Below are 88,977 nucleotides of genomic sequence, written 5' to 3' on the forward strand. Positions count from 1 at the left end.
CCGAACCGCACAGCCTGACGGAAGTGAGCCATCGCGAGACGGGCATCGACATTGCAGGCCCCAAGGCTGAATGGCTGCTCAATGCCGCATCGCCGCTCAATCTGGCTGAAATGCAGGCGCCGGGCGCGGCCCGCACCATCTTCGATCATGCCCAGATCATCCTGCTGAAATGGGACGCGGATCATTACCGTATCGAAGTGTGGAACTCATTCGCCGATCATGTCTGGACCTTGCTGGAACTGGCCAGCAACGAGGTCGAACTCGCAATCTGATCGAAAAAATGCCGCCCCGCCGGGCGGCGTTTTTGCGTTATGAGGCCTGATGCGACTTCGCCTTCCCTCATCCTGAGGAGCCGTTGAAAACGGCGTCTCGAAGGGCTGAGGGAAAATGCGCCGGGCATCCGCCTCTATCCTTCGACACGGTGCTTCGCACCGGCTCAGGATCAATTGAGTCTGGACCCTAAAGCTTCCAGAGACGCGTTGCATTCCGGGACAAAAGGCGCGCCGTTTCGTCATTGCTGCATCCCTCAAGAAGCGCATGGGTTGTCGCCACCCATGTCGAAAGCCCGGCGCCAGCATTGCTTGCCCCCGGAATTGACAATGTGCAGACGGGCCAGTCGCTTCCCCACACCACACGGTCCCAGCCGAACGACTGGATGACATGCTCGACATAAGGCCGCACCGTATCGACGGTCCAGCTTGCCGGGTCGGCATAGGCGACCACGCCGGAAATCTTGGCGACCACATTGTCGCGTTGCGAAATCGCGGCAATGCCCTTCTGCCAGCTTTCCAGCGCGCCTGATTTGATGTCCGGCACGCCGCAGTGATCGAGCACGAATTGCACGCCGGGCGCGAGGTCGGCGAGCGCCAGCACCTTGTCGATCTGATGCGGCAGTGTGCAGAGATCGAAGGTCAGGCCGGTGCCTTCCAGCCGCTTGATATTCTCGCGGAAAAGAGCGCCCTCGGAAACATCGTCCGGCACCACATGCAGCACACGGCGAAAGCCCTTGACGAAGGGATTGCTGCGGCTCTGTTCCAGATAGGCCGCGAAGCCCGGTTCTTCCGGGCGGCAGGAAGCAATTGCGCCCTTGATGAAGCCGCCCGAGCGTCTGGAAATCTCCTGAATATGGTCCGTTTCAGCCTGAATGGCGTCGGCTGCCACATCCACTTCCATATGCAGCGCCGCCCCGATGCCGCAGCGCTCTGCCTGCGTCCGATAGGTCTCGAACAGAAAGTCGCGGTTGAGCGCCGGAACGCCGTCCAGCCATGGATAATTCAACGCGCTTTTGTCGATCAGATGCAGATGGGTATCGATAATCATGAAAAACGTCCTCCTTCCGTATAGTTTCAAAAAAGAAGAGAGTTTTCAAATAAGAATTACCGATAGACCGCTACTCCATGGCTCCGATATCGGAGCCGACCAGTTTTGACAGGTCTTTGACCGTCTTTTGCAGCAGGCCGATGGTCTGCGTGATGTCGGGGGCGGAAGCCGAGTTGACGAGCGTCACATAGGGGCAGGTCAGCGAGGCTATGCAGGTGCCGTCGGGGCCGAGAATCGGCGCGGAAAGATTATAGACGCCTGCCACCTGCGCGCTCGGCATCATTTCATAACCGCGCTCGCGTATCTGGTCGAGGCGCTCATAGAAACTCTCGTCGAGCTTCACGCTTTCACCGTCCTTGGCATATTCGGCAAGCATCATCCGGCGTTCTTCCGGCGAACGGAAGGCGAGAAGCACATGGCCCGAACCGGTATCGAACAGGCTGATATGCGAGCCGACGCGGATCGAAATACCCCAGTAATCCGGAGCTTCCTGCTGTGCGATGACCACGACAGACCCACGGTCGAACACGGCAAGCTGGTTGGCCTGTTTCGAGCGGTCCGCGAGCTCACGCATGAAGGGCGTGGCAAAGGAAGCGAGCCTGCGCACCGGCGCATGCAGATGCGCCAGACCGAACAGCTTGAGGGTCAGCGAATAGCGGTCGCCCTCCAGCTTGGTCACGTATCCGCGCTTCACCAGCCGGTCCAGCATCCGGTAGAATTCATTGGGGCTGCGGTCGAGATGCTTGGCGATTTCCGCCTGCGTCAGCCCGCCATCCACGCTTGCAAGCAGTTCCAGAATATCCAGCCCCTTGTCGAGCGCCGGGGCGCGATAGCGATCCTCTGTTTCCAAGTGAACTCCCCTTGTGAATATCATTCTTCATATACGAAGAGCCGTGGATTCGAAAGGTGCAAACAGGCAGAGAGAGCCTTGACCAGATTTGCATAATATGTTTGCATATAAATAAACAATTTACAATTGGGGGCGGATCGGGAGCCGCCCGCCGGGAGGAAGAAGGTGCAAGGCGAGTTTCAAGGCGCGTTTCAGGGGCGCGTTTCAGGGCGCCCACGATCCTTGCAATCAGCATCATGCCAATCAACCCGGTTGCTTTTTCCCACGGTTATGATCGTCTGCGATTCATATCGGAAATACGCTTAATCAGCGGGATGACCACACCCTGCTTGTCGAACGGAAGGCTTGAAAATGACGATACGTTTTGATGGAAAAACCGCGCTGGTGACAGCCGCTGCGCAAGGGATCGGCCGTGCAAGCGCACTGGCCTTTGCGGAGGCGGGCGCGAAGGTCTACGCGACCGACATCAACACCGATGCCCTCAAGGAAATCGAAGGCGTCAACGGCATCATCACCCGCAAGCTCAACGTGCTTGACGACGCGGAAGTGAAGGCGCTTGTCGCCGAAATCGGGCAGGTGGACATTCTGTTCAACTGCGCTGGCGTCGTCCACGGCGGCTCGATCCTCGAAATGAAGGATGAGGACCTCGATTTCGCCGTCAATCTCAACATCCGTTCGATGATCCGCACCATCCGCGCCGTGCTGCCCGGCATGCTGGAACGTGAAGAGGGCGCCATCGTCAACATGGCTTCTGTCGCGTCGAGCGTGAAGGGCGTGCCGAACCGTTTCGCCTATGGCGTCACCAAGGCCGCCGTCATCGGTCTCACGAAGGCTGTCGCGGCTGATTACGTTGCCAAGGGCATCCGCTGCAACGCCATCTGCCCCGGCACGGTGGAAAGCCCGTCCTTGCAGGACCGTCTGCGCGCACAAGGCGATTATGAAGAGCAGCGCGCCGCCTTCATCGCCCGTCAGCCGATTGGCCGCATCGGCCAGCCGGAAGAAATTGCCGATCTTGCCGTTTATCTCGCCGGTGCAACTTATACGACCGGACAAGCCTACAACATTGATGGCGGCTGGACGATTTAGTCTCAGCGCCCTCTCTTTCATCCCCTCAAAGGAGCAATCTCATGAAATTTCTTCGTTACGGTGAAGCCGGTCAGGAAAAGCCGGGCCTTCTGGCTGCTGACGGTTCGATCCGCGATCTCTCCGCGCATGTAAGCGACCTCTCCGGCGCGGCTCTTGCCCCGGATGCGCTGGCGAAGCTCGGCGCGTTTGACGTTAATTCGCTGCCGAAGGTGGAAGGCAATCCGCGCCTTGGCCCTTGCGTCGCAGGCACCGGCAAGTTCATTTGCATCGGCCTCAACTATGCCGACCATGCCGCCGAATCGGGCATGGCCGTGCCGCCTGAGCCGGTCATTTTCATGAAGGCCACCTCGGCCATCGTCGGCCCCAATGACGATCTCCTGATCCCGCGCGGCTCGGAAAAGACCGACTGGGAAGTCGAGCTTGGCATTGTCATCGGCAAGACCGCGAAATACGTCTCGGAAGAAGACGCGCTTGATTATGTCGCTGGCTATTGCACGCTGCACGACGTTTCCGAACGCGCTTTCCAGATCGAGCGCGCCGGTCAGTGGACCAAGGGCAAATCCTGCGACACGTTTGGCCCGACCGGCCCGTGGCTCGTCACCAAGGACGAGGTTGCCGACCCGCAGGATCTCAAAATGTGGCTCACCGTCAACGGCGAAACCATGCAGGACGGCTCGACCAAGACCATGGTCTACGGCGTGCGTCATCTGGTTTCCTACCTGTCGCAGTTCATGTCCCTGCAGCCGGGCGACATCATCTCCACCGGCACGCCTCCCGGCGTCGGCATGGGCATGAAGCCGCCGCGTTACCTCAAGGCTGGCGATGTCGTGGAACTCGGCATTGAAGGTCTCGGCAACCAGAAGCAGAACGTGCGCGCCGACGTTTAATTTGCTTGAGCATGCCCCCAAAAACCGGTTCTCCCTTTTGGGGATCATGCTCGGATAACGGAATAAATCATGACGAAAATTACTGACCTGCGCGTCTTCGATCTGCGTTTCCCGACTTCGCAAAGTCTGGACGGTTCCGACGCGATGAACCCGGACCCGGATTACTCCGCGGCCTATGTCATCCTCGACACGGATGATGCGTCGCTGAAGGGCCACGGCCTTACCTTCACCATCGGCCGCGGCAACGATATTTGCTGTCAGGCGATCCTTGCCATGCGGCATCTGGTGGTCGGCTCCTCGCTGGAAGATTTCCGCGCGGCCCCCGGCAAATTCTGGCGTTATCTGACCGGCGACAGCCAGCTTCGCTGGATCGGCCCGGACAAGGGCGCGATGCATCTGGCCACCGGCGCTGTCGTCAACGCCTTCTGGGACCTAGCTGCAAAGCAGGCGGGCAAGCCCGTATGGCGGCTGGTCGCCGACATGTCGCCGGAAGAAATCGCCGACATTGTCGACTATCGCTACCTCACCGATGCGCTGACGCGTGATGAAGCCGTCGCGATCTTGCGCAAGGCGGAAGCTGGCAAGGCTGAGCGTATCGCTACGCTCGAGACGGAAGGTTATGCCTGCTACACGACTTCGGCCGGCTGGCTCGGCTATGACGACGACAAGCTGCGCCGTCTGTGCCAGGAAGCCATTGACGAGGGCTTCAACCACGTCAAGATGAAGGTTGGCCGCGATCTCGAAGACGATATTCGCCGCCTGACCATCGCGCGCGAAGTGATCGGCCCGGACCGTTACCTGATGATCGACGCCAATCAGGTCTGGGAAGTCGACCAGGCCATCGAATGGGTCAACAAGCTGGCCTTCTCCAAGCCGTTCTTCATCGAAGAGCCGACCAGCCCGGATGATGTTGCTGGCCACCGCAAGATTCGCGAGGCGATTGGCGATGTGAAGGTTGCCACCGGCGAAATGTGCCAGAACCGCATCATGTTCAAGCAGTTCATTGCGGAAGGCGCCATCGACATCGTGCAGATCGATTCGTGCCGCATGGGTGGCCTGAACGAAGTTCTGGCGGTGCTGCTGATTGCCGCCAAGTTCGGCAAGCCGGTCTGGCCGCATGCAGGCGGCGTGGGCCTGTGCGAATATGTACAGCATCTGTCGATGATCGATTATGTGGCTGTTTCCGGCACCAAGGAAGGCCGCGTGATCGAATATGTCGATCATCTGCACGAGCATTTCATCGACCCGTGCGTGATCAAGGATGCGGCCTATATGCCGCCGTCCTTGCCGGGCTTCTCGATTGAAATGAAGCCGCAATCGATTGCGGAATACACATTCAAGGGCTGAACGCCCTCATTCTTGAATGCAGAAAAGCCGCGCCGGGAAGCGCGGCTTTTTCGCTTATAGAAAGCGGATCATCAGCGCGCCGGTCAAAAGCAGGACGGCACCGGCAATGCGCCCGGCGGTGATTTCACGCACGGCAACGCCCATGAAGCCGATGCGGTCGGCAGCAAGCCCGGCCATCAACTGTCCGGCGACCGCGAGACCCATCACGGCGGCGGCACCGATACGCGGGGTCAGCAGGATGGAAGTCGTCACGTAAATGCAGCCAAGCGCGCCGCCCACGACGAACAGCCAGCCTGCCGGAACGTTGAAGGCGGGCAGGGTGCCTGTCGCGCGCGCGGTAATGCCCGCGATAACGGCAAGTATGACGGCACCCGCCAGAAATGAAATCGCGGCAGCCGTTACCGGTGAGCCCAGACCGCGCGCCAAGGCTGCATTGATGGGGGCCTGAATGGCAATACAGGCACCGGAAAGGATGCCGAACAACGTCCACAGCATGGGAGTTCCTTATATGGAATTTTGGGAAGAACCGATTGGACCCTAGTCCTCGCAGAGGAATATCGTCAGGTCAATATTGGAGCGCGTCCGTATTGCCAGGGCATATTAGAAACAGTTTTACCAAGCCTCAGGCCGCACAGTGATCCAGTGCGGATTCCATGAGATAATTTGTGATCTGTCTTGCCAATTTTGCAGCAGTTCGGGGTAAACTTCCCGAATGCAGGCAGGTGGCTACGGGCGCCGGAGTGCCTTACGTTCTTCGCGCTTAAAGAAATATCGATAGGGAACTATGCTTTCGCTGCGCGCATGTTCACGGCAGACAGAGAGCAACCGTGAAAATGCAAGCCTAGGGTTGCCGCCATCGTAGTCGACGATTGAGAGAAGCATCTTTAAAATAGGTTCCTGCGGAAATTCCCGAATTGCTTTTAACAAAAGGTTTCGCGCGGCGTTGATCCTGCCAATAGTCCTATAGGATGAAGCGAGGCAGAAATAGACATTGATGCGTTGCGCTTCGGTCAGATCGCCTTGAAGTGCAGCCAGATAAAGCGGCACGGCGTTTTTCTCTTTACCCGCCCTGTCATAAGCATACGCGGCCTCCATTATGTCATGAGGTGAAATCGCTCTATCTTCTCGGAGAAGTAGCTCGAAGAACCGCAGGGCCTTTCTATGGTGCCCTTTCAAAGATTCTTCTACAGCGTTTGCAACAGACAAAATCATCGTGCACGTCACTTGGTTTCAACGGTGTAAGTATGAGTTTTTCGTCCCCTTCCGCAGCGCGGTTTTTAGCGTGCTGTTTAAGGCGGATCGGCATTATCCGTTCTGTGTCGCGAACGCATGGGCTTGCGAAGTTGCAATTGTCCATTCATCCGGTCTTGCCCGTTGTGGGCGCAAGCAAAATCCTGGCTCGAAGCGAGGTAGAAATTCTACCCTATAAAGGCGTGCACAGAACCTCCCATTATCGGCTAGCATTTTCATGGGGCGGATTATTCGGCAATATTCCTATGCGTCCGCCTCGGCTTTGTGCTGGACGGCATGAGCCAGAAAGCCAGAGCGGTTTACCCCTCTGCTTTTCGCTGCAAAAGCTCGCTATCGCAGAATCCAGAAAACTAGCGATGCTACCAGTGTGCTACCACGGCGCAATTTCAAGGCCTGATTTTTAAGGAGGATTTTTGTCAGATTACCTAAGTAAATCAAAATGGTGCCCGGAGGCGGATTCGAACCACCGACACGCGGATTTTCAATCCGCTGCTCTACCAACTGAGCTATCCGGGCATCCGTAACAAGCGATTTGCTCGTTCAGGGCGGTGTTGGTTCCCGCCGGAAGTGGGTGGGTTATAGCATTAAATTTCGCGCTGTCCAGCACCGTATCGCAATTTTTATCAGCTTTTCTCACAGTTTCGATAAATAGCTGATTTTATTGCAGGAAAATGGTTTGGAAGAGGCTTAGTTCCCTTCTTCTTCCTCTTCATCGATCGGCTTTCCGGGCAGCACATAGCTGCCGGACAGCCAGCGATTGAGGTCAATGCTTTTACACCGGGGCGAACAGAAGGGATAGGATTCGCGCGTTGAAGGTTTTCCGCATTCCGGGCAGGGACGCGTCGGACGCAATGGCGTCACGCGTCCACCGGCTGATATGTCCTTCTTGTCGTCCATGGCTGTTCTTCAGACTTTTCCGCTGTTCCAGTTGGCGTAAACCGGATAATCGACATCGCTCAGCAGGCTCGTGGTCTCCTGCAGCGGCAACCCCACCACATTCGTATAGGAGCCAACCAGCTTCACGACAAAACTGCCGGCCAGTCCCTGGATGGCATAGCCGCCCGCCTTGCCGCGCCATTCGCCCGACGAGAGATAGGCATCCATCTGCTGGCGGGAAAGGCGTTCGAAGCGAAGCCGCGTTTCAACCAGTGTCTGGCGCAGATTGCCGTTCGGCAGGACGAGGCTCACCCCTGTGAAGACCTTGTGCGTGCGTCCCGAAAGCAGGCGCAGGCATTCCCGCGCTTCGTCTGCGATCTCGGTCTTGGGCAGAATGCGCCGGCCAACCGCCACCACCGTGTCGGCGGCGAGAATGAAGGCGCTGGCGAAATTCGCATCGTCCTTCAACTGTTCCTGCGCCTTGCGCGCCTTTTCCCGCGACAGACGCTTCGCCAGCGAGCGCGGATGTTCGCCACGCTGCGGCGTTTCGTCAATATCGGCCGGATGGATATGGTCCGGTTCGATGCCTGCCTGCCCCAGAAGCTCGATCCTGCGTGGAGAACCGGAGGCAAGAACCAGCTTGTGTTGCGCGCTCATCGAATAGACATTTCCCGGAACGGATTGCTTACTTGAAGCGGTAGGTGATGCGGCCCTTGGTCAGGTCGTAAGGGGTCATTTCAACCAGAACCTTGTCACCGGCCAGAACGCGGATGCGATTCTTGCGCATGCGGCCCGCCGTGTGGGCGATGATTTCATGTTCGTTTTCGAGCTTCACGCGGAACATAGCATTGGGCAGCAGTTCCGTAACAACACCCGGAAATTCGAGGACTTCTTCTTTCGCCATGCGATACCTGTTTCTTTCTTCGGTAAAATGCCGCTCTCGAGCGGTCTTTAGGTCTGAATTTGCGCGGAACCTATATGATTAGGCGGCATTTGTGAACAACGGAATTCGGCGAACTTATTGCTCGCCAAAACGGTGCATGATCTGACGCTTCAGGCGGTCACGCACATCGCGATAGGCCGCCATGATCTGGCTTCTGCTGCCGGTTACCAAAGTCGGGTCCGGCGTCGGCCAATATTCCACGTCAACCGAGAAGCCGCGCATGCGTTCCAGAACGGTGTGATGGGCAAGCGGCGTCAGCGTTACGATCAGGTCGAAATAGCCATCCGCCAGTTCTTCGAGGCCGCGCGGCTGCCGGTTGTCGAGCGAGAGACCCTCTTCCTGAAGCACGGCATCGACAAACGGATCGCGCTCGCCCCGTTTCACGCCCGCCGACGCCACATAGATATTGGGTGGCAAGGCTTTTCTTGCAAGTAATTCCGCAATTGGCGAACGAATTGCATTCTTGCCGCAGACGAAAAGCAGCGACGTGGGCAGGCGTCGTTTATGATCTTCCTTGTCAGTTTCGCTAAGCGTTACGGGAGGTCCATCGGCGACGATCATCGATGATCAGCCCCTCCAGTGCAAAACGCAGACAAGTGTGAAAAGCCGTCGGGCGGTGTTGAAATCAACCTCGATCTTGCCCTTTAACCGCGCTTGCAGGGTTTGCGATCCTTCATTGTGCAGGCCGCGCCGCCCCATGTCGATTGCCTCGATCTTGCTTGGCGTGGCCGAGCGGATGGCCTGATAGTAGCTTTCGCAAATCATGAAATAATCGCGCACCACGCGGCGCAGCGGTGTGAGCGAGAGAATATGGGTTGCGACATCCTCGCCGGTTTCCCGTGCGATGGCGAAAATCAGCCGTGATTCCATCAGCGAAAGCTTCAGGCGATAAGGCCCGCCCGTATCGTCACCGATCGGGTGGAAGGAGTTCTCCTCGATAAGGTCAAAAATGGCCACCGCGCGTTCATGCTCGACGTCAGGCGTCGAACGCCCGATGGATTCATCGAGCTCGACGTCAACAAGGCGGGCATTTGGAACACCGGCGGTCATGTCACCTCATAGGTTCAGCCGGATGGCGACAGACTGCGCATGGGCATCAAGGCCTTCGGCGCGGGCAATTTCGATTGCCGCGGGCCCAAGCACGCGCAGTTGATCGGGGCCGAGTTTGAGAAGCGACGTGCGCTTCATGTAATCGAGGACGGACAGGCCCGATGAGAAACGCGCCGAGCGCGCCGTCGGCAGAACGTGGTTGCAGCCGCCGACATAATCGCCGATCACTTCCGGCGTATAGCCGCCGATGAAGATCGATCCTGCATTGCGGATTTTCGGCAGCAAGGCTTCCGGATCGGCGGTGGCGATTTCCAGATGCTCGGCTGCAATGCGATTGGCAAGCGGAATGGCTGCCTCGAAATCCTCGACCAGAATGACGGCCCCGAAATCGCGCCAGCTTGCGGCTGCGGTTTCTACGCGCGGCAGAGTGCGGAGCTGGCGTTCGACGGCCTCCTCCACCGCTATCGCCAGCGCTTCATCATTGGTCATGAGGATCGACTGCGCGGCGGTATCGTGTTCTGCCTGGGCGAGCAGGTCAGCGGCGATCCAGTCGGGATTGTTGTCCCTGTCGGCAATGACCAGAACCTCGGACGGGCCTGCGATCATGTCGATGCCGACCGTGCCGAACACGATGCGCTTGGCGGCAGCAACATAGGCATTGCCGGGGCCGACGATCTTGGCGACGGGCTTGATTGTTTCGGTGCCATAGGCAAGCGCCGCGACAGCCTGCGCGCCGCCGACACGGTAAATCTCGGAAACACCGGCGAGCCGCGCTGCCACCAGAACCAGTGGATTGAGAATGCCATCGGGTGCCGGAACCACCATGACGATGCGTTCCACGCCCGCCACCTTGGCGGGAACAGCATTCATCAGCACGGAACTTGGATAGCTTGCCGTGCCGCCCGGAACATAAAGCCCCACGGCCTCGATAGCCGTCCAGCGCGAGCCGAGCTCGACGCCCAGCGCATCGGTATAACGGTCATCCTTCGGCAATTGCCGCGCATGGTGCTTTTCGATGCGCTCATGCGCGAGTTTCAGCGCTTCAATTGTGGATGCGGGCGCGGTTTTGAAGGCTGCGTCGATTTCAGCCTCGGTGACCGCGATGCCGGTTTTTTCGAGATCGATCCGGTCGAAGCGGCGGGAATAATCGATCAGCGCGCTGTCGCCTTCCCGGCGCACACGGTCGACAATTTCCCGCGCCGCGCGATCGACATCTTCCGATGCCTCGCGCTTGCCTGCCAGAAACGTCGCGAAATTATTCTCGAAATCGGGATCGGTTTGTCTGAGCGTCTTGACCACGCTTCTGTTCCTTCAAATATGCTTGCCGGACCTCGTATCCGGCTGACGAATGACGGTTGTGCAGAACCTGCTCTCAGACGTTATGGCGGGGAAGCGATTCCGTTTCCCATGCCGCGCCAAGGTCCGTCATTTGCGCCTCAATACATTCCACTTCAAGACGGATAGCCGCATTTGCCGAAAAAGTCAGTTCTATTGTACCTGCCGGCGTTTCACCGGCGGTGAACTGAATGGCCATCAGGGAAAGCACGTCTTCGGGCTTCTGGCGGTCGATGCCGGTCGCCTTCGCCGCAATCACACGGTTGAAATGCAGGGCGGTGCGTCGGCGCTGATATTGCGGCTTGCGCAGGAATCTCGGCTTGCTTTCTTCCCAGACAAAACGGTTTGCCGTCAGGATGAAACGCTTTTCGTTGGCGAGATATTGAAGGTCGGATACTTTCAAAACCGCGTCCTGAAGATGAGCGGAAAGGACCTGCAAGTCCTCCTCATCCAGCGCCACAAGCTTCAACATATCCATACTCCAGCACCGCTTTCCGTTGTCGGTCAATAACTGCTCCGGCGGGAAGAAAATCAATCACCCGCCGGGCCGGTTATCAACTTGGCATGTCAAAACAAAAAAATCGACAGGCTTTTCAAACCCGTCGCTGTTCAAATAACGTCAGCCAGAAAAAAGCCGGAGCAACGAACGTCACTCCGGCTGATCACATCAACCGCTGATGCGTTCCACCATCGCGCCGCAGCGCGACAGCTTCTCTTCCAGTCGCTCGAAGCCGCGATCCAGATGATAAACGCGATTGACCATGGTTTCGCCCTCGGCGGCGAGGCCCGCGATCACCAGGGAAACCGATGCACGCAGATCCGTTGCCATCACCTGCGCACCCTTCAGGCGCTCGACGCCTTCAACGGTTGCGGTCTGGCCGGACAGGGAAATTTTTGCGCCAAGACGCGCCAGTTCCTGCACATGCATGAAGCGGTTTTCAAAAATGGTTTCCGTGATGCGCGACGTTCCCTTCGCCTTGGTCATCAGGCCCATGAACTGCGCCTGCAAGTCGGTCGGGAAGCCGGGGAAGGGGTCGGTGGTGACATCGACAGGCTGGATGCCATGGCCGTTGCGCACCACGCGAAGGCCGCTATTGGTCTCGGTGATCTCGGCACCGGCCAGACGCAGCGTGTCCAGCGCCGATGACAGCAGGCTTTCCTGCGCGCCTTCCAGAAGCACGTCGCCGCCGGTCATCGCGACCGCCATCGCATAGGTGCCGGTTTCGATACGGTCGGGAATGACGCGAACGCGTGCGCCCGAAAGGCTGGTCACGCCTTCCACATGGATGGTGCTGGTGCCCGCGCCGGTGATCTTTGCGCCCATCGCATTGAGGCAGTCGGCGAGATTGACGACTTCCGGCTCGCGGGCCGCATTTTCGATGATGGTCTCACCCTTGGCGAGAGCCGCCGCCATCAGCATGACATGGGTTGCGCCGACCGAGACTTTCGGAAAGCTGTAGCGTGCGCCGACAAGGCCGCCCTTCGGCGCGCGCGCCTTGGCATAGCCGTTTTCAATGTCGATTTCCGCGCCCAGCGCCTGGAGGGATTCCAGCAGCAGGTCGACGGGACGGGTGCCGATGGCGCAGCCGCCCGGCAGCGACACGGTTGCCTCGCCGGTGCGCGCCAGAAGCGGGCCGATCACCCAGAAGCTCGCGCGCATCTTCGAAACGAGTTCATAAGGAGCCGTCGTGTCGACGATGTTGCGGGCGGTGAAATGAATGGTGCGCGAATAGGCGCCGTTCTGGTGCTCGCGACGCCCGTTCACAGAATAATCGACGCCGTGATTGCTGAGGATGCGGATCAACTGCTCGACATCGGCCAGATGCGGCACGTTTTCGAGCGTCAGCGTATCGTCGGTCAGAAGCGAGGCGATCATCAACGGCAGGGCGGCGTTTTTGGCGCCGGAGATCGGAATGATGCCGTTGAGCTTGTTGCCGCCGACGATTTTGATGCGATCCATGCTGTGTCACCTTCTGGGCCGATGCCTTGCCCGATAAATTTCACCAAACCCGGCAGCCCTTGCGGCGCGGTGGCGTTGCGTCATGAAATTACGAGTCTTGCGGCCAAATTACGTCAAATACGAATCACAATAGGACGATATCGCTGCGAAGAACGGAAGTAAGCTTTTACCGCAGAGCCTCCCTATCTTCAAGGAAGGCTTTGTTGCCGTGATTCTCAATCGGTCTTGTCGCTGGCGGCGGTAATGCCGTCGTTTCGCTCGTCGGCTTCGCCTGCGCGGCGCGAGCGCGATTGCGCCTTGCGGCGCATCAGATTCGCGCGCAACTCCTCAGCGCGGCGCTTTTTGCGCTGGTCTGATTGGATTTGTTTCTCTTTGTTGGTCGTATTTTCGCTCATGACGGTCTTCTACTACGGGAAAAAGGGCCGGAAAAGCGGCTTTCAAATGCGTCTCCGACAGATTTCCACATTATGTGCAAAGAAATGCAATTGCTTGCTTGCGATTTGCGTAATGATGTGGCAGAAGTCCGCCGCACTCAAGAGATTGCTGCGGTAGCTCAGTGGTAGAGCACTCCCTTGGTAAGGGAGAGGTCGAGAGTTCAATCCTCTCTCGCAGCACCATTATTCCCCGGACATTCAAGGCAAATTTGATTTCACCCTGTCGAGGGATGAAGAACAGATGCGCGCTGGCCTGCGTTGGCGGCACAAATCTGGCGCTGCCTGTCCTTTATCCGTTCTCAAAGGCTGATCTGCTCCAGCCGTTCGATCAAATCGAACGGTGATCTTCTGGCTTTTGCAGGCGCTTACGTCCCGCCTTCCTTGTTTTTCTTCTTCTTGCCCTCATCATAATGAAACTTGATGGCAAAGAACATGGCCACGCCCAACACGATAACCTTGAATGCCATCAAGCCAATAGGGATCCATTCCATTTAACTACATTCCTGAGCTGCTGTTTTCCGTGAGTGGCAGTAGCACATCGCGGTTCGATGAACAGATCATATTTGGTTGATCTCTTTGACGTTTGGAAAGCGCCGGGTCGTGCGCATGTGGTATTCGTTCAAGCGGGCTCGATCCTGCCAGGCCGTTTTCCTTTCGCAGCCGGTCTTTTCGATGTATACTGCCTGTCTCATCGTCAGGCTTCTCAAAGCCGGAAATTGCGTGCAGGCCTGTCCTGACCGCCGCCCTGCCGTCAGGACTGCCTAACCCGCAGGAGGAACGTCATGGCACAGTTTCATGTGATTGCAGGTCGGGACCAAACAGCCTTTTACCCGGAAGTCAAACGCATCCAGATGGCGGATGTATTCGACGCCCTGCGTTTGGGTTTCGACGATTTCTGGGCGAAGCCATCGCATTATGTTTTTCTTTGTCTGATATATCCGCTGGCCGGATTGTTCATCACCTATTGGAGCACGAACGCGAACGCTCTGCCGCTTCTGTTTCCCCTGATGTCCGGATTTGCCCTGATCGGGCCAGTTGCCGCCTTGCCGCTTTATGAAATGAGCAGGCGCCGCGAGGAGAAACTGGACGCCAGTTGGAGGCGCGCTTTCGACGTCAGCCACTCCCCGGCATTGCCGTCCATCGTGGCCGTCGGCTCCTTCCTTTTCGCAATCTTCATTGCGTGGCTGCTGGTGGCTCAAAATCTCTATGTTCACTATTTCGGACCCATGCCGCCCGACAGCTTCTCGATGCTGATGAATCAAGTGTCATCGACGGAAGAGGGGCGTAGCCTGATTTTCGCCGGCTGCGGCATTGGCTTGCTTTTTGCAATCGTTGTCCTGTGCCTGACGATCGTCACCTTCCCGATGCTGCTTGATCGGGATTGCGGTGCGGCGGCGGCAATCGCCACATCATTGCGCGTGGTATCTCGCAATCCCCTGGAGGCGCTGCTTTGGGCGGCAATCGTGACCGCGATGCTGGTCGTGGGATTTGCCACGATGTTTGCCGGATTGGCGTTGGTCCTGCCCATCCTTGGGCACGCGACATGGCATCTCTATCGAAAGACGGTCGCAATTCCATTGGGGTGACAATGGAGGAAGACAAATTTCCTTGTCGGAAATAGCCAAATAAATTCAAATTCTTATGGTGTCGAATGACACGAATTTTGGCCCTTGAGGTTATTCTAAGTCATTGAAAACAAACATGTCAAATTTAACTGGTTTCAGATATTTTGCCCTTTTTGCCACGAGATTTTGCCCTTGAAATAATAAAGGCGTTCGCGATCCGGAAAAGGCGTACCTCACAATAGGTTTTTGGCATCAGGATTTTTGGCACAGCGGTGCCTGTTGACGAAAACTATTCGTCATCCGTCAGATCGTGATCAAGCTCGTGATAGGCTTCTGGAGGAACGGGCTTTCGATCTTGCGGGAAAGATTGGCCATGTTTGGCAAGAATCTTTTGTGCTGTCTCCCATGGCGCTTTCTGGCCTATCCGGTTGCGGATGGTTTCTCGAAGAGCGACGATTACAGCATCGGTGATGCTTGTGCGGTCAATGCGCGCAAGCTCTCGTGCAAGCCTATCGGCCTCCGGATTGCGAATATGCAGTACCATTTGAGCAGCTCCAAGCGTCTAGCCTACGTTACATCACCGCGTAGCTTGGACAAACCCGGCAATGTCGATTGATCAAGCTGGCAGTTGCATCCGCTCGGCCCAAGGATTGATCGTTTCGATCCGCATTGCAGCAAACGCCGTTTCATTGCGGGTTGCGACGGTGCAGGATTTGTTAGCTCGAGCAATGGCAGCCACCGCCCCGTTTGAGAAGCCGACTGCGAACCCGGAACTTTCTGCAGCGGCGACCAGGTGTCCGAAAATTGAAGCGGACGCCGCATCAAATGCCAGGATGCGGTCCTTGAAATCGCTATTAATAACCCTGTCGACAGCTTCAGCCAGAGCGGTCCGACGTTTCCCTGAAGGTAGCCTTTCAATTCTGATGAGCAATTCGGTCACGGTGATGGCGGTGATATAGGTCGTCGTTGAATCGAGAGTGTCGAGCCAGGCTATGACGTTTGGGTCTGGGTCAACTTTCTGCATTTCTGAAATGACATCGGTATCGAGAATGATCATTTGAAGACTGCTCCTTCCACCGGCGACTGATCCCGCAATTCTGAAAGTTCGTCACCGTAGACGTCAGAAAACTGGGCACGAAGTTGCTGCCCGAGCCCTTGACCCATTTCGGCGGCTGCGATGGAGGTAAGAATGGCCCGAATTTCGGCCTCGAGGCTGCGGTGATGCTTCTTGGCTATGCGGCGAAGGCTGGAATGCACGGAGGTAGGAACGTTTCGGATAGTCAGAGTAGTCATGTCTTTTTCCCTCGGTTGCGGCGTTGCGCGGATGATCCGCGGTCTCGGAGTTGAGTACGAGCCGGGTGCCTGGCCACCGCGCGCGCGACTATTCAGGTTTGCTTTCAAAGCTTTCGCCAAGATGAAGTTGAGAGTCGCTCAATGTCTGCTCGCTGATAAATCCGACTAACGCGCGCAGGCACTCTTCTCGGGCGAAGTCCCAAGGCATCGAGCTTGACGGATAGCGGCCCCGAATGCATGGCAAAAAAATCGCTCACCTCGCCGATGGTCATGAATCTTGCTTGGAATTGTCGAAGCTCATCTTCACCGACGTAGCTTTGCATACCTCGCGTGGTGGCATCGCGTGCCCGATAAATCCGGAGTTCACCACTTTGTGCGAGATAACGGAGGGTCTTGGCGTTCGTTTTTAACCTTGCCACTACGTCCAGTATAGTCGGGTCGGTTTTATCTTGAACCGGAAGGCTGAACTTCACCTCCACAGGGTCTAGCAGTAACGACCGAAGCCCGGCCTTTGTCGTGTCGCGAAAGGCAGTTTTGAGTTTGCCCTCCAGAAAACATTTATAGATTTCATGGGCTTTCGCCTTGGTGATTACGCAAATCCTCTCCATGGGCTTCAAATTCAGCGCGTGGCTTGCGCCATCCAGCTTTCGAACAGGAGCAACTAGCGCTTCAACTTCCGCTCTGGAAAGATAGGGCCTTGTCGAAGCTTCACCCCAACGGCTTAACACGCCGTTTTCCACGAAGCGCACGACCAACGCGTATTCACAGCCTAGAATTTTCCCTGCGTCGGTTATGGAGATCATGTCGTTCATCTTCGCCTGCAAGGCATCGATCTGCTGAGATGTCAGACTCATTGGCTTGCTTCCGGGGGTGTTTGCGGAGCCTGTCAAATCGCCAACCAGATAGGTCATCCGTTCCCGCCGAACGCCGAGCCTGCGCCTTGCGTTTGTCCAGGTGACGCAACGTGGTTGTTCAATACGCCGGCCGAGAACCATTACGCCGGGCTCAAGCGGGTAATTCTGTACGATGTGGTCAAGTACGAGATTCCTTATTGTTTCAATACCCGGATAGCGACGGGCACGGTTCAGCCATATGTAAAAAATGCCAAGGTCGCGGTTATGAAATCCGCTTCCTCCTTCAAACTTACCCATCAGATCGAATAGAGCACGCCGAAGGCAATCGGGTCCGTTATATAGAATATCGAACCCGCAGTTCCCCACGTGGTGCCATTGTTCCTCGCCAAGAGCATTTGCAGTGATACTGGGTCCAAACTCCACTCTGGCTCCGAGGACTTCTGCAGCCTTGGCGATGATTGATAATGGCATGTGGTCGATCCAGCGTTGGCCCCTCCAACCGCTAAGCCGTTTTCGGAGATAGTGTTCCAAGTTTGAGGGTTTCCATCGGGGGACTTTTGGCGCTGTTTCCTCGATCTTCGCCCAGTTCTTCTGAATGATGAAGCCGAAGTCGTAGTTCTGCATTGGGGCGGGTTCAGATGGGAGCCGTATCAACGGAACTCCATGACACGCGCAGGTCCGGATCGACAAAAACTGCCAGTCAGCAGGACGGTAGGCTCCGACGAAACCATGAGCTGCGACCCGTTCAACCAAACATATCGGACAAACGCGGATTTGCGCACGAAGCAGAGACGCGGCTCTTACCTCTTCACAACCTATTCGTAGATGACCATGGCTGAGTATCTTGAATGCATTTCGTTGCAAGGCGGATTCATCTGCTCTTGCTAAACCAGCCAAGCGGAAAATTTCTGTTGTCTCTCCACGGATCAGGGCCTTCCAGTCCAACCCCATGTCTCGACAAAATTCTTGTGCGCCGCCTGACATGTTCCTGATCGCGAGGCGAGCCGCAAAAGATGTCGGCGTCTCCCGCTCTGCAAGATCGCAGGTCAGGGCTAATGACCGCGCACTCATGGCAGGGCCGACCTTGGAAGCAGCATCCTCGCATCGATTCGCTCAAAATCCTCTGCGATGAATGGATTGAGGGCATTCACACAACCTGACCGACGCCGAAAAGCGCCGGCAAAATGTTCGCAATCGAGTACCTCGTCATTGGACAAAAGTGCTTCCTCAATAGATCCAATGATCAGCTCGATAACGAGGCCGAACTCGCCATCTGCAGCGTGGATGAGCCGCGCCGCAAAGCGATGATCCAGCTGACGGTTTACTGTCAGTCTCGCTCGATCTGCATAGGAAATAGTTGTGAGTACAACCTGCTCGCCATCGATATCCGCATGCAGCCTCGGAAATTCGATTGGATAAAATCGCCGGGCAAGTTGAGGGTCATGATTGAGCAGCTCCTTCAGGTCGGGCATGCCTGACAGGATTATACCCACTGGCCAGTCCCTGGTTTGCATCAGGGACTTCAAGGTCCGGACGACGGACTGCATCATCTTAGGGGTTTGATGGCTCAACAAATCCTGAGCCTCGTCAAGATGGAGGAAAAGGGTCTCCCGAGCCCGTAGGTGTTGTCTTACCAATCCCCAGATAATCATCTCGGTCCTGTCCCGCTTGAGGGGATAGCCCAGTGCTTCCAGTGCCGTTTGCCCTACGAATTTCAGCGTTGCAGGTGCTGGAACCTGGAAGCTGACGACGTCCTGACGCGGCCCGTGAGGATTATCGACAACGAGATCGGGTGTATGTGACAAAAGCCTGGCAACCGCCGTGGTTTTTCCGGACCCTGAAGCTCCGATGATTGCGATACCTCTCGCCTCCATCACGACGCCAGCTGCGAGCTCGGCGCGACGCCGGTCGAGGAGCAGTTGAAACTGCTCCTCCGCCTGCTGGTATGCATCATGGTGAGCAAAGATCTGCCGAAGGGCGACAATGCGGTGAGCTATTTCTGTCTGCCGGTCAGTCATCGGACAGCTTCCATGGTTTTTTCTTTTGCGGCTCTGGCGAACTGGACTCGTCGTTTGCCGGAGGTTCGGACTGCTCATGGCTCGGATCGCGAAGTAGGTCGTCGATCTGGACTGGCGGTTCGCTGGATAGCTCGGTAGCTGGTTTAATCCGCAACCCGAGGTACAGGTCGTGCTCGTATCGCTTGAGATCAGCAGCAGTCAGCGTAGTCGGCTGTATGCGCATCAAATCTCTGGCGCGCTGATCGATCGCCCTGATCCTATCGCGGGCCCGCTGAATAACCTCTTCTGTCAGAACAGCTTCATTGCGGTGTTTGGTCCGCAGATCACGCACGATCGTCTGCCATTCAACGAGGGATACCCCCCAAACGACCTTTGGCACTGCCTCGGCAGGGTACCAGTTCTCGTTAAGGCAGACTGAAATGTACGTTAGATCGTGAGGATCCATCCGAACCTGAATCTCGCGAGGATGGCCGGTCAACAGTGCCTTCTGAAGCTCGGGGCAAGTGTAGTGAATTCCCAGGGCCAGAATGCCATGCCTGCCGATTTTTCTGGTCAGAGGTATGCCGAAAACTACCCGTCGGCAGTTCGCGTCAGGTGGCGCGGTAACTCCTTGCTCTGCGCTAAGACGCTTCCAGGCATTCGCAGGCGTTTCGCCCTTGAGGCCCGAATGAGGTGTGTTGTGATATATGTCGACAATGAATGCGGTGAATATTGCAGCAAGCTCATCGTCCGTCAGTGATGCCCATTGCTCTGACGGATAGTCGCCGCGCTCCTGTGGGTTTGAGAAGGTGCGCCCGATTAACATCGGGGCCAGTTGTTGACCGAATGTCCTGAAAACGCGCTCTATTCTTGAACGAAGTTTTGGAACACCGGCCGGTGGTGCCTCACGTGTGGCGCCCAGATCCGTAACAGCCGTACAAAATTCGACGGAAGTGAACGCTGAACCCTGATCGGTAACAATAGAGCCAACGCCACCACAATAATTCCACGGGGATTCGCAGCCGGCGGCTTGTGCGATTGGCGTTTTGTCCAGCGTTATCAACTCCAGAGCCCGGATGGCGTCTTGGGCTGAGGGATTGGCGGCGATCCGAAACGACAGGATGCATCGCGTGGCGCAATCGATTGCAACGTAGGCCCATCGCCTGCCCACTTCGAACCGAGCCCGATCCTGTTGTTTCAAAGGATCAAGCGCGCCAGAGTTGCCGAAAAGTGAAGCCACGTCGATCTGCCACTCGTCCATCTCGATGCGCTCGAGCGGATGGCTGGCAGCAACACCATTCTCATAGAACGAGAATTTCCGCTTTGCGGCCTCTAGTCCCTTTCTTTGAGCGACAACTTCGAAGGGATCGAAGGCAGCAATCCGGCGACGAATGGTGCGACCGGAAGGTATCTGGAAAGGTGAAAGACCAACTGTTGCGCGGGCCCTGTTCTCCTCTTTGAACCTGCCCTGGGTTTCTTTGATGATCTCCTTCACAGTCGGTTCGTTGCGGGAGAGATAACCAGAGGTGCAATTCGCGAGGAGCCTATCCGCCTCCACCGAAAATTTTCGGGTGTACGTCGGAACGTTGTGCCTCTTGCGCAAGAAGCCGAGCGGACTATGCCCGCATGCTTCGAACTTGCGGATCCATTTTCGCAGGGTCGATGCGGAGGGAGGAAGGCGGTGTGTAACTTTTACAGCAGCCAGGTTCGTTCGTTCGGCGGTCTGCCGTTCTGTTTCTCTGGCATTGACCAGTACCGACATCTGGGGAAGAGCGGAATGTATGGACTCTTCTGTCCGGCAAGCGTCACCCTTGGCCTCTACCTCTAAAAAAGCTTGGCAATATGCTGCCTTCCACAGCAACTCCGCACGTTTGTCCGGATTGAGCGTATTGAGATATTGATGATCGCACCGCAGCCGGAGGGCCGCTTGTCCGGACGAGTAGAATCCCCGCTTGTACTTTACCTCTGGTGATGCGAGCAGCCTGACCAATTGTTCGTGAGTGTAGGATAAGCACGTTGCGCTCTCATCGATGCGCCATAGCGTGACACCGGTTTCGTCCTGGCTGTGGAGAAAATGATCGGTGCCGTTAATGCTGATGCAGTCAGTTTGAGAGAGCCTGAAACGGATGGTCATTGCGCAATCCCCCTGGCTATACGGGTCGTTGTCTCAATATCCCCTTCATCAAGTGCTTGGACGATGCCGGAATAGATCGCACGGAAAACGGCACGAAAGCCGCGCCCACCCAGACCACTGCTGGAAACCACATCGGCGATCGTCGTTTCACCTGTAAGGGTCGCAATGATGTTCCGGACGCAGGTATCTGCTTCTGGATCGGAGACACGCCGAAACTCGTGGAGCCGGGCTGCGTTGCGTGCGTCGGCCGGGTTAAACGATTGGTCTGTGACCAGGATAACATCGTGGGCAAACGCGACGCTCGTCGAGGCCCGGATTAATTGGAACTCGTTTCGGAAACTTGGTCTCGCGGCACGATGAGCGGGCTTAACGACGATCGCGACCCGTCGCCCACTCGTGAACGTTGCAAGATAATCGAAGACGTGACGCTTTTCCCGTCCGTCTTCAGCGCGATAAGTGATAGCAGGCGGCTGATCCCAGATATCCTTGATATCAGGCCGTGCCAGCAACACATGAAGAACGCGCTGCTCCAGCTTGCTCTCGAAAACGATACGTCTTGGATGCCGATCCGCCGGTAGCTGAGCTACCAGTGCTCCACGCAGGCTTGCTCTGGATCTCGGTGATATGTGCCGGGTCGACCGGCTTGGGCGTGGAAAACGAAAAGAGTTCGTAATTTCGTGATTCATGTTGTTCCCGTCTGACAACGACAGCATCAGCAGCCATTGTCATCAGACGCCTCCTGTCCTGTGAGTTAACAAAAGGGCCTCCCGCCGCCGAATGCGGCGGGCAGACTTGACTCTTTGTTCGGATAGGGGGAAAAAGAATTATCGACAGCAAATCGATATTTCTTAACGGCCTCGGAAGTTCCTGCTTCCGGGGTCGTTCCCTTATGAGGTTTCCGTCACTTTTTCATCTGATCCTCCTTATGTGTATATCTGTCGGGCCATAGCTCGTGGGGTGCGGTGTCGAGTTTGCGAGCAATGGCGCACTGGACGCGCTCTGATCGACCGTGCCCCTGGCAAACTCTTGTGATGGCAACACTTGTAATGCCGAGCTCTTCGGCAATCTGGGTGAAAGTTATGCCCTTTGCACGCAGGCGGCGTTTGATCCCGTCGTGACGTTCAATGTCAACGTACATGATAGACCCTTTATTATTGGATCTCGCGGATTGGTTAAAAGGTAAATTACGGCGATTAATTTCGGATATTCAAGCGAAGAAATACAGTGAACCCAGTAAATTATACTGCGGTATAATTTATATAACTAAAATTCTGTGGATATTTTTCAGATTGAAAGCCGATGCGTTTCCAGCGAAAATCTACGACCATTCGATGCTAAATTTGCAAAACCGCCTTCAATATACATATAGGTTTAGAAAGAAGTGGGCCATGCAGAATACCGTACCTGACGTTGTTACCACTCGCGAGCAAGCCGAGGCCGTGATCGAAAGGTTCTATAAAACCGGCGACTTGCATGTATTTTCACGCCATTGCCAGGCGATGATTGGCGACGATCATCGAGGAAGTCTGGCTATTATGCGTGGTTCAGGCAATGAACTTGGCCCTTTCGAGGAGTTTCTCTCCGCGCTTGAAAACCATGGTGTCATGACGATGGATGAGGTCTTCGAACACGGCGATCAGTACATCGCATATAAACGTGCGATACGAACTCAAGAGGACGGTGCCACCGGACTATAGTTGCGCCCATAAGCAGAGGGGCGGCCTCTGGGAGTTATGTCAGTGGTGGATTACTCTGCATCGTCACCGTCCTCAGACCATTGAGCAGCCAGAGCTGCCAACGCCTCTGCTTCGCGATCAGTCATTTCTTCCATCCCGATCGCCGCGCGAACCCCAGTCGTACTGCCACAGCGCGGGCAAACAAGCTCCCCTGCCCAAGTGGCATGATCATCAAACGAACATACTGCGCACTGAAAACGTGCCACTTTTTCTCCTTGCCGACTTTTTCGCCGCTCATTGCGGGCAGTTCACGCAAAATAACATGCTACTCGACTATAGCAGTTAAGTAGGATCGGAGGTATCGGCGCGTGCTCTTTCAAGCCTTCGCTCACGTGGACTGAATTTTCCATCTGCGAGCATCTGCCCTCTAAGGTCATCGCGAGACTGGCCATGTGGCACCCGTTGTCGTGTGCTCGAACACATGATGAAGATTTGAAACCCTTGATAGACTGGGGTACATTAGTTTTCTGAGTGGAAGCGAGCTAAACACGCGCGCCCCTTTCTCACAGATGAGAATCCGGATAGTCAGTGACCAGCTGCTCCGGGTTCCATTGTCGATTAACGCAAGGCGCGTCGAATATGCCGACTCCGTCGTCCCGGATCTTCACTGTTTGGATGTACTCCGCCGCCCTTCCAGTCGTCTGAGGTCAGCCACTCTTCGAAATAGTAGAGCCAAGTTGTCGTCCACGGCACAAATGTTTGATCGATCCGCATAGAGCTGGTCCATTCACGTGCGCCTGGCAAGGTAAGGCAAAGACGCAGGGGATTGTGATAAACATGTGGAAGTTGTCGCCCACCTGCCAGATCCGAAAGGTTGGGCGCCAAGACAAACACGCTGGGCGCTTCACCTCGCTGGAATGAGACCCGTATAGAATACTCGCGGCTGAGAGGTGTAGGTCGATCGCGATAGTCCCAGGTCAAGCCAACCGCGTGCAGTTGTCCTGTTCCCGTGCAAATGGGACTGGTGCGCAGGAACATAAACTGTTGCGCTGGCGTTAGGTCACGGCTTCCGCGCTTAAACACGATTTAATCCCCAAAGAAGGTATTCGGTCGTACTGGGGTGGCATTGGCGGCGCTGGAGAGAGTGAGGCCGACGACCGGCGCTACATAAAGCTTCTTGTCTACCCTTGCTTGTGAAATTCCCGCAGTCCGCTCATCGATGATCTTGCGAACCACCTGGCCGCCAAGGCAAGCTTCCAAACGCTTTGTAATGACGTCAATCCCCTCCAGGCTCGGTAGTGATTCGAAGTCCGCCAGCGCCTTCGCGTGCCATTCGTAAAATGCAACTGCGCGAGCTGGCTCGGTGTTCCAGCGTTCGGCAAAGTTTTCACCGAACGTGGTTTCGTTGGCGACGACGTACAAAAGTCGGCCATTTACAAACGGCTTCTCGATAAAATGAGGCATCATCCGAATGGTAGCGACGAGGACATCGAGCTCGGAATCAAATACGAAATTCCTCACGCAGTATTCATACGACTGTGCTGCCAACGTTGTGATGACGATGGAGATTGGCGCGATATCCTCGCCAATATTCTGGAAGTGCACATCGCGATGCCGTTTGAGAATCTGCACGGTCCGCCGCAATATACCTTTGGCGGAACCGTACACCGGAAATGGCTCCATGTTCGCTCGATCTTCAGCCATGATCGTCTTTTGTGCACGCAGCTTTGGCATTAATGATGCTCTGCGCTCGAAAAGCGCCTTGTAACCCTTCGGGTTCGTCGGCTTGAACTCCCGCAGTTTTTTGTCGGGGACCAACTCGCCACCGTTGCCACATTCGGGGTTTATAATCGTCGGGGAGATATCAAGATGAAATTCTCGCGCGTAATTGAGGCGCCAGCACCGCTTCTTTTCTTCCAGCATTCCTGCATAGAGAGCGTTCTCTTTGAGGCGATCACCAATAATCTGTTTTAATTCTGACGGCAGCCTGTCAGGCGCAAACCGCAAGACCTTGCAGATTAGATCGACATCAAAGTCCTCCCGCGCCATTGGTTTGACTGTCGTACCAAGGCCGGTTGATCCGTGCGCGTATATCTCGATCCACTTCAAAAGCGGGCTATCTGATGCCGAGAGCCATTCTGCCACCGCTTCATAGCTAGTCCGTGCAGCTTCGAGCTGGGCGTCACTTAACTCCAATGCCTGACAAATCAGGTCGAGGATCGAGTAAATCTCTGTGTCGCGCATAAGCACATGGGCTTGCGCAGGTACTGCGCGCATCTGATTCATAACCCGGTTCCTTTCAACGTATATTCTGGGTTAAAAAATTTGGCTGGATCGGAAAGAAAAACAGGCTCAATGCGCGGCCGTTCTTTACGTGCTAGTGATGCGCCCATGCCCTTAAGCTGGGTTATCTTGCGCGTGTCATCGAGTTTAAAGAAATTTTTCGGTACGTCGGGACAACAACGAAAGATAGCCTCGCGCTCATACTGATGCCCGGTGAGCAGCTTCGCCATACCGAGCGCGCCATGCGACTGACCGTCCATGAACAACCGGGTGACATCCCTTGCCAGGCCGCCTAGGCCGGGCGCTTCGTCGATCATGTAAACTTCATTGACGCACCCTAAGCTCAGCACCCGCAAACTCTCGGCGGGCCAACCGAGTAAAGTTATGGCTTCGACCACTGCTAGAGCGATAGGATTGTTGGCCCATACCCCGCCGTCCAAAAGGCCAACATCTTCCGCAGTGCGATGGCGCTTATAATAAGTGGGAGCGGCAGCTGTCGCCATGGCGGCATCGACAGCAAGTCGCTTATAGTCGGTTTTAAGGCGTTTGTGGTGAGCCGTCTTGAAAATGTACACGCCGCGATGATCAGCGTCCCATGCTGGAATCACCAGCCGTGTTTTTGCATCTCCGATGCGCTTGGTCCCGAGTACTTCAATAAGTTCGGCCCGAAGCAGATCGGCGTCATGTTTCGGCGCAAAGACATGCTTCATACGCCTCCATGTGCCGCCAGCAAGATTTGCCAGAATACCCTCTGACTGCCCGAATATATGCGGGCCGCGCTCAACATAGAGTTTGAGAAGATCACGGGCCGGTATGCCCATCGCAAGGCCGATGGCAAGAATGCCACCGGTTGAGGTTCCTGCTATCAAGTCGAAATACTCGCCGATCGGCCGATCAAGATCCTCTTCCAATGATGCGAGAAATGACGCTGGTAGCGTTCCCATAATGCCACCACCGTCGATGCAAAGAATCCTGCGGATCGACGGTGTATCGACATGGGGCGCGTCCAGCGTCATAGTTTTTAGCCTTTCGGTGGATATGGGTCGTTTCCATAGGAGTTCTTGTCGCGGATGCGTCCATCGGGCCGGTGGATGACGACTTCGCTCCGTTGGTTGATTGCGATTTCTCGTGCGGCCCGTTCAGCTTCGGCCTGAGTTGAATGGATTGAGGTTGCCCTCTGGTTACCTGCGCCGCGCACTGCCCAATCGCCGCCACGTGGAACAACATGTTGGTTCTTACCTGCCATGATCAGCTCCTGATTCTTGACCTGATTCGAAAATTGTAATAACACTCTATACGCTCTGTCACAGACCGAGCCCGAGAAAAAGCCCCGAAGGGCTCTCGACGATCTAGAATAGGAACTATATACGAACTGTCATGTCTGAGTCAAGCATTCCAACTGGCGACTTCGCCTCTCGCCTGCGCAAAACGCGTGAAAATCGCGAATTGAGCCAATCGCAGCTTGCCCAAAGGGCTGGTATGCAACCTTCGGCCATTGCGCATTTCGAGGCAGGCAGGCGCAAGCCTTCCTTTGATAATGTGCGTGCGCTCGCAAAAGCACTGGAGGTAACGGCTGATTTCCTTCTTGGAACGAAAACTGCAACCACCGCCTTTCGCGACGAGGACAAATTGAGCTCGAAGGACCGACTTTTCATCCAGAATCTTATCGACACGATGATCAAGGACAAAAAATAGAGGCATAAAATGGCTGGCTTTCGCCTGAAGATGGCAACACAACTCGGTGAAAAAATAGCTGAGGAGTTCGGTTTCAAGCAGTTTCCGATTGATCCCCATGCGATTGCCAGAGCCAGGGATATTACCATTCAGGCAAAGCCCGCTGAAGTGCAGGGTGTGTCAGGTGCGATCATATTTGCAGGCGGCTCAGCTACGATCATTTACTCGACCGAATACGGCAACGAGGGGTTCGAGAATTTCTCCATTGCCCACGAACTTGGGCACTGGTTTTTATCAGGTCATCCCGAAGAGATCATCAATGGTGGTGGCTTTCATATGTCGCGCGCCAACTTTACGCAAAATCTGTCAATAGAGCTGGAGGCTGACCATTTCGCTAGCGGTCTACTACTGCCGTCAGTGCTTACACGCAAACTACTCTCTGGCAATCAGATCGGTCTTGACGGGGTTCTGAAGTTGGCAACAACGGCACATTGTTCCGTCACGGCAGCGGCAATCCGTGCTGCCGAATGCAGCGCTTATCCAGTGGCAATTGTTGTCAGCAAAAACAATGAGATTTCTTACGCGTTTATATCGGAATCGTTCAAGAACCTCGGTAAGCTCGCCTTTTTGCGTAAAGGAACTCCGCTGCCTCAATCTGCTACGCGGCGGTTCAATGCAGATATGTCCAAAGTGTTGCGCGCCGAACGTGACATCGATGAAACCGATCTCGCCACGTGGTTTGACGGCTCTGGCAAGATCGTGCTCGATGAAGAGATCCTTGGCCTAGGCAAGTATGGCTATACATTGACTGTCTTGTCGAGTGATCAGCTTCCAGAGGACCCTCTTGAGGAGGAGGACGAAGATGCTGAACTGGAAAAAAGTTGGACGGCTCGATTTGCCTACGGCCGATAGCTGTTCTTTTGGACCAATTAATTGCGCGGTTCGGCCTTGAGTCCAACTTGGCCTACGATTTGGAGGGGCTGGTTACAGGCAATCTAATGATTCATAAGCGCGGTTTCGGAGAGAGAAGAGCTTTGATAAGATATTTGAGCCACAGGATCCGCCCACTACTGGCGAAAACCCATCCGCTGGTTGTTTGCGGATTACGCGCGTCAATTCGGTGAGAGTACCGAAAAGGAAATGGTGTATGATTTTCTAGGAAATCGGCGTAGGTCCGTTGGCTCCAATTCCTGGATTGCTCGTACACATTATCGTCGAAAATAATGTCATCGACCGGAAAGTCGACGACACCTGTTTGGGATCTATTGAGGACGACCCATTCCGCCTGTTCCACAGCTGCGCGATGGATATTGCCTAGTGTATCACGGCTGGCAATCATGTTGCTGAAGTACAGGATGTCCTGAGACGGTATGCTTCGGCATAGCATGACGGGATAAAACGAGTACCCGGTATCGTCTCCCCAGGAATTCAAAATATCCATTTCAAACTGAACCTTATCGATGCCCACGACCTGTGCTGCCTTCTTAAGGGTCATTATCGTTTGTGCGTAATTTGCACGGGAGACAGGGCAGTCAGCGCTAGTGTTTATCTTGCGAGTCAGAGTCACCTCCGTGACATCTTTTTCATTTAGTAGCTTTTGCGCATGTTCGTAGATAGCGATCAACTCGTTGCAAATTGCATCCACTTTTTTGGGTGTGAGTATCTTGATTGATTCCAACACCGTATTCTTCTGCTTTTCCGATAGATGGCCGGCAAGATTTCGATCGGGGAAGAAGGGAAATCGGTGAAGGTTGAAGGCTTTTTGGACGAAGAATGCCAGAAATGCATAGCCAATACCTTTGGTCCACGTAAAGCCGCTAAAACGCTTCTCATCAAGTCCATCGCCATAGGTGATGCAATTATAAAGGAAATCATCTTGTATATAGAACAGCTGATTTTCCAACTGAAGTTTACGCGATCCGTTACTTGAAAACATCGTCTGATCGATAGGAAAAATGACATCTTGTTTCGTACATTCTGCCATAATATCGCGTGCCGACGCTTTGTGTGATCTCAGTCTTTCGGTATATTTTGTTTCTGTCATCTGTAATCCTTAGTATGCCTGTGGATCGAATTTGTTAGAATTATATGATTTTAATTTTATATGGATTGTCATGTTATCTATCGATGTGTTTATACATTCATCTAATCTATAACGGGACCTCCGTTTGAAGTGAGTATTCATGACGCGGTCGAGATGATCGCGTGGCTCGCGCCTTAGATTGGGCGACAGTGTTCAGTGAAGAGGTCTGGTCCCTGTCAGCCTTAGGGCGTGCCGCATTTTTGACCTCGCAGTCTAGCGATACTTGGAGACTGCGTTGTTCCCGTTGGGCGGAACCAACCCACCCGTGTTTATGTCGATGAATATCGTGGGGTAAGCCTTCCAGCGTATATACTTACAGCTAAGTATTTAGCACAATTTAAACGGAAAGAATCAGAGGCGGGGGACAACCTATGGCTATCAGGCAGACCAGAATCCGAAATATTCAACATCATCTTGCTGAAGTTCCGGCCGAAGTTAACTTCCGAGTTGTCCTTGAACTGGATGCAAATCCCCGCGCACAGATGGCAAGAGTGGGTTTCAATGATCACGCTCAAGACGGCGATACGATCTTGCCAGCAGTACGTGGGCGCGTGTCTCGCTTCAATTCAGAAGGAGCATGGATCGTTCATCGAGATCAACCGAAAGAGGAACGATACATCAGAACTGTTTCCTGGAAGTGGCGTGAGTATCGAGGCCGCGGTGACTATGAAGAAATGGAAGATTTCAAAGACATCTATCGCATGTGCTATCCACGGGAATGGTTGGCTGCTCCAGCAGTAGAGGTGGCTCTCGTCAGCATTGAAGGTCGACGATTCATAGTGTCGCCAGTCTTGACGAATAATGTAGCCCTCCATGATGGTGCTCGACATACAATAAACCTGTTCCTGGAGTTATTCGGTGAATGCGATCTGGTGACGATTGGCTTAGAGGCTTTCGTTGCACCAGCTCAACGGCATGTGAATTGGGTGATCCTGCCACCGGGAGAGCATCCATGGGACCGGGTAGGGGATCACATTCGGCAAGTAGTCGAGGGTATGGCTGAGCGGTCAAGCGCCGTAATTATTGATCGCGCTACCACAATCAGTGGGTATGGCCCGGCCAACGTTTATCAAGGCGTGGCGGGTTTTTCCGATTACCTCGCCTATGATTTTCCAGAGAAGCAAATTGTCATTTTGGAAAGCCTTCGCAGAGATAACGCTTTGTATGTTTTGGGAGAAGATTGGATCTCTGTGTCACAGAGAACGAAAGCCGAAATTATCAATCAAAATATGCACCAGGGCCGTATCGTTCACACTAATGGTTGGAAAGAGCGATTGGCCGAAATTTTGGGCTGAAAAGGGAGATGGAGAGATGGATTCCGATATTTTTGATGCACTTATCGACTTGACGCAATCAATGAAAAAGCAAAATGAACTTCAAGATGAAACTAACGGGTTGCTACGACTTCTTATCGACGCACTCCAGAACACGGGACAGGCCACAGCGGATCTTGGGGTGCAGATAGGCGATATCTCGATGAAGATGAAATAATAAGCAACTTGCCAGGAGGAGCCGTGGCAAAAGTTAAGTTCTACTCAACGCCGCCTAGACTTTATCGATATCGGCCACTGGGGTCGAAGCTTGATCGAGAAATAGCAGCGATAAAGGGTGGCTATATCTACTGCCCAAGATTCAGCGACATGAACGATCCGATGGAGGGGATGCATCGCGAATCTCTAGCCTATATTCTTAAAGGGAAATCGAAGGAGGAACGGCAAGCAATTGCCACCGAAAAGGCTAAGCTCGGAATTGCCTCTCTGTCGGAGGTATATGATCATGAGCCAATGTGGGCACACTATGCTGATCAGTTCAGTGGGATGTGTATCGCCTATACTACGTCGAAACTACTTAAGGGCTTAGCCAACGAATGCGACTTCATTCGTATGTCGTATAGTGAAGACCCGCCGGTTATCTTGGCAAATCGTGCATCCCTGACTGATAAGGCAAAGCTGACGTTGGGAACGAAGACAGTGCGGTGGATGTCAGAACGAGAATGGCGGCTAATTACTCCCCGTAACGGTCGCGCTCAGTATGACGACAAACGATGTGTGTTTCGTGTTTACTTGGGTTCGCGTGTTGAGCCGGATGCAGAACGCCTGATCCGGACGGAGTTGGACAAATTGAAAATTCCAGTTCTAAAGATGAAAATAGATAATTATAAGCTTGGTTTCTCTAAAACAGGTGAGTGACCTTGTTCTCAGGAGCCAACCGGTCGTTTTTCATTTGGAGAATGAACTAAAGGTGCTTTTAATTATGATGGCTGCCGTCACGTGCAATGTGCCCCCATTGAAGTATGGTCTATTTTGGACAACAATCAGCCCATAGAAATCGGGGCCTTCCGGCACTAAAATCTATGAGGGTTCAATTGGGACAGCTCGCTGCCATTTATTGCCGCGTTTCGACTGCCGACCAGTCATGCGAGCGGCAAGAACGCGACCTAGCTACTTTCGCTGACCGAGCCGGATATGAGGTTGCCGCGATATTCAAGGAAACAGGCTCTGGCACGAAACTCGATCGTACTGAGCGAAAGAAGGCGATGGCACTCGCGCAAGCCAGACAGATCGATGTCATCCTAGTCACCGAACTTTCCCGATGGGGCCGTTCGACTATCGACCTTCTCAATACCCTGCGAGAACTGGAAAACTGGAAAGTGTCTGTCATTGCCATGAACGGGATGACCTTCGATCTGTCTTCGCCGCACGGACGCATGCTGGCGACTTTTCTCTCTGGCATTGCTGAGTTCGAGCGCGACTTGATCAGCGAACGCGTCAAATCCGGTCTCGCCGCAGCAAAGACACGCGGCAAAAAGCTCGGCCGTCAGGCTGGCGAACGCCCGAAATCTGATCGACTCGCGCCGAGAGTCATGGCATCAGTCGCCGAAGGGCGAAGCTATCGGTGGATCGCTCGTGATCTCGGTATTAGCAAAAACACGGTCGCGTCCATAACCAAACGGAATAGAGGATTAGGCGATGGTGGATGAACCTATCACCGCACTTCTTCCGAAATCAGGCGGACACGAATTTGTCGTGTATGGCGATTCGTGTTCCGGCATTCCAAATGCGTTACACGAAAGAACGTTCGCAGAAGTGAATGCGTTCTTGAAAGATCGCGTCGGTCTCCGACCTTAATTGTCGCCGTTCGGGAAGATTCCAACGCCGCGCGAAACCTGCCATTGTCGATCCCCCCCTCACGAACTACTATCGATGAGGGGGAATCGGAATGTATCTTTCTGACGTTTCAATAAAGAATTTTCGCATCCTTACAGATTTCAGGGTGCGTCTGAATCCCGGCATCAATTTGATTGTCGGCGAGAACAACAGCGGAAAAACAGCGCTTGTTGATGCCTTACGTTATGCGCTTTCCGTGAACTCCGGGGAGTGGATACGGATTCAGGACCGCGATTTTAGTCGAGGGGCCACGTCGTTCTCAATCCAGTTGAAGTTTGAGGATATCACCGCCCGGCAGGCGACCGCATTCGTTGAGCATCTGACGCACGAAACGATCCCAGGCACCAACAGCCGGCGCTCAGTCCTCTATCTCAACTATCAGGCGGAACTGACAACACATCTCCTACGCGGTGCTCGGCAGATCCGGACTGAGTTGCGGTCCGGCGCGAATGCAGAAGGCCCACCGGTGGAACGAGAGGCGAGAGATTTTCTTGCAACCACCTATCTCCGTCCCCTGCGCGATGCGGATGCCGAACTAATGGGCGGTCGCGGATCGCGTCTGGCGCAGATTCTCGGCTCCTCTGAACAGTTCGGCGAAGCTGCCGTCGTTGAAAATCTGCTGATGACGATCGTGGCGGCTAACGCAGCGATAATCGAGAATGATGGAGTGAGCGCAACACGTGCACGCATTGAAGAGCAGCTTCGCAGGCTAGATTTCCGCACGACACCCTTAAGCCCGCTGATCAGCATCATGGGCGGAACCGATCTCGAACAACTCGATGCGACTGAACGCAAACAGATGTTCCGCGCAATTCTGGAACGCTTGCAACTGCTCATCGATTCACAGGAGCGCTACCAAGGACTCGGATATAGCAATCTGCTGTTTATGGCGACGGAACTCTTGCTTCTTGAGCAGGAGCAGCATGATTTTCCGCTTCTGCTAATCGAGGAGCCAGAAGCGCATCTTCATCCGCAGCTTCAAATGAAATTTCTACGGGCACTCAGAGAGGGGTTTGGCGGGCAGAATTCCTCGTTGCAGAGTATCCTTACAACCCACAGCCCGAACCTGGCGTCGAAAGCGCCGCTTGAAAACATAATCATCATGGCGGAGGGCAAGGCTTTTTCCCTGCGCAAGGGGGAAACGCAGCTGGATGCGCAGAACTATGTGTATCTAGAGAAATTCTTGGATGTAACAAAATCCAACCTCTTCTTCGCTAAGGGCGTCATGATCGTCGAGGGCGATGGTGAGAATATCCTCCTTTCAACATTTGCAGATCTTCTAGGGAGACCATTCGAGGATTTTGGCGTGTCTGTCGTTAATGTCGGCAGCATCGCCTTTGCGCCCTTCGCCCGTATCTTCCAACGGACGGGAATGGACAATCCTGCGAACGGCGCCGCATGGCTTGGTACGCGCGTCGTTTGCCTGCGCGATCTCGATCTGTGGCCCGAACCGGCTCGCATCGCGGAAGGCAACATTTACGGCTTTCTGGAAGCAAAGCCCGGTAATCAACAATACTGGGAAAGCCACTACGCGGAAAATGTTCAAGGCCGATTGAATTGGATTGCAAACCGCAAATTGCTTGCTGGGCAGAATGTGCGGGTCGAGGTGGCGGATCATTGGACGTTCGAGTATGCGCTTGTGCGGGCCGGCTTGGCAGCAGAAGTATATCAGGCGCTGAAAGGCACGCTCGATGGCTATGACCAGCTGCCGGCTGATCCGGAATTGCGGGCAGTTGCCATCTACAAGGATGTCGCCACGCAATCCAGTGCGAAGACCAAGTTGGCCTATGCGCTATCGAGCGTGCTGGCTGAAAAGTTCGGGCCGATCATTACGCCTGCTCTCGAGAATGAAACGCCCGAACAGGTTGACGCGAGACAACAAGCTGACCACGCGCAGACTGCGGCACGGAGAGCCGTGTTTCGGGCAGTACTACCAGCATATATCGTGCGGGCTATAGATTATGTGACAGGGCATGAAGCCCCTGTGGCAGCGGCATAGGGGCTTGCTGATGCCGATACCTGCCATAGACGACGCCGACATTGACGCGCTGCTTGAAGAGGTCAATGCTGCGTCGATGGACGAAGCGCTGACTCTTAATGAGGCAAGGCGTGCGGCTATTCGGGAGCACCACCACGTCCATGCTTGTCCCGGAGCGGGTAAGACGACGCTCATCGGCTTGAAGCTGATCCTCCTTGCCCGCAAATGGCGCTGGCGCCATCGCGGTCTATGTGTCCTAACCCATACGAATGTGGCAAAGAATGAGATTCAAAAGCGTGTTGGCATCAATGCTGCGGCGAGATCGCTGCTTAGCTACCCGCACTTCATTGGGACGATCCAGGATTTCGTACAAACTTTTCTCGCGCTGCCGGCCTGTCGCTCCAAGGGATACCCGATCCGTCAGATCGATGACACGGCCACAGCGGCCTACATGCATCGCCGCCTGACCTTCGGTACGCGCGCATATCTGGACAACAGGAATACCAGCATTTCCGGACTACGCCTAAAGTGGGTTCAAGACCAGTTATCCGTCGACGTGCCGGGATCGCCAGGCACCCATACAGCCTCCTACCGGAATATGATCGCGGCAAAAAATCAGGCTCTCGAAAATGGCTATTTTTTCTTCTCTGAGATGTACGCGCTTGCAAGGGAACTGATCTCAGCCAATCCATCTATCATTGATGCCCTGCGACAGCGCTTCCCTCTCATACTAATCGATGAAATGCAGGACACGCAGAGATATCAGGACGAACTGATCAATCATCTGTTTGGCGATGCTGCAGAGTGCACGCTACAAAAGATTGGCGATCCCGATCAGGCGATTTTCGACGGCATGGCGGGCGAGCCGCCAAACGAAACATTCAACGCGGCTTTGAACCTTGCACCCATCCCGGACAGCGGCCGGTTTACCGCGACTATAGCTGACAAATTCTGCGGACTCAGTACAAGGCGGATTGCTTTGACGGGCTCCCGCCCTGCATCCGCGAATGCTTCTAGCTGTACATTCATTCTCTATGGCAATGATACGATAGGAGCCGTGCTGGATCAGTTCGGCACGATACTCGCCGGGCTTCCGGAAGCCGAGCGCAGGATCGTAAAAGCAGTTGGAGGGCGTGCCGAAGGCGGAGCACTCAGCATACAATCTTACTGGCAGGCATTCGATCGGAATCAGGTGAACCGGGGGAGGACTCCTGATACTTTCTGTGAATGCGTTAGGGGCACCTTGGATTTGAAAAATGGGCCGGTTCACGCTCACTACCAGCACCTGAGGCAAGGGTTGGTGGAACTCTTACGTCTGGGCGGCAAGACTGTCATCGGACGATCCGGAGGCGCTATGCCAATCACGCGCGCAAATTTAAGGCGGTACTTTGATGTCTCGGAGAAGACATCTTTGATCAATGCGCTGATGGCAGACTTGCTGCTTCGCACTACACTCACGGCGGCCGAATGGACAGACATTGCGCAAACGCTCTGCGATATCTGCGATATCGATATTGGTAATATCGCGATTGCCGAATATCTGGCCTATGCGGACCATGTGCCGGAATTGTTTGATGAAGCGGTGTTGCCTGGCAACGTGTATCTGAGCCCGGGTGGCATCCCGATGGAGGTTTCCACCATTCATGGCGTCAAAGGGGAAACCCACGACGCCACCCTCGTCCTCGAAACTAAGTTCGGGGCTCTTTTTGACGTAAAGGAAATGCTGCCCTTCTTGATCAATCCGGCGTCGGAGAGACCGGTGTTCGACCCAGCTCATGCTGCCACCCACGCATCCATCCGGGCATCTTTTATGAAAAAGATGTATGTAGCGACCACTAGGGCGCGGCAACTGGTCTGCATAGCGATGCACCGCGATCGCATCTCTCAGCAGGACAGGTTAACGCTCACGGACCATAGGGGCTGGTCGTTTGTTGATCTGTAGCCTTGCTACCACGCCCTTTGCTCGGATGCCGTGCCGACGAGCGCCGAATCCGGCAGGTCATGAGGCCGAAATTCTTCTATCGGACAGCCCCACTGTGACATGGACCTGATTTCGTGCTTATCTGGTCGTCGAATTATCCCGTAGTTTCAACGAGAATTACGGATCACGCGAAAACTGGCGTCCGTACATGTATTCATGTTATTAACAGCGCTGTGTGACACGTGCCAAAATCATGAGCGATCTGATCGAAAAATTCCTGGAACGTTGCGGTCCCCGCCTTTCTGGCGAAGTTGCGGGGCACTTGGTCAAAACGCTCGGGGTTTCCGAGGCCGCTGCGCGGAAGCGCGTATCGAGAGTGGCCGGTAATGTACGGCGCCTCAGCTATATCACCTTCCCCCGCAAAGCCCGATTCTTGTATCTCGAGCAGCAATTTGGCTCACCCATCTATTGGGAGAACCTCGTCGCAGCGCTCATGCAGACCAAATCGGCTTACGGCGATGCCATAGCCGCGCTTCGGCAGCGAGATGGCGTCGTTCCGGAGCGACTATTTCCGATCGTTTGCGGCGCACCCGTAAGACAGCTCAGACATTTGTCACCGGAAACCATCTTTACTCGGCTCAATGAGGCGGGTCTTCTCAAACGGGTGACGTTGCCCGGCGTTGGCGATTGCATTGCGATCGTGCAGGCCGATGGCTTCTACGAAGGCCTGGCACCCATGGTCCGAACCCGCCTTATACTGGAGGGATTTCTTCTGACGGCCGTCAGCGATTGGCTGAAGAAGCTCGGGATTGTCAGCTATGGGAAGGTGACGACACGAGATTCCGAGACATTGCCGCGCGTGGGAACGTTCGCGTGGGATTTGACCGCACCCAGCTATCTGGGCGCGATGATAAAAGTCGGTAAGGATGGTAAGAATAGGCCGGGTTTCGTCGCCTGCGACGTTCATCTGGGAGACCCGGTCACCGTCGCGGGTGCACGCCCGTTCGTGAACAAGTGCCGAACCTTACGAAACCTTCGCAATGTCGGCCCGTGCTTGCAGATGTTCGTGGCCGACAAGTTCCATGGTGATGCCTTTCAGCTATTCAAGGAGAACGGCATCGTACCCGCGACGCCGGCGAACCTTTTCGGGGAAGAAGTGGCGGCGGGGCTGCTGCAGCTTTCAGCGGTGTTGAACAAAGCCGCAATACTATCGACGATCGATCCGACCGAGTTCGATGCGCTATTCAGCAAATTTGGCAAGATCGAAGGTGCAGCCAACCAGCTCCGAGGCACATTGTTCGAGTACCTGACGGCTGACGTCTTCCGAAGGACCGGTGCTCACCAGGTACGCTTGAACAGGATCTATAAGGTTGGGGGGAAAGAAGCAGAGGCCGACGTTATCGCCGTGCGTGACGACATATCCCTAACTTTTATCGAGTGCAAAGGCCATTCTCCCTACGGAGAGACGCCTCACAGCGAGGTGGAGAAATGGCTTCAGCACAACGTGCCGATCTTTTTCAAAGCCGCCAAAGAGCACCCAGATTGGAAGAATCTTCCCGTGCATTTCGAATTTTGGACCACAGCACCGCTTACGGAAGAGTCGATCAGGCTTCTTGAAAAAGCTAAGGGCGAAATCAGGCCTTCGCGCTACACGATCAGCTGGCGCCTGGGGGCGGAAATTCTGTCGCTGTGCAAAGACACCAAGGATGACGGACTAGTCATCGCCTTCCGCAAGCATTTCATGAAATTCAACGCGAGGACGGCAAAAGACCCACGCATGTCTGCTTTGGAAGGGCCGAGACCATAAGCCGACAGTCGGGAACCCACCCTATCACCGACACGCGCCAGTCACTGGATATCCAATCCTACGATACGGCTCGGACACATATGGCTGGAATCGTTCGGAAAGGTCAGCAACCCTGACCCAAAGGCAAGATTGTGGCCTCTAGGTTCATTATCAAGCGTCATTATGCCTTTAATAGTAGTTATACAAGTAGAGAAAAAGTGAGTAGCAATTGCTGCTCACTTTGAAATCCTGTTTGCATGATGATTGACGACTGCGAACAAGCCGGTCGCGTTCACTCGCCAACCAATGTTCCGCCGAGTTTGCGTATCTGGGCCTCCACGAGACGGCGGGCGTCATCATCAGGGTTGATGACTTCACCGAGTAAAGCCGCCTGATTAGTGGCCACTTTTTCTGCAACTTCCGCCATGAATGCATCTCTGTCCTGCACGCGCAACAGATCGAACCAGCCGCCGGACAGCGCTCCGCTGGCAACCCCGAGCATTGCGACGGCAGGGCCACCGACAAGGCCGACAACGCCACCTGCCAGCGCGACCATGACAGCACCCAGACTGCCGGGTGTTCTGCCATTGTGTTGTGTGACTTCACCAGCTGTATCTTTGGAAATGACCACTGACGAAACCAGTTTGATGACACGATCATCATTGAACTGCTCGATGAGTTGTTGTGCTTCCAGGGCGGACCCCAGATCGCGGAAGGTCGAGGCAAAGAACGTGCTCATGACATACCTTTCCGAATTATAAGATCGTCCAAATGCATTGCGGTAACGAAAGTCGGCCAGACGCGAGTTAATCAAGATAGTCTGGCGGGTAGGTCTTTTGACCATATTTCTCATTGAGTGCACCAAGTCGATCCACTTCCTGCGGTGTGAACAATGGAAGCGGCGGAAACTCGCCAGCCTTGACCGGCACGCCAAATTCCCGGAAGAAATTTTCAAGGCCGGCCGGCATGACAACGCACAGAACGCGGGCCATTTCGGTTGAAACGTTCTTGAAACAATGGATAGCCCCGCCTTCGGGAACAAAAACAAATCCGCCTTTCCTGACGGTCGCCTTTCCAGCCTCGGTTTTATATTCCAGCTCACCTTCGATCAGGTAAAACCATTCCTGTATGGCGGCATGGGAATGCGGCGTCGGTCCCCCACCTGGTGGAATGGTCATGTCGAAGACCGAAAAGGAATTGCCTGTCTTCGTTCCGTCGATGATGACCCGGTAATTGTCACCGGCAACGCCAAGGTATTCGCCCTCATCGCTGCCAATTATCTTGACTGAACTATTCATGGGAACCTGCCAATTCTGTTTTATTTCAATGAACGTTGCAGAACGTTCTGAACGACGGGATCAGCTTCCATGAATTTGAACAGCCGTGCGACGTTTGGGTATTCTTTCCATGTTGTGGGCAGTTTCGATGTCCATCGCGCCATGACATATGCGTAGGCATCGGCAACAGTTCTGCGGCCACGATAGACGTGCTGGCTGTCGCCGATCATCCGATCGAGGTGTTGCATAATGCGGTCGATACGTTCGTGCGAGGCAAGACGGACATGTTCAAGTGCCTCTGGCGACCGGTCCGTTGTAAAGCGCTGCGGGGTGAAGAACGGCCAGAAAGCCGGATGAAAGTCTCCTGTCAGGAAACACATCGTCTCGTTGAACTCAAAACGCCCGAAACTGTCGTTATCGGACCCAAGTTCGGCTGCCGGATATGTTTCTGCGATGTAGGCGAGAATTGCATCGGCCTGCGTCATCGCCCGCGGTCCGCCGATGTCCAGCGCCGGAACCATTGCAAGTGGATTGACTCGCTGGAATTCTTTGGATGCATAGTCGGCACGGACGACATCGAAATCCGCTCCTGCCCATTCCAGTGCGATCCAGCAGGCAACTGCGCATGTTCCAGGTGCGTAATAGAGTTTCATATGCTTCTCCTGACGTGCCATTCTGGAGGACAGGGCCTTAACCCTGCAGTGCAGCCCCCAGAACGGAGACGATCTGCGTTCCCTCAGGGGTCGACCAGTCGCCGGCTAGCCCTGCAAGAACCTGATTGGTGCCGACCAGTGTTGCGCCAGCCTTCTCCATCCGGCTCAACGCCAGATCGTCGGCAATCTTGCCCGGAGATCCACCCGCATCCGCAACAACAATAACTTCATATCCGTCTTCAAGAAGCGTCAATGTCGGAAAGACCGTGCAGACGTCATTTGTGACACCGGCAACGATCAGGGTCTTGCGACCGGTTGCCTTCACTGCGGCAGCAAAATTCTCGTCATTCATCGCATTGACGATACCCGCACGTTTGATCCGCGCACGAAATTCTTGGGGCAATGCTTCTTCCAGTTCCGGCATCAGGGGGCCTTGCGGATGATCCTCCATGCTGGAAGTCAGCACGACAGGCAGATTGAGTATCTTCGCAGCTTTGGCGAGCATGATGGCGTTACGCTTCATGTCCTCGACCGGGATTGATTTCACCCAGCTCATGGTTCCGATCTGGTGATCGATCAGCAATACCGCGGCGTTTCTCCAGGATTGTGTTGCGCTCGTCATTCAAGCTACTCCCTGATCGAGTTGTTATTCTTGTTGCGTTAATGTCTATGCTTCAGTATCCATCAACCCATATTTGCAATAAATAGCGAATAGTGGAATTCACTGTTCCATCAATGGCGCAATGAGGATGGAAGATCTGAGCAATATGGGGCTCTTCGTCGAAGTTGCCCGCAAGAAGAGTTTCCGGCGCGCAGCTGATGCACTCGGCATGCCGAGCTCCACGCTGTCGCGCCGCATTGTGGCACTGGAACAATCGCTTGGTCTGCGTCTGTTGCATCGTACTACGCGACAGGTCGAACTCACTGAAGCTGGAGAAATCTATTTCGAACGCAGCGCAAGGATAATCGATGAGGCACGTCTGGCTCATCAACATCTTGCAGAACTGAGCGCACAGCCGAGTGGTCCGTTACGCGTATCCCTGCCGGTTGATTTCGGTATTATCTTTGTGGCGCGTCATATGGCGGCCTTCTGTCAGCGCTACCCCGCAATCAGCATAGAATTTGATCTCAGCCCCCGACGTGTGGATCTGGTGAGCGAGCCTTTTGATGTGGCAATCCGGATGGGTGAGTTACCGGATTCAGGCCTCATTGCCCGCAAACTCGCGGAGATTCCGCGAGCCCTGTACGCTTCCCGACGATATCTCGCACAGCAGGGCGAACCGAAAACACCGATCGATCTGACGCAACACAATTGTCTGCTGTTTCCCAGAGAGCAGAACTGGGATCTCTATCAGGACAATGACATCATCAAGGTGCCCGTAACCAGCCAGTTGCGGCTTAACAATGTTGGAATGATGCAAAAGCTCGCGGCAGAGGGGGCCGGTATTGCCCTGCTATCCCAGGAAGCAGCACTTCCCGACGTTGAAAGCAGGCATCTTGTGCGGGTCTTGCCGTCGTGGAGCGGAAAGCCAATCGCGGTTCACGCCATTTCGGAAACACGTCTCCTGCCTGCAAAAACACAACGGTTTATCGAATATCTGGCGGAATGCCTCGATCCGCTGCGCAATTATTTATGAAACCAGACAACCGGAGGAACCGGAATGAGACTATCGATGACGTTCTCTATCGCAGTGGCGGTTGCAGGCTGTACAAATACACAGGAGCCGCAAAAGCCTGATCAGGCAGAAATGGCCAATCCGGCGTCCGAGAACTGCGTGAAGCTTGGCGGTCGTCTCGAAATGCGACAGGAAGCCAACGGTACGGTCGGTTATTGTCATCTCCCTGACGGACGTGTTGTCGAGGAATGGGAACTGTTCCGGAGCGGGGGAGGTAACTGACCGGCACGACAAGCGCGGTGATGGCCGACGCCATCACTGCGAATAATATTGCTTCCTGCGTAATTCGGATGGTGTGACATTAGTGGCCTTTCTAAGCGATGTCGTCATATGTGCCTGACTGGAAAAACCGGTTTCAATGGCGATTGATACCAAGCTTTCCTGCGTATTGCTGATCATCCACTGCGCCCATTTCACCCGTTCTTCCAGAATATAGGCGGCCGGGGTTATTCCGGTCGACTTTTTGAATGCCTCGGTAAATGTCTGCCGGCTCATTCCGACCATCGCGCCGATGTGGCTGATCGATATTTTTCCAGCAAGGTTTGCGTTTATATGGTGCAGGACGATTTCGAGCTGATGCGGTCGCAAGACACTCGATTTTTCCGGATCGGCACCGTTGCGACCAAGTTCGATCAGATGTTCGAACGGGGTGACATAGGACCTGTCCCGGTAACTTTTGACGATATCCTCAAGCCTGAGCTCCCTGATATTGAGAGACGGCACATTGGCCGCCCGTCTGGCGCAGATGATCGCACCATTGACCCCTACGCCGAGATTGCGCAGAAACTTCTTGTTTAATTCACTGATGCTGCAGTTGGCCACCCGCACCAGTTCATCGAGTCTGACCCCCTTGTCGATATTGTTCAGAATGTATCGCTCCGCGTCCCTGTATTTCTGGTCCGATATAATCGGCGAACCGATACTGGTCCGGCTGTGATTGCCTTCCATTTCCTTCAAAAGGAAATAGGAGAAGAACTCGCCATATCGTTCGAAATCGAGACTCCATGCGTCCAGGTCATCGGATAGGACGTGGATCGTCTGGATAACGTCATAGATGTTTTTCTTGGACTGCGCGGTCAGCTTCTTGAAATCAAAGAGTATCGGCTGATCGAATTCATCATTGCTGAGTTTCTTGAAATGCTGGTTGAGCATCCCCTCATCGATGGAAATTGTCTGGTGCGCGATATGCGAATGACAGTCCATGCCACTGGTCTGTGTACTCGATATAGGTGCAATATCACCGGGCTTCATCGACAGGCTCATGTCGTTTCTGCGATAGTCAATCCCCCCTTCAAGACAATGATGCAGAACGAGCGTTTGCGAGCTTTCCTCACAAGTAAATGAAAAGGGAGAAGAACAGACGACGTTGAAAAGCGCTATCGGCCCCATTTCTGCAATCCGGAAGCGCGCGCGTCCGGGTTGTAGAAAATCAAACCGGCAATCGGCATAAATAGCTTTGAGGATAGAATATACTTCTGCTGAATCGTAAGCACGAAACTCAAGCATAGGGGGGAAGTCTCCGGCATCGGGGGAATGCGGCCATATTTCTATTTACTTATCAATCCTGCGACAAGCCGGAAATGTTCATTACTCCAGTTGAAGAATTATCTGTCGCCGTGGCTGATCTGCTACGCGTGGCTAATGAGACTATAAAATGCCCTCAAAACCGCAGTTTTCGGCCTTTTTGCGACCACATATGTGGCACGCCATTTTTCTGCGGACCAGTTCTTTTCAGAATTGTCGTTTCTCAGGCGACTATTCTGAAAGATCGAACGCTTTCTTGTCGCTAAGGGCAATATGGGCACTTTACTGATTTGGCTACACGAAATCAGTGAGCGTCCAAGCTGAGGGGCAAGAAAACGGTTTGCCGTGATCTGCCACGTCGAGTTCTGAATTTCAGGGCCGGCTGCAGTACAGACCGTCGAGAGCGCGGATTTCGTGCTTGTCGATAGAGGCCGAGAGGGGCTGGCGACTTACTTCCAGTAGTTGCCTTTCAAAGCACTGCAGCTGGCAGTTTTGAAACAGACAACACTGGAGACGATTGTCTATGAGGCAGCATAGAGCGAATAGTGCGGGCGCAACGCCTGAGCATATTATCCGCCGTGGCGGCAGGATGACCAAATGGAAAGGAACGGTTGCAAGCTTTGCACCACAGCTCGCAGTTCCTTTCGTAACCCTTTCAATTTTCGGCGCAGCATTGGCAACGTCCGTGGCGTTTTCGCCAGCGGCTTTTGCTGCAAGCTGCGGTGGCGGATCCGCGGTTGCAAGCGGCGGTAGCTGCGCACTGACTGATCACGCCGGCAGCTATGACCCGACGATCAACGACAACAAGGTCGGCGGTGTCACCGTCGATGGTGGCAGCACGGTAACGCTGACCGGAAACGGCTCTGATATCGATCGCGGCAATAATGGCAGCACCAGAGTCCGGCTCGGTAATCTCGACCCGTCTGCTGAAGGCCAAGAACGTCTTCAGCTCGGCAGCCAGAACAATGGCATGACCGTTCCTGATCCGATCACAGGCGGCAATACTGTCATCAGCACCTATGATACAGGCTCGATTGCAACCTCGAACTGGGGCGATGTCACCAACAGCTCGACCGCTATTGTCGATAACGTCAACGGTGGCATGTATATCGACGCTCGTCTCGGAACCGCCAGCGGTACGGACAGCAAGCTTGTCGTCGACATCGGCGATCACGGAACGCCAGACTCGGCAACTAACTCGATCGTCATGGCCGCCAAACAGACCACGCTTACCGAAGCCAACTCGGGCGCAACGGTCGAATGGGCGTCGCGCAACGAGGTCTGGAGCAACAACGCACGCGTTGCAGCTGCGGGCAGCACCTCGAAAACCTATGATATCTCTGTGCCGAACTATGCCGGAACGTTTACAGGTTTTGATGGCGCCAGCCACACGGTCACCAATGCAGCCGAACTTCAGGCATATAATGACGCGTTGAAATCCGCTCTTTCGGGCGGATCGGTCGATTATGCAGCACTCGGCTACACTTCAGCGCAGGCTGCGTATGATGGTGAATTCAACAAAGCTGTCAGCTTCACGACCGAAACGAAATCCTGGACCATCACGATTAATCCGGACGATGAGGTTACTCTTTCGAGAGGTACCAACTACTCGCTCGTGGCCACTGGTGCCGGCTCTATTGGCAAAATTGTATCGGGTGGTCAGATCGATCAGAACGGCTTCGCTGTCATGGCGACCGATGGCGGTCATATCGAGATCGAGGCAGGTGGCAGCCTTTCGGGCGGCGGCACTAGTCTTTATGTGCGCAACGGTGGAACGGCCGTCAATAACGGTGTGATCTCCAGCGGTTACTTTGCGCGCGATGGATACGACACGGCAGCTGGGCCCGGCAACTATGAGGACACCTATTTTGACGGTCAGGCCGTCAGCGTGTCCGGCACTGGCAGCCGTTTTGAAAACAACGGCATCATGAATGTTGCTGGCTACACCTATGATGATGACGGCTTCAACCAGTATGGTGTCCGTGTTGAAAGCGGCGCGACGGCAAGCAATTCCGGCATCATCAATCTCGGTGTCAACAACGACCCGCTGAGCGGCACGCTCACGGGCGCGGATGTTCGGGGCACCTCGACATTCGTTAATGAAGCATCGGGCGAGATCTATATCGGGCGCGCTGCACAATATGATGTGACGAACCCCGAAAGCGTTGCAGACACGTCGATCGCACTTTCCGGACTGGGTTCGACTGCCGGCATAACCATTCGCAACAGCGCCACCGCTATCAACGATGGTTCCATCGTTATAGGTTCGATGACGCAGAATGCCGTTGGCATGATGGCGCGCTCCGGAAGCACTGGCACGTTGGTTAATCGTGGTGACATCACCATCAATGGTGCTGCTAACGACACGCCGCTTCAGAATGTAGGTATTCTGGCACAGGACTCCAGCTCGACGGCAACCATCGGCAATGAAGGCACCATCACGCTCAATGGCGTGAACGGCGTCGGCGTGAAGGTCCATTCGACCGGATCTGCCACACCGACCGCGACGATGACGTCCTCCAGTGTCATCAACGTCGCCGGTGGGGCGGACCCGACTTCCGGAACACGGAATTACGGCGTATGGGTCGAAGGTGAATCGTCAGGCCTCGCAACGGCACTGGTTGACGGTCAGATCAACCTTACCGGCGTCGGCGGCATCGGTGTTCATGCCCGCGGCATGGCTGAGGTCGATGTATCGGCAGGTGCGGTACCAAACTTCATCTCCGGTTCGGACCAGATCGGCTTCTTCATCTACGGTCCGGATGCCAAAATCAATGTCGACGCTTCAGCAATGAACGTGTCGACGGAACGTTCAACGCTTTTCCGGATCGCTGAAGGTGCTGACCTGACGGCTACCGGCCTCGCGATTACGTCAAGCGGCAAGGAATCTGTTGGCATTCTCGGCACTGGTGCCGGCACCGAAATCAATGCTGATGGCGGAAACTTTGCAGTTTCGGGCGAAGGCGCAACCGGCGTGATCGTCGAAGGCGGTGCGACCGGTTCGATGGACGGAGCATCGGTAACCCTGATAGGTGCGAACAGCGTTGGCGGTATTGCCGACGGTCAGAAGCACGATCTGGCGGGTGCAGCGGTCGGCGCAGCTGACGCGACCACGGTTTTGACCGCAAATGCGCAGGTCAATTCATCAGTTGCTGGCGCGACCGGCTTTGTTGCCCGCAATGGAGCCACTGCCAAAATTTCCGGTCAAACCAAACTCACCGGTGCCAACAGTGTCGGCGTTTTGGCGCAGGACAACGGAAACGTCGAAATTTCCAACGCAAATATCGATGTAACCGGTTGGGCCACAAAGGCACAGCGCGGAACCGATACCTTTACTGTATCAAATTCAACCATGACCGGTTCGGATGGCGTGTTCAATGTCATTGAAGGTTCAACGGCGACCTTCACGGCTGACAGCTCGATACTAACCGGCAATATCATCTCGGATGATGACAGCTTCGGTGACGTATACCTCAACAATGGTACTGTGCTGACCGGTATGGTCGATCCGGTATCCATGACTATCGATGATACCAGTGTCTGGAATGTTACGGCCAATTCGTCGCTGCTTAACCTGACTAATGGTGGCACGATCAATTTCATGGCTCCGACGGGCGATCCGTCGAGCGCTGCCAGTTACAAGACCATCACTGTCGACCGGACATACACCGGCAATGATGGCCTGATCGCGTTCAATACGGCTCTCGGTGACGACGCCTCTCCAACTGACTTGCTTCTTGTTCAGGGATCAACGGTTGGATCTTCGGATGTAACGGTCACAAACCGGGGCGGTCTCGGTGCAGTAACGAACGAAGGTATCAAGATCGTTGACGTCGTAGGTTCTTCGGATGGTACCTTCACACTGAAGGGTGACTACACCATCAACGGCAGTGACGCTGTTGTCGGCGGTGCCTATGCTTATCAGCTCTACAAGGGCAACAGATCCGGTTCGGAAACAAGCGACTGGTATCTGCGTTCCGAAATGAAGCCTGATCCTGTTGATCCAGATCCGGGCCCAGGACCTGGTCCCGATCCAGACCCAGGTCCGGGGCCAGATCCCGACCCAGATCCGGTAACACCAGATCCAGAGCCAATGTATCAAAGCGGCGCTCCGAGCTATGAAGCCTATCCGCAGGCCTTGCTTGGCCTGAACGGTGTTTCGACACTGCAGCAGCGTGTCGGCAACCGTTTCTGGGCAGGCGGCGGCAACCGTGTGATATCTCAGGGAGCAGATGCGATCACGCCATTTGCACCACCTGAAGAGGCTGGCGTCCATGTAGAGGGCAACGGTGTCTGGGGTCGCATCGAAGGTGCGCACAACAACATCGAATCCCGCTTCTCGACCACTGGCACCGACTACAACCAGAACGTCTTCAAGATGCAGGCTGGTCTTGATGGTCTCCTGACCGAGAATGAAAACGGCACCCTGATCGGCGGCGTCTTCGTTCAGTATGTCCATGGCAAAACCAAGACGAAGTCCCGCTTCGGCGACGGCGAGATTTCCACGGATGGCTACGGTCTCGGTGGAACGCTCACATGGTACGGCAATGAAGGATTCTATGTTGACGCGCAGGCGCATGCGACCTGGTACGACTCTGACCTGAGTTCGACGCTTGCCAATCGCGGTCTGACTGACGGCAATGATGGATTTGGTTATGCCCTGTCGATTGAATCCGGCAAGCGTTTCGCCATTAACCCGGAATGGTCTGTCACACCACAGGGCCAGCTGGTTTATTCCAGCGTCGACTTTGACGACTTCACCGACAGCTTCGGTGCACCGGTGAGCCTCGACAAGGGCGACAGCCTTCAGGGACGTCTTGGGCTCACGCTTGACCATGAGACATCGTGGCAGAATGGCAATGGCATGACCAACCGGTCCCATGTCTACGGCATTGCCAATATGTACTACGAATTCCTGGAAGGCACGAAGGTCGATCTGGCCGGCGTCAGCCTGGCCTCGGAGAAAGACCGCCTGTGGGGTGGTGTCGGTCTCGGTGGTTCGTACAACTGGGATGACGACAAATACTCGATCTACGGGGAGGGTATAGTCAACACCAGCCTGAACAACTTCGGCGACAGCTACACTCTGAAAGGAAATGTCGGTTTCCGCGTGAAGTGGTAAAGATCACCGGCAGGTGCTGATTAGCCCCTCAGCGTCAGCACCTGATCGTGTGAGGATACTGTCAGCGCCCCCGCTAACCCGCAGGCAGTATCCTGACTCCTCTCCCCGTCATCTTCGGATGGCGGGGAGAATGTGTTTAGGCATTATGCGCGAAAGAGAAGGCGTCAATACTGGCGACATAGGCTCTAGCGGCTGCGTTTGTTTCCTTGTCGCGCCCCTGCTCAAGTCCATCCCTTCAAACCGCGAGGCGTAGACATTGAGATTTAGCGATAGGCGTCTTGTCGCGGAAATCCTGAAACCTGCGTCACGTTCGCAACGGCCCGGAATCCGGGCCGCGACGTGTCGCAAAAGTCAGTCGCGAAGCTTTGACTTTTGCACACGACTTTCGCGAATTCTGTAAGAAGGTTGACAGGAGCGGAATATTTCATGCCGTCAGAACAAAGAGAAGATCATCATGCCGGCGAACGCTATAAGCAGCACGATGTAAAACGGACGAAATAGATAGAAACGCTGCCAATTCGTGAGGCCGAGAGCATTGATGTAAACGCGCTCATCAAGCTTCAGATTGTCCGCGCCGCTATCGACCGAAAAATCGCCGCCGTTACTCTTATAAAATCGGTACTCCTTGATCTGCGCGACAATTTGGTGAGCCGCCAGAAGAATGACCGCCACAAACGCAGCAGAAAAAATCAAGATTTCCAATAATAGCATAACTCGAAAACGCCTCTTTAATTCGCAAGGCAGGGATAAATAGCAGCCAGCGTCTCAATCACCAATGTCGATGCTCTCCTTTTAAGACGCTCCGGCGTGACGCTTCGAAGATGCGTGTATACGCGATCTGTAAGCTCATGGGGGAGAACAGATTCGGCCCACACCACCCCGTCCCGCTGGTAGCATCAGCCACCCCAGCTATATAAGCAATACCGCGGGCGCCCGACGTGATACGACCAGCCTCACTCTGCAGAGCGCCATCATCGTTCTGTCCTTCGAGCGCCTTGATCAGCTCAGTCCCGCTGATGATCCAGTCGCCGGCCTGATCGTTGTCAGATTCTGCTGACGCGACATTGATAGCCAAACCTATCCACAGTATCGCCGCTGAAAAAGTTGCCCTCAATTGGTACGCTTCTGTCATCTTCCTCTCCGTTGATCAGGCTGTCACCGGCGCTGCTCGAACGCAGGCGATTGTGCGAAATGGCTGACCTAATGCACTCTGAAACAGGCAACATCAGATCGTGTATCGCTCATAGGCTTCGAGCAGGAATTGCTTGCCTTTCTCGGTCGAGCTCGATGCGTCAACGAATGCGCAGAACGAGCCAGCCTCATTCCGCATATTGTCGATTTGTGCGATCATATTTTTGCTCCCGAACACGACGTGAAAACGCTCGCCAGCGGGCAGCCAAACAAATAGCGGGCTTGGGGAGAACTCCAGAATGACGTCCTCGTGGAAAACTTGGAAAAGGCCGTCCCATGCGCGAACCGGATCGATTCTGGTGGTTTTCTCCGATCGCTTGCCGAACTCGGCATGATGGATGCTGACGGACCCTTCGGGCGTTCCAGCAATCCTTGCCAGAGCAAGGAATGCGTCCCTATCGAGGACATCAGGGAATACCCGGGATCCGAGCCCGCGTGCCAGAAGGAATGCAGGGCGCAGAAGGCGCATTTCATCGAGCGCGTCATCAAACAGCGTAGCCACTATATTGCGCCATACATTTTAACAGGGTTCCATACATGATCTGCCGTTTGAGAAGGAAATATCTAAACTCCCTATGAAATCAGGATTCACGCGACAAACACTAATCTTCGCCGGGCGGAACCGGCACGCCCGCCCCGATATATATCTCTCGCAACTTAGAACTTCTGATAGCCCATACCACTGGCGATCTACCAGCATTGTTGACATGATGCGGATTAGCTCCACTTCTCAACAGCAGCCCTACAATCTCGAATGCCGGTTCTGTCGCAATAGCCAAGCTCGCTTGCCTGCAAGCAGTCCATAGCGGACCATTTCCGTAACGGTCGATCACGTTGACATCTGCGCCGGCAGTAACGAGTCTCCTGACAATCTGAAGGTGCCCATTCTGAACCGCTACGTGTAAGGCTGTGAAACCGTCCTTGTCGGCAGCAGAAACATTGTCAGGTGAACCATCATGTAGTTCATTCTCTAACGGGGCAATATTCCCCTCGGCCGCATGGTGCCAAAGCGAACTCCGCCCATACTCGTCAACGTTTGATCGCTTCGTACGCGATGGCCATTGTGGCATCCATTCCTCCAAGAGATCGTCGTAAAAATCCCGAAACATGCGACAGCCTCAACCAGCACGATAAGCGGCGATAGTTGATACGAAGGCTGCCGTTCGCTCCTAAATATTACCGAAAATCGCGCCTGAAGGCATGTGCCATGCGGTTGGAAGCGTTGAAAAACGTCAGCGATGCTGACCCAATGGCAACATAGTGGCCAAAAAGGCCAAATATCGTGTCATTCGACATATGGAGAAGAAATGGCGCACCCGAAAGGATTCGAACCTCTGACCCCCAGATTCGTAGTCTGGTGCTCTATCCAGCTGAGCTACGGGTGCTTGCCTGTGTGCCGCTCGCTGCGGCGATGGGCGGTTGATAATCGGACAAATCGCTAAATGCAAGCGTCTTCTTAGAAAAAAATGTGGTTCTGTGAAGATTTCTTGTCAGGCACCACGTTTCCGGGCTTTTCGACCAGAGCCGGTGCAACGGCAGATTGTCTACGCGCGCTCTTCGGTGCGCAGGTTGTTGCGGTCCTCACGTTGCATCGGCAAATCAGGGATGCGAATCTCGAAATGCGCGCCAACGGGACGGTCTTCCCGAAGCTCGATTGTGCCGCCATGCGCGCGGACCAGTTCCTGCGCGATGGCAAGCCCGAGGCCGGTGCCGTCGCTGCGTGTCGAGCCGCGGAACGCCGTGAAAAGATTGTCGCGCGCCTTTTGCGGCAGGCCGGGACCGGTATCCTCGACGCCAATGATCGTCGTTGTCCCGATTTTTCCCGCAGATATCGTGAGCCGCTTGACCGTGGCGACATCGGTCGTCTGGTCGCGCTCCATTGCCTGAACGGAATTTCGGCACAGATTGCTCAGGACACGGAATAGCTGCTCCGAATCGACATTCAGTTCAAAATCTTCCGGAACGAGATTCTCGAACTCGATGCTGCTTTCGGAACTGGGGCTAAGGGTTTCCTGCACATCCGCGATAATTGTGTGCAGCAGGACGCGGCGCGGGCGCGGCGGCGCTTCCTGCGAGCGGCCATAGGCCATCACGCTTTCGGAATAGCTGATCGCGCGGCTGAGCGTGCGAATGAGTTTGGGTGCGAACCGCTGCACCATCGGGTCTTCGGTGTCGGCGAGCCTGTCCGACATCAGCTGCGCCGAAGCCAGAATATTGCGCATGTCGTGGTTGATCTTGGAGACGGCAAGGCCGAGATCGGCCAAATGCTTCTGCTCCTTCAGCGTGCGCTGGAGGTCGCTTTGAATGTGGGATATCTGGCGCTGGGCGACGCCGAATTCGTCCTTGCGGTTTTCCGGAACGAGAATGAGTGCCGGATTGTCGGGAGACGACGCGAAGTCGATCATGTTGCGATGCATGATGCGCACGGGCCGCAGCAGCATTTCGTGGATGATCAGGTAGATCAGGCTTGCCGCTATCACCGAAATGATGAGCGATATGAAGGTGACGTTGCGCGCATAGACCAGCATGGCGTGGCGCAGCGGCGCGTCCGAGGTCACGATTTCAATGATGCGCTGCGAAGAGCCGGCCGGTGAAACCGAGCCGAAGATGCGCAGCGTTCTGTCCCCGCCATTGAACAATGTGCCGAATGCGTCCCATATGGCCGCCGCTTCGCTGATATTGTTGAGGTCGATGACCTGATCGATCTTGCCGGGAACCTCCGACATGGCGAGCAGGCGCGACGCACCCGCTTCACGCATGGCGATGGCCTTGGTGCCGGTGGCCAGAAGCACCTTGTCCTGAATGTCGCGCGGCACGTCCATGTCGCCCCCCGCGACCAGGACCTCGCTGACGGCGCTCACGGTATCGAGCCTGGAACTCATCCAGCGCACGCGCATATTGGCCACGGAGGGGACGAAGATCAGAACTTCGGTGATCAGCACTGCAAGCGCGGTCAGGAGCAGCAGCTTGCTCGAAAGCCGGTTGCGCCAGGGAAGCCGTGTGAATTGCGTTGGAGAGACCCGTTCAGCGGTCGCGGTCTGGGAGGCCGCTTCAGGGGAAAGCGCGCCCGTGTCTGTGGTCTTTTCAACAACCGCCATAGCCTGCTTCCAATTCAAGGCGAACCGGCCCAACTGCCGCGGTGCCCAGGGTCAGGACCTATTAATTTGATGGAAATGGCACCTGAAATGACAAGGGTGGTTCCCCGGCCGAGCGGTTCGACGCAGCAGATCGCCAGTCATTTCGGTGTCCAGAGGATGTGGTCCATCCGCCCGGCTATCTCGTCGAAAAGTCTCGAAAATGAACCACATTTCCTTCGCCTTTTCTCCTCATATCCAAACGGATGGCCTCACACCATTTTCATCAAATTAATAGGTCCTGACCCTAAACCGGTTTGCCGTCGAAACGCAATTCGTAAAGGTAGCCTCCTATATATGGAGCCTGTCGATAAATCCAACAGCCTTTGTTCAATCGGTTAAAAGCGTACGGCTTTCCCGGGGCTTTCATACGTTGCATTACCGAAATTTAACTCGACGGGTCGGGGCCTCTGTGCGAAATCTTAACCGGAAAAATCTATGTATCCTTATGGGATGCGTGATTTGCGCAATGTGAAGGCAATCATCATTCTGATACTATTTGCTGGCATTTTCCGCGCCCGACATAATGGTTTCGAATACGAGGTCCCGTCAGGGCGACGGTACACCTCGCCGGAGAGCTGAATGAAATCCTGGAAGCAGATTGCCTTGTGCCTGCTCATCGCCGCAGCCGCCGTTGGTGGCTGGTATGCTTATAAGAACAAATCTGAGGTGGTGAAGGCCGCCGCGACAGGCGAAGCGCCCAGAAACGGGGGCGGGCGGTCCGCGCCGCTGGTCGTCGTTGAGGCAGCGGGCGAAGAGACCATCAACAACCGGCTGACGGCGATCGGTTCGGCACGGGCGCTCACCACCGTATCGATAACCCCGTATTCCAGCGGTTACATGACGAAGCTCTACGTCAAGGCTGGCGACATGGTGAAGGAAGGCGATCCGATCGCCGAACTGGATGCCGAGACCGAGAAGATCGCCGTCGCCAAGGCGCAGACCGCATTGAAAGATGCACAGACCACCCGCCAGCGCATCGCAAAATTGCGCGCGACCAACACCGCAACGGAAGTTCAGGTGGTCGAAACGGAACTGGCGGTTGCCAATGCGCAGCTTGCCTTGCAGGACGCGCAGCTCGCCTTGAGCCGCCGCACGGTTCGTTCGCCGATTTCCGGCATCGTCGGCATTCTTCCTGTCAATGTGGGCAATTACATTACCGCACAGACCTCCATCGGCCGCATCGATGACCGGTCGAAAGTGCTGATCGATATCTGGGTGCCGGAACGGTTCGCACCGCAGATCAAGGTTGGCCAGCCCTTGACAGCGGAATCGACCGCTTTCCCCGGCGAGACCTATAGCGGCGAAATCAACGCCGTTGACAACATGCTGGATGAAGCCAGCCGGACACTGCACGTCCGCGCCGAAGTCCCCAACACGCAGGATCGCCTGCGCGCTGGCATGTCGTTTTCCGTCACCGTTCTTTTTCCGGGCGACCGCTATCCGTCGGTCGATCCGCTGGCGATCCAGTGGGGCGCCGACGGTTCCTATATCTGGCGGGTTGAAGACGGCGTGGCCCGCAAAGTCGAGGCTCGTATCGTTCAGCGCAACGCCACCAACATCCTCGTCGACGGCCCGGTAAAGCAGGGCGACCTGATCGTCACGCAAGGCGTTCAAACCGTGCGGGACGACGCGCCCGTTCGTGTGAAGGACGAGCAGGGGACGGCGCTGGCTGACCCGGCCTCGGCAAAGCGGACCGCAGGATGAGGATGGCAACGTGACCGGTCACAATTCCCCATCCGACAAGGGCGGATCGACGGCGCTGTTCATCCGCCGTCCGGTCTTTGCGTTCGTTATCAACGTTCTGATCGTTGTCGCGGGTCTGGCGGCGTTCACAGGCGTCGATATCCGCGAACTGCCGGACGTCGACCGGCCCGTCGTGACGATCAGCACGGACTTCAAGGGCGCGTCCGCCGAAACCATCGATCGCCAGTTGACGCAGGTTCTCGAAAACGCCGTGGCGCGTGTTTCTGGCGTGAAATCCATTTCCTCGACGTCGTCCTTTGAGCGCAGCCGCGTCACGGTGGAGTTCAATGACGGTGTGGACCTCAATGTTGCGGCCGCCGATATGCGGGATGCGATCTCTCGCGTGGCAAACACAGTGCCGGAAGAGGCCGACCCGTCGCGCATCATCAAGGCCGACTCCAATGCCGATGCGGTGATGCGTCTGGCGGTGACGTCTGACACCATGTCCGTCGACGACATGACGGTGCTGGTTGAGGACCAGATACAGGATATTCTGTCGGCGGTGCCAGGTGTGGCCGACGTGCAGATCTACGGTAATCGGGACAAGATTTTCCGCATCGATATCCTTCAGTCGCGCCTTGCCAGTTACGGCCTGACCATTGCCGATATTTCCACGGCGCTTTCTTCCATGGGGCTTGATGCGCCTGCCGGTTCCCTGCGCAGTTCGGATCAGTCCATCGTGGTGCGTGCTACGGCCAATCTGGAGAAGCCGGAGGATTTTGAGAACGTCTATATCAAGGGACGCACGCAGATCCGCGATGTGGCGACGGTCACGCTTGGGCCGGATATCGAAAGTTCCGCTGTTCGCTCCAACGGCAAGACGGCAATCGGTCTCGGCATCGTCCGTCAGGCGCAGTCCAATACGCTCGACATTTCGCAAGGCATCCGCGCCGCGGTTGCCAATCTGCAAAAGACATTGCCTGCGGGCGTCAATATTACCGTCACCAGTGACGATGCGAACTTCATCAATGGCGCTATCCATGAGGTGGAAATCGCGCTGATCGCGTCGGTGATCATCGTCGTGGCAATTATCTTCATGTTCCTGTGGGATATACGCGCCACGCTTATCCCGGCCTTGTCGATGCCTGTTGCTCTCATCGGTACGGTTGCAGCTATTTATCTGGCGGGTTTTTCGGTCAATATCCTCACGCTTCTGGCGTTGGTGCTCGCCACGGGGCTTGTGGTCGACGACGCCATTGTGGTGCTGGAAAACGTCGTCCGGCGCCGCAATCAGGGCATGGGGCCGCGAGCCGCCGCAGTTCTGGGCACGCAGGAAGTCTTCTTCGCCGTTATCGCCACCACGCTCACGCTGGCGGCGGTCTTCGTGCCGATCTCGTTCTTGCCGGGGCAGGCGGGTGGCCTGTTCCGCGAATTCGGCTTCGTTCTGGCGATTGCCGTTCTTCTGTCGTCCGTGGTTGCGCTGACACTGTGCCCGATGCTCGCATCCCGCTTTCTGAAAGAAAGCAATGGCGAGGATAGCGGCCATGGTCCGCTTTTCCTGCGCCGGATCGGCGGCGGACTTGCTGCGTTTTATAAAAAGACGCTGCATCTTTGTCTTTCGGGGCCTTTCGTGGTCGTGCTCGTCGCGATGCTTTTCGCCGGTGCCTCTTTTGTTGCCTATGGTCTGATCCGTCAGGAATTGACGCCATCGGAAGATCGGGCGGTTGCGCTGCTGCGGATCAACGGGCCGCAGGGCATCAGCGTGGAGTTCCTTCAGTCGCAGCTCGACAAGATCGAGGAGGCGATTCAGCCCCTGCGCGATAGTGGTGAAATCACCACCACCTATGCCATCGCCGGTTCGAACGGAGCGTCGAACAATGGCTTCGTCGTTCTGACGCTGGCCCCCTGGCAGGAACGCGCGCGCAGCCAGCAGGAAATCATGGCTGACATCACCCAGCGCATCAAAGGCATAACGGCGGTGCGCATATTCACCACCCAGCCGAACAGCCTTGGTATTCGCGGCGCGGGCAACGGCTTGCAGTTTGCCATAGTCGGCAGCGACTATGCCAAGCTACAGCCTGCGGCGCAGGCCGTTGTCGCCGCGCTGGAAAAGGACCCGCGCTTCGTACAGCCGCGCCTTTCCGTGGAACCGACCCAGCCGCAATTGTCCGTCGAGATCAATCGCGAGCGGGCCTCTGATCTTGGTATCGACATCACCGGACTCGCCAATGCCGTGCAATCGGTGCTGGATGGCCGCAAGATCGGATCGGTCTATGTCGGGGATCGCAGCTTCGATGTGAAACTCGTTGCCACCACCAATCCGATCAACGATCCGACCGATCTTGAAAACATCTTCATGAAGACGACGGATGGCCGGTATGTGCCGATGTCGTCCATCGCATCGGTCGTCGAAAAAGCGGTTCCGCCGCAGCTTGATCGCGAGACGCGCCAGCGTTCCGTCTCCATCACGACAAACCTGCGTGACGATTTCGCTCTGGGCGACGCCTATAAGGCCGCGCAGGAAATCGCAGCGCCCCTGTTGCCGCCGGGAAGCCACATCATTCCGCTGGCCGAAGCTTCCACGCTCAGCGAAACGTCAAGCGGGCTGGCCATGGTGTTCGGCTTTGCCATCATCATCATCCTGCTGGTGCTGGCGGCGCAGTTCGAAAGTTTTGTCAGCGCCCTGATCGTGATGGCAACCGTTCCCTTGGGGCTGGGTTGCGCCGTTTTCGCCATGCTGCTGACCGGCACCAGCCTGAACGTCTATAGCCAGATCGGCCTTGTGCTTCTGGTCGGCATCATGGCCAAGAACGGCATCCTGATCGTCGAATTTGCGGATCAATTGCGTGACAAGGGCTTGAGCGTCCGCGAAGCCATCGAGGAAGCATCCAATATCCGTCTTCGCCCTGTCTGCATGACGATGATCTGCGCTGTTCTTGGCGGCGTGCCCCTGATTCTGGCGAGCGGCGCCGGTGCGGAAGCCCGCGTGGCTCTGGGCTGGGTCATCGTCGGCGGCCTTGGTCTGGCAACCATCGCCACGCTCTATGTGACGCCGGTTGCCTATCTGCTGCTCGGACGCTTTACGCAGCCCAAGGCAGAGGAAGAAGCACGACTTGAGCGGGAACTCGACCAGGCGCTCAAGGGAAAGCCGCAAAGCGGCGGCGCGGCTGAACCCGCTGAGTAAACTCGGAACAAGAAACCGGCCTTTTGGGCCGGTTTCTGTTTTTCATTTCAAACCTGTCATTTCTTCATGGCGTCGGTGATCTTCGCGGTCCACGCGCCTTCCGGTTTCTTGGTGATGACAGGATCGGAACCGCCGCCGAGAAGGGTTTCCACCGTGCGGTCGGCGGCTGCTACGTCAAGGGTGCCATCGGAACCGTCGACCAGCTTGCCGATTTCCTTGACCATACGCTCCTGAACCACCTTGGTCTGCGCGCCGGAAGCATCATTGTCGAGCACGATATCCGCTGCCTCGCCCGGATTTTCGGAAGCGTATTTCCAGCCTTTCATCGAGGCGCGGACAAAACGGGCCAGCTTGTCGACCATTGCCGGATCGTCAAGGCTCTTTTCCAGCACGTAAAGCCCGTCTTCCAGCGTGGCTACGCCCTGTTCCTCATAAGGGAAAACGACGAGCTGGTCGGCTGGAATGCCTGCATCGATCACCTGCCAATATTCATTGTAGGTCATGGTGGATATGCAGTCGGCCTGCTTCTGGATCAGCGGATCGACATTGAAGCCTTGCTTCAGCACGGTCACGCCGTCCTTGCCGCCCTCGGTCGGGATTTTCAGGTGGTTCATCCAGGACAGGAAAGGATATTCATTGCCGCCAAACCAGACGCCAAGCGTGCGGCCCCTGAAGTCTTCGGGCTTGGTGATGTTGGTGTCCTTGCGGCAGGTCAGCATCATGCCGGATTTCTTGAAGGGCTGGGCGATGTTGACGAGCGGGACGCCTTTTTCGCGGGTGGCGAGCGCCGACGGCATCCAGTCCACCACCACATCCGCCCCGCCGCCGGCGATAACCTGCGGCGGCGCCACGTCAGGCCCGCCGGGCTTGATATCGACGTCGAGATTTTCTTCTTCGTAGAAGCCCTTGTCCTTGGCGACATAATAACCGGCGAATTGGCCCTGCGTCACCCATTTGAGCTGCAAGGTCAGCTTGTCGGCAGCCATTGCCGAACTGCTCACAAGCGCGAGCGCCAGCCCCGCAGTGCCAAGGCATAAGGAAATTGCCTTTTTCATTTTCAGTTCTCCTCTGGTTCTTTTTTATTGCGTGCATTTGCCCGAAAACCGGTTCCCACTTTTCGGAATGCACTTTGGTCCACCTTATTTTTGCGGATGCCAAATATTCAGGCTCAGGCCCTCCTGTATGAAGGGTGCCAGAATGTCACTTTGCGCTCGATCAGCGCGATCAGCCCGTAAGAAAGCGATCCGGCAAGCGCAGCCACAAAGATTTCAGCCCAGACCATATCCACGTTCATCCGCCCGATCTCGGCGGAGATGCGGAAACCCATGCCGACAATCGGCGTGCCGAAAAATTCCGCCACGATCGCACCGATCAGCGCCAGGGTGGAATTGATCTTGAGCGCGTTGAAGATGAAGGGCATGGCGGCTGGCAGGCGCAGCTTGAACAATGTCTGCCAGTAGTTCGAGCCGTAGGTTTCCATCATGTCCCGTTCCATCGCCCCGGTGCTGGCAAGGCCCGCAACCGTGTTCACCAGCATCGGGAAGAAAGTCATGATGATGACGACCGCCGCTTTTGACTGCCAGTCGAAGCCGAACCACATCACCATGATCGGTGCGACGCCGACAATGGGAAGCGCTGCGGCCAGATTGCCGAGCGGCAGCAGCCCTTTGCGCAGGAAAGGAATACGGTCTGCGATAATGGCGGTGATGAAGCCAAGGCCGCACCCGACGACATAGCCGATGATGACGGCCTTCAGAAATGTCTGCCTGAAATCCGCCCAGAGGATCGGCACGGACGCCGCGATGCGCGCCCAGATCGCCGAAGGCGCTGGCAGGAGAACCTGCGGAATGGCGAAGAGCCGGACCGTCACCTCCCACAGCAACAGCATTGCGATGCCGAACAGCGCAGGCACCGCGATATCCAGCATCTTCTGGCCGACTGGATTGCGGGTCTTCAGGCTTGCCACCCAACCCACGAGCAGCCAGGAACCGGCAATGAGCGCCATGACGGAAAGAATGCCTGTCATCATGCGGCTGCCCTTTCCGGCTTTGCGCCCATGCGCCGGTTGACGATCCCTGCGGCAATGCCGATCAGGGCTACGAGAACAGCGGCCATCAATGCGGCTGCAACAAGTGCCGCCCATATCTGCACGGTCTGCCCGTAATATGAACCTGCCAGCAGGCGCGCGCCGAGACCGGCGACCGCGCCGGTTGGCAACTCACCCACAATCGCGCCGACGAGGCTGATGGCGACCGCGATCTGCATGGAAGTGAAGAGAAACGGCATGGCCGCAGGCCAGCGCAATTTCCAGAACACCTGCGATCTCGATGCATTATAGGTGCGCATAAGGTCGAGATGCATGACATCAGGCGACCTCAGCCCCTTCACCATGCCGACAGCCACCGGGAAGAAGGAGAGATAGGTCGAGATGATCGCCTTGGGCAGCAGGCCGGATATGCCGATGGCGTTCAGCACCACGATAATCATCGGCGCGATGGCGAGGATCGGGATCGTCTGCGATGTGATGATCCACGGCATCAGGCTTTTGTCGAGCGTGCGGGAATGCACGATGCCAACAGCAAGGAGAACGCCGAGCGCCGATCCAAGCACGAAGCCGAGCATGGTGGACGATAACGTCACCCAGCCGTGATAGACGAGGCTGCGCTTGGAGCTGGGCTTGACCCCGAAGACGGTCTTCCAGATTTCTTCGGCCACCTGATGCGGCGCAGGCAGCACCGGCCGCTCCTGATGCATCGTGTTGGCGGCAAGCGTCGAGAAGGTGATTTCCGTCCCCGCGCGCGCAGCCTGATCACGCTCGAACGGCGCATTGAGCACAATCGCCAGCCCATACCAAAGCGCAATGATGACGGCGAGTATGGTCGTCACCGGGATGAATCTGTCGCGCAGAAAACCTTTCATGGGCAATCTCCAGCACGATGCGGTCGATGCGCGTTACTCATGGATATGCCCCAGCCGCAGGCCCTCACGGACCCTGTGGGCAATTTTCAGGAATGCTTCCGATTCCCTGATTTCCAGCGGCCTGTCAGGACCAAGGTCGCAATCGATGATTTCATGAATCCGGCCCGGACGCGGGCTCATGACGACGATTTTCGTGGACAGAAAGACCGCTTCCGGAATCGAATGGGTGACGAAAATCACCGTCTTGCGGGTCGCTGCCCATAGCTTGAGGAGCTGTTCGTTGAGGTGATCGCGCACGATCTCGTCCAGCGCGCCGAAGGGCTCGTCCATCAGCAGCATGTCCGGGTCGAAGGAGAGGGCACGGGCAATCGATGCGCGCTGCTGCATGCCGCCCGAAAGCTGCCACGGATATTTCTTGCCGAAGCCTGAGAGATTGACGAGCGCGAGGTTCTTTTCGATCCGCTCGCGCCGGTCTGTCTTGGAGAACCCCATGATCTCCAGCGGCAGGCTGATATTGTCTTCGATGGTGCGCCACGGAAACAGCGCCGCCGCCTGAAAGACATAACCGTAGGACCGGTCGAGGCGGGCTTGCTCCGGCGTTTTTCCGTTCACGGTTACGGAGCCGGAAGTGGGCTGTTCGAGATCGGCGACCACGCGCATCAGCGTGGTCTTGCCGCATCCCGAAGGCCCGATGAAGGAGACGAACTCGCCGCGCTTGACGGCGAGGTCTATATTCGAAAGCGCATGAACCGGACCGTCATTGGTCTCGAAGACGAGCGACAGGTTTTTGATGTCGATCACGGTCCGCGCATCGTCCAAGCCCCTCTCCGGGGCAACGCTGTTTTCCAAATTCATGCGCATTTCCCGAAGCTGAGCTAGAGCCATGTATCAGACCCCTATCGGCATATGTTCGGCGCTGCGCTCCACCTTGCGCGGCGCAACGATTTCCTTCCATTGCGACAGCGCCCGATTGGCGGCGCCGTTCGGCTCGCGCTCGATGAAGCGCCCGTCGCCCGGCTGTGCCGTGACATGGCCCTTGTCGAAAGCAATGCGCCCGCGGGAAAGCGTCATCTTCGGCAGGCCCTTGAGTTCAAAGCCTTCGAACACGTTGTAATCAATGGAGGAATGCTGGGTCTTTGCAGAGACCTTCCGGGTCGCCTCCGGGTCCCAGATGACAAGATCGGCGTCCGCACCCGGCAGCACCGCGCCTTTCTGCGGATAGATGTTCAAGATCTTGGCGATATTGGTCGAAGTGACAGCCACGAATTCATTTGGCGTGAGGCGCCCGGTGCGCACGCCGCGTGTCCACAGCACCGGCATGCGTTCTTCCAGCCCGCCCGTTCCGTTGGGTATCTTGGTGAAATTGCCGATGCCGTAACGTTTCTGATCGGTGGTGAAGGCGCAATGGTCGGTCGCCACCACTTGCAGGCTTCCAGCCGCAAGCCCGGCCCAAAGACTGTCCTGATTGACCTTGTCGCGGAATGGCGGCGACATCACCCGGCGTGCCGCATAGTCCCAATCGCGATTGTGATATTCGCTCTCATCGAGCGTCAGATGCTGGATCAAAGGTTCGCCGAAAACACGCATCCCCTTCTGGCGGGCACGGCGTATCGCCTCATGGCTCTGCTCGCAGGAAACATGCACCACATAAAGCGGCACGCCTGCCTGATCGGCGATCATGATGGCGCGGTTGGTGGCTTCGCCTTCCACTTCCGGCGGACGGGAATAGGCATGCGCCTCCGGCCCGTCATTGCCTTCCGCCAGCAGTTTCGCCTGCAACTGCGCGACGATGTCGCCGTTTTCGGCATGGACGAGCGGCATGGCGCCCAGTTCCGCGCAACGCTGGAACGAGGCGAACATCTCGTCATCATTCACCATCAGCGCGCCTTTATAGGCCATGAAATGCTTGAAGGTGTTGATGCCGCGCTTCACCACTTCGGCCATTTCAGTAAAAGTGCGCTCGTTCCAGCCGGTGATGGCCATGTGGAACGAATAATCGGTGCGCGCCTTGCCCGCTTTCTGAAACCATTCCTGCAAGGCTTCCAGAAGGTTGCCTTCCGAGCCGGGGAGGACGAAATCGACCACCATCGTCGTGCCGCCCGCAAGCGCGGCAGAAGTTCCCGTATCGAAATCGTCGGAGGAATAGGTGCCCATGAAGGGCATCTGCAAATGGGTGTGCGGGTCAATACCGCCGGGCATGATATAGCAGCCGGATGCATCGATCACTTCATCGCCGGAGAGATTGTCGCCGACGGCAACGATCTTCTCGCCTTCGATGAGAACATCGGCTTTAAAGGTGCGGTCAGCCGTGATGACGGTTCCGCCTTTGATGACCTTTGCCATTGTTCGTCGTTCCCCTTTTGGTTTTGTTGCGAACAGTAGCAGTCTTGGAGAGGTCCGAAATCAACTCACAATTTCTGCGGTCTCCAATACTGCATGCAGAAGCACGTCGGTTCCCGCCGACGCCCATTCCTTCGAAATGTCCTCGTCTTCGTTATGGCTGAGCCCATCCACGCAGGGGCACATGACCATGGCGGTCGGTGCGACGCGGTTGACCCAGCAGGCATCATGGCCTGCGCCCGAAACGATATTGCGATGGCTGTAGCCGAGCCGTTCTGCCGCGTTGCGGATCGCCTCCACGCAGCCATTATCGAAAGTCACCGGGTCGAAATGACCGGCCACTTCGATCTCGATGCCGATGCCAAGTTCTTCGGCGATCTTCGGCGCTTCCTTTTCAAAACGCGCTTTCATGTCGTCCAGCACGGCCTGGTTGGGCGAGCGGAAATCGACGGTGAAAACAATCTGGCCGGGAAGCACATTGCGCGAATTAGGCGACACGTCGATATGGCCGACGCCGCCCACCGCGTCCGGCTGGTGCGACATGGCGATCTCGTTGACAAGCTGCAGCATCTTGCCAAGGCCAAGACTTGCATTCTTGCGCATCTTCATCGGCGTGGAGCCGGTATGCGCTTCCTTGCCGGTCAGGGTCACTTGCAGCCACCACAGCCCCTGGCCGTGGGTGACGACGCCAATATCCTTGTGCTCCGCCTCAAGGATCGGCCCCTGTTCGATGTGAAGCTCGAACATCGCATGGATCTTGCGTTTGCCGACCGGCTCATCGCCTTTCCAGCCAATGCGCTCCAGTTCGTCGCCGAATTTCTTGCCCTTGGCGTCGGTGCGCTGATAGGCCCAGTCCTGCTCGTGGACACCGGCAAATACGCCGGATGAGAGCATGGCGGGCGCAAAGCGCGTGCCTTCCTCATTCGTCCAGTTGACGACGACGATGGGCCGCTTCGTCTTGATATTCATGTCGTTGAGCGTGCGCATGACTTCGAGGCCGCCGAGAACGCCCAGCACGCCATCGAACTTGCCGCCAGTCGGCTGCGTGTCCAGATGGCTGCCCATATAGACCGGATCGGCATCCGCATCTTCGCCGGGGCGGGTGAAGAACATGTTCCCCATCGTGTCCACGCCCATCGAAAGCCCGGCTTTTTCGCACCAGCTCTGAAACAGCTTGCGGCCTTCGCCATCTTCATCGGTCAGGGTCTGGCGATTGTTGCCACCGCGCAAACCGGGTCCGATCCGGGCCATGTCCATCAGACTGTCCCACAGACGATCCCCGTTGACTCTAAGATTGCTGGTGAGCACCATGCGCTCTGCCTCCGCATTATGTATGGGCGTTCAAATCCGGGCCATTATATTTCTGGCCCACATTCACCCGCCAATATATGTTCCCGTGACCCGGCTCTTTGGCCACAATATTCTTGCCTTGCGCAAAAACTTGACTAGTTGGTCAAATTGCAGGCTAGAAGAGCCTTTGAACATGGTCAAGCGCTTTTGAAAAATTCTATGCTGCTGAAAGGTGTCAAATGGCCACAGCTCCTTCAGACTCACGGACCGAGGCGGTCGAAAGCGACAGGACGTCGAACGACAGGTCGGAAGGTGCGACGCGCATTCAGGGCATCAATCGCAGGCTTATCCTTGATGCGGCGCTGGAGGTGTTTTCCGCTTACGGCTTTCGCGGCTCGACGGTCGACCAGATCGCCGAGAAGGCGGGCATGTCGAAGCCAAACCTGCTTTATTATTTCCCGCGCAAGCAGAATATCTATGTGACCGTGCTGGAAGATACGCTCGCCAGCTGGCTGGAGCCTTTCGAGCACATCGACCCGGACGGCGATCCGCTGGAAGAATTGCGCCGCTATATCCGGTTGAAGCTCGAAATGTCGGCGAAGAAACCCGAGGCTTCGCGCCTCTTTGCCAATGAGATATTGCATGGCGCTCCGGCGATATCCGATTTCCTGAAGGGACATCTGAAGCAATTGGTCGATGAAAAGGCGGCGGTCATCCACCGATGGATTGCGGAAAAGCGCCTGGCTCCGGTCGACCCGTATCATCTGATTTTCACCATCTGGGCGGTAACGCAGCACTATTCGGATTTTTCCGTGCAGGTCGCAGCCGTTCTCGGCCGCCGCTCGGAAGAAGCCGGATTTTATGACGAAACGGCCCGGGCGGTGAGCGCCATCATTCTTGACGGCATTCGCCCGCGAGACGAAAGTCCGTCATCATGAAGACGATTCGAATTTCAGCAGCCATTGTCCGCGATGAAGCGGGCCGTTTCCTTCTCGTGCGCAAGCGCGGCAGCGAGATTTTCTTCCAGCCCGGCGGCAAGATCGATGCGGGGGAGCAGCCTGAAATCGCGCTCATCCGCGAGATCGAGGAAGAGCTTGGCATTCTCATTGACGAGAGCCAGCTGCGCTATGCCGCGAAAATGGCAGCGCCTGCCGCGAACGAAGCCGATGCGACGGTCGAGGCGGAATTGTTTCACCTCACTTTGAAAGACGGTCAGGTTCCGGTTGCCTCCAGCGAGATCGAGGAACTTCTATGGAACCCGCCGGGTGATACGACACGCCCGGTCGCCCTGTTGTCGCAGAGCATCCAGGCGCGTTTTGCAGAAAAATAGCCGCTGTTGCGGTAATTTTATTCGTGCATGAATAATCTGTTTGCAGGTGCACATATTTTCAATTGCGCTTCGATAGTCCGGCTTCTATCAATCGCCAAAAGAGGAGTGCGGTGTTGGACGCCGCTACGGAGGAGATATCCATGCAATTGAGGGCATCCGAAAAGCGAACGCTTGGCCGTACCGGCTTGTCCGTAACCGCGCTTGGTCTGGGAACCGCGCCCTTGGGTGGGCTATATGCGCCTGTTTCCCGCGCTGACGCCGACGCTTTGCTGGAAGCTGGCTGGGATAGCGGCATCCGTTATTACGACAGCGCGCCGATGTATGGCTACGGTCGCAGCGAGCATCTTCTCGGCGATATGCTGCGTGAGAAGAGCGAGCGCGCCGTTGTTTCAACCAAGGTTGGGCGCCTGATGGCCAATGAGCGTGCTGGCCGTACCTTGCCGCCGCCGCTGCCGAAAAATCCGTTCGATTCCGGCTGGCACAATGGTCTCAATTTTCGTGAGGTTTTCGATTACAGCTATGACGGCATCATGCGCAGTTTCGATGACAGCCAGCAGCGTCTCGGCTTTCCTGAAATCGACCTGCTTTACGTCCACGACATTGGCCGCGTGACCCATGCCGAAAGGCACGAGCATCACTGGAACGCGCTAACCAGAGGCGGCGGATTTCGGGCGCTGGCCGAATTGCGCGATGCGGGAAACATCAAGGGTTTCGGTCTCGGCGTGAACGAATGGCAGGTCATTCGCGATGCGCTGGAAGAGGCTGATCTTGATTGCTCGCTTCTGGCTGGCCGCTATTCGCTGCTTGATCAGGTGTCGGAAAAGGAATTCCTGCCATTGGCGCAAAAGCGCGGCATGGCGCTGGTCATTGCCGGTGTTTTCAATTCGGGGATTCTGGCCGCGCCGCGCGGCGGCGAGCAGAAGTTCGACTATGCCGACGCGCCTGCCGAAATCGTTGCGCGCACTAATCGCCTGCATGACATTTGCGATGAGTATCATGTTCCGCTTGCCGCTGCCGCCATGCAGTTCCCGATGAGACATGAGGCCGTCAGTTCCATTCTGATCGGTGTCCGCTCGCCGGAACAGATCAGGCAGAATGTGGTCTGGTTCGAGCAGTCGATCCCGGATGAATTCTGGACGAAATTGCGTTCCGAAGGCCTTATTTCGTAACCATGACCTCCAGAGTTCTCTGCGTCGGTGCCCTCACCATGGACACCATCTTGCGTCTCGATGCGCTCCCTCAAGCGGCGGGCAAATATCTGCCGCGCGAGGCCGTGGAAATCGCAGCAGGCATGGCTTCGAGCGCAGCCGCGGCTATTGCCCGGCTTGGCGGCGATGTGGCGCTTTGGGCTTCTGCGGGGATTGACCCGGTGGGTGATCGCGCCGTCGCGGAGCTGGAAGCCGAAGGCATCGATTGTGCCTATATCCGGCGGCTGGAAGGCGCACGCACCGCATTTTCGTCGATCCTCGTCGATGCGGGCGGCGAACGCATCATCGTGCCTTTTTATGATCGCAGGCTTGCAAGCCCGTCTGATGTGGTGCCGCCGATTGCAGCGGGAGCCTATGCTGCCGTGATGGTCGATGTTCGCTGGCCGTGGGCGGCTGAAACCGCGCTGCGTGCCGCACGCGAAGCGGGTATTCCGGCCATATTGGATGCCGATACCGCGCCCGTCGAACTGCTGGAAACGCTGCTGCCGCTTGCAACCCATATCGTAGCATCGGAACCCGCTGCAATCAGCGTCGCGGGCGCGACGGATTTGCGCGAGTGCGTCCGGATCCTGAGCCGTCGCTATGATGTGTTCACAGCGGTCACCGCTGGGGCGGAAGGCTGCTACTGGGCGGAAGGCGCTGGCGAGCCGGTTTCGCATATGCCCGGTTTCAGGGTGGATGCAGTGGATACGCTGGCGGCAGGCGATGTCTTCCATGGGGCTTTCGCGCATGGTCTGGTGGAAGGCAGGGATATCGCCGAGATCATCCGCTTTGCCAGCGCCGCAGCCGCCATCAAATGCGCACGTTTCGGCGGGCGGGCCGGTTCGCCGAGCCGAAAGGAAGTCCTTTCCTTTATCGAAACGGGTGTCGTTCCAGCCCGATAAGCTGATTGCCGCAGAGCGTTCCCTCATCCTCAGCCAGCGTGAAACACCATCCCTGTTTTATAAGAATACGCACTGAACACGAATTGACTCTTTACTAACATGTTAGTATGTGCAAGCTTAAAGTTCAAATTTGGGAGGAGCCAGTTTTGGCACATAATCATTCCGGTCAGGAACGCTTCGGGCTTTCCGCCGCCCTGACGACGCCATTCGATGCGGATGGCAAGATCGACGTTGCGCGTGCATTGGCGCATGCCCGTGCACGGCTCGATAATGGCTGCTCAAGCGTCACGCTTTTCGGCACGACGGGCGAGGGCTCATCGATTGCCGATGCCGAGCGCGCCGCTCTTCTCGATGCATTTGTCGCAGGCGGTTTTCCGGCATCGCGCATTGTCGTCGGCGTCATGCAGAATGCGATTGGCGATGCGGTCTTGCAGGCAGGGGATGCCTTGCGCCGCGGCTGCAAGGCCATTCTTCTGGCGCCGCCATCCTATTTCAAAAACCTCTCTGACGATGGGCTTTTCAACTGGTTTTCCGCAGTTCTGACCGGTCTCGGCGGCGATGCGCGGGGCATCATCCTTTATAATATTCCCTCTGTTACGGCGGTCGAACTCTCCATTGATCTGATCGGCCGTCTGCGTGCGGCCTTCGGTTCGGTCATTGCGGGCGTGAAGGATTCATCGGGCAATTGGGCCTATACGGAAAAGCTTCTGGCGGCGCATAAGGACATTGCGGTCCTGATCGGTGACGAGCGCGATCTGGCCGCAGGCGTCCGCCTTGGCGGGCAGGGTGCGATTTCCGGCATGGCCAACCTGTTTCCCGATCGGCTGCTGCGCATGATCAATGAGGGACAGGACGATCCCGAACTGGTCGGTGCCGTCCAGCAATTGCTGAACTATCCGGTGACGCCTGCGGTAAAGGCGCTGGTGGCGCGCCATATGCGCGACCCCGAATGGCGTCGCGTGCGTGCGCCGTTGCTCGCGCTCAGCGACGCGGATTTCGAAGCAATCGGTCGTGTATTCGATCAATTGCATCTGGCAAAAGCCGCCTGAGCGCGTCATAAGCTCTGTGAGTCTTTAAAAGGGGATGGATTTGGCGGAAGATCACGGCGAACCGGTAAAATTGCGGGACAAGGCTTATCAAAGCTTCACCCGGCATTTGCTGGCGCGTGACTTTCATCCGGGCCAGTTTGTTTCGCAGCGCCAGCTCGTCACCATGACGGGCCTGCCGCTGGGCGCGATCCGCGAACTCATCCCCCGCCTTGAAGCGGAGGGGCTGATCAAAACCGTGCCGCAGCGCGGGCTTCAGATCGCCCATATCGATCTCAATCTCATACGCGAGGCGTTTCAGTTTCGCCTTTTCATCGAAAAGGAATCGGTGGCCATCTTCTGCCAGTCGGCATCGGATGACTTGCTGCGTTCCTTGCGCGCCGAGCATGAGGAGACGCTCCAACGCGCAATGAGCGAAGGCGAGACGCCGGAACTGGAACAGCAGGCGCAGAACATCGACTGGAACCTGCATGATACGATCGTCGGGTCGCTCGGCAACGAGATCATCTGGCGCGCATACCAGACCAATACGATCAAGATGCGACTGATCAATCAGGAACGGTTTCGCATCACGGGCCGCGTCATTCCGGTCATGCAGGAGCATCTGGCGGTGCTGGCGGCGATTGAAACCCGCAATCCGCAAACCGCTATGGAGGCCATTGCGATCCATATCGACAATGCGCGCAAGCTGGCTTTGCAGATATAGACGGGGCTTAAATCAACGGCATGACAAGGGAGTTGTCGTGCCGCGAGAAAAGGGAGGAACGAAATGAAATTACTGCATCCAACACGACGCCAGTTTCTGGCGGGCTCGGCGGCCTTGGCCGCATCGGGCATGACGGGGATCGCCCCGTCTTTCGCGCAGTCATCCGTTGACTGGAAGAAATATGCCGGCACGACGCTGGAGGTGAACCTCATCAAGAGCCCGCGTGGCGAAATCCTTCAGAAATACCAGAAGGAATTTGAGGAACTGACCGGCATCAAGGTGCGTTCCGAACAGACGCCGGAACAGCAGCAGCGCCAGAAGGCGGTGATCGAGCTTACCTCGGGCCGTCCGAGCTTCGACGTCATCCATATCAGCTATCACGTCCAGAAGCGGCAGTTTGAGAAAGGCGGCTGGCTTGCCGATCTCAATCCGTTCCTGAAAGACCCGGCGCTGACCGATGCGAGCCTGACCGAGAGCGATTTCGCAAGCGCCGGTCTGGCCTTCGCCAAGGATGCCAGTGGCCGTTTCGGGGCGCTGCCCTTCTCGGTCGATTACTGGATCATCTACTGGAACAAGGAGCTCTTTGCCGCCAAGGGCATCGAATATCCCAAGACCTTCGAGGAACTGGTCGCTGCTGCCGAGGCGCTGACCGACCCGTCCACGAACACCTATGGTTTCGTGGCGCGCGGCATGAAGAACGCCAATGTTCCAGTCTGGACCAGCCTCATGCTCGGTTACGGTCAGGAAGCTGTCGATGCGGCGGGCAATCTGAAAACGGATTCGGCGGAAGCTATCGAGGCGGCGAAACTCTATCAGCGCCTGATGACCAAGGCTGCACCTCCCGGCGTGGCGGGTTTCAACTGGGCGGAATGCCAGTCGAGCTTCCTGCAAGGCAAGGTCGGGATGTGGCTGGACGGCATCGGCTTTGCGCCGCCGCTGGAAGATCCGAACAAGTCGCGCGTGGTCGGCAAGGTCGGCTATGGCGTCATGCCCGCTGGCCCGAAGGCGCAGGCCGCTCCAACGACCGGGGACGGCATCGGCGTGGCGGAAGCCTCCACCAAGAAGGAAGCGGCCTATCTCTACTGCCAATGGGCCATTTCCAAGGAGATGGGCGCGCGCCTGCTGCAAACCGGCTCCGGCGTTCCGTTCCGCAAATCGATCATCGATGATGAGGCGGTGCGCAAGGGCGTCACCATGCCCGAAGGCTGGGTCGAAGCCCTGTCGAAATCAGCGCCCGTCAGCCAGCTCTGCCTGCCGGTCATCGTGCCGGTCACGGAATTCCGCGACATCATGGGCGTTGGCCTCACCAATCTTCTGAACGGCGCGGAAGCGGAAGCTGAAATGAAGCGCGCGACGGAAGAATTCCGTCCCGTCCTCGCAAGGAGCGAAGGAAAATGACCTCTGCCGCCCCGACAGGAACCAGGCAGAAAGCCGTCGCTAAAAGCCGGCTGCGGCCGAGCTACTGGCCTTTTGTGCTTCCCGCCTTGATCACCGTCGGGGCGGTGATCGTCTTCCCGTGGCTGTTCACGCTCTGGATGAGCGCCAATCAGTGGCAGCTTGGCGGCGGCATCAGTTTTGTCGGTTTCGACAATTATCTGCGCCTTGCCACCGACGCCCGCTTCTGGGACTCCATGGGGCATACGCTTGTCTATACCATCCTCTCCGTTGTCGCGCCCATGATCCTGGGCACGCTCGCGGCGCTGGTTTTTGATAGCAAGCTGCCGATGCGCGGGCTGCTGCGCGGCATTTTCGTCATGCCGATGATGGCAACGCCTGTCGCGGTTGCGCTGGTCTGGACCATGATGTTTCACCCGCAGCTCGGTGTGCTGAACTATCTGCTGTCGCTCATCGGCATCGGCCCGCAGGAATGGATTTTCAACCAGAATACAGTCATTCCGTCGCTGGTCGCGGTCGAGACCTGGCAATGGACGCCGCTCGTCATGCTGATCGTGCTGGGCGGTCTTGCCTCCATGCCTCGCGATCCGTTTGAAAGCGCTGAAATTGACGGCGCCAATGGCTGGCAGAAATTCCGTTATATCACGCTGCCGATGATCCTGCCCTTCATCATGCTGGCCGTTATCATCCGCTCCATCGATGCGCTGAAAAGCTTCGATATCATCTATGCGATGACGCAGGGCGGGCCGGGCACGGCATCGGAAACCATCAATATCTATCTCTACAATGTGGCGTTCTCCTATTATGACATTGGCTATGCTTCGGCGATTGCCGTGGTCTTCTTCGTTGTCATCATCGCCATGTCGCTGATCCTGCTGGCGCTGCGCCAGCGGACGGCCTGGAACGCCTGAGGAACGGCCATGGCGCGCAAATCCATTCTTTCCAAGCTCGGCACGGCGCTGCTTGTCTTTGTCATCGTGTCGCCCGCCATCCTGTTTTTCGTGTGGATGCTGTCGCTTTCGCTGAAATATGAAATCGACAACGGCGCTTATCCGCCGATCCTGATTCCGGAGCGTTTTGCCTGGTCGAACTATGCCCAAATTTTCGAGGCCAATGATTTCCTGCTCTATTTCTGGAACAGCATTCTCGTCACCGGCATGGCGACGCTGCTGGCGCTTCTGGTCGGCGTGCCCGCAGGCTACGGCATTGCGCGGCTCAAGGCGCATAAATCGGCCATTGTCATCATGATCGCGCGCATGACGCCGGGCCTTTCCTATCTGATCCCGCTATTCCTGTTGTTCCAGACGCTGGGCCTGCTCGGCACGCTCTGGCCGCAGATCATCATCCATCTGGTCGTCACCGTGCCCATCGTGATCTGGATCATGATCGGCTATTTCGAGACGACGCCGATGGAACTGGAAGAAGCGGCCATGATCGACGGCGCATCTTCATGGCAGATCTTCATGAAGGTGGCGCTGCCCATCGCCAAGCCCGGCATTGTGGTTTCGCTGATCCTTGCGGTGATCTTCTCGTGGAACAATTTCGTTTTCGGCATCGTTCTCGCAAGCCGCGAGACACGCACCCTGCCGGTCGCGGTCTATAACATGCTGTCCTTCGAGCAGGTCAGCTGGGGCCCGCTTGCCGCCGCAGCCTTGGTGGTCACGCTGCCGGTTCTCCTTCTCACCGTCTTCGCACAGCGCCAGATCGTCGCCGGTCTGACAGCGGGTGCCGTTAAATAGAATTGAGATCAAGATGGCATCCGTATCCATCCGCAATGCAATCAAGAAATATGGCAATGTCAGCGTTCTGCGCGGTGTGTCGGTCGATATCGAAGACGGTGAATTCGTCGTGCTGGTCGGCCCTTCCGGCTGCGGCAAGTCCACGCTTCTGCGCATGATCGCGGGGCTTGAGGATATCAGCGGCGGCGAGATTGCCATCGGTCCGCGCGTGGTCAACGATCTGCGCGCCAAGGAACGCGACATCGCCATGGTGTTCCAGAATTATGCGCTCTATCCGCATATGACGGTGGCCGACAATATGGGCTTTGCGCTGATGCTGAAAAACGCGCCGAAGCAGGAGCGCGAAAGCCGCGTCGCGCGCGCCGCCGAAATTCTCGGCCTCAACAAGCTGCTCGACCGCTATCCGCGCCAGTTGTCCGGCGGTCAGCGCCAGCGCGTCGCCATGGGCCGCGCCATCGTGCGCGATCCGCAGGTTTTTCTTTTCGATGAGCCGCTATCCAATCTCGACGCCAAGCTGCGTGTGCAGATGCGCAGCGAAATCAAGGGGTTGCACCAGCGCCTCAAAACCACCACCATCTATGTCACCCACGACCAGATCGAAGCCATGACCATGGCCGACAAGATCGTCGTCATGCGTGATGGTCTGGTGGAGCAGATCGGCGCGCCGCTCGATCTCTACGATCATCCGGCCAATATGTTCGTCGCGGGCTTTATCGGATCTCCGTCGATGAATTTTATCAACGGCAAGATCGAGGAGGGGGCTTTCGTGGCCGATGGCGGTTTCCGCCTGCCTCTGCCGCAGGGTGATTATGCAAATCTGTCGGGCAAGGCCGTTTATGGTGTGCGCCCGGAACATCTGAAAATTGCCGAAGGCGGCGTTCCGGTCACGGTCGAAATCGTGGAGCCGACCGGCTCGGAAATCATGGTCATGGGCAAGCTCGGCGATCAGCCGCTCACCTGCCTGTTCCGTGAGCGTCTGACCGTGCGTCCCGGCGACGTGCTGTCGGTTGCGGTTAATCCGGCGACAAGCCACGTGTTCGAGCCGGAAAACGGTAAACGCATCAGCGCATAAAAAAACGCCGGGCTGCCCCGGCGTTTCTGTTTATTCAGCAGCCTCCTTGACGGCCATCGGGTTATTGGGATGGGTCGTCCAGTTGGCATATTGCGCCGGGATCGGCTCCTTGGTGCGCGGATCGAAACCGCCGATCTGCTCCATGGTGATGCAGTCCTCGACCGGGCAGACATTGACGCAGAGATTGCAGCCAACGCATTCCTCATCGATCACCTCGAAGTGGCGCGCGCCATTGACCAGATTGGTGATCGCCTGATGTGAGGTGTCCTCGCAGGCGATATGGCAACGGCCGCACTTGATGCAGAGGTCCTGATCGATCCGCGCCTTGGTGACATAATTGAGGTTGAGATATTGCCAGTCGCTGACGTGTCCCACGGCCATGCCACGAAAATCATCGAGCGACTGATAGCCTTTGCTATCCATCCAGTCGGACAGGCCGTCGATCATTTCCTGAACGACCTTGAAGCCATAGGTCATGGCAGCCGTGCAGACCTGTACCGTGCCGCAGCCAAGCGCGATAAACTCTGCCGCATCGCGCCACGTGGTGATGCCGCCGATGCCTGAAATCGGCAGGCCGTGCGTTTCAGGATCGCGGGCGATTTCCGCGACCATATTCAGCGCAATAGGCTTGACCGCAGGTCCGCAATAGCCGCCGTGGCTGCCGCGACCGTCAATAGACGGAACCGGCGACATGCTGTCGAGATCGACCGATATGATGGAGTTGATCGTGTTGATCAGCGACACCGCATCCGTGCCCGCCGCATGGGCGCCCCGGGCTGGCTTGCGAATATCGGTGATGTTGGGCGTCAGCTTGGTGATTACCGGCATGCGGCTATATTGCTTGCACCACTTGACGACCATGGCGACATATTCCGGCACCTGGCCGACAGCCGCGCCCATGCCGCGTTCGCTCATGCCATGCGGACAGCCGAAGTTCAGCTCAATGCCGTCCGCTCCCGTTTCTTCCACCAGAGGAAGGATCGCCTTCCAGGCTTCTTCTTCGCATGGCACCATGATCGAAGCGATCAATGCGCGGTCGGGCCAGCGCATCTTCACTTCCTTCATTTCGCGAAGGTTCACTTCGAGCGGCCGGTCGGTGATCAGTTCGATATTGTTGAGGCCAAGCAAGCGCCGGTCAGCACCATGGATCGCGCCATAGCGCGGCCCGTTGACATTGACCACCGGCGGCCCTTCCGCGCCTAGCGTTTTCCAGACCACGCCGCCCCAGCCAGCCTTGAAAGCGCGCTCGACATTGTAGGCTTTGTCGGTCGGCGGAGCCGAAGCCAGCCAGAACGGATTTGGAGACTTGATACCGAGGAAATTCGTTGAAAGATCAGCCATTTTCTGTCTCCTCAGCCCTGTTCCTGGCCCAGATGAACACTGCGGTTGTGGGAGGCTGGCGCATGAAGCGCACCGCCTGAAAGCACCGCATCGGCAAAGCCTTCAATTGCTTCAGGACGTTTGACGAGCGTGGCATGGATGGATTCAGCGGCAAGCTTGCCATCCTCCACCGACGCAACGGTCAGATCCTGACCGCCTGCAACACAGTCGCCACCCGCCCATATGCCGTCAACCGAAGTACGGCAGTCCGCGTCGACACTGATGCGTCCCTTGGACAGTGTGATGCCCGAACCTGCCAATGGCTCCGGCTCGAATTTCTGCCCGATGGCCTTGAAAACCTGATCGGCCTCAAGCGTCAGATATTCGCCCGTACCGGAAAGCTTGCCGCCGCTCATCGCGGTATATTCAAAGACCACGGCATTAACGGTGCCGTCTTCGTTCCGTTCAAGGGCGTGCGGCTGCAACCAGTGACGGATCGCCACGCCATGAATCTGCGCCAGTTCCTGCTCATAGGCGCTGGCATTCATGTTTTCCTGACCGCGGCGATAAACGATGGTCACGTTTTCAGCGCCGAGCTTCTTGGTCTGGATGGCAACGTCCACCGCGGTCATGCCGCCGCCGATAACCACGACATTGCGGCCAACAGGCAGGGATGACAGGTCTTTTGTCTGGCGCAGATTGGCGATGTAGTCGACCGCATCGATAACGTTTGGCGCATCTTCGCCAGCAAGCCCCAGATCGTTGACGCCCGGCATGCCCATGCCGAGGAAAACCGCGTCATAGCCGGCTTTCAGCGCCTCGATGGTGATGTCCTGACCGAGCGTCTGGTTATATTCGATATTGATCGCTCCGATCTTGAGCACGAATTCCAGTTCGCGCTGCGCGAAATTATTGACTGTCTTGTAGGCGGCAATACCATATTCGTTAAGACCGCCGCCCTTGGGCCGCGCTTCGAAAATCGTCACCCGATGCCCATGCATCGCAAGACGATGAGCAGCGGAGATGCCCGCCGGGCCCGCACCAACCACGGCAATGTGTCTGCCGGTTTCAGGCGCACGCTTGAATGGATGATTGCCGGTTTCCATCAGAACGTCGGTGGCGTAGCGCTGCAATTCACCAATCTTGACCGGCTTGCCTTCCGAAGTTTCGCGAACACACACTTCTTCGCAAAGCGTTTCGGTCGGGCAGACACGGGCGCACATGCCGCCCAGAATATTTTCCGAAAGGATGGTCTTCGCTGCCCCCACCGGATTGCCTGCGTTGATCTGCCGGATAAACAGCGGAATATCGATGCCGGTCGGGCAGGCATTCATGCAGGGCGCATCGTAGCAGAAATAGCAGCGGTCGGATTCGACCAGGGCTTCGTGCCTGGTAAGCGGCGGATGCAGATCGTCGAACACATGCGCATAGTCGGCCTTTTCAAGCCGCGCCCCACGAATGTCAGGCCCGTTTGCGTGTCCCGGATTGTCGACTGCATCAATAGGCGAATTCTCTGCTGATCTCATCGACCGCATCTCCCATTTTTGCTTGTTCAGGCGCGGGTTCCCTTTGCGCGCCGCAACTATGTTCCGGGCTGCGATCTTTGCTGTCGCTTGATGCCCGTTAATGACAGGATGACAGATTTTTACGGAAGGTCAAATTTTTTATCATCTGGTCAATTTATGAGAATTGCATACCAGAAATAGCGAAAGGTCCGGCTGGGAATGCACGGACCTTTCGTGTTCGTCATGAGCCGGAAATCAGAGCGGATCGGACTTGAGGCTGCTTTCCGTCGCTTCCAGTGCCGGAATAGTTTCGATTTCTTTGGGCTGCGCGGGGCGTGAACTCAGCACCAGCGCACATCCCGCAATGATGACGGCAGCACCGACAAACTGGATGAAAGACAGCTGTTCTTTCAGGAACACCGCGCCGACCAGAACGGCTATGACCGTCACCGTAAATTCGACGCTGATGGCCTTGGTCGGGCCGACATTTCCGACCAGCCTGAAATAAAGCACATAGGTGAGGGCGCTCATGACGCAGGCGGAAATCAGCAGATAGGCGAAATCGCCCAATCCGGGCATGGTTGGAACCGGAACGGCAAGGACCAGCGGCAAGGTCAGGATGCCGCCGAAGATGAACGCGCCGATGGTCGTTTCCCACGATCCCGTGCCGGCAAGGCGGCGGCTTGCGTAATTGCTGCCGAAAGCTGCGGAAAAGCAGGAAAACAGGACGGCGATGCAGCCTGTTACAAAGGCAGGCGTAACCGCCACCGCGGGAAAGCCGACGAGGCAAATAATGCCCGTTACGCCGAGCAGCAGGCCGATTAGGCCGCGCGACGTGATGCGTTCAAGCCCCCAGAACTGGCTGATGATCATCGAGAAAAGCGGAATCGATGCGACGCAGATCGCGGCCATCGCCGTTCCGATCAGCGGGGTGCCGTAAGAAAGGCCGATCAACTGGCCCGCAACCGTGGTTGCGCCAACAATGGCGAAGGGCTTCCAGCCTGCGTGGAAATTGAGCCTGCGTCCGGAGAGCCTTGCTATTGCAAAAAGCGTTCCGGCTGCGATGAAGGAACGGAAGGCCACCGCGCCCGCCCAGCCGAAGGCTGCAACGACCTGCACCACCACCAGGAACGACAGCCCCCAGGCGACGGCAAGGAAAATATAGGTCGCAATATCTCTCGGTTTCATGCCGACGAACTTTCAGGAAGTTTACAGACTATCGGGTGCTGCCTTGTAAAAGATGAAGCCGGATCAGGTCGTTTTTGCGGCGGCGTTGGACGCCGCTTCCGCGATATTCGCAAAGAACCGATCGGCGATTTTCCGGGCGACAGAGCCAAGCAGTTTTGTGCCGATCTGCGCGACCTTGCCGCCCGCGTCACCACGTATGGAATAAGACAGGATCGTATCGCTGCCGTCCTCATCGAGGCGAACATCCGTAGCACCATGCGCAAAGCCCGCTATGGAACCCTCGCCATGACCGGAGATGGTGTAGGATACAGGCGGAACCATGTTCGAAAGTTCGAGCATGCCATGAAAGCGGACCTTGAGAATGCCAAAGCTCACCTTGAGGGCGGCGCGTATTTCCGTTTCCGAAATCCGCTCGATATCCTCACAGCCGGGAATGCAGGATTTCAGCGTTTCAATGTCGTTCAACGCATCCCACACCGCTTGTCGTGGCGCCGCAATCCGCTCTTCTCCGGTCAGGTCCATGCTTCACTCCTGGGCCGCATTCCGAAAAGTGTGAATCATTTTCGGATCAAATGCGCAAAACAAAATTGCAGCAACGCGCCGATCTGGTTGGACGGGATCGAAATGCGCTCTGGATGGATCACCCTAAATTGATCAATATGGTGTATATGACACTCCGTCCAAATTGGAAGTTCGGTAATTTATTTGCCGCAAATCCTCTCTAAAACGCTTAATGTCCGCAATTAAATCGATTTGATTCGGGAGTAGCATTCATGGCAAGAGACGCGACCAAGCTTGAAACAACAGTCGCAAAGCTGAAAAAGCACTGGGCAGATTCGGCCCCGCGCGACATGCGCGCGGCGTTCAAATCAGATCCGGGCCGTTTCGAGCGGTATTCGCTATCCCTCGATGACCTTTTGTTCGACTGGTCGAAATGCCGGGTCAACGACGAAACGATCGAACTGCTCAAGGAACTGGCCGTCGCTGCCGATGTTGAGGGCCGTCGTGCGGCGATGTTCGCGGGCGATCATATCAACAATACCGAGGACCGCGCCGTTCTCCACGTCGCGCTGCGTGATACGTCCTCGAAGGAAGTGCTCGTTGACGGACACAATGTTCTGCCGGACGTGAAGGAAGTGCTCGACCGTATGGCGGCATTTTCGGATGGCATCCGGTCAGGCGCGATCAAAGGCGCGACGGGCAAGAAAATCACAGATATCGTCAATATCGGTATCGGCGGTTCCGACCTTGGCCCTGTCATGGCGACGCTGGCTCTGTCCCCATATCATGACGGCCCGAAAGCGCATTTCGTTTCCAATATCGACGGCGCGCATATTGCCGATACGCTTGGCGTTCTCGATCCTGCAACGACGCTTGTCATCATCGCTTCCAAGACGTTCACGACCATCGAAACCATGACCAATGCGCAGACGGCGCGCAAATGGGTTGCCGATGCGCTGGGCGAAGCCGCCGTTGGCGCACATTTCGCCGCAGTCTCCACCGCGCTCGACAAGGTCGCCGCTTTCGGCATCGGCGAAGAGCGCGTCTTCGGTTTTTGGGACTGGGTCGGCGGACGCTATTCGGTCTGGTCGGCCATCGGCCTGCCGGTGATGATCGCCATCGGACCGGATGATTTCCGCAAGTTCCTCGCTGGCGCGCATTCGATGGATGTGCATTTCCGCGATGCGCCGCTGGAAAAGAACCTGCCCATCTGGCTCGGCCTCATCGGTTACTGGCACCGCGCAATCTGCGGCTATGGCAGCCGTGCGATCATTCCCTATGATCAGCGTCTTGCCCGCCTTCCGGCCTATCTGCAGCAGCTGGACATGGAATCGAACGGCAAGAGCGTCACGGTCGATGGCAAGCCGGTTTCCGGTCCGACCGGCCCGGTCGTCTGGGGCGAACCCGGCACCAACGGCCAGCATGCCTTCTTCCAGCTTCTGCATCAGGGCACCGACACCATTCCGCTGGAATTCATCGTCGCGGCAAAGGGCCATGAAAAGCACCTCGATCACCAGCACGAAATGCTGCTGGCGAATTGCCTTGCGCAGTCCGAGGCGTTGATGAAAGGCCGCACGCTGGATGAGGCACGCGCGCAGTTGAAGGCAAAGAACCTGCCCGATGCAGAAGTCGAGCGCATTGCGCCGCATCGCGTTTTCTCGGGCAATCGTCCTTCGTTGACGCTGGTCCACGACAAGCTTGATCCTTTCGCTTTCGGGCGTCTGGTTGCGCTCTACGAACACCGTGTTTTCGTTGAAGCGCAGATTTTCGGCATCAACGCTTTCGATCAATGGGGCGTGGAGCTTGGCAAGGAGCTGGCGACCGAACTTCTGCCGGTTGTGTCGGGGCAGGAAGCGAGCGACGGTCGCGACGCATCCACGCAAGGGCTTGTCGCGCATCTGCATGCGCGAAGGAAAGCTTGACGACATTCTCTGCACAATTAGAAATGAAAGAGAGCCGGGTTTGTAATCCGGCTCTCTTCATGAGGAATAGAATGGGACATGAAATGAAAACCGAGATTATAAAATTTGCCGGCGATGTACCGGGAAATGCCATCGAGTTGCGCGTGCTGCGCTTTGACGGCAACGACAAGGATGCCCCCGGCGCCTATCTTCAGTCCTCGCTTCACGGGGGCGAGCTTCCGGGGCAGGCGGCTCTTCATTTCCTGGTTCCCATGCTGAAGAAAGCTGCCGAAGAAGGGCGCGTTCTTGGCAATATCACGGTTGTTCCGCAGGCAAATCCCATCGGCTCGAACCAGTGGCAGGCTTATCAGCACCTTGGCCGTTTCGAGACCTTCTCGATGACCAATTTCAACCGTGCGTTTCCGCTTCTGCCGGACTTCGACACATCCGGGCTCGCCGAACCCGATGCGCCGGTCGCCCTGGCACAACGCCTCAAGGCGACGCTTCTGAAGCTGGCCCTGCCGCACGAGATCGTGCTCGACCTCCATTGTGACGACGAGAGCGACAACTATGTCTATATCGCCGAGGAATTCGCCGAGGACATGAAGGATCTCGCCATCGCGCTCAATTCCACGGCAATCCTTGCATGGGACACCACGGCGGATGCGGCGTTTGAAGAAGCTTGCGCGCATCCGGTCCTGAAATTGCCTGCCGACAAACGCAACATGAAGCGCCGCGCCGTGACGACGGTGGAGTTCCGCGGATTGACCGATGTTTATTCGGATATGGGCAAGGGCGATGCGGAGGGGCTGTATAAATTCCTCGTGCATCGCGGTGTTGTCCGCGACGACAACGTGAAGCTTGAGACCGAATATAAGGGGCGCGTAACCCCGTTGTCGCATGTGGAGATGATCCGGGCGCCGGAAGGCGGCATGGTGCTCTATCATGCAGCGCCCGGCGATGAGATCAAGGCAGGTGCGGCGCTGGTAACCGTTGTAACACGCCCGGGCGAACCGGAAGGCGACATCACGCTGACCGCCCCTCAGGATGGCCTTATCCTGACCCGTCGCTCGCTGCGTTATGTGCGCCGTGGCGACGATCTGCTCAAGCTGCTTGGGGCAAAACCTTCCGCCGTCAAAAAGCGCGCGGGTGCGCTGGAAGCATGAGCGGCAGGCTTTCCGCAGATAGCCTCAAATCGATCCGTGCCGTCCTGTTCGACAAGGACGGCACGCTGATCGATTTCGACCGCACGTGGTTTTCGATTTCGTGGCAACTGGCGCAGCGCTCGGCGGAAGGCGACGAGGCGAGGGCGCGCGCCCTGCTCGATGCCGGCGGCTATGACTGGATGAGCGAGCGGTTCCGCGCCAATTCCGTTATCGCCGCAGGTACTGTCGAGGACATTGTTTTGCTTTGGCACCCTGATCTTGGCGATGCGCAATTGCGCGAGCGGATAGCGGAATATGACGCCTATTGCGTCACCGAGGGCGCGCGGTCTGCGGTTGCTATCGAGGCTGTGCGCGAAACGCTCGAAACCCTTCGAAAGATGGGTTTTCGTCTGGGGATTGCCACCAACGATTCCGAAGCCGGAGCACACGCGACGGCCAAGGCGCTGGGCATTGACGGGTTTTTCGACGTCGTGATCGGCTATAACACGGCAGCACGTCCAAAGCCTCACCCCGATCCGCTGCTCTATTTTGCAAAAAAGCTGGGGCTTTCGCCGCACGAGATCGCCATGGTCGGCGACAATCTGCACGATCTGGAAACGGCACATGCAGCCGGGGCAGGGCTGGCGGTCGGCGTCCTGTCGGGCAACAGCCCACGCGAAGTACTCGAGCCCCATGCGGATGTGGTGCTGGATAGCGTTGCCGGATTGCCTGAGCTACTGACCTAACCTCTGCATGAAACACTTTGAAACGACTGCGGCCGGATAAGATATCCGGCCGCAGTCACCTCTTGATGAATGCTCTTGGAGCGCCATGCGCCCGCTCCAACCTATTGAGCCATCGTGCTTTTCGAAAATCGATTCCGATTTTCGGGCCGATGCCCTAGTCGCGCAGTTCGCGGCGCAGTATCTTGCCGACATTGCTTTTCGGCAGGCTTTCGCGGAACTCGACCTCGCGCGGGCGCTTATAGTTGGTGAGACGTTCAGCGCAATAGGCTTTGACGTCGTCTGCGGTCAGGTTGAGGTCGCTGCGCACGACGAACAGTTTCACGACCTCGCCCGAATGTTCGTTCGGTATGCCAATGGCAGCCGATTCCACGATCCCCGGATGACCAGCGGCTACTTCCTCGATCTCGTTCGGATAAACATTGAAGCCGGAAACAAGGATCATGTCCTTCTTGCGGTCAACGATCTTGGTGTAGCCTCGTTCATCCATGAAGCCCATGTCGCCGGTGCGGAAGAAACCGTCGGGCATGATCGAACGTTTGGTTTCATCAGGACGGTTCCAGTATCCCGCCATCACCTGCGGTCCGCGCACACAGATTTCGCCGACTTCTCCGAGCGCGAGGTCTGTTCCGTCATCATCACGGATTGCGACGTCGGTCGATGGCATGGGCAAGCCGATGGTTCCGGAGAACTCGGTTGCATCGAGCGCATTGGCGCAGGCAACGGGCGAGGTTTCTGAAAGGCCATAGCCTTCCGTGATGTGGCAACCGGTCATCTTCTGCCAGCGTTCGGCAACGGGGCGCTGAACAGCCATGCCGCCGCCAAGGGTCAGGATGAGGGGCTTGAAATCCAGCGTCTGGAAATCGGGATTGTTCATGAGGCCGTTGAACAGGGTGTTGAGGCCGGGGAAAATATGGAACGGATATTTTTTCAGCTCTTTTACAAAGCCGGGAATATCGCGTGGATTTGGAATGAGAATGTTTCGCGCGCCAAGCTTGATGCCGACCATCGCATTCACGGTCAGCGCGAAAATGTGGTAAAGTGGCAGGGCGCATACGAAATTCAACGCCTTCGGCCTGCCCTTCTTGCGGAAGGCAACATCCATCCAGACATTCATCTGCTCAACATTCGCAAGAATATTGCTATGGGTAAGCATCGCACCCTTCGAGACGCCTGTCGTGCCGCCCGTATATTGCAGGAAGGCAAGGTCGGAACCTTGTACCGGAATGGGATTGAAGGACTGGGCGCGGCCTTGTGCCAACGCATCCCTGAAGCGGATATGCCCCGGAATGTTCCACGCCGGCACCATTTTCTTCACGCGGCGCACGACGAGATTGATGATGTGGCCCTTTAAACCGTGCATGTCGCCCATTGAAGCGACGATGATATTGGGCACATTGACGGAGTTCAGGGTCTTTTCCACCGTCGACGCGAAGTTTTCCAGAACAATCACTGCTTTGGCCCCGGAATCGCTTAGCTGATGTTCCAGCTCGCGCGGCGTATAAAGCGGATTGACGTTCACAACTACAAAACCGGCCCGCAAAATAGCGGTAAAGGCAATCGGATAATGCAGGATGTTTGGCATCATCACCGCAACACGATCACCTTTGACGAGGCCGCGCGATTGGAGAAACGCTGCGAGCGCCCGCGAGTGTTCGTCAAGTTCGCTGTAGGTGAGATCCTTGCCCATACAGGTGAAAGCACTGTTGGAAGCAAATTGCTTGCAAGATGCCGAAATCATGTCGCCGATCGAGGTCATCTTGCTCAGATCGATTTCGTGCGGCGTGCCAGCCGGATAAGTCTTGTACCAGATCTTTTCCTGCGCCGAGGCGCCTTTGGCTGCCGATCCCGCGGTCATGGCTTCAGCTGCGGATGCACTTTGCCCAGTCGTTTTTTTTGCCATTTCTTCTCCCCGGATTGCTCCGTCCTATATTGGGCCGCCTGTGCGCCCGCCGTCTCCCAAGCCATCCGCCCCCCGGACGGCTCCCTCGTTGATAAATGTGGTCGAGTTTTGATCTCTTCGCAAGAGTTACATTGACGTAAGCGTAAATTATAAAAGAGTCGAGCGTCTCTCCCAATTTTGAAGTTTGACATTCACAATTGGTTGAAATTCCCCGTTGGAAAAAATTGCCTCCTCGGCAGATAAAACATATCGCAATTATATCTGGCAAAAATATTCAATCAGCTTCGAATGCCTGATTCCTCAGGGATCGAACGAGTGTCGAGATTGCTCTCCCACCATAAGTCACAAGATCATAATTCCTGTCGCCTCGCAACCATTCGTTGAGAAGGCCGCTCAGCATGGAAAGCAGGATCGGGGCTGCGGTGTCCGCGGTCCATTCCTTGGAAAGCTCGCCGCGTCTTGCGGCCACATCGAGCAATCCTGCGAACAAGGAGAGGACATTGGCGCGCGCTTCCCTGACGCGCTCTTCAAGTGGGGCCATTTCGCCGACGAATTCGCAGCGCTGGTTGATGATAATGAAGATATTCTGCTGACGCGTATCTTGCGAAAACAGCTGCAACGCCTGGATGCTCGATTGCTCCAGGACATGCATTGGATTGGGGTGATTGACGGCTGCCGCCTGCAGCATGATTTCTTCTTGCGGGAAACGGACGCTGCCTATGATCGTGCGAAGAATTTCAACCTTGTCGCGGAAATGAAAATAAATCGCACCCCGGGTCACTCCTGCATGACAGGCGATTTCCATCAGTGTAGATTGGTTGACACCGCGTTCGAGGAAAACCCGTTCGGCGGCCAGCAATATGGCCTCCCGGGTTTCGGCAGCCTCGGCTTTCGTTCTTCGCATGGCTTCTCTCGGGTAATCGCAGGCTGGAGGCTCAGTTAGCCACTCAAATCCGGGTAACTCATTCGTGATCTGAAACATTAGATGATTGACTATAACACGGTAGTTCGTATTTACAAACACTCGTGTATGTTAAATTGGCAGCACCGCGCGACAGCAAGGGCACTCCCACCATGAATTTGAACCGTTCCATTCGGCTTTATGCGGCAGGGGCCGCTTTTCTCGTCTTTGCGGGTCAGCCCGTTCTGGCGCAAGCGCCCGGAGGCGCGACGCCGCCACCGCCGCAGGTTTCCGTTACCGTGATCGAGCCGCATGATGTGCCGGTCACCTATGAATATGCGGCACGTATCAGCGCCTATCGCGATGTTCAGGTGCGCGCGCGTGTGGGCGGAATATTGCTTCACCGCAACTTCACCGAAGGCACGGAAGTCAAGGCTGGCGACGTGCTGTTCGAGATCGATCCCGCCCCTTACCAGGCGGAGCTTGAGAAAGCTCAGGCGCAGGTAGCACAGGCCGAAGCGCAGTATCAGCAATCCATCCGTGACGCTGAACGCGCTGAGCAGCTGGTGCAGCAGAAAGTGCAGAGCACCGCCGTTCGTGATTCCGCTTTCGCGACGCGCGACCTGAACAAGGCGTCGGTTGCGGCAGCCAAGGCGCAGTTGCGCACCGCCGAACTCAATCTGAGCTATACCAAGGTGACCGCACCGATCAGCGGCATCACCAGCCTTGAGCAGGTCAATGAGGGCAGCCTCATCGGCACAGATGCAGCCTCCAGTCTCCTGACCTCGATCACCCAGCTTGATCCGGTCTACGTGAACTTCTCGTTTACGGACACGGAAGCAGCCGAAATCGACCGTCTGCGCGCTGAGCGCGGCGCCACCGGTGAAGATGCCGATCGCCTCAAGATCAAGGTCGTGTTCGGTGACGGGCAGGCTTATGACCATGAAGGAACGATCGACTTCACCTCGTCGTCGCTCGATACGGAAACGGGCACGCTTGGCGCCCGCGCGGTCGTTGAGAACCCCAATCGACGCCTGATCCCCGGCCAGTTCGTCCGCGCTGTGATCCTTGGCATTCAGGTCAAGAACGCCATCACGATCCCGAAGGCTGCATTGCTTCAGGGGCCGCAAACGCAGTTCGTTTATGTGGTCAACAAGGACAATGTTGTCGAAGTTCGGCCGATCACGGTTGCGCGTGAACTGAGCGATGCGTGGCTGGTGTCCGAAGGTCTCAATGCTGGTGATCGGGTCATCGCCGAAGGGCTTATCAAGGCTGCTCCCGGCAAGCCCGTGAACCCGGTCGAGGCAGCGACTGAAGCAGGCAAAGAACAGGCGGCAGGCAAGCAATGAACAGATTTTTCGTCGACCGCCCCGTTTTTGCGGCGGTCATCTCCATTGTGCTCGTGCTGGCCGGCCTGATCTGTATCCGGATTTTGCCGATTGCCCAGTACCCCGAACTGACGCCGCCGCAGGTTGTCGTCAGCGCGACCTATCCCGGTGCGAGCGCCGAAACGGTGGCGCAGACCGTTGCCGCGCCGTTGGAACAGCAGATCAACGGCGTCGAGAACATGCTTTATATGCAGTCCTCGAGCCTCGGCAGCGGCACGATGCAGTTGACCGTGACCTTTGCTCTGGGCACCGACCCCGATCAGGCCACCATCAACGTCAACAACCGCGTGCAGCGTGCGACGTCGTCGCTTCCGCAGGAAGTTCAGCGCCTTGGCGTCACCGTGGACAAGCGGTCCACCACGATCTTGGGCATGGTCGCCATGTTCTCCGACAGCGATCGCTATGACCGCACCTATGTCGGTAACTATGCGCTCCTGAACGTGGTCGATGACCTCAAGCGCTTGCAGGGCGTTGGCGATGTGCAGCTGCTTGGCAATATCGATTATTCGATGCGTATCTGGCTGCGTCCCGACAAGCTGGCGCAGTATAATCTGACGCCGAGCGATGTCTCGACGGCTATCCAGGAGCAGAATGCGCAGTTCGCCGCAGGCCGCTTCGGCGACCAGCCGGACCCGCAAGCCGGACCGTTCACCTATACGGCGACCACGCAGGGACGCCTGCCGGATGCTGCGGCATTCGAGAACATTATCCTCCGTTCGAGCCCCAATGCGGCAACGCTCCGTCTCAAGGACGTGGCGCGTGTCGAACTCGGTACGGAAAGCTATCTCGTCGACAGTAATCTGAACGGCACGTCCGCTGTCCCGATTGCAATCTATCTGCAGCCGGGCGCCAACGCGCTCAACACGATGGAGCTTATCCAGAACCGTATGGATGAGCTGAAGGCAAGCTTCCCGGCGGGTATCGATTATTCGATCCCGTTCGATACGACCAAGTTCATCAAGGTTTCTATCGAGGAAGTGGTTCACACCTTCATCGAGGCGATCATTCTCGTCGTGCTGGTGGTGTTCATCTTCCTGCAGAACTGGCGCGCGACGCTTATCCCCATCATCGCGGTGCCGATCTCGATCATTGGTACTTTCGCGGGCATGTATGTGCTGGGCTTCTCCATCAACCTCCTGACGCTCTTCGGTCTGGTGCTGGCAATCGGCATCGTGGTCGACGACGCTATCGTGGTTCTGGAAAACGTCGAACGTATCATGACGACCGAAAAACTGTCGCCGCGCAAGGCTGCCATCAAGGCCATGGGCGAAGTGACGGGGCCGGTGGTTGCGATTGTTCTGGTGCTGTGTGCTGTGTTCATTCCGGTCGCCTTCATGGGCGGTCTGGTTGGCGAAATGTACAAGCAGTTCGCGGTGACCATCGCGATTTCGGTGACGCTGTCGGGCCTCGTGGCTCTGACACTGACACCGGCACTTTGCGCGCTCATCCTGAAACCGGGGCATCATGAGCCGATGCTGCCGTTCCGCATCTTCAACCGTTTCTTCGAGCGGGTGACAGACGGTTACTCCAGCGGCGTTCGCTTCTTTTTGAAGCGTGCTGCCATCGGCCTGATCATTTTTGCGGGCCTTCTTGGCGCTACCTATTATCTTTTTGAAAGGGTGCCGGGATCGCTGTTGCCGGATGAAGATCAGGGCTTCCTGTTCAGCGTTGCCGTGCTTCCTCCTGCGGCCTCCTTGGAGCGCACGACGGCGGTTCTCGATCAGGCGAGTGAGAACATCCGGAAAAGCCCGGCGGTGGAAAGCGTCTTCGCGGTATCCGGTTTCGATCTTTTGTCGGGCGGCCTGAAAACCAGTGCGGGCACGATGTTCATCATGCTCAAGGACTGGAAGGAACGCACGACGCCAGAAACCGACGCGCGCAATCTGCCCGGTGCCATCATGGGGATGAATGCGGGCATCAAGGACGGACTTGTTCTGGCGTTCAACCCGCCGCCCATCATGGGCCTCAGCACCACCGGCGGCTTTGAGCTCTATGTTCAGGACCGTACGGGCGGCGGTGTGGATTCGCTGACGCGAGCCACCAAGCTCATTACCGACGCTGCGGCCAAGAGACCGGAATTGCAGGGCGTGCGTACCACGTTCGATCCGAATGTCCCGCAATACGACATCCAGCTTGATCGCGAGAAGGCGAAGGCCATGGGTGTGCCGATCAACTCTGTGTTCACCGCGATGCAGGCGACGTTCGGCAGTCTCTACGTCAACGACTTCACGCTGTTTGGCCGCAACTATCAGGTCAACCTCCAGTCGGAAGCCGAATTCCGCCGCGATCCGAGCGACCTCAAGCATGTCTTCGTGCGGGCCAATTCCGGCAGCATGATCCCGCTTGATGCCCTTGTGACCGTCAAGCGTATTGTCGGTCCCGATCAGCTTGAACGCTTCAACGCCTTCAACGCGGCCAAGGTCACTGGCAATCCGGCGCCGGGCTTCACTTCCGGCGATGCGATCAAGGCAATGCAGGAAGTGGCTGCGGAAGTTCTCCCGCAAGGCTACCAGATTGCATGGACCGGCTCGGCCTATCAGGAAGTGACGACCAGCGGCACAGGCACGCAGGCCATGATCTTCGGTCTCGTGATGGTGTTCCTGATCCTTGCCGCGCAGTATGAACGCTGGAGCCTGCCGCTCGCCGTCATCACGGCAGTGCCGTTTGCAATCTTCGGCGCATTGCTGGCGACCGATCTGCGCGGATTGACCAATGACGTGTATTTCCAGATCGGTCTGGTGACACTCATAGGTCTGGCGGCCAAGAACGCGATTCTGATCGTGGAATTCGCGGTGCTTGAGCGAGAGACCGGCAAATCCGCCATTGAGGCGGCAGCGTCGGCGGCCCGCTTGCGCTTCCGTCCGATCGTGATGACGTCGCTGGCCTTCATTCTCGGCGTGGTGCCGCTGGCCATCAGCACGGGTGCCGGTTCGGCAAGCCGTCACTCGATCGGTACAGGCGTTATCGGCGGCATGTTGGCAGCAACGTTCATCGCGACCTTCTTCATTCCGATGTTCTATAGCCTGATAGCACGCAAGCCTCCGAAAAGGCCTGAGGACGAGGATGTGAACGAGACGACCAGCCCAAGCGGGCAGGCTGATAGTCAGATCTAGCCCGCTTCAAACTGCAAACAAAAGCCCCGTCGAAAGGCGGGGCTTTTCAGGCCGCTGACAAACCCGCCAATATTTTTCGGCGGGTTTTGTTTTTGGGAGGGGCGCGTTTTGTGACTGCACTGGCGAGGAGTTGCAAACGGCTGTAGCCGCTCATGCGCTGGCTGCCTTTGGCGTCTTTGTCAGGACCATGGCGATCTTCTTGATGTTCTGTGCGGCGGCTTGCAGCAGGCATTGGCAGGCGAC

The 88,977-nt window shown here is 56.4% G+C and carries 84 protein-coding genes and 3 tRNA genes (1 of these 87 running past the window's edge); 36 read left to right on the forward strand and 51 right to left on the reverse strand.

The features are described from left to right. A protein-coding gene (locus AC0TNJ_RS15280; protein WP_473771559.1) for a sarcosine oxidase subunit gamma crosses the window boundary here: on the forward strand, positions 1 to 272 show its 3' portion. 283 nt of this gene lie to the left of the window's left edge; the window shows 272 of its 555 coding nt (coding positions 284–555); its start codon lies off the left edge, out of view; it ends in the stop codon at positions 270 to 272. 187 nt (positions 273 to 459) lie between these two features. Here the strand turns inward: AC0TNJ_RS15280 and AC0TNJ_RS15285 are convergent, their stop codons facing one another. Together AC0TNJ_RS15285 and AC0TNJ_RS15290 are read right to left on the reverse strand one after the other, a co-directional pair. Then, entirely contained in the window at positions 460 to 1,320 is an 861-nt protein-coding gene (locus AC0TNJ_RS15285; protein ID WP_473771560.1) for an amidohydrolase family protein, read from the reverse strand. 70 nt (positions 1,321 to 1,390) lie between these two features. Then, positions 1,391 to 2,194: an IclR family transcriptional regulator gene (locus AC0TNJ_RS15290; RefSeq protein WP_473771561.1), complete on the reverse strand. Its 804-nt coding sequence runs from the start codon at positions 2,192 to 2,194 to the stop codon at positions 1,391 to 1,393. A gap of 327 nt (positions 2,195 to 2,521) precedes the next feature. Here AC0TNJ_RS15290 and AC0TNJ_RS15295 point away from each other — a divergent pair, with 327 nt between their 5' ends. The 3 genes from AC0TNJ_RS15295 (at position 2,522) to AC0TNJ_RS15305 (ending at position 5,490) form a co-directional block, all read left to right on the forward strand. Then, the gene (locus AC0TNJ_RS15295) at positions 2,522 to 3,256 is read left to right on the forward strand and encodes an SDR family oxidoreductase (RefSeq protein ID WP_473768858.1); all 735 of its coding nucleotides are present in this window, start codon (positions 2,522 to 2,524) and stop codon (positions 3,254 to 3,256) included. Positions 3,257 to 3,297: 41 nt separating this feature from the next. Further along, the gene (locus AC0TNJ_RS15300) at positions 3,298 to 4,143 is read left to right on the forward strand and encodes a fumarylacetoacetate hydrolase family protein (protein WP_473771562.1); all 846 of its coding nucleotides are present in this window, start codon (positions 3,298 to 3,300) and stop codon (positions 4,141 to 4,143) included. A 69-nt stretch (positions 4,144 to 4,212) separates the two neighbouring features. Continuing rightward, complete coding sequence (locus AC0TNJ_RS15305) at positions 4,213 to 5,490, forward strand: L-fuconate dehydratase (protein WP_473771563.1); 1,278 nt, start codon at positions 4,213 to 4,215, stop codon at positions 5,488 to 5,490. A gap of 54 nt (positions 5,491 to 5,544) precedes the next feature. Here the strand turns inward: AC0TNJ_RS15305 and AC0TNJ_RS15310 are convergent, their stop codons facing one another. The 12 genes from AC0TNJ_RS15310 to AC0TNJ_RS15365 form a co-directional block, all read right to left on the reverse strand. Beyond that, a complete protein-coding gene (locus AC0TNJ_RS15310) occupies positions 5,545 to 5,985 on the reverse strand; it encodes a DMT family transporter (protein ID WP_122000706.1) in 441 nt (146 codons plus the stop codon). Between the two features lie 231 nt (positions 5,986 to 6,216). Beyond that, positions 6,217 to 6,702, reverse strand: coding sequence for a tetratricopeptide repeat protein (locus AC0TNJ_RS15315; RefSeq protein ID WP_473771564.1), 486 nt, complete (start codon positions 6,700 to 6,702; stop codon positions 6,217 to 6,219). Between the two features lie 479 nt (positions 6,703 to 7,181). Further along, positions 7,182 to 7,257: transfer RNA gene (locus tag AC0TNJ_RS15320), tRNA-Phe, on the reverse strand. A 171-nt stretch (positions 7,258 to 7,428) separates the two neighbouring features. Then, on the reverse strand, positions 7,429 to 7,638 hold the full coding sequence (yacG, locus tag AC0TNJ_RS15325; RefSeq protein WP_473771565.1) for a DNA gyrase inhibitor YacG: 210 nt from the start codon (positions 7,636 to 7,638) through the stop codon (positions 7,429 to 7,431). A 9-nt stretch (positions 7,639 to 7,647) separates the two neighbouring features. Then, positions 7,648 to 8,274: a Maf-like protein gene (locus tag AC0TNJ_RS15330; protein ID WP_122000703.1), complete on the reverse strand. Its 627-nt coding sequence runs from the start codon at positions 8,272 to 8,274 to the stop codon at positions 7,648 to 7,650. Positions 8,275 to 8,302: 28 nt separating this feature from the next. Continuing rightward, complete coding sequence (infA, locus tag AC0TNJ_RS15335) at positions 8,303 to 8,521, reverse strand: translation initiation factor IF-1 (protein ID WP_002965531.1); 219 nt, start codon at positions 8,519 to 8,521, stop codon at positions 8,303 to 8,305. Positions 8,522 to 8,635: 114 nt separating this feature from the next. Further along, the gene (locus AC0TNJ_RS15340; RefSeq protein ID WP_473771566.1) at positions 8,636 to 9,121 is read right to left on the reverse strand and encodes an arsenate-mycothiol transferase ArsC; all 486 of its coding nucleotides are present in this window, start codon (positions 9,119 to 9,121) and stop codon (positions 8,636 to 8,638) included. A 6-nt stretch (positions 9,122 to 9,127) separates the two neighbouring features. Then, the gene (locus AC0TNJ_RS15345; RefSeq protein WP_104754647.1) at positions 9,128 to 9,610 is read right to left on the reverse strand and encodes a UPF0262 family protein; all 483 of its coding nucleotides are present in this window, start codon (positions 9,608 to 9,610) and stop codon (positions 9,128 to 9,130) included. Positions 9,611 to 9,616: 6 nt separating this feature from the next. Continuing rightward, complete coding sequence (hisD, locus tag AC0TNJ_RS15350; protein WP_473771567.1) at positions 9,617 to 10,909, reverse strand: histidinol dehydrogenase; 1,293 nt, start codon at positions 10,907 to 10,909, stop codon at positions 9,617 to 9,619. A 73-nt stretch (positions 10,910 to 10,982) separates the two neighbouring features. Further along, positions 10,983 to 11,423: a DUF2948 family protein gene (locus AC0TNJ_RS15355; RefSeq protein ID WP_122000701.1), complete on the reverse strand. Its 441-nt coding sequence runs from the start codon at positions 11,421 to 11,423 to the stop codon at positions 10,983 to 10,985. Between the two features lie 189 nt (positions 11,424 to 11,612). Then, positions 11,613 to 12,905, reverse strand: a complete 1,293-nt coding sequence (murA, locus tag AC0TNJ_RS15360) for a UDP-N-acetylglucosamine 1-carboxyvinyltransferase (protein ID WP_122000700.1) — start codon at positions 12,903 to 12,905, stop codon at positions 11,613 to 11,615. A 215-nt stretch (positions 12,906 to 13,120) separates the two neighbouring features. Beyond that, the gene (locus AC0TNJ_RS15365) at positions 13,121 to 13,300 is read right to left on the reverse strand and encodes a hypothetical protein (RefSeq protein ID WP_122000699.1); all 180 of its coding nucleotides are present in this window, start codon (positions 13,298 to 13,300) and stop codon (positions 13,121 to 13,123) included. A 147-nt stretch (positions 13,301 to 13,447) separates the two neighbouring features. On the opposite strand from AC0TNJ_RS15365, the gene AC0TNJ_RS15370 reads away from it, so the two are divergent. Next, positions 13,448 to 13,522: transfer RNA gene (locus AC0TNJ_RS15370), tRNA-Thr, on the forward strand. Between the two features lie 182 nt (positions 13,523 to 13,704). On the opposite strand, the gene AC0TNJ_RS15375 is transcribed toward AC0TNJ_RS15370, so the two are convergent. Next, on the reverse strand, positions 13,705 to 13,830 hold the full coding sequence (locus AC0TNJ_RS15375; RefSeq protein WP_006465979.1) for a hypothetical protein: 126 nt from the start codon (positions 13,828 to 13,830) through the stop codon (positions 13,705 to 13,707). Positions 13,831 to 14,121: 291 nt separating this feature from the next. Here AC0TNJ_RS15375 and AC0TNJ_RS15380 point away from each other — a divergent pair, with 291 nt between their 5' ends. Then, complete coding sequence (locus AC0TNJ_RS15380; protein WP_473771568.1) at positions 14,122 to 14,925, forward strand: DUF2189 domain-containing protein; 804 nt, start codon at positions 14,122 to 14,124, stop codon at positions 14,923 to 14,925. A gap of 268 nt (positions 14,926 to 15,193) precedes the next feature. On the opposite strand, the gene AC0TNJ_RS15385 is transcribed toward AC0TNJ_RS15380, so the two are convergent. The 8 genes from AC0TNJ_RS15385 to AC0TNJ_RS15420 all read right to left on the reverse strand — a co-directional run bounded on the left by AC0TNJ_RS15385 (position 15,194) and on the right by AC0TNJ_RS15420 (position 22,320). After that, on the reverse strand, positions 15,194 to 15,448 hold the full coding sequence (locus AC0TNJ_RS15385; RefSeq protein ID WP_473771569.1) for a type II toxin-antitoxin system VapB family antitoxin: 255 nt from the start codon (positions 15,446 to 15,448) through the stop codon (positions 15,194 to 15,196). A gap of 72 nt (positions 15,449 to 15,520) precedes the next feature. Then, positions 15,521 to 15,961: a PIN domain-containing protein gene (locus tag AC0TNJ_RS15390; RefSeq protein ID WP_473771570.1), complete on the reverse strand. Its 441-nt coding sequence runs from the start codon at positions 15,959 to 15,961 to the stop codon at positions 15,521 to 15,523. Further along, positions 15,958 to 16,197 carry a FitA-like ribbon-helix-helix domain-containing protein gene (locus AC0TNJ_RS15395; RefSeq protein ID WP_473771571.1) on the reverse strand — a complete coding sequence of 80 codons (240 nt, stop codon included), beginning with the start codon at positions 16,195 to 16,197 and terminating at the stop codon, positions 15,958 to 15,960. Before AC0TNJ_RS15395 ends, AC0TNJ_RS15390 begins: the two co-directional genes overlap by 4 nt. Positions 16,198 to 16,301: 104 nt before the next feature. Further along, on the reverse strand, positions 16,302 to 18,122 hold the full coding sequence (locus AC0TNJ_RS15400; RefSeq protein WP_473771572.1) for a TniQ family protein: 1,821 nt from the start codon (positions 18,120 to 18,122) through the stop codon (positions 16,302 to 16,304). Beyond that, entirely contained in the window at positions 18,119 to 19,069 is a 951-nt protein-coding gene (locus AC0TNJ_RS15405; protein ID WP_473771573.1) for a TniB family NTP-binding protein, read from the reverse strand. Before AC0TNJ_RS15405 ends, AC0TNJ_RS15400 begins: the two co-directional genes overlap by 4 nt. Continuing rightward, complete coding sequence (locus AC0TNJ_RS15410; RefSeq protein WP_473771574.1) at positions 19,062 to 21,182, reverse strand: transposase; 2,121 nt, start codon at positions 21,180 to 21,182, stop codon at positions 19,062 to 19,064. Before AC0TNJ_RS15410 ends, AC0TNJ_RS15405 begins: the two co-directional genes overlap by 8 nt. Beyond that, positions 21,179 to 21,868, reverse strand: coding sequence for a PDDEXK family nuclease (locus tag AC0TNJ_RS15415; RefSeq protein ID WP_473771575.1), 690 nt, complete (start codon positions 21,866 to 21,868; stop codon positions 21,179 to 21,181). The genes AC0TNJ_RS15410 and AC0TNJ_RS15415 overlap by 4 nt, the downstream gene beginning before the upstream one ends. A gap of 215 nt (positions 21,869 to 22,083) precedes the next feature. Continuing rightward, entirely contained in the window at positions 22,084 to 22,320 is a 237-nt protein-coding gene (locus tag AC0TNJ_RS15420; RefSeq protein ID WP_473771576.1) for a helix-turn-helix domain-containing protein, read from the reverse strand. A 250-nt stretch (positions 22,321 to 22,570) separates the two neighbouring features. Between AC0TNJ_RS15420 and AC0TNJ_RS15425 the strand changes: the two genes are divergently transcribed. Beyond that, entirely contained in the window at positions 22,571 to 22,879 is a 309-nt protein-coding gene (locus tag AC0TNJ_RS15425) for a hypothetical protein (RefSeq protein WP_473771577.1), read from the forward strand. A 597-nt stretch (positions 22,880 to 23,476) separates the two neighbouring features. On the opposite strand, the gene AC0TNJ_RS15430 is transcribed toward AC0TNJ_RS15425, so the two are convergent. The 4 genes from AC0TNJ_RS15430 to AC0TNJ_RS15445 are packed head-to-tail and all read right to left on the reverse strand — an operon-like array spanning position 23,477 to position 26,387. Then, positions 23,477 to 23,896, reverse strand: a complete 420-nt coding sequence (locus tag AC0TNJ_RS15430) for a type II CBASS E2 protein (RefSeq protein ID WP_473771578.1) — start codon at positions 23,894 to 23,896, stop codon at positions 23,477 to 23,479. 48 nt (positions 23,897 to 23,944) lie between these two features. Continuing rightward, positions 23,945 to 25,144 carry a nucleotidyltransferase domain-containing protein gene (locus tag AC0TNJ_RS15435; RefSeq protein WP_473771579.1) on the reverse strand — a complete coding sequence of 400 codons (1,200 nt, stop codon included), beginning with the start codon at positions 25,142 to 25,144 and terminating at the stop codon, positions 23,945 to 23,947. Further along, on the reverse strand, positions 25,141 to 26,157 hold the full coding sequence (locus tag AC0TNJ_RS15440) for a CBASS cGAMP-activated phospholipase (protein ID WP_473771580.1): 1,017 nt from the start codon (positions 26,155 to 26,157) through the stop codon (positions 25,141 to 25,143). The genes AC0TNJ_RS15435 and AC0TNJ_RS15440 overlap by 4 nt, the downstream gene beginning before the upstream one ends. A 5-nt stretch (positions 26,158 to 26,162) precedes the next feature. After that, positions 26,163 to 26,387, reverse strand: a complete 225-nt coding sequence (locus AC0TNJ_RS15445) for a DUF2188 domain-containing protein (protein ID WP_473771581.1) — start codon at positions 26,385 to 26,387, stop codon at positions 26,163 to 26,165. A 131-nt stretch (positions 26,388 to 26,518) separates the two neighbouring features. On the opposite strand from AC0TNJ_RS15445, the gene AC0TNJ_RS15450 reads away from it, so the two are divergent. Both AC0TNJ_RS15450 and AC0TNJ_RS15455 read left to right on the forward strand, forming a co-directional pair. After that, complete coding sequence (locus AC0TNJ_RS15450; protein ID WP_473771582.1) at positions 26,519 to 26,836, forward strand: helix-turn-helix domain-containing protein; 318 nt, start codon at positions 26,519 to 26,521, stop codon at positions 26,834 to 26,836. A gap of 9 nt (positions 26,837 to 26,845) precedes the next feature. Continuing rightward, positions 26,846 to 27,727 carry an ImmA/IrrE family metallo-endopeptidase gene (locus AC0TNJ_RS15455; RefSeq protein WP_473771583.1) on the forward strand — a complete coding sequence of 294 codons (882 nt, stop codon included), beginning with the start codon at positions 26,846 to 26,848 and terminating at the stop codon, positions 27,725 to 27,727. A 91-nt stretch (positions 27,728 to 27,818) separates the two neighbouring features. On the opposite strand, the gene AC0TNJ_RS15460 is transcribed toward AC0TNJ_RS15455, so the two are convergent. After that, positions 27,819 to 28,859, reverse strand: a complete 1,041-nt coding sequence (locus AC0TNJ_RS15460) for a hypothetical protein (protein ID WP_473771584.1) — start codon at positions 28,857 to 28,859, stop codon at positions 27,819 to 27,821. Positions 28,860 to 29,269: 410 nt separating this feature from the next. Here AC0TNJ_RS15460 and AC0TNJ_RS15465 point away from each other — a divergent pair, with 410 nt between their 5' ends. The 7 genes from AC0TNJ_RS15465 (at position 29,270) to AC0TNJ_RS15495 (ending at position 37,771) form a co-directional block, all read left to right on the forward strand. Then, a complete protein-coding gene (locus AC0TNJ_RS15465; RefSeq protein ID WP_473771585.1) occupies positions 29,270 to 30,193 on the forward strand; it encodes a hypothetical protein in 924 nt (307 codons plus the stop codon). 16 nt (positions 30,194 to 30,209) lie between these two features. Then, the gene (locus AC0TNJ_RS15470) at positions 30,210 to 30,389 is read left to right on the forward strand and encodes a hypothetical protein (RefSeq protein ID WP_473771586.1); all 180 of its coding nucleotides are present in this window, start codon (positions 30,210 to 30,212) and stop codon (positions 30,387 to 30,389) included. Between the two features lie 23 nt (positions 30,390 to 30,412). Then, positions 30,413 to 31,087, forward strand: a complete 675-nt coding sequence (locus tag AC0TNJ_RS15475; RefSeq protein WP_473771587.1) for a DUF2971 domain-containing protein — start codon at positions 30,413 to 30,415, stop codon at positions 31,085 to 31,087. Positions 31,088 to 31,263: 176 nt separating this feature from the next. After that, on the forward strand, positions 31,264 to 31,878 hold the full coding sequence (locus AC0TNJ_RS15480; protein ID WP_036577737.1) for a recombinase family protein: 615 nt from the start codon (positions 31,264 to 31,266) through the stop codon (positions 31,876 to 31,878). Positions 31,879 to 32,117: 239 nt separating this feature from the next. Then, positions 32,118 to 34,064, forward strand: coding sequence for an ATP-dependent nuclease (locus AC0TNJ_RS15485; RefSeq protein WP_473771588.1), 1,947 nt, complete (start codon positions 32,118 to 32,120; stop codon positions 34,062 to 34,064). Positions 34,065 to 34,074: 10 nt separating this feature from the next. Next, entirely contained in the window at positions 34,075 to 35,985 is a 1,911-nt protein-coding gene (locus AC0TNJ_RS15490) for a UvrD-helicase domain-containing protein (protein ID WP_473771589.1), read from the forward strand. Between the two features lie 232 nt (positions 35,986 to 36,217). Continuing rightward, positions 36,218 to 37,771 (forward strand): hypothetical protein, encoded by a 1,554-nt coding sequence (locus tag AC0TNJ_RS15495; protein WP_473771590.1) that lies wholly within the window; start codon positions 36,218 to 36,220, stop codon positions 37,769 to 37,771. Positions 37,772 to 38,042: 271 nt separating this feature from the next. Here the strand turns inward: AC0TNJ_RS15495 and AC0TNJ_RS15500 are convergent, their stop codons facing one another. The 4 genes from AC0TNJ_RS15500 to AC0TNJ_RS15515 all read right to left on the reverse strand — a co-directional run bounded on the left by AC0TNJ_RS15500 (position 38,043) and on the right by AC0TNJ_RS15515 (position 40,302). Continuing rightward, a complete protein-coding gene (locus AC0TNJ_RS15500; protein WP_473771591.1) occupies positions 38,043 to 38,489 on the reverse strand; it encodes a hypothetical protein in 447 nt (148 codons plus the stop codon). Positions 38,490 to 38,556: 67 nt separating this feature from the next. Continuing rightward, on the reverse strand, positions 38,557 to 39,048 hold the full coding sequence (locus AC0TNJ_RS15505; RefSeq protein ID WP_473771592.1) for a cupin domain-containing protein: 492 nt from the start codon (positions 39,046 to 39,048) through the stop codon (positions 38,557 to 38,559). A gap of 20 nt (positions 39,049 to 39,068) precedes the next feature. After that, the gene (locus tag AC0TNJ_RS15510) at positions 39,069 to 39,701 is read right to left on the reverse strand and encodes a glutathione S-transferase family protein (RefSeq protein WP_473771593.1); all 633 of its coding nucleotides are present in this window, start codon (positions 39,699 to 39,701) and stop codon (positions 39,069 to 39,071) included. A gap of 16 nt (positions 39,702 to 39,717) precedes the next feature. After that, positions 39,718 to 40,302: an isochorismatase family protein gene (locus tag AC0TNJ_RS15515; RefSeq protein ID WP_473771594.1), complete on the reverse strand. Its 585-nt coding sequence runs from the start codon at positions 40,300 to 40,302 to the stop codon at positions 39,718 to 39,720. A 127-nt stretch (positions 40,303 to 40,429) separates the two neighbouring features. Here AC0TNJ_RS15515 and AC0TNJ_RS15520 point away from each other — a divergent pair, with 127 nt between their 5' ends. Both AC0TNJ_RS15520 and AC0TNJ_RS15525 read left to right on the forward strand, forming a co-directional pair. Continuing rightward, positions 40,430 to 41,317, forward strand: a complete 888-nt coding sequence (locus AC0TNJ_RS15520) for a LysR family transcriptional regulator (RefSeq protein ID WP_473771595.1) — start codon at positions 40,430 to 40,432, stop codon at positions 41,315 to 41,317. 36 nt (positions 41,318 to 41,353) lie between these two features. Continuing rightward, complete coding sequence (locus tag AC0TNJ_RS15525; protein WP_473771596.1) at positions 41,354 to 41,578, forward strand: putative hemolysin; 225 nt, start codon at positions 41,354 to 41,356, stop codon at positions 41,576 to 41,578. Between the two features lie 33 nt (positions 41,579 to 41,611). Here the strand turns inward: AC0TNJ_RS15525 and AC0TNJ_RS15530 are convergent, their stop codons facing one another. After that, entirely contained in the window at positions 41,612 to 42,862 is a 1,251-nt protein-coding gene (locus tag AC0TNJ_RS15530; protein ID WP_473771597.1) for a helix-turn-helix domain-containing protein, read from the reverse strand. A 607-nt stretch (positions 42,863 to 43,469) separates the two neighbouring features. On the opposite strand from AC0TNJ_RS15530, the gene AC0TNJ_RS15535 reads away from it, so the two are divergent. Next, entirely contained in the window at positions 43,470 to 48,002 is a 4,533-nt protein-coding gene (locus AC0TNJ_RS15535) for an autotransporter outer membrane beta-barrel domain-containing protein (RefSeq protein WP_473771598.1), read from the forward strand. Between the two features lie 432 nt (positions 48,003 to 48,434). On the opposite strand, the gene AC0TNJ_RS15540 is transcribed toward AC0TNJ_RS15535, so the two are convergent. From AC0TNJ_RS15540 to AC0TNJ_RS15565, 6 genes are all read right to left on the reverse strand, one after another. Then, positions 48,435 to 48,713, reverse strand: coding sequence for a hypothetical protein (locus AC0TNJ_RS15540; protein WP_036577864.1), 279 nt, complete (start codon positions 48,711 to 48,713; stop codon positions 48,435 to 48,437). Between the two features lie 17 nt (positions 48,714 to 48,730). Further along, positions 48,731 to 48,880 (reverse strand): Rap1a/Tai family immunity protein, encoded by a 150-nt coding sequence (locus tag AC0TNJ_RS15545; RefSeq protein WP_473771599.1) that lies wholly within the window; start codon positions 48,878 to 48,880, stop codon positions 48,731 to 48,733. A gap of 347 nt (positions 48,881 to 49,227) precedes the next feature. Then, the gene (locus AC0TNJ_RS15550; RefSeq protein WP_473771600.1) at positions 49,228 to 49,695 is read right to left on the reverse strand and encodes a hypothetical protein; all 468 of its coding nucleotides are present in this window, start codon (positions 49,693 to 49,695) and stop codon (positions 49,228 to 49,230) included. A 100-nt stretch (positions 49,696 to 49,795) separates the two neighbouring features. Beyond that, on the reverse strand, positions 49,796 to 50,302 hold the full coding sequence (locus AC0TNJ_RS15555) for an ankyrin repeat domain-containing protein (RefSeq protein ID WP_473771601.1): 507 nt from the start codon (positions 50,300 to 50,302) through the stop codon (positions 49,796 to 49,798). Positions 50,303 to 50,501: 199 nt separating this feature from the next. Continuing rightward, positions 50,502 to 50,578 (reverse strand) — tRNA-Arg (locus AC0TNJ_RS15560). 159 nt (positions 50,579 to 50,737) lie between these two features. Then, positions 50,738 to 52,291 carry a sensor histidine kinase gene (locus tag AC0TNJ_RS15565; RefSeq protein WP_473771602.1) on the reverse strand — a complete coding sequence of 518 codons (1,554 nt, stop codon included), beginning with the start codon at positions 52,289 to 52,291 and terminating at the stop codon, positions 50,738 to 50,740. A gap of 618 nt (positions 52,292 to 52,909) precedes the next feature. On the opposite strand from AC0TNJ_RS15565, the gene AC0TNJ_RS15570 reads away from it, so the two are divergent. Both AC0TNJ_RS15570 and AC0TNJ_RS15575 read left to right on the forward strand, forming a co-directional pair. Then, positions 52,910 to 54,034: an efflux RND transporter periplasmic adaptor subunit gene (locus AC0TNJ_RS15570; protein WP_473768848.1), complete on the forward strand. Its 1,125-nt coding sequence runs from the start codon at positions 52,910 to 52,912 to the stop codon at positions 54,032 to 54,034. Positions 54,035 to 54,044: 10 nt separating this feature from the next. Continuing rightward, positions 54,045 to 57,197, forward strand: coding sequence for an efflux RND transporter permease subunit (locus AC0TNJ_RS15575; protein ID WP_122000695.1), 3,153 nt, complete (start codon positions 54,045 to 54,047; stop codon positions 57,195 to 57,197). Between the two features lie 56 nt (positions 57,198 to 57,253). Here the strand turns inward: AC0TNJ_RS15575 and AC0TNJ_RS15580 are convergent, their stop codons facing one another. The 6 genes from AC0TNJ_RS15580 to AC0TNJ_RS15605 form a co-directional block, all read right to left on the reverse strand. Continuing rightward, positions 57,254 to 58,252 (reverse strand): ABC transporter substrate-binding protein, encoded by a 999-nt coding sequence (locus AC0TNJ_RS15580; protein WP_473771603.1) that lies wholly within the window; start codon positions 58,250 to 58,252, stop codon positions 57,254 to 57,256. 113 nt (positions 58,253 to 58,365) lie between these two features. Further along, positions 58,366 to 59,226 (reverse strand): ABC transporter permease, encoded by an 861-nt coding sequence (locus AC0TNJ_RS15585; RefSeq protein ID WP_473771604.1) that lies wholly within the window; start codon positions 59,224 to 59,226, stop codon positions 58,366 to 58,368. Then, complete coding sequence (locus tag AC0TNJ_RS15590) at positions 59,223 to 60,116, reverse strand: ABC transporter permease (protein ID WP_473771605.1); 894 nt, start codon at positions 60,114 to 60,116, stop codon at positions 59,223 to 59,225. The genes AC0TNJ_RS15585 and AC0TNJ_RS15590 overlap by 4 nt, the downstream gene beginning before the upstream one ends. Before the next feature lie 33 nt (positions 60,117 to 60,149). After that, on the reverse strand, positions 60,150 to 60,971 hold the full coding sequence (locus tag AC0TNJ_RS15595) for an ABC transporter ATP-binding protein (protein WP_473771606.1): 822 nt from the start codon (positions 60,969 to 60,971) through the stop codon (positions 60,150 to 60,152). Positions 60,972 to 61,004: 33 nt separating this feature from the next. After that, positions 61,005 to 62,459, reverse strand: coding sequence for a dihydropyrimidinase (gene hydA / locus AC0TNJ_RS15600; protein ID WP_122000690.1), 1,455 nt, complete (start codon positions 62,457 to 62,459; stop codon positions 61,005 to 61,007). A gap of 60 nt (positions 62,460 to 62,519) precedes the next feature. Beyond that, positions 62,520 to 63,767, reverse strand: a complete 1,248-nt coding sequence (locus AC0TNJ_RS15605) for a Zn-dependent hydrolase (RefSeq protein ID WP_122000689.1) — start codon at positions 63,765 to 63,767, stop codon at positions 62,520 to 62,522. A 218-nt stretch (positions 63,768 to 63,985) separates the two neighbouring features. On the opposite strand from AC0TNJ_RS15605, the gene rutR reads away from it, so the two are divergent. The 10 genes from rutR (at position 63,986) to AC0TNJ_RS15655 (ending at position 73,126) form a co-directional block, all read left to right on the forward strand. After that, a complete protein-coding gene (rutR, locus tag AC0TNJ_RS15610; RefSeq protein WP_122000688.1) occupies positions 63,986 to 64,684 on the forward strand; it encodes an HTH-type transcriptional regulator RutR in 699 nt (232 codons plus the stop codon). Beyond that, positions 64,681 to 65,076, forward strand: coding sequence for an NUDIX hydrolase (locus AC0TNJ_RS15615; RefSeq protein WP_473771607.1), 396 nt, complete (start codon positions 64,681 to 64,683; stop codon positions 65,074 to 65,076). Before rutR ends, AC0TNJ_RS15615 begins: the two co-directional genes overlap by 4 nt. A gap of 140 nt (positions 65,077 to 65,216) precedes the next feature. Beyond that, complete coding sequence (locus tag AC0TNJ_RS15620) at positions 65,217 to 66,245, forward strand: aldo/keto reductase (RefSeq protein WP_473771608.1); 1,029 nt, start codon at positions 65,217 to 65,219, stop codon at positions 66,243 to 66,245. Positions 66,246 to 66,247: 2 nt separating this feature from the next. Beyond that, a complete protein-coding gene (locus tag AC0TNJ_RS15625) occupies positions 66,248 to 67,168 on the forward strand; it encodes a PfkB family carbohydrate kinase (protein ID WP_473771609.1) in 921 nt (306 codons plus the stop codon). 146 nt (positions 67,169 to 67,314) lie between these two features. Next, positions 67,315 to 68,217: a dihydrodipicolinate synthase family protein gene (locus tag AC0TNJ_RS15630; protein WP_473771610.1), complete on the forward strand. Its 903-nt coding sequence runs from the start codon at positions 67,315 to 67,317 to the stop codon at positions 68,215 to 68,217. 40 nt (positions 68,218 to 68,257) lie between these two features. Continuing rightward, positions 68,258 to 68,920 (forward strand): GntR family transcriptional regulator, encoded by a 663-nt coding sequence (locus AC0TNJ_RS15635; RefSeq protein ID WP_122000736.1) that lies wholly within the window; start codon positions 68,258 to 68,260, stop codon positions 68,918 to 68,920. 63 nt (positions 68,921 to 68,983) lie between these two features. Next, on the forward strand, positions 68,984 to 70,318 hold the full coding sequence (locus AC0TNJ_RS15640; protein ID WP_473771611.1) for an ABC transporter substrate-binding protein: 1,335 nt from the start codon (positions 68,984 to 68,986) through the stop codon (positions 70,316 to 70,318). Continuing rightward, positions 70,315 to 71,226 carry a carbohydrate ABC transporter permease gene (locus AC0TNJ_RS15645; protein WP_122000682.1) on the forward strand — a complete coding sequence of 304 codons (912 nt, stop codon included), beginning with the start codon at positions 70,315 to 70,317 and terminating at the stop codon, positions 71,224 to 71,226. The genes AC0TNJ_RS15640 and AC0TNJ_RS15645 overlap by 4 nt, the downstream gene beginning before the upstream one ends. Before the next feature lie 9 nt (positions 71,227 to 71,235). Then, positions 71,236 to 72,054, forward strand: coding sequence for a carbohydrate ABC transporter permease (locus AC0TNJ_RS15650; protein WP_122000681.1), 819 nt, complete (start codon positions 71,236 to 71,238; stop codon positions 72,052 to 72,054). Between the two features lie 13 nt (positions 72,055 to 72,067). Continuing rightward, positions 72,068 to 73,126 (forward strand): ABC transporter ATP-binding protein, encoded by a 1,059-nt coding sequence (locus tag AC0TNJ_RS15655; protein ID WP_473771612.1) that lies wholly within the window; start codon positions 72,068 to 72,070, stop codon positions 73,124 to 73,126. Between the two features lie 30 nt (positions 73,127 to 73,156). Here AC0TNJ_RS15655 and preA read toward each other — a convergent pair whose 3' ends face one another. The 4 genes from preA to AC0TNJ_RS15675 form a co-directional block, all read right to left on the reverse strand. Continuing rightward, positions 73,157 to 74,467 carry an NAD-dependent dihydropyrimidine dehydrogenase subunit PreA gene (preA, locus tag AC0TNJ_RS15660; protein WP_122000679.1) on the reverse strand — a complete coding sequence of 437 codons (1,311 nt, stop codon included), beginning with the start codon at positions 74,465 to 74,467 and terminating at the stop codon, positions 73,157 to 73,159. Positions 74,468 to 74,478: 11 nt separating this feature from the next. Further along, the gene (locus tag AC0TNJ_RS15665) at positions 74,479 to 75,981 is read right to left on the reverse strand and encodes an NAD(P)-dependent oxidoreductase (protein WP_473768839.1); all 1,503 of its coding nucleotides are present in this window, start codon (positions 75,979 to 75,981) and stop codon (positions 74,479 to 74,481) included. A gap of 225 nt (positions 75,982 to 76,206) precedes the next feature. Further along, the gene (locus AC0TNJ_RS15670; protein WP_473771613.1) at positions 76,207 to 77,139 is read right to left on the reverse strand and encodes a DMT family transporter; all 933 of its coding nucleotides are present in this window, start codon (positions 77,137 to 77,139) and stop codon (positions 76,207 to 76,209) included. A gap of 63 nt (positions 77,140 to 77,202) precedes the next feature. Continuing rightward, on the reverse strand, positions 77,203 to 77,661 hold the full coding sequence (locus tag AC0TNJ_RS15675) for an SRPBCC family protein (protein WP_122000676.1): 459 nt from the start codon (positions 77,659 to 77,661) through the stop codon (positions 77,203 to 77,205). A gap of 251 nt (positions 77,662 to 77,912) precedes the next feature. On the opposite strand from AC0TNJ_RS15675, the gene pgi reads away from it, so the two are divergent. The 3 genes from pgi (at position 77,913) to AC0TNJ_RS15690 (ending at position 81,432) form a co-directional block, all read left to right on the forward strand. Beyond that, positions 77,913 to 79,562, forward strand: coding sequence for a glucose-6-phosphate isomerase (gene pgi / locus AC0TNJ_RS15680; RefSeq protein WP_473771614.1), 1,650 nt, complete (start codon positions 77,913 to 77,915; stop codon positions 79,560 to 79,562). 83 nt (positions 79,563 to 79,645) lie between these two features. After that, entirely contained in the window at positions 79,646 to 80,707 is a 1,062-nt protein-coding gene (locus AC0TNJ_RS15685) for a M14 family metallopeptidase (RefSeq protein ID WP_473771615.1), read from the forward strand. Continuing rightward, the gene (locus tag AC0TNJ_RS15690; protein ID WP_473771616.1) at positions 80,704 to 81,432 is read left to right on the forward strand and encodes an HAD family hydrolase; all 729 of its coding nucleotides are present in this window, start codon (positions 80,704 to 80,706) and stop codon (positions 81,430 to 81,432) included. Before AC0TNJ_RS15685 ends, AC0TNJ_RS15690 begins: the two co-directional genes overlap by 4 nt. A gap of 154 nt (positions 81,433 to 81,586) precedes the next feature. On the opposite strand, the gene AC0TNJ_RS15695 is transcribed toward AC0TNJ_RS15690, so the two are convergent. Together AC0TNJ_RS15695 and AC0TNJ_RS15700 are read right to left on the reverse strand one after the other, a co-directional pair. Then, positions 81,587 to 83,332 carry a long-chain fatty acid--CoA ligase gene (locus AC0TNJ_RS15695; protein ID WP_122000673.1) on the reverse strand — a complete coding sequence of 582 codons (1,746 nt, stop codon included), beginning with the start codon at positions 83,330 to 83,332 and terminating at the stop codon, positions 81,587 to 81,589. A 274-nt stretch (positions 83,333 to 83,606) separates the two neighbouring features. Then, complete coding sequence (locus AC0TNJ_RS15700) at positions 83,607 to 84,236, reverse strand: TetR family transcriptional regulator (RefSeq protein ID WP_473771617.1); 630 nt, start codon at positions 84,234 to 84,236, stop codon at positions 83,607 to 83,609. 170 nt (positions 84,237 to 84,406) lie between these two features. Here AC0TNJ_RS15700 and AC0TNJ_RS15705 point away from each other — a divergent pair, with 170 nt between their 5' ends. Both AC0TNJ_RS15705 and bepE read left to right on the forward strand, forming a co-directional pair. Next, a complete protein-coding gene (locus tag AC0TNJ_RS15705) occupies positions 84,407 to 85,582 on the forward strand; it encodes an efflux RND transporter periplasmic adaptor subunit (protein ID WP_473771618.1) in 1,176 nt (391 codons plus the stop codon). Continuing rightward, on the forward strand, positions 85,579 to 88,734 hold the full coding sequence (bepE, locus tag AC0TNJ_RS15710; protein WP_473768831.1) for a multidrug efflux RND transporter permease subunit BepE: 3,156 nt from the start codon (positions 85,579 to 85,581) through the stop codon (positions 88,732 to 88,734). The genes AC0TNJ_RS15705 and bepE overlap by 4 nt, the downstream gene beginning before the upstream one ends. Positions 88,735 to 88,977 lie beyond the last annotated feature (243 nt).

Source organism: Ochrobactrum sp. PL_is483 (assembly GCF_055816855.1).

What these genes read in the sequence shown, in the direction of transcription:
- AC0TNJ_RS15285 (WP_473771560.1), bottom strand. Translation starts at nt 1,320, where the DNA reads ATGATTATCGATACCCATCTGCATCTGATCGACAAAAGCGCGTTGAAT.
- AC0TNJ_RS15290 (WP_473771561.1), bottom strand. Translation starts at nt 2,194, where the DNA reads ATGATATTCACAAGGGGAGTTCACTTGGAAACAGAGGATCGCTATCGC.
- AC0TNJ_RS15295 (WP_473768858.1), top strand. Translation starts at nt 2,522, where the DNA reads ATGACGATACGTTTTGATGGAAAAACCGCGCTGGTGACAGCCGCTGCG.
- AC0TNJ_RS15300 (WP_473771562.1), top strand. Translation starts at nt 3,298, where the DNA reads ATGAAATTTCTTCGTTACGGTGAAGCCGGTCAGGAAAAGCCGGGCCTT.
- AC0TNJ_RS15305 (WP_473771563.1), top strand. Translation starts at nt 4,213, where the DNA reads ATGACGAAAATTACTGACCTGCGCGTCTTCGATCTGCGTTTCCCGACT.
- AC0TNJ_RS15310 (WP_122000706.1), bottom strand. Translation starts at nt 5,985, where the DNA reads ATGCTGTGGACGTTGTTCGGCATCCTTTCCGGTGCCTGTATTGCCATT.
- AC0TNJ_RS15315 (WP_473771564.1), bottom strand. Translation starts at nt 6,702, where the DNA reads ATGATTTTGTCTGTTGCAAACGCTGTAGAAGAATCTTTGAAAGGGCAC.
- yacG (WP_473771565.1), bottom strand. Translation starts at nt 7,638, where the DNA reads ATGGACGACAAGAAGGACATATCAGCCGGTGGACGCGTGACGCCATTG.
- AC0TNJ_RS15330 (WP_122000703.1), bottom strand. Translation starts at nt 8,274, where the DNA reads ATGAGCGCGCAACACAAGCTGGTTCTTGCCTCCGGTTCTCCACGCAGG.
- infA (WP_002965531.1), bottom strand. Translation starts at nt 8,521, where the DNA reads ATGGCGAAAGAAGAAGTCCTCGAATTTCCGGGTGTTGTTACGGAACTG.
- AC0TNJ_RS15340 (WP_473771566.1), bottom strand. Translation starts at nt 9,121, where the DNA reads ATGATCGTCGCCGATGGACCTCCCGTAACGCTTAGCGAAACTGACAAG.
- AC0TNJ_RS15345 (WP_104754647.1), bottom strand. Translation starts at nt 9,610, where the DNA reads ATGACCGCCGGTGTTCCAAATGCCCGCCTTGTTGACGTCGAGCTCGAT.
- AC0TNJ_RS15355 (WP_122000701.1), bottom strand. Translation starts at nt 11,423, where the DNA reads ATGGATATGTTGAAGCTTGTGGCGCTGGATGAGGAGGACTTGCAGGTC.
- murA (WP_122000700.1), bottom strand. Translation starts at nt 12,905, where the DNA reads ATGGATCGCATCAAAATCGTCGGCGGCAACAAGCTCAACGGCATCATT.
- AC0TNJ_RS15365 (WP_122000699.1), bottom strand. Translation starts at nt 13,300, where the DNA reads ATGAGCGAAAATACGACCAACAAAGAGAAACAAATCCAATCAGACCAG.
- AC0TNJ_RS15375 (WP_006465979.1), bottom strand. Translation starts at nt 13,830, where the DNA reads ATGGAATGGATCCCTATTGGCTTGATGGCATTCAAGGTTATCGTGTTG.
- AC0TNJ_RS15380 (WP_473771568.1), top strand. Translation starts at nt 14,122, where the DNA reads ATGGCACAGTTTCATGTGATTGCAGGTCGGGACCAAACAGCCTTTTAC.
- AC0TNJ_RS15385 (WP_473771569.1), bottom strand. Translation starts at nt 15,448, where the DNA reads ATGGTACTGCATATTCGCAATCCGGAGGCCGATAGGCTTGCACGAGAG.
- AC0TNJ_RS15390 (WP_473771570.1), bottom strand. Translation starts at nt 15,961, where the DNA reads ATGATCATTCTCGATACCGATGTCATTTCAGAAATGCAGAAAGTTGAC.
- AC0TNJ_RS15395 (WP_473771571.1), bottom strand. Translation starts at nt 16,197, where the DNA reads ATGACTACTCTGACTATCCGAAACGTTCCTACCTCCGTGCATTCCAGC.
- AC0TNJ_RS15400 (WP_473771572.1), bottom strand. Translation starts at nt 18,122, where the DNA reads ATGAGTGCGCGGTCATTAGCCCTGACCTGCGATCTTGCAGAGCGGGAG.
- AC0TNJ_RS15405 (WP_473771573.1), bottom strand. Translation starts at nt 19,069, where the DNA reads ATGACTGACCGGCAGACAGAAATAGCTCACCGCATTGTCGCCCTTCGG.
- AC0TNJ_RS15410 (WP_473771574.1), bottom strand. Translation starts at nt 21,182, where the DNA reads ATGACCATCCGTTTCAGGCTCTCTCAAACTGACTGCATCAGCATTAAC.
- AC0TNJ_RS15415 (WP_473771575.1), bottom strand. Translation starts at nt 21,868, where the DNA reads ATGAATCACGAAATTACGAACTCTTTTCGTTTTCCACGCCCAAGCCGG.
- AC0TNJ_RS15420 (WP_473771576.1), bottom strand. Translation starts at nt 22,320, where the DNA reads ATGTACGTTGACATTGAACGTCACGACGGGATCAAACGCCGCCTGCGT.
- AC0TNJ_RS15425 (WP_473771577.1), top strand. Translation starts at nt 22,571, where the DNA reads ATGCAGAATACCGTACCTGACGTTGTTACCACTCGCGAGCAAGCCGAG.
- AC0TNJ_RS15430 (WP_473771578.1), bottom strand. Translation starts at nt 23,896, where the DNA reads ATGTTCCTGCGCACCAGTCCCATTTGCACGGGAACAGGACAACTGCAC.
- AC0TNJ_RS15435 (WP_473771579.1), bottom strand. Translation starts at nt 25,144, where the DNA reads ATGAATCAGATGCGCGCAGTACCTGCGCAAGCCCATGTGCTTATGCGC.
- AC0TNJ_RS15440 (WP_473771580.1), bottom strand. Translation starts at nt 26,157, where the DNA reads ATGACGCTGGACGCGCCCCATGTCGATACACCGTCGATCCGCAGGATT.
- AC0TNJ_RS15445 (WP_473771581.1), bottom strand. Translation starts at nt 26,387, where the DNA reads ATGGCAGGTAAGAACCAACATGTTGTTCCACGTGGCGGCGATTGGGCA.
- AC0TNJ_RS15450 (WP_473771582.1), top strand. Translation starts at nt 26,519, where the DNA reads ATGTCTGAGTCAAGCATTCCAACTGGCGACTTCGCCTCTCGCCTGCGC.
- AC0TNJ_RS15455 (WP_473771583.1), top strand. Translation starts at nt 26,846, where the DNA reads ATGGCTGGCTTTCGCCTGAAGATGGCAACACAACTCGGTGAAAAAATA.
- AC0TNJ_RS15460 (WP_473771584.1), bottom strand. Translation starts at nt 28,859, where the DNA reads ATGACAGAAACAAAATATACCGAAAGACTGAGATCACACAAAGCGTCG.
- AC0TNJ_RS15465 (WP_473771585.1), top strand. Translation starts at nt 29,270, where the DNA reads ATGGCTATCAGGCAGACCAGAATCCGAAATATTCAACATCATCTTGCT.
- AC0TNJ_RS15470 (WP_473771586.1), top strand. Translation starts at nt 30,210, where the DNA reads ATGGATTCCGATATTTTTGATGCACTTATCGACTTGACGCAATCAATG.
- AC0TNJ_RS15485 (WP_473771588.1), top strand. Translation starts at nt 32,118, where the DNA reads ATGTATCTTTCTGACGTTTCAATAAAGAATTTTCGCATCCTTACAGAT.
- AC0TNJ_RS15490 (WP_473771589.1), top strand. Translation starts at nt 34,075, where the DNA reads ATGCCGATACCTGCCATAGACGACGCCGACATTGACGCGCTGCTTGAA.
- AC0TNJ_RS15495 (WP_473771590.1), top strand. Translation starts at nt 36,218, where the DNA reads ATGAGCGATCTGATCGAAAAATTCCTGGAACGTTGCGGTCCCCGCCTT.
- AC0TNJ_RS15500 (WP_473771591.1), bottom strand. Translation starts at nt 38,489, where the DNA reads ATGAGCACGTTCTTTGCCTCGACCTTCCGCGATCTGGGGTCCGCCCTG.
- AC0TNJ_RS15505 (WP_473771592.1), bottom strand. Translation starts at nt 39,048, where the DNA reads ATGAATAGTTCAGTCAAGATAATTGGCAGCGATGAGGGCGAATACCTT.
- AC0TNJ_RS15510 (WP_473771593.1), bottom strand. Translation starts at nt 39,701, where the DNA reads ATGGCACGTCAGGAGAAGCATATGAAACTCTATTACGCACCTGGAACA.
- AC0TNJ_RS15515 (WP_473771594.1), bottom strand. Translation starts at nt 40,302, where the DNA reads ATGACGAGCGCAACACAATCCTGGAGAAACGCCGCGGTATTGCTGATC.
- AC0TNJ_RS15520 (WP_473771595.1), top strand. Translation starts at nt 40,430, where the DNA reads ATGGAAGATCTGAGCAATATGGGGCTCTTCGTCGAAGTTGCCCGCAAG.
- AC0TNJ_RS15525 (WP_473771596.1), top strand. Translation starts at nt 41,354, where the DNA reads ATGACGTTCTCTATCGCAGTGGCGGTTGCAGGCTGTACAAATACACAG.
- AC0TNJ_RS15530 (WP_473771597.1), bottom strand. Translation starts at nt 42,862, where the DNA reads ATGCTTGAGTTTCGTGCTTACGATTCAGCAGAAGTATATTCTATCCTC.
- AC0TNJ_RS15535 (WP_473771598.1), top strand. Translation starts at nt 43,470, where the DNA reads ATGACCAAATGGAAAGGAACGGTTGCAAGCTTTGCACCACAGCTCGCA.
- AC0TNJ_RS15540 (WP_036577864.1), bottom strand. Translation starts at nt 48,713, where the DNA reads ATGCTATTATTGGAAATCTTGATTTTTTCTGCTGCGTTTGTGGCGGTC.
- AC0TNJ_RS15555 (WP_473771601.1), bottom strand. Translation starts at nt 50,302, where the DNA reads ATGTTTCGGGATTTTTACGACGATCTCTTGGAGGAATGGATGCCACAA.
- AC0TNJ_RS15565 (WP_473771602.1), bottom strand. Translation starts at nt 52,291, where the DNA reads ATGGCGGTTGTTGAAAAGACCACAGACACGGGCGCGCTTTCCCCTGAA.
- AC0TNJ_RS15570 (WP_473768848.1), top strand. Translation starts at nt 52,910, where the DNA reads ATGAAATCCTGGAAGCAGATTGCCTTGTGCCTGCTCATCGCCGCAGCC.
- AC0TNJ_RS15580 (WP_473771603.1), bottom strand. Translation starts at nt 58,252, where the DNA reads ATGAAAAAGGCAATTTCCTTATGCCTTGGCACTGCGGGGCTGGCGCTC.
- AC0TNJ_RS15585 (WP_473771604.1), bottom strand. Translation starts at nt 59,226, where the DNA reads ATGATGACAGGCATTCTTTCCGTCATGGCGCTCATTGCCGGTTCCTGG.
- AC0TNJ_RS15590 (WP_473771605.1), bottom strand. Translation starts at nt 60,116, where the DNA reads ATGAAAGGTTTTCTGCGCGACAGATTCATCCCGGTGACGACCATACTC.
- AC0TNJ_RS15595 (WP_473771606.1), bottom strand. Translation starts at nt 60,971, where the DNA reads ATGAATTTGGAAAACAGCGTTGCCCCGGAGAGGGGCTTGGACGATGCG.
- hydA (WP_122000690.1), bottom strand. Translation starts at nt 62,459, where the DNA reads ATGGCAAAGGTCATCAAAGGCGGAACCGTCATCACGGCTGACCGCACC.
- AC0TNJ_RS15605 (WP_122000689.1), bottom strand. Translation starts at nt 63,767, where the DNA reads ATGGTGCTCACCAGCAATCTTAGAGTCAACGGGGATCGTCTGTGGGAC.
- rutR (WP_122000688.1), top strand. Translation starts at nt 63,986, where the DNA reads ATGGCCACAGCTCCTTCAGACTCACGGACCGAGGCGGTCGAAAGCGAC.
- AC0TNJ_RS15615 (WP_473771607.1), top strand. Translation starts at nt 64,681, where the DNA reads ATGAAGACGATTCGAATTTCAGCAGCCATTGTCCGCGATGAAGCGGGC.
- AC0TNJ_RS15620 (WP_473771608.1), top strand. Translation starts at nt 65,217, where the DNA reads ATGCAATTGAGGGCATCCGAAAAGCGAACGCTTGGCCGTACCGGCTTG.
- AC0TNJ_RS15625 (WP_473771609.1), top strand. Translation starts at nt 66,248, where the DNA reads ATGACCTCCAGAGTTCTCTGCGTCGGTGCCCTCACCATGGACACCATC.
- AC0TNJ_RS15640 (WP_473771611.1), top strand. Translation starts at nt 68,984, where the DNA reads ATGAAATTACTGCATCCAACACGACGCCAGTTTCTGGCGGGCTCGGCG.
- AC0TNJ_RS15645 (WP_122000682.1), top strand. Translation starts at nt 70,315, where the DNA reads ATGACCTCTGCCGCCCCGACAGGAACCAGGCAGAAAGCCGTCGCTAAA.
- AC0TNJ_RS15650 (WP_122000681.1), top strand. Translation starts at nt 71,236, where the DNA reads ATGGCGCGCAAATCCATTCTTTCCAAGCTCGGCACGGCGCTGCTTGTC.
- AC0TNJ_RS15655 (WP_473771612.1), top strand. Translation starts at nt 72,068, where the DNA reads ATGGCATCCGTATCCATCCGCAATGCAATCAAGAAATATGGCAATGTC.
- preA (WP_122000679.1), bottom strand. Translation starts at nt 74,467, where the DNA reads ATGGCTGATCTTTCAACGAATTTCCTCGGTATCAAGTCTCCAAATCCG.
- AC0TNJ_RS15665 (WP_473768839.1), bottom strand. Translation starts at nt 75,981, where the DNA reads ATGCGGTCGATGAGATCAGCAGAGAATTCGCCTATTGATGCAGTCGAC.
- AC0TNJ_RS15670 (WP_473771613.1), bottom strand. Translation starts at nt 77,139, where the DNA reads ATGAAACCGAGAGATATTGCGACCTATATTTTCCTTGCCGTCGCCTGG.
- AC0TNJ_RS15675 (WP_122000676.1), bottom strand. Translation starts at nt 77,661, where the DNA reads ATGGACCTGACCGGAGAAGAGCGGATTGCGGCGCCACGACAAGCGGTG.
- pgi (WP_473771614.1), top strand. Translation starts at nt 77,913, where the DNA reads ATGGCAAGAGACGCGACCAAGCTTGAAACAACAGTCGCAAAGCTGAAA.
- AC0TNJ_RS15685 (WP_473771615.1), top strand. Translation starts at nt 79,646, where the DNA reads ATGAAAACCGAGATTATAAAATTTGCCGGCGATGTACCGGGAAATGCC.
- AC0TNJ_RS15690 (WP_473771616.1), top strand. Translation starts at nt 80,704, where the DNA reads ATGAGCGGCAGGCTTTCCGCAGATAGCCTCAAATCGATCCGTGCCGTC.
- AC0TNJ_RS15695 (WP_122000673.1), bottom strand. Translation starts at nt 83,332, where the DNA reads ATGGCAAAAAAAACGACTGGGCAAAGTGCATCCGCAGCTGAAGCCATG.
- AC0TNJ_RS15700 (WP_473771617.1), bottom strand. Translation starts at nt 84,236, where the DNA reads ATGCGAAGAACGAAAGCCGAGGCTGCCGAAACCCGGGAGGCCATATTG.
- AC0TNJ_RS15705 (WP_473771618.1), top strand. Translation starts at nt 84,407, where the DNA reads ATGAATTTGAACCGTTCCATTCGGCTTTATGCGGCAGGGGCCGCTTTT.
- bepE (WP_473768831.1), top strand. Translation starts at nt 85,579, where the DNA reads ATGAACAGATTTTTCGTCGACCGCCCCGTTTTTGCGGCGGTCATCTCC.